Source organism: Neisseria sp. P0014.S002 (assembly GCF_051958295.1).
Taxonomy (GTDB): Bacteria; Pseudomonadota; Gammaproteobacteria; order Burkholderiales; family Neisseriaceae; genus Neisseria; species Neisseria flavescens_B.
The window spans coordinates 115,344-230,686 of record NZ_JBQCVO010000002.1 but is presented as its reverse complement, the minus strand read 5'-3'; the positions used below and the strand labels follow the sequence as shown (position 1 = coordinate 230,686).

The window sequence follows — 115,343 nt, the reverse complement described above, 5'->3', positions numbered from 1 at the left end:
GGCTGAGCAAATTATCGGCGAATCCATGAGCAACCGAAGCCAAGGTTTTCATTGAACACGGCGCAATCAACATTCCATCTGTCAAAAACGATCCGCTGGCAATACTTGCCCCGACATTACGGATAGAATGCACGACATCCGCCAAAGCATAAACGTATTCTTTGGTGTAATCCGTTTCCAAAGCGCGGGTCATCTCCGCCCCTTGCGAAACCACCAAATGCGTTTCTACCTGATGCTCACGCAAAAGCTGCAAAGCTTTCACGCCATACTGAAAACCGCTGGCACCGCTGATGCCGACAACCAAACGCTTCATTATATTTCCCTGTTTCGGCCTAAAGATATAGTGGATTAAATTTAAACCAGTACGGCGTTGCCTCGCCTTGCCGTACTATCTGTACTGTCTGCGGCTTCGTCGCCTTGTCCTGATTTAAATTTAATCCACTATAAATGAAAGGCAGATTCTCAAGACGAAAAAATAACCGCTAAAAAGCGGTTAGATTTTCTAATGTGGTGCCGACAGCGAGATTTGAACTCGCACAGCCTACGGCCACTACCCCCTCAAGATAGCGTGTCTACCAATTCCACCATGTCGGCATAAATTAAATTGTCTTACTGCTGCTGAGGATTCGGTGCAACAGGAGTTGTATTGTTTTGTGCAGGCGTTGCAGGCTTAGGAGCTTGCTGGGTCTGCTTCACATCGCTGAAGTCTAAACCGTGCTTACTGGAGTGGGTGTGAATATACACCATCGCCATGCAGGTCGCAAAGAAAAAAGTTGCGGCAATGGCAGTCGAGCGGCTGAGGAAGTTGGCATTACCGGCAGAACCGAATACGCCTTGCGCGCTACCGCTGCCGGAACCGAACGTTGCGCCGGCATCCGCGCCTTTACCGTGTTGCAACAATACTAACACGATTACGGCTAAAGCGGAAATAATATTAATGATCCAGATAAGGGTTTTAAAGGCTTCCATATGTTTTCTACGAGGCTTGTGCTGCGTTGATGATGGCGGTAAAGGAGTCATATGATAATGACGCGCCACCAACCAATGCGCCGTCTACATGAGGTACTGCGAAGATGTCGGCTGCGTTATCCGCTTTCACACTTCCGCCGTAAAGAACGCGGATTTTAACATCGCTTCCGCACAAAGACAAGATTTCTTTGTAGATAAATGCGTGCATGTCGGCAATTTGTTCGACAGTGGCGACTTTGCCTGTACCGATCGCCCAAACCGGCTCGTAGGCAACGGCAATGTTTTTGGTATTCAAACCTTGCAGGATGGAAAGCTGGTGGGCAATGACTTCGTGTTCTTTACCGGCTTCGCGCTCTTCCAAGCTTTCGCCGACACACAGCAATGGAATCAGACCGACGTTGAGGACGTTTTCCATTTTGCGGCGTTGGATTTCGTTTTTCTCGCCGAAATAAAGGCTGCGCTCGGAGTGGCCAATAAGGACGATGTCCGTACCGATGTCGGCAAGCATTTCGGCGGACACTTCGCCGGTGTACGCGCCGTTATTCGGGAAACGGCTCACGTCTTGCGCACAGGTCAAGATGCGGTTGTTCAAAACAATCTGCATGGCGTTGTGCAGTTGCAACAGATAAACGGTCGGAGCGGCCAGGCCGATTAACACGCGTTCAGCGGTTGGCATGATACGGAAGCGGTGCATAAGCGCATTGTTGTTTTGGAGTCGGCCGTTCATTTTCCAGTTGCCGATAACCCATTTTTGATCCCACATTCCGATTTGGTGATACATCTTTATTGCTCCATGTGTTGGTTGTTGCTTGCTGTAGCGTCGTGTAATGTGAAAGTTTAGTGGATATATGTGCGCTTGGCAATTATTAACGAGCCTCCGAGGCCGTCTGAAAGATGGCACACTCTCCGACAAGGATTTATAATGTATGCTTCGATAAAATTAAGAATTGAACGGAGCACAAATATGGACTTTGAAAAAGCGCGTTTCAATATGGTTGAACAGCAGATTCGTCCGTGGGATGTCTTGGACTTCGACATTTTGGATGCTTTGGAGGAGATCGAGCGCGAACATTTTGTCGGCGAGGCTTTTCAAGGTTTGGCCTATGCGGATATGGAGCTGCCGCTGGCCAACGGTCATAAGATGTTGGAACCCAAAGTCGTTGCCCGCCTGGCTCAAGGTTTGAAACTGAAAAAAGACGAAACCGTCTTAGAAATCGGTACAGGCTCAGGCTATGCAACCGCCCTGCTGTCCAAACTGGCCGGTAAAGTCGTCACTGACGACATCGATGTCGAGCAGCAGCAACGCGCCAAAAAAGTTTTGGACGAATTGGGCTTTGCCAACGTCGATTATGTGCAAAACAACGGCCTGACCGAAGCATCGCAAGGCGCTCCTTTTGATGCGATTTATGTGGGCGGCGCAGTAGATAGCGTGCCTGAAATTCTGAAAGAGCAACTGAAAGACGGCGGCCGTATGGTGGTCATCGTTGGTCGCAAACCGGTACAACGCGCGCTTTTGCTGACGCGTAACGGCAATGAGTTTTCCGAAAAAGTATTGTTCGACACCGTCGTGGCACACTTGGAAGACAAATCGGCCAATCCGTTCGGCGATTTCGATTTTTAAACAACAGGCCGTCTGAAAGTTCAGACGGCCTCATACTTTTATACCCTACCCTATGACCGACATTATCCAACTCTCGCCCACCGAATTGAAACAATGGCAGGACGAAGGCCGCGCATTTCATCTGCTCGACGTCCGCACCGATGAAGAACGCGCCATCTGCGCCCTGCCCGCCGCCATTCATATCCCGATGAACCTCATCCCCCTGCGCCAAAACGAGCTGCCCGACGACGATTTACCCATCGTCGTTTACTGCCACCACGGCATCCGCAGCCTGCACACGGCAATGTATTTGGAAGACGCCGGATTTGAAAACCTCTACAACCTGCAAGGCGGTATTGATGCTTGGGCAATGCAGGTAGACAGCAAAATGATGCGGTATTGAATCGGTTTTATCAATAAAAGGCCGTCTGAAACTGGATTTCAGACGGCCTTTGCAATTATTTCACAAACCGTGCATCTGCCATAAACGGCCGTGTAGCCGCCGGTTTGGCAGAATAGAAGCGGGAGAAAGTGCTGTCGATTTTGGTCTGTATCGGTTTACCGTCCAATGTTGCCGATGCTTCCAATTTCACACCACCGCCACTGGTCTCGCCTAATTTCATATTTGGCAACGTCAGTTTGGCAATATTGAGTTTCACATTTTCCACTTTGGTATCGGGAGACATCAGCTGTTTGCCGACGGGGCGGATTTTTTCACCCTCATCATGAGGCGCAGCACCACCGTTGTCGTCAACCACACCGATATTAATCAACCGGGCAGACGCTAAATCCATCTTACCGTTTTTAACCGGAATACCGACAAACAGTTTTACGCCGCGATGAATAAACGTATTGTCTCGCCACTGAGTTTGGCCCTCTTTCGGCGGTTTGGTTTCTGCCGCCACCGAATAAGTGCGGCCCATAATCATCAATTTATAGCCCGGAATTTTTTTCGAACCCAATCCGTCGGTAATGTCTTCGACCAGTTGCGGCGCAGTCAGGGTTTCGTTTGCCAAAATACGGGCTGAAGTTTCTGCCAGATGGGCGGGCTTGCCGTCTATGGTCAATGCCTGTTCATGGCCAAAATCAGACGCAAATGCAGGCACGGCGGCCAGTGCGGCGGCCAATGCCAGAATACGGATAGTTTTCATTGTAGACTCCTGATAAAAATGTAATTGGGTTGATTACCCGATAAAATCCGGGCGATATTGATAGGAATCTGTATTTTTATACAAATGATACAGATTATCAAGAATATTTAGCTTTCAAAATAAAAAAGGCCGTCTGAAAACCAAGTTTCAGACGGCCTTTTCAATTTGGCTTAAAACCTTCTATCAGTCTTTGAAGCGTTTGAATACCAATGTGCCGTTGGTACCGCCAAAGCCGAAGGAATTGGAGATGGCAACGTCGATTTTCGCGTCACGCGCTTCGTTGGCACAGTAGTCCAGATCGCAACCGGCTTCAACGTCTTGTTCAAAGATGTTGATGGTAGGTGGAGATTTTTGCTCGTGTACTGCCAATACGCTGTACAACGCTTCCACACCGCCGGCTGCGCCGAGCAAGTGGCCGGTCATAGACTTGGTGGAGTTAACGATGACTTTACGCGCATGATCACCCAAAGCACGTTTGATGGCTTTGGTTTCGTTGGCATCGCCCAAAGGAGTCGATGTACCGTGTGCGTTGACGTAATCTACGTCTTCAGGATTCAGTCCGGCATCTTTCAGGGCGCGGGTAACGGCCAATGCAGGGCCTTCTTCGTTAGGCGCGGTAATGTGGTAGGCATCGGAGCTCATACCGAAACCGACGATTTCGGCGTAAATTTTCGCACCGCGTTTTTTCGCGTGTTCCAATTCTTCCAACACCAGCACGCCAGCGCCTTCGCCAATGACGAAACCATCACGGCCTTTGTCCCACGGACGGGAAGCGGTGGCAGGGTCGTCGTTGCGGGTGGAAAGTGCCTTCATGGCGGCAAAACCGCCAACGCCCAAAGTGCTGATCGCACCTTCTGCGCCACCGGCAATCATAACGTCTGCGTCGCCGTATTTAATCAGTCGTGCAGAGTCGCCGATGGAGTGTGCACCGGTTGTACAGGCGGAAACCATGCCGTAGCTCGGGCCGCGGTAGCCTTTGAGAATGGTTACGTGGCCGGAAATCAGGTTAATCAGCGAGCCTGGGATAAAGAAAGGATTGATTTTGCGCGCGCCGCCTTCGATAACGGCTTTGCCGGTCGCTTCAATGCTCGGCAGGCCGCCGATACCGGAGCCGATGTTGACACCGACGCGGTCTTTGTCGAGGGTTTCCAAATCGTCCAAGCCTGAATCATTAATGGCTTGCAGGGCGGCGGCAATACCGTAGTGGATGAACACGTCCATACGGCGCGCTTCTTTCGCGCTGATATATTGGCCGATGTCGAAATCGCGCACTTCGCCGGCGATTTGGCTGTTGATGTCGGATGCGTCAAAGCGGGTAATCCGTCCGATGCCGCTTTTGCCTGCGAGCAGATTGCTCCATGCGGTGGCGACGTCGTTGCCGACCGGTGATACTTGGCCAAGACCTGTGATGACTACTCTTCTCTGACTCATGATAATCTCGCTGTTGGTTGTCGGGATTTTCGCGGCAGCCTTGCTTATTTTCTTCGTGAAAACGGGCAAAACTCATGCCGTCTGAAATTTCAGGGGTTTAATAATAAGGTAAAAGCCTCTATTGCGATGGCGCAGCAGAGGCTGGATGTTTGGTGCGACCGATTAGCCTTGGTGGGCGTTGATGTAGTCGATAGCCAATTGTACGGTAGTGATTTTTTCAGCGTCTTCGTCAGGGATTTCGCAGCCGAAAGCTTCTTCCAAAGCCATCACCAGTTCTACGGTGTCCAGAGAGTCAGCACCCAAATCGTCTTGGAAAGAAGATTCATTTTTCACTTCGGCTTCGTTTACGCCCAGTTGTTCAGCAACAATTTTTTTAACTTGTTGTTCGATGTTTGACATGTCAGTCGTTCCTTTTCGCCTTGCGGCAGGTTGTTTAAGGGAAATAATTCGTCGGTATTGTACCGAATTCGGATAGAGTTTTCCATCTAATCCTACATTTTAGCACAGATTATTCTGGAAAAACCTGTTGTTGCGCATATTAGCATAGGCTGATTTTAACCTACAAGCGGGAATTTGTTTTTCTTTGGTATCAATAAGTTAATAAGCGGAAAGGTCGTCTGAAAACTGATTTCCCCGTTTTCAGACGACCTTTTATTCAATCAAGGCAGATTTGGGATAACCCAAGTAGCGTGGGCTTTGCCCACGAAATCCACCATCCAACAACTAAATCCGACAACAGTCACATAGACTTTCATTTTGGCATTCATCTCGTGGGTAAAGCCCACGTTACGGCTTGCTGTAACGGCAACTTTGCCCTTCCTTCATCTAACGGAGGAAAAGTTTGCGGACGTATGCTAATATATTGTAAATTGTGGGAAGTGTGCCTGTCAGATTTAGCCGTAATGGCAAGGCATTATTTCATTACTCAAAAATTCTTTATGAATTAGATGTTTAAAATAAACTATTAAAACTTTAGGATACGCATATGCAAGATCAGGAAGAAAGTAAAAATCAGGAAATACAAGAAAAGCAGAAACAAGAAGACAATGGTGCCATGACCAAACTGCAAGATGTGTTCAACCTTGCACATGACCAAGCTCATCCTGACAAAATCGATGCTGCCATCCGTGCCAATACGCGGGTATCTGGACCTAACATGTGGGTATTAATGTTTGCCATTGCCGTGGCGAGTATCGGTTTGAATGTAAACAGCACGGCAGTAGTGATCGGGGCGATGTTGATTTCCCCGTTAATGGGGCCGATCGTCGGTATGGGTTACGGTGCCGCGGTAGGCGATACTGCACTGATCCGCCAAGCAGCACGCAATATTATTGTGTTCATCGTCATCAGTTTGATTACCGCTACGTTGTATTTCCTGTTAACCCCGCTTAAAGAGGCGCAAAGCGAGATTTTGGCGCGTACTCAGCCGACCCTTTGGGATGTGTTGATTGCCTTCTTCGGCGGTAGTGCGGGTATTGTGGCGCTGACCCGAAAAGAGGGAGGCAATGCCATACCGGGTGTGGCGATTGCTACCGCATTGATGCCACCCCTGTGTACTGCGGGCTACGGACTGGCACATGGCAACTGGCACTACTTTCTCGGTGCTTCATATCTTTTTGCCATCAACTGCGTATTCATCGCTTTTGCGACCTTGTTGTTTTCCAAGCTGCTCAAGCTGCCGCGCAGGGGGCTGGTAAGTGAGACCAAACGCAGACTACACCGTATTATTATCACAGCCGTAGTGTTGACAGTGATGATTCCGAGCGGATATATGGCATCAAGACTGGTGAGTCAGGAAATCTTCAACACCAGAGCCAATGCTGCCATTGCCACTGCGAAGCAACAGGAAGGTTTTTTCGTACTGCGTAAGATGTTGAACTATAGAGAAAATAAAGTCGATCTGATTGTCAATGGAACGGGCAATGCCGAGAAAATTTCCGCCTTGCTGGTGAAAAGCCTTGAAGCGTCAGGTGTGAAAGCGCCGAAGGTAAACGTGGTTTATGCGGGAGGGGACGATGCCAAAATCGAAGAATTGCTGGCAAGCCAAAACAACTCGGTTCAGCAGCAAAATGATCTGAAAGAGCAGCAAGCCTACATCGATACCGTGCTTGCGGGCAAAACTGCCGATACCGCCGGTGCTGACGATGCTGCGGTACTTAAGGAATTAAAAGCCCAATATCCGGAAGCGGAAAAAATCATTGTCGGACGCGGCTTGGCTTGGGATAAAGCGCAAACAACGCCTGTTTCCGAACAGTCTGAAAGCCAAAAAAACGCAGAACCGAAGACAGATACATATGACGATATCGTCATTGTCTCTCTCGAATTGGAGCAGCCACTACCTGCCAAAGATTACGAGCGGATGCAGGCGTGGTTACGCCAGCGTTATGAGGGTAAGGTAGTGCGCATATTACAAACGCACAAGTCTCAGACAGATAAACCGTCTAACGAATAATCGCCTTCAGGCTTTATCCATTTCCGAGAAATCATTGATTGTTCCTAGTACACCAAATCCGCCTCAAACACGCCTCTCAAGGCGTTGGAGAGGCGGATTTTTTCTGCGCGTTCGAGCATGTCGCGGGTGATGTGTGTTTCGATGATGGTGTCCGCGCCCAAGTAGGTTTGCAGCTGCTGCAACACGGCTTGGCGCATGATGCCGTTGAGGATATCCAAATCCAGAGATGGGATGAGACGGGTGTTTTTGTGCATGTTCATGTTTCAGTATTCTCCTGGAAATACTGTAAACAACGCTACTAGTTTCTACAGCATCGAGTTGATAACATTCGCCCACACCGGCAAGGTTTTCTGCGCCAAGGACGAGTTTGAGTTTCTCAAAGTCGATTTGGTCTTCGCAAAAGACTTCGGGAAAGATTTGTTTGAGTTTTAATATATTGTTTTGTTTGAAATTATTTTCTAAATCGTGTATAATTTTTCGGTTCGGTTGCCATAATTGCGTCTTCCATCAATGATCACTTACAAAGTGTTCATTTTATCGGGATATGTTGAAAGTTAAAAGAAAAGAAGGCCGTCTGAAAAACTTTAATATTCGTTTTTCAGACGGCCTTCTTTTCACTTGCCGAAACAAGAGTATTTTGTTTCTCAACTTTACAAAACGGTCAGTCCTGCTGCTTGCTTCTACCCCAAAAACTCTTTCAAAAACAGCAATACGCAGGTAAGTTCGTCGGCGGATTCGCGTTGCGTGCCGTTGCCGGTATGGCCGCCGCCGTCAGGCGCGTAAAGCCACGATTGCGCGGAGGTTTTGCGCAGTTTGGCGTAGAACTTGAGCGCGTGGGCGGGATGGACGCGGTCGTCGCTGAGGCTGGTGGTAATGAGTGCTGGCGGATAATTGATGCCGTCTGAAAGATTGTGATACGGAGACAATTCGCCCAGCCAGCGTTTGCAGACTTCGTATTTCTGCGGGTTGCCGTATTCGTCCGTCCAGCTTGCGCCGGCGGAGAGCAGCGGATAGCGGATCATGTCGGTCAACGGCACTTCGCACACCAGTGTGCCGATACTTTGTGGCTCGCGCACGAAGGCGGCGGCGGTAATCAGGCCACCGTTGCTACCACCCTGTAAACCGATGTGTTTGGGCGAACTCATGCCGCGTTCGGACAAATCGCGCACGACGGCCAATAAATCATCAACACTTTTATGTTTGCTGATTCCCTGCGCCGCCTGATGCCAGCGCGGGCCGAATTCGCCGCCGCCGCGGATGTTTGCCAACACAAAGGCATTGCCCTCTTCCAACCAATATTTGCCGACACTGCCCAGATAATGCGGCAATTCAGGAATGCCGAAACCGCCGTAAGCATAAACCAAGGTCGGCGTGTCAGGCGTGGCGTTTTTGCCGACGTGGAAATAAGGAATGCGCTCGCCGTCGGCCGAAGTCGTCCAAAACTGCTGCACGTTGATGCCGTCTGAATCAAACTGCTGCGGCTGACGGCGCATGACGGTCAGTTCCATCACGTTCAAATCCAGCGCAAACAGCGTCAGTGGCGTAGTGAAATCGCTGGCGGCAAGGTAAACCACGTCGCCGCCCCACGGCTGGTCGGTCATTTCCAATGCACCCGAAGGCAGGCGCGGCAACTCGGCTTCCTGCCATTTGCCGTCGGTAAACCGCCACGCTTTCAGACGGCCTTGCACGTTTTCCAGCAGGCTCGCCACCACAAAACGCTTGGTCGTTTCCACGCTCTCCAATGCCTGCGTTTCATCGGGCGCAAACAAAAGCTGCGCTGCACCCAATTCGCCGCGGTTCAATTTTACTGCCACCAATGCGCCACTCGGATAGCTTTGGTTTGCGCGGTTCCAGTCCTTGCGCAGCGTCAGTAAAAGATGTCCGGCTAGATAACCGACCACATCGCAATCGTTGGGCAGGTTCAACGGTTTCGCCTCGCCTTCGGCCGACACCTGCAAATACGTCTTGGTGTAAAAACCGTCCGACGCTTCAATCAAATCAATCGGCGAACCCTGAGGATCGAGATAACGCCACGCGTTCACCATCATGCCGTCTTCGGCAATTTGATACACCGGCAGGCTTTCCTCGAAACTTTTGCCGCGCTCCACCAGCCACACTTCGCGCGGATAGCCCGATTGGGTCAACTGGCGTTCGTCCCAAGCCGGACACACCCATACGCTGTTTTCATCGCGCCACGACACATGGTTTTTACCTGCCGGAAAGTGAAAACCGCCTTCTACCAACTCCCCTGCTTCCAAATCCACTTCCAGCGTGTACGCCGTATCGCCGCCCGATTTGCTCAGTGTTAACAACGCGCGGTTGGGCTTTTCCACCAAGTGCGACACGCCGCCCAAATACACATCGTCGCCGAGCAATTCGTCGAAATCCGCCACTGAAAACAGGATTTTCCACTCAGGATAGCCGGAACGGTAAGTCGCCGCCGTACACACGCGGTACACACCCTTCGGATATTCCGCGTCCTGATGGAAATGGTACATTCGCGCGCGGTGTTCCTGACAAAACGGAATCTGCCGCGTGTCCTGCAACTGCGCCAAAATGCCGTCAGACAATGCGCGCGCTTTGTCGTTTTCTAAAAAACGGGCGCGCGTTTCGGCATGCGCCGCAGCGGCAAACTCTTGCGTTTCGGGAGATTCGAGGTTTTCAAAATGAAGATAGGAATCGGGGTAAGATTTCATAGGAAAGGCCGTCTGAAAGATTGGGAAACGGAATTATAACGGCAAAATCAAAAAAGGCCGTCTGAAACCTGCGTTTCAGACGGCCTGAGACATTATTTAATTTAACGTCCGTATATTTTCCACAAACCTTCCTGCAAACCAAATGCAGGCTCGCCGTCTTGCGGCTGGGTGCGGACATAGCTGCCGTCAGGCTGCATCAGCCAAGCCTGGGTATTGTCTTCCAAGGCCATTTCCAAACCTTCGCGGATCACGCGTTCTTTGAGTTCAGGTGTGGTAATCGGCGTGGCGACTTCAATGCGGCGGAAGAAGTTGCGCCCCATCCAGTCGGCGCTGGAGATAAAGGTATCGTCTGCGCCGTTGTTATGGAAACAATACACGCGCGAGTGTTCGAGTTGGCGGCCGATAATGGAACGGACGCGGATGTTTTCGGACAAGCCTTTTACACCCGGACGCAAAGTACACATACCGCGCACAATCAGGTCGATTTGCACACCTGCCGCGCTGGCTTGATACAACGCATCAATCACGCTCGGCTCGATGAGTGAGTTCATCTTGGCGGTAATTCGCGCAGGTTTGCCTGCTTTGGCGTGTTCGGTTTCCTGCTTGATGCGGTCGATGACCATTTTGTGCAGGGTAAACGGGCTTTGATAGAGCTTGTTCAGACAGCCCGGCTTGCCCAATCCGGTGATTTCCATAAACAGAATGTTCACATCAGCAGTGATTTGTTCGTCGGCGGTGATGATGCCGAAGTCGGTGTAGATGCGCGATGTGCCTTGGTGGTAGTTACCGGTACCGAGGTGGGCATAACGCTTGAGCACGCCGTCTTCGCGACGGATAACCAAAGCCATTTTGGCGTGGACTTTGTAGCCGAATACGCCGTACACGACGTGCGCGCCCGCCTCTTCCAGCTGTTTCGCCCAGTTGACGTTGTTGGCTTCGTCAAAACGCGCCATGAGTTCGACCACGACGGTAACCTGCTTGCCCGCCAGCGCAGCCTTCATCAATGCGCGCACAAGCTCGGAATTGCTGCCGGTGCGGTAGATGGTCATTTTTACGGCCAACACATCCGGATCGGCCGCAGCCTCGCGTATCATTTGGACAACCGGATCGAAAGACTGATACGGGTGGTGCAGCAAAATCGGTGACTGTTTGACCAGTTTGAATACGGAGCCATTTTTGCGCAAGGCTTTCAGACGGCCTGCATTGCGCGGCGGAAACTTCAAATCCGGCCTGTCCACCAAATCGGGGACGGCATTGAGGCGCACCAAATTGACCGGCCCTTTGACCTGATACAGCTCGGCAGAAGTCAGCTTGAACTGGGCAAGCAGGAAGTCGTGAATATGCGCCGGACAAGTATCCGCCACTTCCAAGCGCACGCCGTCGCCGTATTCGCGGTCGTGCAACTCATTTTGAATCGCGGCACGCAGGTTTTTCAAATCTTCTTCATCAACCGTCAAATCGCTGTCGCGCGTGAGGCGGAACTGATGGCAATCTTTAACCTTCATGCCGGGAAAGAGTTTGCCGACATGGGCGTGCAAAATCGAAGACAAGAACACAAAGCCTGCATCGCCGCCGCAAATTTCAGACGGCATGGGGACAACGCGCGGCAAAATGCGCGGAGCCTGCACAATCGCCATTCCGGACGGACGGCCGAATGCATCCGTGCCTTCGAGTTCGACAGCGAAGTTGAGCGATTTGTTTAACGGGCGAGGAAACGGGTGTGACGGATCAAGGCCGATGGGCGTGAGAATAGGCAACAGCTCGTTGTCGAAATAGTTTTCGATCCATTTTTTCTGCGCGGCCGTCCATTTGTGGCGGCGATAGAAATGAATGCCGGCACGGCTGAGTGCAGGCTGCAATACTTTGTTAAACAGATCGTACTGCTCGCGAATCAAGGCCTGTGCCTCTTTCGCCACCGCTTCGATGGTTTCGGCCGCGGTTTTGCCGTTGTCAAGCAACTGATGCGGACGCAGTTTGTTTTCGCGTTTCAACCACGCCATGCGCACTTCAAAAAATTCGTCCAAATTGGAAGACACGATGCACAAAAAACGCAAACGCTCCAACAAAGGAACTTTCGTATCCTGCGCCTGAGCCAGTACACGACGGTTAAACGCCAACAGGCTGAGTTCTCGGCAAAGAATGCGGTTTTGCTCGGGCATGGTTCACTCCTGAAACATCGGTCATTAAGACTATAAAGTATAACGTTTTGCCGCCGTTCCGTCAGGTTTCAGACGGCCTCGGCAGACAACCTCATCCCTATTTGAGGCAAGACAAAGGGTTATCCGTTGTTTTCTAGACCGAAACAGCGGTTTTTGCTATAATGCGCCGTTTAATGCAACCGCAATACCACTGCTAAAGAAAGGATAAGAAAATGGGCTTTTTGCAAGGCAAAAAAATTCTGATTACCGGCATGATCTCCGAGCGTTCCATCGCTTACGGCATCGCCAAAGCCTGCCGCGAACAAGGCGCGGAATTGGCATTTACTTATGTTGTCGACAAACTGGAAGAGCGCGTCCGTAAAATGGCGGCCGAACTCGGCTCCGAACTCGTGTTCCGCTGCGACGTTACCAGCGACGACGAAATCAACCAAGTGTTCGTTGACTTGGGCAAACACTGGGACGGCTTGGACGGCCTCGTCCACTCCATCGGCTTCGCACCTAAAGAAGCTTTGAGCGGCGACTTCCTCGACAGCATCAGCCGCGAAGCGTTCAACACCGCTCACGAAATCTCCGCATACAGCCTGCCTGCACTGGCCAAAGCTGCACGTCCGATGATGCAGGGCCGCAACGCCGCAATCGTTGCCCTGAGCTACTTGGGCGCCGTTCGTGCCATTCCTAACTACAATGTTATGGGCATGGCCAAAGCCAGCCTCGAAGCCGGCATCCGCTTCACTGCCGCCTGCCTGGGCAAAGAAGGCATCCGCTGCAACGGCATCTCCGCAGGCCCGATCAAAACCCTGGCTGCTTCCGGCATTGCCGATTTAAGCAAACTCTTAGGCCACGTCGCTTCCCACAACCCATTGGGTCGCAACGTTACCACTGAAGAAGTCGGCAACACCGCCGCCTTCCTCTTGTCCGACCTCGCTTCCGGCATCACCGGCGAGATTACCTACGTTGACGGCGGTTACAGCATCAACGCGCTGAACGACGAAGAGAACTAAACAGTTTTCACGCCAAACGCACTTTCTTCATGAAAGTGCGTTTTTTATGGCCATTACATTATGGTTTGAATAACTGCATAACCGATAAGGCCGTCTGAAAGTCAAATACGGATACGAAACATTACCTTTACAGGCTTTCAATGATTATGTTTTCAACATTATTATATTATCATTCTACCCCAATCTGAAATTCCGATAGAGCATTGATTCTAAAGATAACATTCATGTTATCTGATACTTAGCCGCTGATAAAAAGTGGTGCAAAAAAGTAACAAAAAAAATTCAGACGGCCTGTTTTTCATACAGAAGGCATAGAAGCCGGGCATTTTTAGCATGAAATACAAAATTTAACATTAATGAATTTTTCTTAACCGATAAAGCGTTAATATGCCTGCCGTTTTATTGAACTACATCTGATTTTGACTCAAACACATACAGGAGATTAATTATGTCAATCGCTTCAGAATTTAAAGAATTTATTATGCGTGGCAACGTTGTCGACCTCGCAGTCGGTATGGTTGTCGGTACAGCATTCAGCGGCATCGTCAAATCATTGGTTGACGATGTAATCATGCCTCCTATCGGTCTGCTGATCGGCGGCGTTGATTTCTCCAACCTGTTCATCACCCTGAAAGACGGCGCACAAGCCGCTCCTGCAGAAGGTTACGCCAATCTAGCAGCCGCTCAAGCAGCCGGTGCCGTTACCCTGAACATCGGTCTGTTCATCAATACTGTGATCAGCTTCCTGATCGTTGCCGCTGCCATCTTCTGTGTGGTTAAAGCCATCAACTCTGTGAAAAAAACCGAAGCTCCTGCTGAAGAAGCACCGGCAGAGCCTAGCGAAGAAGTTCTGTTGTTGCGCGAAATCCGTGACTCTCTGAACAAAAAATAATCACAATACCCAAACATACACACACAAACCAAGGCCGTCTGAAACCATTTCAGACGGCTTTTCTCATACCAATTTTCATTAAGCCCTTCCTATTGAAAAAAACATGCCCTCCCTTTCTCAGCAAGCTATCCTGCTTTTTCAAGCATGAAGCAACCCTCGTGGCAAACACAAAGCAAATGAGCAGTGCATCTCCTTACCAATAAAAAAGCCCGATGCGTTCAACATCGGGCTTTTAACTGGAAAACCAATCTTAATCTTTGCGTGTTTCCACCAAAATCATTTCGACTGCTACGTCTTCCACTTCTACTTTAGGCACATCCGAACGGCGTGTTTTGGCAACCGGTTCAGGTTGTGGCTGCGCAGCAAAAGCGGCAACGGCTTGCGGATCGGTTTCAACGAAGATCAAATCGCCCAAGCTCTCAGGTACAACGATTGCGACAGGCGCTGCTTCAGCTACGGCTTCAGTTTGTGTGGCAACAGTTCCGGCTGGTGCTTCAACCGGTGCAACAGTAGCCGTTGCATTCGGAGACAATACCGCAGCAATGGCTTCTTTGACATTGCTGACTGCAGAAGCAAGCAGGGCTTGTTCGGCATCAGCGCCTTCAGTTTGCGCTACGGCAGGCTCGTCTTCGCTTTCAATCGCAAATACGAATGGCTCTGCGCTGGTCACTTCAGGCTCGGATACTACAATCACCAGCGGCTCGGCTTGATCGCTTTCAGAAGACAATGTCGCATTTGCAGCTTCAACCGTTTCGTTCAAACCCAAAACATGCGCCACAGCAAAGAGAACTTTGTCGGCGGTATCGGTAATGTTCAGGTATTGCTCGATTTTTGCTGAAGACGGAATATTGCGTTTTTTGCTGTTAGAACGGCGGTCGTTGCGATTGTTGCGCTGACGATTGTTGCGGTCGCGTCCTTGACGGCCGTTGTTTTTCACACCCTCTTCGCTGCGAGCATTGTCGTCCGTTTCAACTCGCGCCTGTTCGCCATCGGCTTGAACGTTCACGTCTTCAACACGGTTTTCCGTAGATTGATGGCGGTTGCGCTCGTTACGGCCGTTGTTGCGGCGGCGTTTATTGCCGTTTTGTTCCGCTTGGTTTTCAGACGGCATCTCAGCCAGTGCGGCCACTTCTTGAACGTTTACGTCTTCAACCGTTTCCTCAACACGGTTACGCTCGTTGTTGCGCTCATCGCGGCGGTTGTTGCGGTTGCGGCTGCGGCGGCTTTCTTTACGCTCGTCGTTGCGGCTTTCGTTTGATTTGCTTTCTTCAAACTTACTGTCGGCGGCTTCGGCACCTACTTCGCGCACTTCGACTTTACTGCCGTCGTGTTTGTTGTTGCGGCGTGGATTTTGACGGCGGCTGTTTGAACGGCGGTTGCTGTTTTGGCTGCGGTTGGTTGTAGTGCGTTTTTCGGCAGGCTCTTGAGCAACTGCGGCAGGCGCAGGCTCGCCGCCGAAAATACGTTTCAACCAGGCTTTGAAGCTGTCCCACCAAGAGGCTTTTTTCTCAGGGGCGACAGTTGGCGCAGGCTGGGTATGGCGCACGCCTTTGACGGCAGGCTCAGGACGGGCTGCTTTGGCTTTTTCGCTGCCGAAAGGTTTGGCAGATTCGTCTTCTTCCGGCTCGGCAACGCGTTTGTAGCTCGGTTCGCCGTCTTCTTCTACGTCATCAATGCGGATGCGGTTGATTTCGTAGTGCGGATTTTCCAAGTGGATGTTTGGAATCAGGACGACGTTCACATCCAAGCGCTCTTCCATCGCAAACAGCTCGGCGCGTTTTTCGTTCAACAGGAAGGTGGCAACATCGACAGGCACTTGTGCGTGTACTTCGCCGGTGTTGTCTTTCATTGCTTCTTCTTGAATGATGCGCAAAACGTGCAGGGCGGTGGATTCGATGCCGCGGATGACGCCTGTACCGGCACAGCGCGGACACGCAACATGGCTGCTTTCTCCCAGAGCCGGTTTCAAACGTTGGCGGCTCAACTCCAAAAGGCCGAAACGCGAAAGTTTGCCCATTTGCACGCGTGCGCGGTCTTTTTTGAGCGCGTCGCGCAGGACGTTTTCAACATCGCGTTGGTGTTTCGGATTTTCCATGTCGATGAAGTCGATGACGACCAAACCGCCCAAGTCGCGCAGGCGCATTTGACGGGCGACCTCTTCGGCGGCTTCCATATTGGTTTTGAACGCGGTGTCTTCAATATCCGAGCCGCGTGTGGCACGCGCAGAGTTGACGTCGATGGAAACCAAAGCTTCGGTGTGGTCGATCACAATCGCGCCGCCGGAAGGCAGGCTGACACTGCGTGAGAACGCGCTTTCGATTTGGTGTTCGATTTGGAAACGGGAAAACAGCGGCGTGTGGTCTTGATAGAGTTTCAGACGGCCTACATTGCTCGGCATGACGTAGCTCATGAACTCTGCAACTTGGTCGTAAACTTCTTGATTATCCACCAGAATCTCGCCGATGTCGGGACGGAAATAGTCGCGAATCGCACGAATCAGCAGCGAGCTTTCCATAAAGAGCAGGTAAGGGTCATGGTGTGCTTTGCCTGCTTCTTCAATGGCTTGCCAGAGCTGTTTGAGGTAGTTCAAGTCCCATTCCAACTCTTCCGCGCTGCGGCCGATGCCGGCAGTACGGGCAATGATGCTCATGCCGTTCGGAATATCGAGTTCGGCCATAGCGGCTTTCAACTCTTGGCGCTCTTCGCCTTCGATACGGCGGGATACGCCGCCGCCGCGCGGATTGTTCGGCATCAATACCAAATAGCGGCCGGCAAGGCTGATGAAAGTGGTCAGTGCCGCACCTTTGTTGCCTCGCTCGTCTTTTTCGACTTGGACGATGACTTCCATGCCCTCTTTGAGCACGTCCTGAATACGCGCCCTGCCGCCTTCGTAGTCGCGGAAATATGACCGCGATACTTCCTTAAACGGCAAAAAGCCGTGGCGGTCGGTTCCGTAATCGACGAAACACGCTTCCAGCGACGGCTCGATGCGGGTAATGATACCTTTGTAGATATTGCCTTTACGCTGTTCTTTGCCCAGCGTTTCGATGTCCAAGTCCAAAAGGTTTTGGCCATCGACAATGGCAACGCGCAGCTCTTCGGCCTGCGTTGCGTTGAATAACATTCTTTTCATAGTCACCTCGTGAACAGCAGCCGTTTGATTTGTGAATATCTTTTTCAGACGGCCTGTCTGTCCGGTTGGCACTCTTCAAAGGCAAGATGGGAAAATCCCCGTGTAACCAGTATTTGATTTGAAATCCGCAAGGTTGCATGCTTGAACTCAAGCCATGTGCGGACGGATTCGGATAAAGAAGGAAATAAAGAACAATGCGGCGGAAAGGTTGATGGTTCCGCTGCCGTCCGAATGCTGATGCTTCGGACAAAATTAAGGCAGCCTACATCTTCTTATTATCGTAGCGCCGGTAATTTCGGACGGTGCTGCGCGGACTGCGTCTTACGCCCGGCCGGACGGCAGGTTCAATTCAAACTTAATTACGGGATTGCGTTTGCCGGCTTTGAACAAACACAAGGAAATGCTTTGCGGAGTGCGTTTTTAATATAAAATCTCGTTTTAACAATAAATCCGTTTCAGACGGCCTGCGACGGCAGGTTCTGGTCCCGAAACGGACGTTTGGGATTATAGAGAAAATGCACGCAATACGCAAAGATTCAGTCAGCCTGATTGCCGTTGCCGAACACGAGGAAGGCCAACGCCTTGATAACTATCTGATAAAAATCCTCAAAGGCGTCCCGAAAAGCCATATCCACCGCATTATCCGCGCCGGCGAAGTGCGGCTGAACAAAAAACGCTGCAAACCCGACAACCGCATTCAGGCAGGCGATACCGTCCGCATTCCGCCGATACGCATCGCCGAAAAACAAAGGCCGTCTGAAAGCCAGGCCGCGCCTGCGCGCGAATTTGACATCGTTTACGAAGACGATGCGCTTTTGGTCATCAACAAACCGTCCGGCGTTGCCGTCCACGGCGGCAGCGGCGTGAGTTTCGGCGTCATCGAACAAATCCGCCGCGCCCGTCCCGAAGCGCGTTATCTCGAACTCGTCCACCGCCTCGACAAAGACACCAGCGGCCTTTTGATGATTGCCAAAAAACGCAGCGCCTTGGTGAAACTGCACGAAGCCATCCGCAACGACCATCCGAAAAAAATCTATCTTGCGCTGGGTGTCGGCAGACTGCCGAACGACTGCTTCCACGTCAAGCTCCCCCTGTTCAAATACACCGGTGCACAAGGCGAAAAAATGGTACGCGTCAGCGAAGACGGCCAATCCGCCCACACCATCTTCCGCGTGTTAAACCGTTTTTCAGACGGTCTTTTACACCAAGTCGGCCTATCCGACTTGACCTTTGTCGAAGCCACCCTGAAAACCGGCCGCACCCACCAAATCCGCGTCCACCTGCAATCGCAAGACTGCCCCATTGCCGGCGACGAACGCTACGGCGACTATCAGGCCAACAAACGCCTGCAAAAACTCGGTTTGAAAAGAATGTTCCTGCACGCTTCCGAGCTGCACCTCGCCCATCCGCTGACCGGCGAAAAACTGATCCTGAAAGCCCCCCTGCCGCAAGAATTGGCGCAATTTGTTTTAATGTTGGAAAATCAGGAAAAGGCCATCTGAAAGGAAACCCATGAAACCCAAACTCATTATTTTCGACTGGGACGGCACGCTTGCCGACACCACCAACCCCATCATCCACACCTTCCAACAAAGCTTTGCCGATTGCGGCCTGCCCGTTCCCGAAGCCGACCAAATCCGCCCGCTCATCGGATACAGCCTCTCCGGCATCATCCGCCGCCTTGCCCACAACGTCAGTGAACACGTTCAGGAAACCCTGATTGAGACCTATGCCGCGCACTACCTCAATCCCAACAACCGCAACATGACCCTGTTCCCCGAAGCCCTGCCCTGCCTGCAACGCTTGAAACAACAAGGCTATTGGCTTGCCGTAGCAACCGGCAAAGGCCGAGGCGGCTTGGACAAAGCCATCGCACAAACCGACACTCAAGACTTTTGGCTGGAAACCGCCTGCGCCAGCGAATATCCGTCCAAACCTGCACCAGATATGGTACTCGCCCTCTGCGACCGACTGGGTGTTGAACCGAAAGAGGCCGTCGTCGTCGGCGACACCACCCACGACCTAGAAATGGCCGCCAATGCCAAAATCCGCGCCATCGCCGTCACCACCGGCGCACATACCGCCCAACAGCTTTCCGCCCTGCCCCATGTCGCCATGCTCAACAGCTTGGCCGAATTGCCTGATGTATTGGAAACCTTATAAAAGGCTATACAACATCTATATGAAAGGCCGTCTGAAACCTATTTTCAGATGGCCTTTCATTTGTTTTATCGATCCGAGCGCACCCTGACAAATGTTGCAAATTTCGGCGTTCCCTTTTGCGTAAAACCACGATAACGGTAAGTAATCAGCGCACCGATTTTCGGCGGATGGTCGCGGTCTTTATCCTTAAAACCGCTGCCGATACGAAACTCGCCATATTGGTTTTTGCATCCTACCGCACCCAAACGCCCGACATTGCGCCCTTTGCCCTCATAATGACGCGTCACCGTACATTCATCATCATATTCACTTTTCAGCTTCAACAGCTGCCCATTTCTACCGCCTGCATAACGGGCTTCAGGTTGACGCAGCATCACACCTTCCCCACCCAGCGCTTCGACTTGTTTCAAAAAATCCAAAGCATGCTGTTTGTCGCGCACCTTGACTTGCGGAATAACCGTAAACCGTGCCGACGGGTGTGATTTCAGCCATTTCGAAGCCGTTTCCAGCCGCTGATACAGATTACCCTGCGCCTGCGGCACGTCAAAAACATGCAAACGGATGCCGTCCCAATTTCCCGAGGCAGAACGCACCATCGCGGAAATTTGCTCAAACCGCCCTCGTCTTTATCGTTACAATTTGACATCCCCCATGATTTCATGAATACTGTAAATAAGCAGTACCAAAGATTGGAGGAATTATTATGAGTGGTTCAAGCAAATTTTTCTTTATTTTATCGGGTATTTTAAGCATTATCCTGGGGATATTCTTACTCTTAAATCCCGTTATTAATCTCATGGCTTTTGCCTGGCTATTTTCTATTATCTTTTTTGTCAGTGCAGTCAGCTCCATTATAAATTATTTTATGTTACCCCCTGAATTGCGTAGCGGCTGGTATCTCATCAGCGGTATTATCAATGCTCTATTCGGTATCTTTCTCGTATGCGGCGGATTTGCATTCCTACCGTTAGTATTCCCGATCACAATCGGCATCTGGATGGTAATCGATGCTATCATCATTTTCATTAAATCAAGAAAGTCCGACAGCATGGTATCACTCATGGGACGTAATGCAAAATGGCTTGCACTAATTCTTTTACTATTAGGCCTATTACTCATATTCCAGCCGATTGCTTCCGGTAAGGTATTTATCTACTTTATCGCTTTCGGTTTCTTATTTGACGGAATTTATTCCATCGGTGAGGCTTTTAAAAAATAGAATATAACTAAATAATTACACTATAAGATCGACCAGGTACTGCCAAATAGCTGTCATAAATTACGATGTCTATTTCGTATTTGTGGCAGCTATTTTATTTGTTTTGGCTAGCCGTCATGGTAAATGTATTCGCCTACTACATTTGCAAGTGGTTAGACGCTTTTCTAGCTCTTTTATTTAGCAACTAGCCCAAAACGCTCTAACATTAGCGTAATATGGTTCGCATTACATTATTCATAAGACACTTTTCCAGACTTGCTTTTTTATTATATATGCATAATAACAAAAGGCCGTCTGAAATGTAAACAACATTAAATAAGCATTCCCTAGGAACACCCATGGCACTCCAATTTGAAATCAATGCCGTTACCCCCTTCCGTCAAAACTGCACGTTGATTTGGGATGATGAAACCAAAGAAGCCGTTTTGACCGATGTCGGCGGCGATGTACCCTATTTATTGCAACAAGTCCAAAACAAAGGCCTCAAGCTGACCGCCATTTGGCTGACCCACGGCCATCTTGACCATGCAGGCGGCGTGGTTGAGCTTTTGAAAACCTGCGACGTACCTGTTCTCGGCCCGCACAAAGACGACGAATTCCTGCTCCAAGCCCTTCCGCAAACAACGGCGCAATACGGTTTCCCTGTTTCTCCGTCATTCACGCCGACACGCTGGCTGGAAGAAGGGGAAACGCTCAAGGTCGGCAACCACAGCTTCCAAGTCCTCCACATTCCCGGCCACACTCCCGGACAAGTCGTTTTTTACAACGCCGAAAACGGGCTTTTAGTCGCAGGCGATGTTTTGTTTTATGAGACCGTTGGTCGCACAGATTTTCCGCGTGGCAATCATGATGACCTCATAAATAATATTCGCGCTAAACTATTAACCCTGCCCGAAACCACGCAAGTTATCGCCGGACACGGCCGCATGACCAATATCGGGCATGAGAAAAGGTATAATCCGTTTCTGGTTCGTTAATATGAATGTTGTATAAAACCAACATTCTAGCATACACAGATTATGCGTATAAAGGAAAACTGGCATACAATTTGCAGGGATAACACCCGAAAGATTAAGTACCTAATCTCCGGCAAATGCCAAAAAGAACTAAAGCACAAAGATAACAAGGTATTACGCAATACAACTTGATTTATCAAAAACCGGACATCTCTAAACCCCAAGCCTGACTCGCAGTGAAATTGTTACAAAGTGACAATAAATGTCAGTCAGGCCGTCTGAACGGTTCTGCCGATTCAGGCGGATACAACGGAGATGAGGCGCAATGCCCTGCCGGAATGTGCCGATGTTCTGTTTGTCAAACCGTCGGGTACATCTTTAAGAAGCACAACATTATTTGGGTAAACCGGCAAACTCGCTGCCGGCACTAACAGGCCGTCTGAAAAGTTCGGCTGGTAAAATCAATAAAAGGATTATCACATGAAAAAAATCGCAAAAGTGGGCTTCGTCCTGCTGGCTACCGGCCTGCTGGCCGCCTGTGCTACTAAGAGCAAAATCACTCCTGAAGGCACTACAGACGAGCCACGCTTCCCTAAACCTTACTCCCTGACCTTCAACAACGACCGCGGTACATTCCCGACTTTTGACGAGCTGGATCAAATGCGTCCTGGTCTGACCAAAGACGACATCTACAAAATCCTCGGCCGTCCTCACTACGACGAAGGCATGGTTGGCGTGCGTGAATGGGACTACCTGTTCCACTTCTACACCCCAGGCGTAGGTGTTGACCCTGAAAACACTTCCGGCGTTGAAGGCATCACTACTTGCCAATACAAAGTGATCTTCGACAAAGACAAATTTGCACGTAGCTTCTTCTGGAATCCAGTATTCCCTAAAGATGCCGTATGTCCTCCTCCAGCACCTACACCTAAACAAGAGCCTCAAGTGATCATCCGCGAGATCATTAAAGAAGCTCCTAAACGCATCCGTCAATAAGGACAAATTTGAAACGGGTCCTATTGGGTATAGCCTTGGCAGCAGGTCTGAATTCTTTGGCCGCTGCCGATGCTGTCAGCGACTATATCCAACGCAAAAAAGTTGTGGTCAATACAGCTAAGGCTGAGCTTTGCTTTGCCGATGACGGTCAGTGCCATCCGGTACTGATTGGCAAGACCACGCCGAAAGGCAAATTCAATATGACGCCGATGATGACCAGCAAACCGGGTTACGGTGGCGAGGTTATCGGCTTCAAAGAAGAAAATGACTTTCTGTTTGCGTTACACAGGGTATGGACGCTCAAGCCGCAGGAAAGACGCATGGAACGCATCGCCTCCCCTCATGTGGCCGACCGCATCATAACCAATGGTTGTATCAACGTACAAAATAATGTGTACGAAAAACTGCGTCAGTATTTCATTCTGGAAATCATCTGATGTAAGTCAGTCAAACAAAGGCCGTCTGAAACTTTTCAGACGGCCTTTGTTCTCAAACGAAAATTCAACGGCAATTTGCTTGCTCCGTCAGTACCAAACGAAGAATATTTGACCGCTTCATCCTCAATTCATCCTCAAGCCATATCACTTTTTACCATATCCAAAGAACCAACGGTTATTTATGCCGTTTCTCGCCCAATGCTAGAATCGCGCGTTTATTATCGGCTCGCCGAGAAATCAAATAAATAATATAGTGGCAGGAATAGCTTTTATTCCCTGCCCCCTTACACACACAAACATCATGACCGATTCTTCTGCAAAATTACCCAATTTGTGGCTGCTGATTGCCGCTGCCGCCTCCATCCTGCTGATTACCATCGGCATGAGGATGACTTTAGGGCTTTTTGTCCTGCCCGTCGTCAACTCTACCGAATTGAGCATGACCCAGTTCAGCCTGATTATTGCCGTGTTCCAATTGATGTGGGGCATATCGCAACCCTTGTCCGGCGCGTTGGCCGACCGTTTCGGCGCGTTTAAGGTTTTAGCCAACGGTACGGTTCTGTTGATTGCCGCCTGTCTAATGGTTCCGCAAATGCCGACTTATTGGGGGCTGATGCTGGGTATCGGTTTATTGTTGGCATTCGGTACGGGTTCGGGCGGATTTTCCATCATTATGGGACAGGTCGCCGCCAAAACGCCGCCTCATCGGCGCGGCTTGGCTTCCGGCTTGGTCAATGCAGGCGGGTCCGCAGGGCAATTTTTGTTCGCGCCGCTGGTTCAAGGTTTGATTGCCCTTCCCCACATCGGCTGGACGGGGACATTTTATGTTTGGGCAGTCATTGCCATCTTGATTTTGCCGATTTCTTGGTGGCTGGCCGGCGGCAAACATGCTTCTCACACCGTCCATACCGACAACGGCGGCCAAACCCTGAAGCAGGCCGTCTGCAAGGCTTTCGCCAACCGCAGCTATATCTTGCTGCATTTGGGTTTCTTTACCTGCGGTTTCCACATCGCCTTTTTGGTTACCCACCTACCGACCGAAATTTCACTTTGCGGCCTCCCCGCTACGGTCGCTTCGACCTCCATTGCCATTATTGGTTTGGCAACATCGCCGGCTGTATTTTTTCAGGCTGGTGTACCGGCAGATTTTTGGGCAAATACGTCCTCTTCGGTTTATATGCTTCGCGTGTCGCCATGATATTGATTTATCTGGCCGCACCTAAAACCGATTTAAACTTCTATCTTTTCGCCGCCGGACTCGGTTTCACTTGGTTGGCAACCGTCGCCCCCACCGCCGCCATTACCGGCAAACTTTTCGGTACGCGCTACTTGGCCACCCTCTTCGGGTTGACCATGTTGAGCCACCAAATTGGCGGCTTTTTGGGTTCGTACATCGGCGGCATCGTCATAACGCGCTTCAACGATTACGGCTGGATGTGGTACGCCGATGCGGTCTTGGCAGGCGCGGCCGCCCTGTTGAATTTACTGATTCATGAACGGAAAGCGGCTGCAACCTGACGCGGAAACCTTGATATTTCAAGGCCGTCTGAACGTGCTATCGATACCTTCAGACGGCCTGTTGTTTAAAAACGAATAACATGATAACCTTTTAATAATGGATGAAATAATTCGTCCGATATTTCTACAAAACAAAAAGGACTCTATCTTATGAACCGTCGTCAATTTATCGGCAGCGCTGCTGCTGTTTCCCTCACCGCCGCCGCTTCTTTTGCCCGTGCTCACGACCATGCAGGCCATGCCGGTCATGCTGGTCACACGCATTCTGCACCGCGCGCCTACGAAGCTGCGCGCAAAGCAGCCGCACATTGCGTTGAAGCCGGTCAAATCTGCTTGGCACACTGCATCGCCCTGTTGAGCTCCGGCGATACTTCCATGAAAGACTGCGCAACCGGCGTTAACCAAATGTTGGCACTGTGCGGCACATTGCAAAACCTCGCTGCCCAAAATTCACGCCTGACTCCGTCTTTGGCAAAAGTGTGCATCGAAGCCTGCAAACAATGTGCTGCCGCCTGCAAAGAACACGCCGGCCACCACGCTGAATGCAAAGCCTGCTACGAATCTTGCTTGGCTTGCATTAAAGAATGCGAAAAAATTGCCGCTTAATCAATATTAAAAAAGGCCGTCTGAATTTCAGACGGCCTTTTATTTTGCTATTTTGTTCACACTATTCGGCTGCAAGCTCTTGCTCATCCAGCAGTTTTTTCCGAACAATCGCAGGATTGCCCGCAGCCACGCAATAAGGCGGCACATCTTTGGTAACCACCGAACCTGCGCCGATTACCGCACCCTTGCCGATGGTAACGCCGCCCATGATAATCGCACGTCTGCCAATCCAAACATCATCTTCAATCACAATCGGGCTGATGTCCGTATAGCCTTCAAAGCGGCGGGTTTCGGGGTTGAATTTGTGGTTGGTCGAATAAAATAGGCATTCCGGCCCCATCATCACGTTCTTGCCGAGGGTTAAACCGCGGCAGATTTCGCAATTTACGCCGATGCCCGAATTATCGCCGACTACTGTATCCGGAAAGACGTATCCGCCTTTTTCAATATTGACGTTTTTACCGATGTTTGGAGAAATGCACGCAGCCAAAGCAGCACGGAATTTTTGCGCAATCCGGCCGAATGGTTTGCAATAAGACGGAGGCAACATTCCTCCCCAAACACGCAAAATGCACGTCAATATCCTTTTCCACATTGATTCCGTCTCCTGTTCGTACAAGCGTAAATATTATTCAGACTATTATTCTTCTTAAAGTTTCACATCAGAGGAGGTTTTACATCCTCTTTTCAGTGAGATTACAATCTGACCGCATAATATTTGGTTCGAGAGTCTATTCTAAACTGTTCTTGTCTGTTGCGAAACTGCCCTGCATACAAAATATCCTCTTGACGAAACAGCCAAAAATAGCGAAAATTCCACGCTTAACTGAAGTACAGGCAAAACCCCTGTGCCCGCTTAATCGAAAGGAAATCAAATGAAACAAGGTATTCACCCGAACTACCACGAAATCAACGTTACCTGCTCTTGCGGCAACAAATTCGTGACCAAATCCGCAATGGAAAAAGACAGCTTCAACGTTGAGGTTTGCTCTCTGTGCCACCCTTTCTACACCGGTACTCAAAAAATCGTCGACACTACCGGTCGTGTGGACAAATTCAACAACAAATTCGGCAACCTGTTCAAACGCTAATTGCCGCTTTGTCAAAAAGACTGCTTCGTGCAGTCTTTTTTGCATTCAGGCCGTCTGAAACATTTCTTTCAGACGGCCTGAGCCTTTTTTCATCAACCGAATGCCATATCCTTCCCAACACCCAATAAAAACGAGCCGTAAGCATTATTTTACAAAGCTCTCCGGTCCGGCATATCGCGTAAACCCGTCAAACCCTGTACCATTACTATTCAAACCAACCGTTTTTTGACCTTCCATGCTGACTTACACACCGCCCGATCCGCGCCGCCCCCAAAAAACCCATGAAAAACCATGGCTTCTGCTGCTGATGGCCTTTGCCTGGCTGTGGCCGGGCGTGTTCTCGCATGACTTGTGGAACCCTGCCGAACCCTCCCTCTTTACTGCCTCCGAATCCATGAAAAACGGCGGCAGCCTGTTGGTTGCACAAATCTTCGGCCAACCCGATTTCACCATCTCCCCTGCTTTTTTGTGGGCGGCAACCGCATTCCAAACCCTGTTTTCTCCTTGGGCGGCCGATGCCTATGATGCCGCGCGTTTCGCCGGCGTGGTATTTATCGCCATCGGACTGACCGCCTGCGGTTTTGCCGGTTTCAACTTTCTCGGCAGACACCACGGCCGCAGCGTTGTCTTAATCCTCATCGGCAGCATCGGTTTGCTGCCCATCGCCCACTTCCTCAATCCCATGTCGGCCGCTTTTGCCGCATTTGGATTGATTCTGTGCGGCTTTTCACTGGCACGCCGCCGCGTCATTATCGCCATTTTGCTGTTGTGCGGCGGCTGGGTTTTACTCTCCCTCTCCTCAGGCTACCTGTTGACCGCGGCCATGATGTTTTTGGCACTTGCCCTGTCGTTCCATTCCACTTGGCAAAGCAAACGCTATCTGCTGACCCTGATTGGTGCCATCGTCGTTTCCCTGCCCCTGCTGATTCTGTATCCGCTGGTTTTATCCAAAACCAATCCCGAATGGTTTGATATTTGGTTCAACCATTATTCCTTAGGCGTATTCGGCGGCTTCCATCAGGTTCAGACGGCCTTCAACCTGCCCTATTATCTGAAAAACCTGCTGTGGTTTACCCTGCCTGCTTGGCCGCTGGCGGCATGGACGCTCAGCCGCACGCGTATCCACGATAAAAACTGGGGCATTCTGAGCCTGTCGTGGCTGGTTATCATGACAGCCCTGCTCGCCATCAACCCGCAACGCCTGCAAGACAACCTCGTTTGGCTGTTGCCGCCGCTCGCCCTGCTCGGTGCGGCACAACTGGACGGCCTGCGTCGCGGCGCAGCAGCATTTATCAACTGGTTCGGCATCATGGCATTTGGTCTGATTGCCGTGTTCCTGTGGCTGGGCTTCTTCGCCATGAACTACGGCTGGCCTGCCAAACTGGCTGAACGCGCCGCCTATTTCAGCCCGTATTACATCCCCGACATCGACCCGATTCCGATGGCCGTCGCCCTGCTGTTTACCCCATTATGGCTTTGGGCGATTACGCGTAAAAACATCCGCGGCCGCCAAGCCGTAACCAACTGGGCGGCCGGCGTTACCTTGGCTTGGGCCTTGCTGATGACCCTGTTTTTACCGTGGCTCAACGCCGCCAAAAGCCATGCGCCGGTGGTACACCAAATGGAAGCCGCGCTTTCTTCCGAATTGAAACAGAAACTTTCAGACGGCCTCGAATGTATCAGCATCGACGGCCAAGACCAGCGCACACGAATCGCGTGGACACAATACAGCCATATTAAAACCACAACCGACAACCCGTCCTGCCGCTACCGCCTCATCCGCCAAGCCGCCAACATCGGCGCTCCTTCGGGCTGGCAAACCTTGTGGCAAGGCGCAAGACCGCGCAACAAAGCCGAGTCTTTCCTATTGCTGGAAAAAACTGCGGCGCAATAAATCACACCAGCCTCAAAACTGAATACCCCAATCCAACAAAGGCCGTCTGAAAGAACTTTTATCCTTTCAGACGGCCTTTGACTCACTTTAACACCGCTTCCCGTACAATGGCCCTTTTCCCTTATCTGCCAAAAATATGAAACCCAACCGCCTTTTGCCCCTCGTTCTCTTATTGACCGCCCTCTCCGCCCATGCCAAAGATTTCATCATCTACGACCGCATGGACTACGTCGGTAAACCCGACCTGACTGCCGACAAACTCTCCAAAGTGTTCTTGGTTTACGAAAGTGAGCTGGTCAAACCCGATCCGACGGGAAAACGCAAACACGGCGTACTCAATGAAGCGCGTATCCGCGAATTGGCCAAGCAATCGCGCCGTGAAGGCTACCGCACCATTTCCACCGACATCGAAAGCTGGTTTGCCGAAAAAGACGGCCAACTGCTGACACCCGATGAATTGAGAACCGACTTCGCGCGGATGTACCAAATCTTCAGAGAAGAAAACCCGCGCGCCGTCATCAGCAACTACGGTATGCCTTCCGAACACCTGCACGGCATCCGCCACTACCGTCCCAACGTTGACAACGAAACCATCTTGGCCAAATGGCGGCAAGTCAGCAAACGCCGTGTGCCTACCGCCGCCATCAGCGACTATGCCAATCCTGTGTTCTACATCACTTCCCCCGATTTGGTGCAATGGGAAAAAGACGTGAAAACCGCCGTTGACGACATCCATCAACGCTTTCCCAACAAAAAAATCATCGGCTACATCTGGCCGCAATATTATTCGGCCACCAACAGCCCTTATTTCAAGCAGTTCATCGACCCCGTCCGCTGGCGCAAAATGCTCGAAATCAGCAAAAAATACACCGACGGCGTGATTATCTGGTCGGACAAGCGCGATGAAAACAACCAAATCGTGCGTTGGAACGATCCGCGCATCCAAGCCACGATGAAAGCGACTCAAGCCTTCATCAATGCCAATGCCAAAGAAATCAAGGTAGAAGGTTTGCAGAAATATTAAAAATAAGGCGGGTATGTTTGCCCGCCTCTTTATATACCTACACATCTGTCTGTATGTTTGACACAACACGCGACAAAACGACCGTACCACCAATGCTTCTGCATTCTTTCACACGTTTTTACCCGTTATTCCTAAGCGCAGGTCGTCTGAAAATTGCCCGAATATCTAATACCCTTTACAATACCCGTAATTAAAATACATTTTTCGACACCCCTCTTCTGCATGAGTTCCACACCCTTCATCGAAATGAAAGACGTTGCCTTCGCATATGGCGACCGTCCTATTCTGAACAACATCAACTTCAGCATTCCACAAGGCAATTTCGCCGCCGTAATGGGTGGTTCGGGCAGCGGTAAGACCACGCTGATGCGCCTGATTACGGGCCAAATTCACCCGCAATCGGGCAAAGTGCTGATTGAAGGGCGCGATTTGGCCGCATTTTCGGCGCAGGAGCTATACGAACACCGCCGCCGCATGGGCGTTTTATTCCAACATGGCGCATTGTTCACCGACTTATCCGTCTTCGACAACATTGCCTTCCCCATGCGCGAGCTGACGGATTTGCCCGAAGCGGTCATCCGCGATTTGGTGGTGTTGAAACTGAATGCAGTCGGTTTGCGCGGTGTTGAAAACCTGATGCCTTCCGAGCTTTCCGGCGGTATGTCGCGCCGTGTCGCCCTCGCGCGTACGATTGCGCTCGACCCTGAAATCATGTTGTATGACGAGCCTTTCACCGGCCTCGACCCGATTTCGCTGGGCGTCATCGCCCACCTCATCAGCCGCGCCAACAAAGCCCTGCGCTCAACCAGCGTCATGGTAACGCATGATATTGAAAGGTCACTGGAAATTGTCGATCAAGTCATTTTCCTGGCACACGGCGAAATCATGTTCTCCGGCTCGCCCGAAGAAATGCACGAACTCGACTCGCCTTGGGTACGCCAGTTTGTCGGCGGTTTGGCAGACGGCCCCGTCGCCTACCGCTATCCGGCGCAAACGACTTTAAAACAAGACTTGCTGGGCTGATGTTCAGACGGCCTGAAACTTAAACAAGGCCGTCTGAAAACCATTTAACCAATCAACTGAAACCTATGAATTTTATCCGTTCCGTCGGGGCAAAAACCCTCGGCTTCATCCAATCGCTGGGCAGCATTACGCTGTTTTTCCTGCAGATCCTGGCCAAATCAGGTACGGCGTTTACCCGCCCGCGCCTGAGCATCCGCCAGGTTTACTTTGCAGGCGTATTGTCTGTCCTGATTGTTGCTGTGTCCGGCCTGTTCGTCGGCATGGTATTGGGCTTGCAAGGCTATACGCAGCTGGCAAAATTCAAATCCGCTGATATTTTAGGCTATATGGTTGCCGCTTCCCTGTTGCGCGAATTGGGTCCCGTATTGGCGGCCATTCTGTTTGCCAGCAGCGCGGGCGGTGCCATGACCAGCGAAATCGGCTTGATGAAAACCACCGAGCAGCTTGAAGCAATGAACGTGATGGCAGTCGACCCTGTTGCACGTGTGGTTGCGCCGCGCTTTTGGGCGGGCGTGTTTTCCATGCCTTTGCTGGCTTCGATTTTCAACGTTGCCGGTATTTACGGCGCGTATTTGGTCGGTGTCGAATGGCTGGGTTTGGACGGCGGTATTTTCTGGTCGCAAATGCAAAACAACATCACTTTCCATTACGACGTACTCAACGGCTTAATCAAATCCGCCACTTTCGGCGTAGCTGTTACGTTAATCGCCGTACATCAGGGCTTCCACTGTGTACCGACTTCCGAAGGTATTTTGCGCTCCAGTACACGCACCGTAGTGTCTTCCGCCCTGACCATCCTCGCTGTCGACTTCATGTTGACCGCATGGATGTTTACCGACTAAAGGCCGTCTGAAACGACACTTAAAAAGAATGAAACAAGGACAATAGCACATGAAAAAAAATGCTTTGGAATTTTGGGTAGGACTGTTTGTCTTACTGGGCGCGGCCGCTATCGGCTTTCTTGCCTTCCGTGCCGCCGGCGGACAATCGTTCGGCAAATCATCACAAACCTACACCGTCTATGCCGATTTCAGCGACATCGGCGGTTTGAAAACCAACGCGCCGGTAAAATCCGCAGGCGTACTAGTGGGCCGTGTTGCCTCCATTCAGCTCGACCCTAAATCCTATCAGGCCAAAGTCGCCCTCAATCTGGACAGCCAATATCACTTCAGCAGCGACGTTTCCGCACAAATCCTGACTTCAGGATTATTAGGCGAACAATACATCGGCCTGCAACAAGGCGGCGATACTGATTCTTTGGCGGCAGGCGACACCATTACCGTCACCAGCTCCGCCATGGTTTTGGAAAACCTTATCGGCAAATTCATGACCAGCTTTGCCGAGAAAAACGCAGACAGTGAATCTGCCGGTCAAAACGAACAATAAACACATATCAACCCAATATTCAGGACACTCCCATGAAAAAAACTTCCTTCATCAGCGCATTGAGCATCGGCGTATTGAGCATCAGTATGGCATTTGCCTCTCCTGCCGACGCAGTCAACCAAGTCCGTGAAAACTCCGTTCAAGTGCTGAAAATCCTCAACAGCGGCGATGCCAACACCGCACGCCAAAAAGCCGAAGCTTACGCCATCCCTTACTTCGACTTCCAACGCATGACCGCTTTGGCCGTCGGCAACCCATGGCGCACTGCGACTGACGCACAAAAACAAGCGTTGACCAAAGAGTTCCAAACCCTGCTGATCCGCACCTACTCCGGCACCATGCTGAAATTCAAAAACGCCAAGGTCAACATCAAAGACAACCCAGTCGTAAACAAAGGCGGTAAAGAAATCGTTGTCCGCGCCGAAATCAACGTTTCCGGCCAAAAACCGGTTAACATGGACTTCACCACCTACCAAAGCGGCAACAAATACCGCGCATACAATGTTGCAGTCGAAGGCGCAAGCTTGGTTACCGTATACCGCAACCAATTCGGTGAAACCATCAAAGCCAAAGGTATCGACGGCCTGATTGCCGATTTGAAAGCCAAAAACGGCGGTAAATAATCCACTCCCGCGCCATGCCGCCTGATGTTCAGACGGCATGGTGCCTTACATCATAAAGACACCATGCAAACAGAAATCCGCAACGGCACGCTCTACATCAGCGGCGACGTTACCGTCAAAACCCTGACTGCCTCCGCCTTTGCGCGCTACGAACAACAATGCCGTCTGAAAGAAACAGACAGCATAGACTTCAGCCAAGTAGGCAAAGCAGATTCAGCCTGCGTTTCCCTGCTGCTCAACGCTCTGCGCCGGACAGACAAAAAATCGACCATTCAAAACATTCCTGATTCCGTCCGCGCACTGGCCGAACTTTACGAAATCAAAGACTGGTTGCAATCATGAAAAAAACCACCGCTTCACTCTGCCTCCTCATCAGCATAGCCTCTGCTCCCGCACTTGCCGAACGCAATCCGGCCGACCCTTACGAAGGCTACAACCGTACCGTTTCCAAGTTCAACGACAAAGCAGACAAATACGTCCTTTCCCCCGTCGCACGCGGTTATCGCAAAGTAACGCCCAAACCGGTGCGTACCGGCGTGAGCAACTTCTTCAACAACCTGCGCGATGTCGTCAGCTTCGGCAGCAACGTTCTGCGCCTTGACGTCAAACGCGCCAGCGAAGACCTCGTCCGCGTCGGCATCAACACCACCTTTGGCCTTGGCGGTTTAATCGACGTAGCCGGTGCAGGCGGCGTACCCAGCAATAAAAACACCCTCGGCGACACCTTCGCCTCATGGGGCTGGAAAAACAGCAACTACTTCGTTGTCCCCCTGTTCGGCCCATCTACCGTACGCGATACCGTCGGCAACGCCGTCACCACCGTCTATCCGGTTAAAAACGCCGTCTTCCACACCAGAGCAGGACGCTGGGGCACAATCGGCCTGCAGGCCATCAACACCCGTAAAGAACTGCTCGACCTGACCGACAGCCTCGAAGGCGCAGCCATCGACAAATACAGCTACACACGCGACCTTTACATGAAAGTCCGCACCCAACAAACCGGCGGCACGCTCCCTCAAAACGAAGACGACAACATCGACATCGACGACTTGGTGGACAGCAATGCTACTTCCGAACCGGTAGCAGCACCACAATCCGCTCCAGCAGAAATCCCCGATACAGCCAATCCCCAAACCCTGTATCAAACACCATCAGAAAACCTCTGATTGCTCCCAAAAATAAAGGCCGTCTGAAATTCAGACGGCCTTTATCCCCCAAAAGATAGCCAGTCCACCACCTTTGCTATATCATTCAACTATACAGAAACCAAGGAAAACACCATGTACGAAGTCAACCGCAGCGTCTTCCTGCTTATCCCCCTCGATCCATTTTGGAACTGGCTAAAATCCCTGCCCGGCAATCATCTTGACGGCCTGACGCTTGAAGATATCCAAGCCGATGCCAATTCCTACCTCGTTCGCCCGTGCGAAACTGCCGACGAAGTATGGGACGAGATCGAGGCGCGGTTTGAAGATATTTTTGCTGCCGAATTGGCCGACTGGTGCGAAGACGAAAGCGAATGGCCGGATTTAGATGCTGACATTTTCAACGAATGGTTCGACATCCAACTCTCCACCGTGATTACTGACCTCGAACACGAACCCATCGCACGCGAAGAGTTCCAACCCATCAATCTCAACTGATGAAACTGACCGTCCGCAACTACCACCTCGACGGCTACGGCCACGTCAACAATGCGCGCTACCTCGAATTTCTCGAAGAAGCGCGCTGGACGTTTTTTCAAGAGCATGACCTTCTGTCCGAACTCAAAGGCATCATGCTCGTTGTTGCACGCGTTGACATCCGCTATCGCCGCCCGTCGCTTGAAGGCGATGTCTTGACCTTTACAGGCCGTCTGAAAGACATCGGCACACGCCACATCATCCTCAGCCAAACCGCGACCCTGCCCAACGGCAAAGCCGCCATCGAAGCCGAAGTTACCCTTATGCCCGTCAGCAGCGAAAGCGGCCGCAGCATCAGCGTTCCCAAAACCTTAGCACATGCAATTCAAAACCTCGAATCATGAAAAAAATACTCACACTCCTTGTCGTTGCCACGATTGGCGCGCTTCTCACCTTCGTCCTTATCCCCAGCAACAAAGCCGCCCCTGATTTCGCCCTGCCCGACCTGCAAGGCAAAACCATTACCAACGCCGACTTGAAAGGCAAAGTTACCCTCGTCAACTTCTGGTTCCCCTCCTGCCCCGGTTGCGTGAGCGAAATGCCTAAAATCATCAAAACTGCCCAAGATTATCAAGGCAAAAACTTCCAAGTCCTCGGCATTGCCCAACCCATCGACCCTATTGAAAGCGTCCATCAGTACGTCAAAGAATACGGTCTTCCTTTCACCGTCATGTACGATGCCGACAAAACTGCCGCAAAAGCCTTTGGCACACAGGTTTACCCAACTTCCGTCCTGATCGACAAAAACGGTAACATCCTCAAAACCTACGTTGGCGAACCCAATTTCTCCCAACTCTATCAAGAAATCGACCAAGCACTTGCCCAATAAATCCCAGGCCGTCTGAAACCATATTTCAGACGGCCTAAAACCGAAATATCCTTTATAATAAGCAACATTTTATCCGTTCAGACACCAAGCTCCTCTATCAACAAAGGCCGTCTGAAACAACCGAATACCCGTAAGAGAACATCATGAAATTCATCGACGAAGCAAAAATCGAAGTCGCCGCAGGCAAAGGCGGTAATGGCGCAACCAGTTTCCGCCGCGAAAAATTTGTACCGCGCGGCGGCCCCGACGGCGGCGATGGTGGCAAAGGCGGCAGCGTTTGGGCAGAAGCCGACGAAAACACCAATACCCTCGTCGAGTACCGCTTTGTCAAACGCTACCAAGCCAAAAACGGCGAAAAAGGCCACGGCTCCGACCGCTACGGCGCGGGTGCGGACGACATCGTCCTCAAAATGCCCGTCGGTACCCTCATCCGCGACCTCGACACCGACGAAATCGTTGCCGACCTCACTTATCACGGCCAACGCGTCTGCCTCGCCAAAGGTGGTAAAGGTGGCTTGGGCAACATCCACTTCAAATCCTCCGTCAACCGCGCGCCCAAACAATCCACGCCCGGCGAAGAAGGCGAAACCCGTTCCCTGCAACTCGAGCTTAAAGTCCTCGCCGATGTCGGCTTATTAGGCATGCCCAACGCCGGTAAATCCACCCTGATTACCGCCGTATCCGCCGCACGCCCCAAAATCGCCAACTACCCCTTCACCACCCTGCATCCAAACTTAGGCGTCGTGCGCATCGACGAAAACCACAGCTTCGTCATGGCCGACATCCCCGGCCTGATTGAAGGCGCGGCAGAAGGTGCAGGTCTCGGCCACCGCTTCCTCAAGCACTTATCACGCACCGGCCTGCTGCTGCACGTCGTCGATTTGGCGCCCTTCGACGAAACCGTCAACCCGGCCGAAGAAGCACTCGCCATCATCAACGAATTGCGCAAATACGATGAAGAACTTTACGGCAAACCGCGCTGGCTGGTGCTGAATAAACTCGACATGCTTGACGAAGAAGAAGCCCAAACACGCACCGCCGCCTTCCTCGAAGCCATCGGCTGGGACTACCCGAAACCAGATGACCGCTTCCAATTCGACATGGAAACCCCGCGCCTCTTCCAAATCAGCGCACTGACACACCAAGGCACGCAGGAATTGGTACACCAAATCAACCAATACCTGACCGAGAAAAAACGCATCGCCGCCGAGGCCGAAGCCGCCGAAAAAGCCGCCGCCACGCAGCCGCAGACGGATACTTCGGTGTTGAAGGCAGAGTGAATAACGGCAAAGGCCGTCTGAAAGGTTTTTAGACAGCCTTATGCTCGACAGCCACGCAAGGACAAACATGATTACGCCCGAACAAATCCAAGCCCTCAAGCGCAAACAAGACACCCTGCAAAGCCTCTACCGCGCATGGATGGCCGAAAAGCGCAAATACACATCGGTGTATGTCGGCGACGAGCACGGCAATATTGTGGAATTACAGCCGGACGGCACGGAAAAGATAGTCGGCCATACACAGCGTTAAACCCAGAGCTGTTTTATTATTAGGTTAGTAAAAGAGTAAGATTTGATAAGGAAAAATAAATGGATAAACGATGGTGGGAATTTTATGCCTTGCGGTATGCGCTGGGCACAGTAATGGGTGTCTTTATACTTTTATATCTTTTTATTCATACTGATATTGCTACTAGATTTGGATTAGAAAAATTAGCTTTTCTTATTCCTAAAGATCCAAAAGATTTATCTTTTACTCATTTAGTTATTTTGGGTGTTTGTGGTTTGGCATATTGTTATTTATCTAGTGCGCCTATGTTGGTATTTCATGCATTAAGAGCAAATGTGTTTAAATCATCAAGTCATCAGTCTTCATTTTGGATTGGGTTGGTTACCATTGTAATCTCACTCGTAATAACTGCGTTTTTAGTATATAAAGGTTATACTTCTTCAGATAACCTGAAATGGTGGCAAATATTTTATTTTTTTATTTTATCTACCTTTTCTTCATTTACGGCTGCTTTATCCATTTTGGGTATATCTAATTCTAATTTTTTAATAGTTAATTTTTACAAAAAACTTGCAGAAAAACGACAGAGAAAACTAGATTATGTGGAGTCATATAGACATTTGCGAGAGCATGCGAATGCATTTGCTCTTGTATTATGTGAAATAATTTTTTGTTTGTTGTTCGTAACTGGTTTGAAGATTAGTGGAAGTGTTAATTTTGTTCCTCTACTTGTAATTCTTTGGCTATTTGGTCCAGCTTTGATATGGTTTGTGGCCAATGAGTTGGAAAGTGAACTTACTAAATAATTCTAATTTTTGAGAATCTCCATGCTAAACCTCTACAACACCCTTACCCGCCAAAAAGAAGCCTTTTCCCCCATCGATCCCGCCAACGTGCGCATGTACGTTTGCGGTATGACCGTTTACGACTATTGCCACTTAGGCCATGCCCGTGTGATGGTCGTGTTCGACATGATTGCCCGTTGGTTGCACGAGTGCGGTTATCCGCTCACTTATGTGCGTAATATCACCGACATCGACGACAAAATCATCGCCCGTGCGGCTGAAAACGGGGAGACCATTGGCGAACTGACCGCGCGTTTCATTCAGGCCATGCATGAAGATGCCGATGCTCTGGGTGTATTGCGTCCCGACATCGAGCCGAAGGCAACGGAAAATATCCCACAAATGATTGCCATGATTGAAACCTTGATTCAAAACGATAAGGCATACCCTGCCGCAAACGGCGACGTTTATTACGCCGTGCGCGAGTTTGCCGCTTACGGCCAATTATCGGGCAAATCGTTGGATGACTTGCGCGCAGGCGAGCGTGTGGAAGTGGACGGTTTCAAACGCGATCCGCTTGATTTTGTGTTGTGGAAAGCGGCCAAAGCAGGCGAACCTGCATGGGGAAGCCCTTGGGGTAACGGCCGTCCGGGTTGGCATATTGAATGCTCTGCCATGAGCGAAAACCTGTTTGGCGATACTTTCGATATTCACGGTGGCGGTGCGGACTTGCAGTTCCCACACCATGAAAATGAAATTGCCCAAAGCGTCGGCGCGACAGGCCATACCTGCGGCCATGACCACGCGCAAACCCATCACGGTCAAAGCATTGCCAGCCATGTCAAATACTGGCTGCACAACGGCTTCATCCGTGTGGACGGCGAAAAAATGTCCAAATCGTTGGGTAACTTCTTCACCATCCGCGAAGTGTTGAAGCAATATGACCCTGAAGTCGTGCGCTTCTTCATCCTGCGCGCCCACTACCGCAGCCCGCTGAACTACTCCGACGCGCATCTGGACGACGCAAAAGGCGCACTGACCCGCCTGTACACCACGTTGAAAAACACACCAGCGGCTGAGTTTGACTTATCTGAAAACGCCAACGACTACACCCGCCGTTTCTACGCCGCCATGAACGACGATTTCGGCACGGTCGAAGCGGTTGCCGTGTTGTTTGAACTGGCAGGCGAAGTGAACAAAACCAATGATGCGCACCTCGCCGGCTGTCTGAAAGCTTTGGGCGGTATCATCGGCCTGTTGCAACGTGATCCGATTGAATTTCTGCAAGGTGGTGCGGTTTCAGACGGTCTGTCCAACGAGGAAATCGACGATTTGATCGCCCGACGTAAACAGGCGCGCGCCGATAAAAACTGGGCGGAATCCGACCGCATCCGCGACCTTCTGAACGAACACAAAATCATTCTGGAAGACAATGCCGGCGGTACGACTTGGCGCCGCGGTTGATTTCATGGCATAGATAAAAGGCCGTCTGAAACTGTTTTCAGACGGCCTTTTATTTTGCTATTTCAAAAGGGGAGCAAACATCGCGCCCTTTATGTAAAACATCATTTCATTTATGCGCCGAATACTTTCAGACGGCCTTCGATTGGTTGGAAGGCTTTTTCGTCGGCAGGAGCCGCGATACCGCCAATCACCATTTGCGCACGCAGCAACCAGCTTTCCGGCAGGTTCCATTCTTTGGCAATGGCCGCATCAGGCAGCGGATTGTAGTGTTGCAGATTGGCGCCGACACCGGCAGCCGCCAATGTTGTCCATACAGCATATTGAACCATGGCATTTGCCTGATCCGCCCAGATCGGAAAGTTGGCCGCATAAGATGGGAACTGCTCTTGCAAGCCTTTGACAACATCTTGGTCTTCAAAGAACAAAACTGTCGCCGCGCCTGCTTTAAACAAGTTCAGTTTTTGTGCAGTGGCTTCAAACTGCTCGGCAGGAACAACCGCACGCAACGCTTCTTCGACAAAATGCCACACTTTGGCATGTTCTTCGCCAAACAATACGACCACTCGGGCAGATTGCGAATTGAAAGAAGACGGCGTATGCAAAACGGCGTGTTCGATGATTTTGGTTACTTCCTCATTGGACAGGGGCAGGGTATTGTTCAATGCATAGATAGAACGACGGGTTTCAGCAGCTTGTTGCAAAACAGAATAAGTCATGATCTTTTCCTTAAATTAATCTTTATCTTTACCAAAAACATTATCCAAAGCCCACGCTCCGCCGCCGGCTACTGCCAGATACAGGAACACGAAGCAGAACAAAACGGCAGATTCGCCCTGGTTGGCCAATGGGAACAAAACATTACCAGAGGACGCGTGCGCCATAAAGTAGGCGGCAGCCATCTGACCGGACAAAACAAACGCGGTCGGACGGGTGAACAGGCCCAATATCAATAAGATACCGCCGACAATTTCCAAAATACCGGCCACCAGCATCAAACCTTCAGGCGCGCCACCCATGGACATCGGAAAACTGAAAAACTTGGCCGTACCATGCAGCAAAAACAAATACGCCGTAACAATACGCAAGACGGACAATACAACAGGTTGGAATGATTTAAAGGCTGACATCTTAATAATCCTTATTTTAATGACTACCTGAAAGAGGTAAGAGCAATTTCAATAAGTGCAGTATAGATAATTCCCAGTAAGAGATATATACTCGAATTATTAATACAATGTTTCCTAATAAGAAATCATGGATACCCTATTCAGCCTAAAAGTTTTCCGCCAAGTCGTTCAAAGCGGCAGTTTTACCCGTGCCGCCGATCAGCTCGACATCTCCACCGCCATGGCCAGCAAACACATCAGCCATCTGGAAAACACCATTCAAGCCAAGCTCTTACACCGCAACAGCCGCAACCTCCACCTGACCGAAGCAGGCGAAGAATACTACCGCCAATGCAGCTACGCGCTGGATACCTTGGACACCGCCGCCCAAAAAGCGGCAGGCGGCGCCGATACGCCGCAAGGTATGTTGCGCGTAACCATGCCCCTGTGGTTTGCAGGCGGCAATATGAGCGCATGGTTGGCAGAATACCGCCAGCGTTATCCCAAAGTCACGCTCGACCTCGTCCTCGACAACCGCCATATCGACCTGATCGCCGAAGGCTTCGACCTCGCCTTGCGCGTTTCCAAAACCCCCTCCCCTTCGCTGATCGTCAAACCGCTAGCCAAAATCGAGTTCGTCCTGCTTGCCGCCCCCGACTATCTTGCCCGACACGGCACACCCGACACACCCGAAGCCGTCATGCAGCACCAAGCTATCCTGCCTTCCTATACCAGTCAACAAGACTGGGAAATTACCCACCGTGCTACCGCAGAAAAAGCCATTCTCCATCTCTCCCCGATTATCCGCAGCGACAACACACTGATGATCCGCGAGCTGATTAAATCAGGTGCAGGCATAGGCTATCAGCCCCTTTGGGCAGTTCGGCAGGAATTGAAGGACGGCACATTGATCCAACTCCTGCCCGATTACACCATCTGGACAGACCAACTGAACGCCACTTATGTCGACAGGGCCTTTCTCAGCGCGAAAGTGCGCAGCTTTATCGACTTTCTCAATGAAAAAATATCGGAAGGATAAACATCAAGGCCGTCTGAAACACTTTTCAGACGGCCTTTAATCAAAGCAACAATCCAATCAATAATTGGTCGAGCAGAACTGTTCGCGTTTGTCCGCATCGGCGGCATAGCATGTCAAACCCATGCCTGACGCATTGCTGTTGTTCGCTTTCGCACCCGGTTTTTTGTTCACCAAAACCTTACCGTTTTTTCCGATTTCAACGGTTACGCCTTTGCCGTTTTTCAGCTTCCATTTCAACACTTGCGCATCGGCACTTTGGCATTTGCTAACCGTACAGCCGCCTTCTGTCACGACATTGCCGTTTTTATAAATCACGCACTGCTGCTGGCTGTCGGTACAGGCCGCATATGCAGCAACGGAGAAACAGGAAATCAGCGCGGCAAACAAAACAGGTTTCATGGTTTGAACTCCTAAGATTGTGATGATGGGTTTGTGATATTTGGAACTATACGCTTATTTATATCGGCAAGCCATCAAGTATGATGGTAAATAATATATTGATTTAATATTGTATAAATTCAAATATTATCAATTGGTTGGTAGTAAGATACTCATCAGCGCAATATTGATATAGTAGTTGCTTCTACCTATCTTTTCTTTGTGAAGGAACCCGCCTTCTGTCAGTTCGTCCAGATACTTGGCGGCACTGGGGCGAGAAACGTTCAGCGTTTTCATCAGGAAATCGATTTTTGTGTAGGGATGGTTGAATAGGTGGTTAATCAGGTCTTGACTGTAGAAGCTGAATTTGTGCCTGATACGATGTTTGTAGTCCAGCATCGCCTGATGGATGTGTTGCACGGTATCGATGCCGTCCTTGGCGGTTTGTTCCACGGCTTCCAACATATACAACAGCCAATCTTCCCATTCACCCGTATCGCGTACATATTGTAACAGTCGGTAATATTCGCTTTTGTTCCGTACCAGATAGCGGCTGAGGTATAAAACGGGAATATCCAGCAACCCGGTTAAAACTAGATACAGCACATTGATAATCCTGCCTGTTCTGCCATTACCGTCGTAAAACGGGTGAATGCTTTCAAACTGGTGATGGAGCAACGCCATACGGATAAGCGGATCGATAGGTTTTTCCGTGTTGTCGTTGTTGATAAATGCTTCCAATCTGCTCATCAGGCAAATGATGTCGTCCATATGTTGCGGCGGCGTATAGACGGTTTCGCCTGTACGGTCGTTTTTCAGCATCGTCCCCGACTGTTTACGGAATCCGGCATGGTTCTTTTCCAACTCGGCCTGTATCGTCAAAATATGATTGTTGGTCAGAATTCCGTGTTTTTGGATAAGGTCGAAGCCACAATGCAGTGCTGAAGCATAATTCTGCACTTCTTTGATGGCAGGACTAGATGAGCTTGCCGATACTCCTGCGCGGAACAGTTCGTCATGGGTGGTAATGATATTTTCGATTTCGGAACTGTCTTTGGCTTCCTGCAAAGACAGCGTGTTAATCAGAATGCCTTGGTTGGGAATACTGCGGCAGATGCCTTTTAATTCGGCTAGATAACGATGGGCGGAAGCCAGTTTTTTCAAGACGGCAACAGAGTCGAAATCTATTTCAGGAGGGAATTGTTCGATCGAGTACATTTTAGGATTTCGGTTAAATAATAAAAAAATTCCGTTTTTTTGCTATATCGCTTCGATATGATAAAAAAACGGGATTTTTTTTACAATTTAATTTTATTTATTTGTTTCAAAGAGGTTTTACTTTAAATAGCACTTCAGACTACTGTTGCCGCTTCAACTTCGCAAATGCATCTGCCATTGCCGAATTGGTTGGGGCACGCTCGTTACGTTGGGGTTTGCGGTCGCGGCGTTCTTGATGTCGGGTTTCAGACGACCTGTTGCCTTTGGCTGCGCCGCTCGGTTCGTCATCCAGTCGCATGGTCAGCGCAATGCGTTTACGCGCAGCATCAACCTCTAGCACTTTCACTTTCACCACATCGCCGGCTTTCACCACTTCGCGCGGGTCTTGGACGAATTTATTGGACAGGGCGGAGATGTGTACCAAGCCGTCCTGATGGACGCCGATGTCCACGAACGCGCCGAAGTTGGCGACGTTGGAGACCACGCCTTCGAGTATCATGCCGACTTGCAAGTCACTGATTTCGTGAATGCCTTCGGCGAAGGAGGCCGTCTGAAACTCGCCGCGCGGGTCGCGGCCGGGTTTTTCCAACTCGGACAGGATGTCCAGAATAGTCGGCAGGCCGAAGCGTTCGTCGATGAAATCGGACGCTTTGATTTGCTTCACACGCTCGCGGTTGCCGATGAGTTCGGCGGCAGTAATGCCTTGTTGCGCCAGCATTTTGGCGACGACGGGATAGGCTTCTGGATGAACGGCGCTCGCGTCCAGCGGCTCTTTGCCGCCGTTAATCCGCAAAAAGCCCGCCGCCTGCTCGAAGGTTTTTTCACCCAAACGCGGTACTTTCAGCAATTTTTTGCGGCTGTCGAACGCGCCGTTTTCATCGCGGTAGGCGACAATGTTTTGGGCAAGGGTTTGATTCAAACCGGAAATCCGCGCCAAGAGCGGGGCGGACGCGGTGTTCACGTCCACGCCGACGGCATTCACGCAGTCTTCGACCACCGCGTCCAGCGATTTGGCGAGCTGGCTTTGGTTCACGTCGTGCTGATACTGGCCCACGCCGATGGATTTGGGGTCGATTTTGACCAACTCGGCAAGCGGGTCTTGCAGCCTGCGGGCGATGGACACTGCGCCACGCAGGGAAACGTCCAAGTCGGGGAACTCGCGCGCCGCCAGTTCGGACGCGGAATAAATCGACGCGCCGGCCTCGGAAACGACGATTTTGTGCAGTCCCATTTTCGACATTCCACGCACCAGTTCGCCCGCAATTTTGTCGGTTTCTCGGCTGGCGGTGCCGTTGCCGATGGCGATGAGCTTCACACCGTATTGTTTAATCAGGCGCGACAACGTTGCCAACATATTGTTTTCTTGATGCAAATAGACAATGACGGTATCCAGCAGCTTGCCCGTGTCGTCCACCACGGCGCATTTCACACCGTTGCGGTAGCCCGGATCGAGACCCAAAGTGGTCAGCCGTCCGGCGGGTGCGGCGAGCAACAAGTCTTTGAGATTGCGGGCGAACACGGTAATCGCGTCGGTATCGGCGGCTTCTTTCAAACGATTTAGGGCTTCAAGTTCCAACGACAAAAAGATTTTCGCGCGCCAAGTCAGGCGCACGGTATCACGCAGCCATTTGTGGTCGTCTGAAACTTTGAAACGGCGGGCAATGATTTGCTCGTATTCGCTTTGCTGGGTAATCGGCGTGTCGTCGGGCTGGTATTTGAGCGCGATGTTCAAAATGCCTTCGTTGCGGCCGCGCAAAACAGCCAGCGCGCGGTGGCTGGGCATGGTGCGAATAGGCTCACGATGGTCGAAATAATCGCTGAATTTTTCGCCTTCGGTTTCTTTGCCTTCAACGACTTGCGCGTGGATTTCAGCTTCGTTCCACAGCTTGTCACGCAGCGTACCGATGAGTTCCGCGTCTTCGGCAAACTGCTCCATCAGGATCGCACGCGCGCCGTCCAACGCGGCTTTGGTGTCGGGAACGTTTTCGTTCAGGTAGCCTTGCGCGGCGGCCTCCACGTCCTGCGGCTGCTCGGCAAGCAACACGTCCGCCAGCGGCTGTAAACCGTGTTCACGCGCGATTTGCGCTTTGGTGCGGCGTTTGGGTTTGTAGGGCAGATACAGGTCTTCCAGCGCGGTTTTGTTGTCGGCGGCTTCGATTTGCGCTTTGAGGTCGTCTGAAAGTTTGCCTTGCTCTTCAATGCTTTTTAAAACAACGGCTTTGCGCTCTTCCAATTCGCGCAGGTATTGCAGCCGCTCGGCAAGCTGGCGCAGTTGCGTATCGTCCAGCCCGCCCGTGGCTTCCTTGCGGTAGCGGGCGATAAACGGCACGGTTGCGCCGTCATCTAGCAGTTCGACGGTGGCATTGATTTGCGCGGTAGTGGCGGAGAGTTCTTGAGAGAGGATTTGAGTAATGTTCATCAATAAAATTCCAACGGACAGGCCGTCTGAAATTTCAGACGGCCTGATTTAAAAACAATCGCTTTAAGGCAGCGAATTATAATATTCGTAGGCTTTGTCCATATCTTCAAACTGGTACATATGTCCTTTTTCCAGCACCATCGCATTATCGCAATATTGCTTCATGGCGCTGTGGCTGTGCGACACCAAGATGATGGAACGGTCTTTGCGCTTTTCAAACAACTCGTACTTACATTTATCAGCAAAGCGCGAGTCGCCAACTGCAATCACTTCGTCAATCAGATAGCAGTCAAACTCTACCGCCAACGACAAAGCAAATGCCAAACGCGCCTTCATACCTGAAGAATAACGCTTGACCGGCTCGTAAAGATATTGACCCAGCTCGGAAAACTCTTCGGTAAAGTTCTTCACATAATCGATATCGACATTGTAAATCCGGCAGATGAAACGCAAATTATCCATACCGGTCAGACTGCCTTGAAACGCACCTGAGAATGCCAAAGGCCAAGAAATACTCATCGTCCGCTTGATTTCGCCCGTAGTCGGCGGCTCAACGCCACTGATCAAACGGATGAGCGTCGATTTACCTGCACCGTTACGGCCGAGAATACCGATTTTCTCGCCCTTCTCCATTTTGAAGTTGATATCGTGCAAGACTGTCCGCCAACCTTGGCGGGTCAGATACCGTTTGGAAACGTGTTCAACTGAAATCATTGCGGCTCAACCCCTTTGCTGAATCTCGCCACCATCGCCAAACCAAGCAGCAGCAAAACCAAGTTACACAACAAAATATACCAAGGATTTTCGTAAGTCGTGACGCTGTCGCCAAAATATCCGGCACGGAACATTTCTGTACCATGCACCATCGGAATCATCAGCACATAGTGTTGTAACTGCTGAGGCAGGTTGTGTACGAAGAAAAACACGCCGGATAAAGGCATCATCACAAAACTGATGGTACTCCAAACCTTACCAAACGGTTCAAAGTGAAACGCCACCGAACAAATGACCAGCCCCAATCCAACGGCAAACATTGCCATCAAAAGCCAAGCCAACAACATATAGAAAATATCTGCCGGTACATCAATCCAACCGATGACGACCAATGCGAACATAATCACGACCTGCGCAATGGTGGCACCGGCAATCTCCAACAACATACGCGCAAAAATGGTATCCAAAACGCGTACATTTCGGTGATACAGCAAGCTTGTATTGGCCGAAATCGAACCGATAGCACGATTGGAAGCATTACGCCACATCATCATCATCGGATAGCCTGTCAACGTGAATGCCACGATATTCAAAGCTGACACGTTGTGCATGCGGAAAAATTTCCACATCAACACCATAACCAAAGTCAGCAGCAAAGGTTCGACAAACAACCACAAAAAACCAATGTTATTACGACCGTAGCGAGTAATAATTTCACGCATTAAGAGTGCGCCGATTACCCTTTTTTGGATAAGCAGCGACTCCAAAAACGATGTTTTATGTAGCTCTTTCATCAGTTTTTATGCTCACGGATACTTGCAGACAGCAACACGGCAATGCCATAGACAATCAAACCGATGACAAACGTTGCCACGATGTTGTACAAACGGTTTGGCTCATGTGCCAAGTCAGGTTTGTTCGGCTGGGAAATCACTTCCAGATACAATTGCTGACGATCTGCTTCCGCTTTTGCACTTTCCAAAGAAGTCATCGCCGCAGCCAATTGTTTCTCAGCCAATTCATTTTCCAAATACACGCGTTGATATTCCGCCGCCTGATTGGACAACGAACCCTCACCTCCGCCGGAAATCGCTTTCATTTGTTGCGAGATTTCTTTACGCAAGCTTTTCTCGCGCGCAATCAAACCTGGAATTTGCGGGTTTTCAGGCGTAACGGCTTTTACCTGGTCAAGCTGGGTTTGAATGACAATCAACTCGTCCTGCAATTTGGATACCAAACCCATTTGCACATCGGATTGCGCCTTCAAGTCAAAAATACCGTTGGACACACGGAATTTTGTCAATTGGGCAGAAGCTTCTTTAACTTTCTCTTCAGCCGAATTGACCACTTCCTGAGCATAACGAATCGTATCCTGACGCGCACGCTCGTTCAGCTGGTTGATCAATACCTCACCCTGTTTGAGCAAAGCATCATTGATCTTTTGAGATTCACCGGCATTGAACGATGTAACGCTCAAATTGGAAATGCCTGAGACAGAGTCAAAATGGATGGATACCTTATCGCGGTAGTATTGATAAAACGCTTCATCCTCGCCACGCAGGCCAAAACCATTAAAACGGCTGAAGATGTCGCCTTCTTTTTCATAAAAATCACGAACGGGCATTTTCTTACGCAACGCGTCCAAAGCTGAACGCGACTGCATATATTCCTGCACGGTATAAATATCGTCTTGCGCACGAGAGAAACCAGACCCCTGCAAAATGGCACCCAAGCCGTTCAAAGACGATTGGCTCTTAGGAGAACGCACCACAAAGCTGGACTGGGATGTGAACTGATCGGAAGCAAATATTCCGTAATACACACCGGAACACAAAGTCGGCACGATAACCGTTACCCAAAGCAACGGATTAATCTTACGCAACCAAGACTTTTTGGCCTTTTTCTTTTCGGGAGCCGGTTGTTCCGGTTTCACATCCACATTTGCAGAAACTTGCTCAGACATTATTTTCCCCATTAGTTCACTAAATTATTAATACTGTTCGCACCGCTAACCACAGGCGAGAACACAAATGACAAGAACTTGCGTACTTCGGCCATCGGCGCATTCGATACGTACACCACGTCCTTATCCTTCACAGGGAAACGCTGCATCCAAAACATAGAATTCGCATCTGCCAGGTTCAAACGGTAGACCACAGGAATCTCCGCACGATCGCCATAACCCTTTTCAACCCATTTAGATTGTTTCTCAGGAGGCAGCTCGGATAAAGGCGCATAACGGAATACAAATACACCGCGCGCATCTGCACTATAATCCTGCAAGCCGCCCATACGTCCCACAGCCTCAGCCAAAGACAAGCCCTTCACAGAGAAACCAATCTGCTGCGTATGACCGACCGCACCCATAGACGTAAACGTGCTCGGATTAGTAATCATTGTGACTACATCACCGCGGCGCAACAAAATATTTTGACGCGGATGCGCCACCAAATCTTCTAATGCAATCGTTCTGACAACATTGCCGCGTGTCAGTTGTACGTTCGTATCCTGTACATTCGCAGTCGAACCGCCCACGGCCGCCACCGCATCCAACACGCGCTCGCCTGCAGCCGTCAAAGGCATACGCACACTGTTACCCGCACGGATAACCGATACATTCGCCGCATTATTTTGCACCATGCGCACCATTACCTGCGGCTGGTTCGCCATTTTTTTCAGACGGCCTTTAATAATGTTTTGCACCTGAACCGGTGTTTTACCGAGGACAGACACATCGCCGATAAACGGCACAGAAATCGTACCTGAAGAGCTGACCATCTGTTCGGGCAGCTTCGTTTGCTGCGCATTACCCGAACCGGTAGACGACAAAGCCCCACCGAACAACACAGCCGGAGGAGCTTCCCAAATCGTAATGTCCAGCACATCACCTATATTAATAGCCCCTATTAATGACGTACCATCGCCCAACTGAGCAAATGACTGATTAACTTGCGCTTGATATAGCGACTGAGCTACCGCACCATTCACATCAATCAATTCCACCTCCGGTACTTCGGCTGTAGCCTGCTGTTGCCCCAAAGCAACAACATTTCGTGTACTTGGGCCGGAAGTAGGAAGAGAAGAGCATGCAGCCAACAGACTGACGCACAACAATAACATGCCCCTGCGGGTAAGACATTCTGCTTTCAACATTGATTAAATCTCACTATACTTTTAATTACGCACAGCCATTATAACACCTGATGAAATATTAGGCCGTCTGAAACCTGACATAAGTATCAAAAACATCACATTACAGCGAATACCGTCATGAGAAAACTTAAAAAACTGATTCGACAACCAGGTGTATTCTTCCGCGACTATCTCAACAAAAGATACCCTGTCCGCAACGCCGAACAGCGTACAACAGAGTCGGACGAACCGGTCATTATCGACAACACCCTGTATTTAGCCGAACTTGAAAATAGTATCAACCTTCCCCCTATTAAAGTTGATGTCGTTTTCACATGGGTAAATAACCAAGATCCCCAATGGCAACAACGCCGCCGCCAACATAGCCCTACTGCCGAACAAAACGCACTTCACAATAATGACGAAGCCCGTTTCAGTAACCACAACGAACTTTACTATTCACTTCACAGCGTGCGTACCTTCCTGCCGTGGGTCAACCATATCTACATCATTACCGACAACCAACGCCCCGACTGGCTCAATCCTGCCGACTATCCCAACGTCAGCATAATAGATCACCGTCAAATCATTGCCCCGCAATACCTGCCCACCTTCAATTCGCATGTAATCGAAGCACACCTGCACAACATTCCTAATCTAAATGAACACTTCATCTATTTTAACGATGATGTATTTGTTGCCCGACCATTACCGAAGGAACATTTTTTTCACGCCAACGGCATTGCTTCACTATTTATTGCAGACAAAAGCCTAAAACAAATGTCCGAAAGAGGAACCGATACACCCACTCTTTCCGCCTCAAAAAACTGTATCGCACTATTACAACAGCACTACGACTGCCGCATCGACCGTCCGTTAGTACACACCTATATCCCACTGAATAAAAGCAGCTTTCAATTTGCTTGGCAGCACTACCGTACTGAGATTGAAGCCTTTTTATCCAACCGTTTCCGTTCCAACCACGATCTGAATCTTGCCACCTTCCTCGTACCTTGGCTGATGTTTTTAAACAGGAAATCTACAGTAGGTAATGAAATATGTTATTATTTTAATATCCGTTCCAACAAAGCGCCTGCCCAATATATCAAGCTCTTAGAAAATAAAAAAAATGGGCGGCAGCCACACTCTTTTTGTGCCAACGATTTTCACAGCCAGCAACAGATTGAAAACTACCAGGACAAACTAATTCAAATGCTGGAAAATTACTTCAAAACCAAATAAAAATAAAAGGTCAAAAAAATGAACAATAAAAAATTTCGGAAGCTCTTACGAGACCCTAAACTCTTTTTCCGCGACATGTACGCCAAACGCGTAATGAAACTCAAAAAATACCTTCCCTTAAAATACGAAGGTAATAATCAATTTACAATCGTTTCAGCCGTTTATAACGTCGAAAAATACCTTGATGAATACTTTGACAGTATCGTCAAACAAAGCTTGAATTTCAAAAAACACATTCAAATCATTCTAGTAGATGATGGGTCAACCGACCATTCGGCAGAAATCATCAAACGATGGCAAGCCAAGTTTCCAAAAAATATTCATTATTTTTACAAAGAAAATGGCGGTCAGGCCTCAGCACGCAATCTGGGTTTGCAACATACACAAACTGAATGGGTAGTATTTACTGACCCTGACGATTATCTTCACCCTGACTACTTCAAATCAGTAGATACGCAAATTAGCCAACATCCGTCGGCAGTAACTGTAGCTACTAATATGAAGTTTTTCTTTGAAAATCAAAATATCATTAAAGATAGTCATCCTCTAAGATTCCGTTTTGATAAAACCCACGTTATTGATGTTGCCAAGCTCGATAAATTTATCAATATGTCTGCTGCCTCCACCTTTTTCAGAGTCAGCCATATTAAAAAACAGAATTTGGTGTTTGACCACAATGTTAAGCCAAACTTTGAAGATGGCAAATTTATTGCAGACTATTTATTAGATTTGCAGGACGCAAAAGCTGTGTTTGACAGAGATGCCGTCTATTTCTATCGCAAACGTGAAAGCGGCACATCCACTTTAGATACTTCTTGGCAAAAAGTAGAAAAGTTTTCTAATGTTTTTGAGTATGGCTTCTTGCCTATGCTTCAAAACTATAAAAACCGCTTAGGGCATGTACCCTCCTCAATACAAAAAACCGCATTATATGATATGGCTTGGTATATTCAACAATTACTTAATAGACCTGAACGTCTAGATTTGTTGGATACTAAACAAAAATCACATTTTTATGATCTAATGCAGCAGGTTTTTAATTATATTGATCAAAAAAATATTATGGAATTTGGCTTAGCAGGAGTATGGCTATTCCATAAGGTTGGTATGCTTGGAATGTTCAAACAGAGCGAGCCACCATTCCAAATCGCCTATATTGAAAATATTGATCGTGAACGCAAACAGTTCCTTATCAGCTATTTTACCTATTTTGACCAGCCATATTCTGTACAGGCCGATGGGCATGAGCTTATTCCTGTCTATGCAAAAAGCGTGGTCAATAAGCTAAATGAACAATTATTTGTTTACGAAAAACGTTTGTGGGTTCCCTATGGTGATGTTGCAGACAACGCCAAAATTAATATCCTACTAAACAAAAAAGCAATGCGGATTTCGATTAAAGGTAAAACCTTTATGCACGGCATTGCATTAAATGAACTTATCGGTTTATTTACGCCGTCTGAAAAATACCTTTCAGACGGCAGTTGGCTCTTAATGGATAGGGAAACTAAAGCTGACGACAACGCCGAGCATTTTTATCGTTATATGATGCAGAACCACCCAGAGCAAACTTGCTATTTCGTACTTAACAGAACTGCCCCAGACTGGAACCGTCTCGAACAGGAGGGCTTCAAACTTGTAGAATTCGGCGGTAGTGAATATGAACAACGTTTGCGTAAAGCTGAAAAAATCATTTCCAGTCATTTGGAAAAACACATCAACAATTATTTTGGGGATTTATACGAACACAGCAAAAAATTTGTCTTTCTTCAGCACGGAGTAACCAAAGACAATCTTTCTGCATGGACAAATAGCAAACAAAACCTACACTGTTTCATTACCACTACTGAGCCAGAAAGCCGCTCAATTAAGGCTGATTTCAATACCTACAAACTGACCGAAAAAGAAGTAGCACTAACTGGATTTCCACGCTACGACTCCTTACTATCAAAAAATAAGCCCGACAGTCGCAAGATCCTGATTATGCCAACTTGGCGCAATAACATTGTCGGTCAAAATATCGGTACAGGTAGCAATACTCGTACGCTCAACAGTGCTTTTATGGAAACTGACTATGCCCGTTACTGGCAGGCTCTGCTTCACGACCAGCGCCTGAAAGAAATGGCAGAAACCTACGGCTACGAAGTAATTTTTGCACCACACCCAAATATCGAGCCCTATTTGGAAGTAATGAATGTCCCTACCTATATAAAAATCTGGAGTGGACTGCGTGAAACTGAAAGTATTCAAAATCTTTTCGGACGTTGCGCCGTATTGATTACTGACTACTCATCAGTAGCATTTGACATGGCCTATCTGAATAAGGCAATTATTTACTATCAATTTGATAAAGAAGCCTTTTTCTCTGGTACACACACCTATCAAAAAGGCTATTTCTCTTACGAAACTGATGGATTTGGCCCTATTACCATCAATCAGCATGAAACGCTGACTGAATTAGAAAACATTTTAAAATCAGGACATGCTAAACCCGAATATCTTGCTCGCATCCGCGATACTTTCCCCTTCCAGGAAGGTGGCAACTGCGAACGTGTGTATCAAGCTATTACTGCTCTTGACCATGCCGAAACCGCTGACAATCTGCCGATTTTAATCAATATGATTGAGCAAGCAGAAAATCATCAGGTATGGGACTTGGCTGCAAGCCGTATCCAAACTCTGCTTGATACAGGCCGTCTGAATGCGGAAGAAACAGCTGATTATCGCCATCGTTATCTGAACGCTTTATTTGAGAGCAAACAGTTTGATACTTTGCAAAACCTGTTACCCGATTATCCCGATACCGCTGATTACTGGCATGCGAAAATGGACTTATATATAGGTAATGCTGTTAAAGGGGCGGAATTTTTTGCTGAAAACGAGCATATAGGAACGCAAAATGATTTACTTGTCGCGTTACTTGCAGCCTCGTTTCACCAAGCAAAAAGGCCGTCTGAAAAACTGTTTGCCCGGATAGGTACAGACTTACCCGACTCATATCAACCTTTGTTAGCCGTAGCACAAAAGCTATCGGAGCAGAATTATTTTGTAGCATTAGCTTTACTGAAAACGTATATTGATAGCTTGGATGATCGCACAAAAGGTTATCTCAAACCCGAGCTATTGGCTTCTTACCTCTGCATGAAACTTGGTAACTTACAAGGCGCGCATCAGTATTTGGTTTCTTTTGAAAACCATACTCAAAATGATCCAAGTTGCCGTATCGCCATTGCAAGACTGGCAAAATTACGCGGTGATTCTGAAAAACTATTTACCCAGCTTAACCGTGCCTTTGAAGAAAATCTGCTCTTAATTCCTGAAGATTTAACAGTCGATTATCTGAAAAAAATGTACGCCACCGGCAACACTGACGGCGAAGGATATCTATTGGCTCAACTGCGCCAAAAATATCCTGAGAATCCGTCTTTGGCCTTGTATGAAGCTGAAAAACTTGCCCAAAACCAAGATTGGGAATCTGTCACCAAAATATTGACTGATTTTGCACAAACCTCACCGGAAACGATGTATCTTTATACAACTGCTTTATGCCGTCTGAAAAACCATCAGGCAGCACAACGTTATTTTGACAGCCTCTCTCTACAAGACACAGCAGCATATTGGAAACTGGCAGCTGAAATAGCCGAAGCTAAAGGTGACAAGGCATTACAGGCTGAGTGTCTGAAAAAACAATTGGCTTGTTTAGAGTAATCTCTGTCTTATCTTAAAAAAGGCCGTCTGAAAACTTTTATGTTTTCAGACGGCCTTTACTATTAGATGCACTAATCAAGTTCTACTGTTGAATTGATATAGGTAACATGATTCATTTCTGCCAAATCCTTACCTTCATCTATATCTGTGTATAAAACATTATTGCGTTCCCAAAATACATCTTTGCGTATGACTTTAGCCGGCACGCCTGCAATAACACAGTTATTAGGAAAATGTTTTTTCACTACCGAAAATGCACCAACAATACTACCGCTACCAATCTTTGTACCACCCCAAATTGTTGCGCCATAGGCTACCCACACTCTGTCTCCAATGGTAACGTCTTTAGAAACATTTAAACGTTTTCCAGTATGAACATCATAAATCGGGTGTGCATCATCAGTACGGATTTGATTATTAGTGGCAAACATACAATCTTCACCAATGGACAAGGTTGTATGTTCGGCAACAGTAATATAAACCGGATTGGTACTGGTAGTTTTACTGCCGATGTTAATCGTACAGCCTACTCCCAAACACCATTGGCCTTGCATAGAAACATTCTCGCCAATATAGACTTTGCTGTCCTTGCCTAAAAATTCCAAAAACACATTACGCAAGTTTGCATTAGGGTGGATAACAACTTCATTCCCACCTCCTCCTAGAAATTGGAAATGACAGTTTCGCAGATTATCAGGTGCAGTAATTTTATTTCCGGAAGTATCAATATAATTGCCTGACATCACTTCTTTTTTACGGCTGTTAACTACTGGCCGTTCAGAAAAATATTGTTCCGCACGCTCGGCCAATTTGATAAAGACCGCACAGGTTTGGGCAAAATCCAAAGTACTGACATCATAAATATATACATTATCCCCATCCTGCTTAGATAAGCTGAAGTTTGGAAACATTTCTCCGATATTATCTATCTCACTTTTATTACGATAAAACAGGAAAATCTTCTGCCAATCTAAATTTAAGCTGACAGAAAATGGTGTTTCACGGTCAGATTTGAAATTGCAGTACACATTCTGCTGATAATAAATATCAACAGACGTATTTTTTAATTTGATATTTTTAAGAATTTCTTGCTGAAATTCTTCAGTCGTTTTATCTACCATTACATTCCCCAAACATGATAAATATGGTTCAAATATTAAAAAAATAGACAGTAAATTTTAAACTTACTGTCTATTTACTTCACATTTAGTTCAGATTAATGTCCGAATCAGTGATATGGATGTCCAACAGCAAATTATTGATAATGGTATTGGACAAGAATACTGTGTTACCTGAAAAATCTATGTGCTTTTGAATTTTTTCAAAGTCAAACTCGCATAATACAACTGTAGGCAATGCTTCTTTCAGCTCTTTAATATCCGGATAAAACTCTGATACTTTAGCCGATGAAATGACCACTTGATTTTCAAGGTTATGATCAATTACATCTGGTAGCTTTTTGAAAGTCTCCAAAATCGGCGTACGGATAGAGTGCAGATACAATGGATCTTTGCCGCCATAGTATTTATGGTTGCCCAAAAATGGGTCGATTGCAAAGGTTTTGTACCCACCAATTAAGCCGTGATATACCGCTCCTGTACCGCCTGATGATGCACCGCAAATGACTACGTTTTTCTTATCTACGCCATAAATATTCATCAGGCTCTTAATGAAACGCTGGATATTGTCTTCGATATTTTCATCAAACTTTGTATTCAACCCGTGACTGCCAAACGCGTCTGATACATCAGCCATACGGATGATATAAGTATTTGGCATAATGCTGTTGCTGATAAATGGAAATGGGTGGCTATAATAACGGTCAACCATATTCTCATTGCTCTTATTGGTATAAGAGAACAACACCAATAGGTTTTTCTTGTTGGCACTCAATACTTTCGGTGCTTCAACAGTATAAATAACATTTTCCAACTCATGGAAAGAGTCTGGGAAATAAGCCAAAAGATCTTTATAACTGTGCTTGTTCACACGACGGAACACACTTACGCCCATTTTGTGTTCAACAGCTAAAAAGCCTCTATTATTTAGCTCATAAACATAATCACTTAGTCCATGATTCCGAGCATAGCTTAGGAAAAACTCATTACTGTCGCCTTTAACACCAATATATTCAACTTCCGGCTTATCCAAATACTCGGCTAAATTAATGCCTTTATTTTTTTCAACATTCAGGATGTAGCATAATTCGCTGCCAAGATAAATGGAAGTAACTTCTAAAATCTCACTAAATTTATCCTCGATTTTTGCCCAATCGGCTTCAGCAAATTTAAAAGACAATACTGTCTTTTCTTGATTAACCGATTGTGGGTAACTTCCATAAATTTCTGAAATATATTTCAGAAATTTATGGAAGCCGGAAATCTTAGAAATTTTGCTCTTATTACGCTCAATAAAGTTAAAGGTTTGTCCTACTGCCGTATAACTGACGCTGACAAAATAGTCGTTCAACAGAAAATCAAACACTATACTTTGATTGTTATAAATCCAAGCGTTAACCTTTTGAGGATCAATCTTGGCTTTTCGTAAGATGTTTTGCTGAATTTGATATAAATCCATTTTATAAACCCTGCTGATATTTTTCCAACAATGCTTTTTTGTCGGTTTTGTGGTTGGTGCTGACTGGAATTTCATCAATGTGAATAAATTCAGACGGCATCATGTAAGACGGTAAATTTTGTACTAATGCGTCTTTGATCGCCTGAGTATCTGCACTTTGCTTGGCTGTATAGAAACACACCAAACGCAATACTGCACCTGTGTTGCGTTTCAAAGCCACTACTGCCACATTATCAAAGGCAAATTCCTTAAGGTTAAGGATTTTTTCTTCAATTTCTGAAAGTTCGATACGGTAGCCATTGAGCTTAATCTGCTCGTCTTTACGGCCTTGTACGTAGAACAATCCATTTTTTTCAAAACCGTAGTCACCTGTTTTATAAGTACGGTTATCTGCACTGTGTACTACCAAGCGTTTAGCATTTTCAGTTTCGTTGTTCAGATAGCCACGCATCACATGGTTGCCACTAATCCAAATCTCTTCGTCAACAATCTCTAATTTGGAATTAAGCACGGCAACGCCTACAGGCAACTCTTCTTCTGCCGCCAGCATATCAGGTGTAATATCAACGTAAGTTGTTGCTACAGTAGCCTCAGTCGGACCATAGGTATTGATAACACGGACACCGGGAAATTTTTGAAAAATCATATTTACTACTGGTTTGCCAAGTTTTTCGCCACAGAACAAAAATTCTTTTAAACTCGGTAAAGTAGCCTGACTGCATTTAGGGTTAAGCAGCTGCTGCATGGCAAAAGAAGGCGTGGAAACCCAAGTAGTAATTTGTTGTTTGGCCAAAAAATCAATCCAGGTGGCAGGATTAGAAATAGCATCACGACTGTTCATAACAATGCAACCGCCGTAAGCCAAGTTGCCAAAGATTTCGTACATTGACAAATCAAACGCAAACGGAGCCTGATTCATAAACACATTAGGTGCGGCTAAATTAAGCTGCTCTTTCATCCATTTCATCAGGTTAAACACGGCTTCACGACCGATTTGCACACCCTTAGGTGCGCCGGTTGTTCCTGAAGTAAACATGATGTAAGCCAAATCTTTTTCAGCCAACTCTACTTCTTCATCAGTCTGCTTTTCAAAAGTTTGCGTTGCCGAACGGTACACAAAGCGTGCTTTCGACAGTTGGCAGATATTGTTCAGACGGCTTTCAGGATAAATACTATCCACCGGAATAAAAGGGATTTTGTTTAATAAGCAGGCATAAATTGCCACTGCAAAATCAATTTCTTTATGGCCGTGCAACACCAAAGGAATGTTTTTGGTAATATCTGCTATGCTTTTGTAAGCCTCGATAAATGTGGCTATTTTTACGCGCAACTCTTCCCAAGAACATTCCTGAGTATCATTAACTAACGCTTTTCCCGAAGTTTGGTTGAAACGGTATTCCAAAAAATCATCAAGATTTTGGAATTCATTTAATTGTTTCATGATTTAGCCTTTGTAATTATTTTCAACATATTGAATAATATTGGCTGAATTTGCCAAAATATCAACCAGTTGCTCAAACGGCAAATCAACATCAAATTTTTGTTTGATGGCCATAACCAAATCCATTGCGCTCACGGAATCAATAAGTCCTGTAGACAACAATTCTTCATTTGCTGACACTTGTTTTTGTGCAACTTGTGAAATCAACGCCAAAACTTCGTTAGATACTGACATGGTAAGATCCTTTTATTAAAATTGAAATGATAACGCTTTGCACCCTGTGCATAACACTGTGATTATCCCATATTTTTTTACTTTTCAGGTAACTAAATATACAATATCCAAATAAAGCAATCCCTCTTTGACAACATTTACATCAGGTCATCTGAAAGCGTTTGTATTTTCAGCCAACCGGTTTCACGACTTCCAAACACAATTTTAATTAAGGAAAACCAATGACTATTCTTATTACCGGCGGTACCGGCTTCATCGGCTCCCATACCGTTGTTTCCCTGCTGAAATCAGGCTTTAATGCTGTGATTTTGGACAATTTGTGCAATTCATCTGCCAACATCCTCCCGCGCTTGGAAAAGATTACCGGCAAGTCTGTGCCTTTTTACCAAGGGGATATTCGTGATCGTGAAGTGTTGCGTCAAATCTTTGCAGAACACGATATTGATGCCGTCATTCATTTTGCCGGCTTGAAGGCAGTCGGCGAAAGCGTGGCCGAACCAATGAAATATTATGACAACAATGTGTCGGGCAGCTTGGTTTTGGCTGAAGAAATGGCGCGTGCCGGCGTATTTAAGATTGTGTTCAGCTCATCGGCTACGGTTTACGGCGATCCGGGCAAAGTGCCTTATACGGAAGATATGCAACCGGGGGATACGACCAGCCCTTACGGCACGTCTAAGTCTATGGTGGAGCGCATTTTGACGGATATCCAAAAGGCCGATCCGCGTTGGAGCGTGATTTTGTTGCGCTATTTCAACCCTATCGGTGCGCATGAAAGCGGTTTGATCGGCGAGCAGCCAAACGGTATCCCAAACAATCTGCTGCCTTATATCTGCCAAGTGGCTTCAGGCAAGCTGCCGCAATTGTCGGTTTTCGGCGACGACTACCCTACTCCCGACGGTACGGGCATGCGCGACTATATCCATGTGATGGATTTGGCGGAAGGCCATGTGGCGGCGATGCAGGCAAAAAGTGATGTTTCGGGCGTACACCTGTTTAATTTGGGTTCGGGACGTGCTTATTCGGTATTGGAAATCATCCGCGCCTTTGAAGCGGCCTCCGGCTTGACCATTCCGTTCCAAATCAAACCGCGTCGCGATGGCGATTTGGCCTGTTTCTATGCCGACCCTGCCTACACCAAAGCGCAAACCGGTTGGGAAACCAAACGCGATTTGGCGCAGATGATGGAAGACTCATGGCGTTGGGTCAGCAACAACCCAAATGGCTACGACGATTAAGTTGACCTGATACAGGCCGTCTGAAAGAGATGTTTTCAGACGGCCTCTTTATCTGAAAAACACACTTTCTGTCTGCTATAATCCGTTTATATTATTTTGACTATCCTCTGAAACTTATGAAAAAAATCCTTGTTACCGGCGGTGCGGGCTTTATCGGTTCTGCCGTTGTCCGTCATATTATCCAAAACACCCAAGACTCTGTCGTCAATGTCGATAAGCTGACTTATGCCGGCAATTTGGAATCTCTGACCGAGGTGGCCAATAATCCTCGCTATGCTTTTGAGCAAGTGGATATTTGCGACCGCGCCGAACTCGACCGCGTATTTGCACAACACCAGCCTGATGCCGTGATGCACTTGGCTGCGGAAAGCCATGTCGACCGCTCTATCGATTCGGCAGGCGAATTTATCCAAACCAATATCGTCGGTACATTCAATCTGCTTGAAGCGGCCCGCGCCTACTGGCAACAAATGCCGTCTGAAAAACGCGAAGCCTTCCGTTTCCACCATATTTCCACCGATGAAGTCTATGGCGATTTGCACGGCACAGACGATTTGTTTACCGAAACCACGCCATACGCGCCGTCCAGCCCCTACTCTGCCTCTAAAGCGTCCAGCGACCACCTTGTCCGCGCATGGTTGCGTACTTACGGTTTGCCGACCATTGTAACCAACTGCTCCAACAACTACGGCCCTTACCATTTCCCGGAAAAACTCATTCCGCTGATGATTCTGAACGCGCTCGACGGCAAACCGCTGCCCGTTTACGGCGACGGTATGCAAATCCGCGACTGGCTGTTTGTCGAAGACCACGCGCGCGCGCTGTATCAGGTTGTTACCGAAGGTGTTGTCGGCGAAACCTACAATATCGGCGGCCACAATGAAAAAGCCAATATTGAAGTCGTCAAAACCATCTGTACCCTGCTGGAAGAGCTTGTTCCTGAAAAACCGGCAGGCGTGGCGCGTTACGAAGACTTGATTACCTTCGTGCAAGACCGTCCCGGCCATGACGTGCGCTACGCCATCGACGCTGCCAAAATCGGCAGGGAGCTGGGCTGGAAACCGCAGGAAACGTTTGAATCCGGCATCCGCAAAACAGTGCAATGGTATTTGGACAACAAAACCTGGTGGCAAAACGTATTGAACGGCAGCTACCGTTTGGAACGTTTAGGCACCGGTAAATAAGTTTTCAGACGGCCTGTTCCCATATTAGGCCGTCTGAAAATCACGCAAACACACACTACTCAGGAGAAAACCCATGAAAGGCATCATCCTTGCTGGCGGCAGCGGCACACGCCTCTACCCCATCACACGCGGCGTATCCAAACAACTGCTGCCCGTGTACAACAAGCCCATGATTTACTATCCCCTGTCCGTATTGATGCTGGCAGGAATCCGCGATATTTTGGTAATTACCACGCCCGAAGACAACGCCTCTTTCAAACGCCTGCTCGGCGACGGCAGCGATTTCGGCATTTCCATCAGCTATGCCGTGCAACCCAGTCCGGACGGCTTGGCACAGGCATTTATCATCGGCGAAGAATTTATCGGCAACGACAATGTCTGCTTGGTCTTGGGCGACAATATTTTCTACGGTCAGTCGTTCACCCAAACCCTGAAACAGGCTGCTTCTAAAAAACACGGCGCCACCGTATTCGGTTATCAGGTCAAAGACCCCGAACGTTTCGGCGTAGTCGAATTTGACGAAAATTTCAACGCCCTGTCTATCGAAGAGAAACCGCAACAACCCAAATCCGATTGGGCGGTAACCGGCTTGTACTTCTACGACCAACGCGTCGTCGAGTTCGCCAAACAAATCAAACCGTCCGCCCGCGGCGAATTGGAAATTTCCGACCTCAACCAAATGTATTTGGAAGACGGTTCATTGTCGGTGCAACTTTTGGGACGCGGTTTTGCATGGCTGGACACCGGCACTCACGAGAGCCTGCACGAAGCCGCTTCATTTGTGCAAACCGTGCAAAACATCCAAGACCTGCAAATCGCCTGCCTGGAAGAAATCGCTTGGCGCAACGGTTGGCTTTCCGATGAAAAACTAGAAGAGCTGGCGCACCCAATGGCGAAAAACCAATACGGCCAATATTTGCTGCGCCTGTTGAAAAAATAATGTTTGAGGCCGTCTGAAACTTTTCAGACGGCCTTTAGATGAAAGATAAACGATGAACATCATTGATACCGCCATTCCTGACGTAAAACTGCTTGAGCCCCAAGTCTTCGGCGACGCGCGCGGCTTTTTTATGGAAACCTTCCGCGACGAGTGGTTCAAAACCCAAGTCTGCGACCGCACCTTCGTGCAGGAAAACCACTCCAAATCCGGCAAAGGTGTATTGCGCGGCCTGCACTATCAAACTGAAAACACACAAGGCAAACTCGTGCGCGTGGTTGTCGGCGAAGTATTCGACGTGGCCGTCGATATGCGTAAAGACTCCCCCACTTTCGGCAAATGGGTAGGCGAAATTCTGTCCGCAGAAAACAAACGCCAACTATGGGTACCCGAAGGTTTCGCTCACGGCTTCTATGTACTGAGCGATGAAGCCGAGTTCGTCTATAAATGCACAGACTATTACAACCCAAAAGCCGAACACTCGCTAATTTGGAATGATCCGACCGTCGGCATCGACTGGCCGTTGCAAGGCGAGCCGAACCTGTCGCCTAAAGACTTGGCCGGCAAAGTATTGGCCGAAGCCGTAACGTTTTAAAAAGTTTTAAAAATAATTCAGGCCGTCTGAAAGAATGCTCCTCTTTTCAGACGGCCTACAATCCATTAATAACAATAATCGACGAAAACGCATTGTGAAAAACGCCTACATCCCCTCTCGCGGCATCCGCAAAATCCCCCATCTCTCCACCCTATTGCCCGAGTTTCATATCTGCAAAGATGGAAAAGGAGCAGAGGCTGTTGTCGGCTGGGGTTTGCGCCCGACGACACACAAAGCGCGTGCGTTTGCTGCCGAACACCAGCTTCCCTTTATTGCTTTGGAAGACGGCTTTTTACGATCGCTCGGACTAGGCGTCTCCGGTTATCCGCCCTACTCTATCGTCTATGACGACATCGGCATCTACTACGACACCACCCGTCCTTCGCGTTTGGAACAACTGATTCTTGCCGCCGATACCATGCCGTCTGAAACCTTGGCTCAGGCGCAACAGGCGATGAATTTCATCCTGCAACACCACTTGTCCAAATACAACCACGCGCCCGAACTTTCAGACGATCATCCTTTACGTTCCCCATCCAAACCTGAAACCATCCTCATCATCGACCAAACATTCGGCGATATGGCCATTCAATATGGCGGCGCAGATGCCTCTACGTTTGAACTGATGTTTCAGACGGCCTTAAATGAAAACCCGCAAGCCGATATTTGGGTAAAAACCCATCCCGATGTTTTGTGCGGCAAAAAACAAGGCTATCTGACCCTGCTGGCGCAGCAACACCGCGTCCACCTTTTGGCAGAAGACATCAATCCGATTTCTTTGTTGCAAAACGTCGATAAAGTTTATTGCGTTACCTCACAAATGGGTTTTGAGGCGCTTTTGTGCGGCAAACCGCTGACCACCTTCGGCCTGCCGTGGTATGCCGGATGGGGCGTGAGCGACGACCGCCACCCAAAAATCGACAGCCTTGTTCAAACCCAACGCCGCGCCCCCCGCAACTTGCTGCAGCTCTTCGCCGCAGCCTATCTGCAATACAGCCGCTACCTCAACCCCAATACCGGCGAAGCAGGCAGCCTCTTTGATGTCATCGACTATCTGGCGATGGTCAAACGCAAAAACAACAAATTGCGTGGCGAGTTGTATTGCGTCGGCATGTCTTTGTGGAAACGCGCGGTTGCCAAACCGTTCTTTAACGTACCCTCATGCCGTCTGAAATTTATCTCCTCCACAAAAAAACTGGCCGGGGTCAAACTGTCCGATGATGCACGCATCCTTGCTTGGGGCAACGGCAAAGAGGCCATCGTCCGCTTTGCCGAACAACACCACATCCCCCTGCTGCGCATGGAAGACGGCTTTATCCGCTCGGTCGGACTCGGTTCTAATTTAGTACCGCCGCTGTCGCTCGTTACCGACGATATGGGCATTTATTTCAATGCAGAAACCCCGTCCCGTCTCGAACACATCCTGCAAAACCAAAACTTCGACGATCAAGACTTTCAGACGGCCTTGAAGCTGCAAAAAATGCTGACAGAAAACCACATCAGCAAATACAACGTCGGCAGCTCAGACTTCACCGTCCCGTCAACCGACAAAACCGTGATCCTCGTTCCCGGCCAAGTTGAAGATGATGCGTCTATCCGCTATGGTTCGCCCCAAATCTATCGCAATCTGGATCTACTCCGTACCGTACGCGAACGTAATCCCGATGCCTATATCATCTACAAACCGCATCCCGATGTAGTCAGCGGTAACCGCGTCGGCAATATCTCCCCTGAAGATGCGGCACGATATGCCGACCAAACCGCCGAGCAAGCCGATATCCTGACCTGTCTCCAATACGCGGACGAAGTTCACACCATGACTTCGCTGACCGGTTTTGAAGCCTTGTTGCGCGGCAAAAAAGTCAGCTGCTACGGCCTGCCTTTTTACGCAGGTTGGGGGCTTACCCAAGATCTGCTGCCCATCCCGCGCCGCAGCCGCAGGCTTGAACTTTGGCAGCTGATTGCCGGCACACTCATCCACTATCCCGACTACATCCACCCCGAAACCCATCAGGCCATCAATGCGGAAACCGCAGCCCAAATCCTGATACGTCAAAAAAATATGCAAAAAAACAACAACGGATTACATCGCGGGTACTTTGCTAAAAAATTAGGTAAAATCAAACAACTATATCGATCTTTCAAATAAATACCATCTAAATTAACAATGCGTCATAAACTTGCCTCTATTGAGGCATCATTGCCTTTGCATCGTTAATTCTCTTGGCGTATGCTTGAAAGTTCAACCTAAAACTATTACATAAAAAACAAAACCACATTGCGACATGAAACAGCCCGTCCTCCAAAACAACCTGCAAAACCTGCTTGAAAGCGCAGAAAATATCCTGCTGCTTCAAGGCCCTGTCGGCGATTTTTTTCTGCGCCTTGCCAACTGGCTGACTGAAAACGGTAAAACTGTACATAAATTCAACTTTAATGCAGGCGACGACTATTTTTATCCGCCCACTCAAGCTCATACCATTGTTTTTAACGACGACTACGATGCCTTTCCTGAATTTTTGCAAGAATATATCGTTCAGCATCACATCCAGGCCGTTGTCTGCTTTGGCGACACACGTCCTTATCACGTCATTGCAAAACGTATTGCAAACGAAAACCAAGCGAGTTTCTGGGCGTTTGAAGAAGGCTATTTCCGCCCCTACTACATCACATTAGAAAAAGACGGCGTCAACGCATTTTCCCCGTTGCCGCGCCGTGCCGACTTTTTTCTTGAACAATTCCCTAAGCTTGCCCAGCAAGAATATAAAGCGCCAACGCCGGTACGCGGCGGGTTTACGCCCATGGCAAAAAACGCCATCCGTTACTATATCGAGTTGTTCCGCAATCCACGCAAATACCCCGACTACATCCACCACCGCGCGCCCAATGCCGGCCATTACCTCAAACTATGGTCGCTCTCCATCCTCAAGCGTTTAAACTACTATATTGAAGACATCCAAATCGCCAAACGTGTGGAAGCAGGCAAATACGGCAAGTTTTTTATTGTTCCCCTGCAGGTATTTAACGACAGCCAAGTCCGTATCCATTGCGACTTTCCCAGCGTCCGCAGCTTCCTGCTCCATGTTTTGAGTTCATTTGCCGAACACGCGCCTGCTGATACCAACATCATCATCAAGCATCATCCGATGGACCGCGGCTTTATCGACTACTGGCGCGACATTAAACGCTTTATCAAAGAACACCCCGAACTCAAAGGCCGTGTGATTTATGTCCATGATGTCCCCCTGCCCGTTTTCCTGCGCCACGGCCTCGGCATGGTCACCATCAACAGCACCAGCGGGCTGTCCGGACTGATTCACAATATGCCTGTCAAAGTGCTCGGTCGTGCCTATTATGATATTCCCGGCATTACTGACCAAAATACCTTGGCAGAATTTTGGAATCATCCGACACCGCCTGACAAAGAGCTGTTCCATGCCTACCGAATGTACCACCTCAACGTGACCCAAATTAACGGCAACTTCTATAGTCAGGTGTTTTTCCCCAACAAAAAAACCTCCGACTCTTCCTCTCCAACAACCTGACTTAGCGAAAGAAAAGCTCAGGCCGTCTGAAATGTTTTTCAGACGGCCTGAAGCAATCAATATCTTAGCTACTGCCATGTAAATAAAACACAAAACCCTGCATTTATCATTAACAATAAATTACAAAAACAGTATAATGACCGAGCTGTCATGAGCGCATACCGACTCAACCTGAGCCTTTTGTAACGCACAAAATATGGATGTACCCCCAGGCAAAACAATATAACAAGCCAAGCATCCTAAAGATAAGCCAGCAAGGCAATACACTCTACAAAACTATGCCGAGCAATATTTTTACAAAGCCCTCAACCGGTATCGCCGCCCATATGCCGCAGCATCCGTCTTCCACTTTATATCCGCCCGCAAACCATGACCGCCGCTCCTGATATCCTCTACCGGCAAGCCGCCGCCCTTTTGGAACAATCCAATACCGCCCAAGCCCTGCCCCTGCTGCAACAGGCCGCAGAGCAGGGATATACGGAAGCTGCTTTTGTATTGGGCGACCATCTGCTGCAAAACGGTCATCCGGAGCAGGCACTTCCATGGCTGGAAGCCGCCGCGGCCCAACGCCATCCCAAGGCACTCTTTATCCTGCTGCAACAACGCGAACGCAACGGTACCCCGACCGGACAGCTTCTTAACGAATACGCCTGGCTGGGTGAGCAAGGTTACCTCGAAGCCCAACTAATCCTCATGCGTTACCATGCGCAACGCAACGATCCACAATCTCTCTACTGGGCAGAGCTTGCCGCTGCCCGATATGCCGCGCCTGCGTATTACCATCTGGCACGCCATCATCAACGCCAAGGCGACGTTACGACAGCCATCGAACAATACGAAAAAGCGGCCGCGCTCGGCGTGACTGCCGCCTACTGGCAACTCGGTCAAATCTACTTCTACGGTACAGGTGTCAGCCCCAACCACGCAAAAGCCGAACAATATCTCAGACAAGCCGCGCAAGCCGGCCACATCGCCGCACAAATCCTGCTGGCCGACCTTCTTGCCACCCAACGCAAACCCGAAGCCTTAGAATGGTATCGTCGTGCCGCCGATAAGGAGCAAGCGGAAGCACAGGCCAAGCTGGCCCAATACGCCCTGACCGGCGAACTTTCCGAACGCGATCCGTTCCAAGCGGCGCGCTATGCCAAAGCTGCTGCCGAGAAAAACCATCCCGAAGCCCTGAAAATCATGGGCGACCTCTACCGCTACGGCCTCGGCATCAAAGCCGACAACCATATCGCGCACGATTACTACCACCGTGCTGCCGCACTGGGTTCTGCCGCTGCGGCACAAAAACTCATCAGCGACGCCGCGCTGTACCATCCGCAACAATACGAACAAATCAAAACTGCCGCCCTGCAACAGCAACAAACCGAGACCACATACCGTTTGGCGGAGACACAAGCCCACGCCATCGGCCGTCCCGCCGACTACAATGCCGCACGCAAAAATTACATGGAAGCTGCCGAGTTCCACCATAAAAACGCGGCGGCAGCCTTAGGCCGCATCTACCATTACGGCCTCGGTACAGCGCAAGATCCTCGGGCGGCTGCACACTGGTACACCATCGCTGCCGAACAAAACCACCCTTCCGCCCAATACCACCTCGCCTGTTTTTACTATCACGGACAAGGTGTAGGCTGTCATGTTCCGACCGCCTGCTACTGGCTGCAGGCCGCCATCAGCAACGGCCACACTTCGGCCGAATCATTAACATCCCTATTAGAACAATGGCGCCGCGAAGCACATCATGCCATCGGACAAAAGGCCGTCTGAAAAGATTTACACTCGCATTTTTTGACAATCTTTAACTATTCCCCTAATATTTGCCAGTTATTTTTCACGGACACGTCATTGTTTTCATTTCTTTCTGAAAACACCTTGTCCGCGCATCAATACCATGACACTCGGCGGATAACGCCAAGCGTTGAAACACACTACATCCGGAACAAAACGGATGCTCGAAAAAACATTTCTAGGAGGTGAAACAACATGGAATGGGAATTCAACAGTTATTACACACTGATTGCCGCCACGCTCGTGTTGCTGGTTGGTAAATTTCTGGTTCAAAAAATCAAATTCTTAAGAGACTTCAATATTCCCGAACCGGTCGCCGGCGGTTTGGTTGCCGCTATCGTCCTGTTCGCCCTGCACGAAGCCTACGGCGTCAGCTTCAAATTTGAAAAACCGCTGCAAGATGCGTTCATGCTCATCTTCTTTACATCCATCGGTTTGAGCGCCGACTTCTCCCGTTTGAAAGCGGGCGGTTTGCCTTTGGTTATCTTTACCGCCGTGGTGGGGGCATTCATTATCGTCCAAAACTTCGTCGGTGTCGGCTTGGCGAGCGCATTGGGCTTGGATCCGCTGATTGGCCTGATTACCGGTTCGATTACCCTGACCGGTGGCCACGGTACCGCCGGTGCATGGGGTCCTGACTTTGAAAGCAAATTCGGCCTGACCGGCGCAACCGGCTTGGGTATGGCTTCTGCAACATTCGGCCTGGTATTCGGCGGTTTGATCGGCGGTCCTGTTGCACGCCGTCTGATCAACAAAATGGGCCGTAAACCTGTCGTCAAAACTGCCAAATCCGACGACAACGATGTTGCCGACGACATCTTTGAACAAGCACAGCGCACCCGCCTGATTACTGCCGAGTCTGCTGTCGAAACCCTGGCTATGTTTGCCGGCTGTTTGGCATTTGCCGAAATCGTGGATGGCTACGACAAAGCCTTCTTCGACTTGCCTAAATTCGTATGGTGTCTGTTCGCAGGCGTGGTCATCCGCAATGTCCTGACCGCAGCCTTCAAAGTCAATATGTTTGACCGCGCCATCGACGTATTCGGTAACGCTTCCCTGTCGCTCTTCCTTGCCATGGCTCTTCTGAACCTGAAACTGTGGGAGTTGACCGGCTTGGCAGGCCCTGTAACCATCATCTTGGCCGTACAAACCGTCGTGATGATTCTGTACGCAACCTTCGTTACCTACGTCTTCATGGGTCGCGATTACGACGCTGCCGTATTGGCGGCCGGTCACTGCGGCTTCGGTTTGGGTGCCACCCCGACCGCCGTTGCCAACATGCAGTCTATTACCCAAACTTTCGGCTCGTCGCACAAAGCCTTCTTGATTGTACCTATGGTCGGCGCCTTCTTTGTTGACTTGCTCAACGCCGCCATCCTCTCCGGCTTTGTCAGCGTCATCAAAGGCTGATACTTCTGACATAGAAAAGCACTTGCCGCATTTACTTGCTGCAAGTGCTTTTGTTATGATAGGCACGTCAGGCCGTCTGAAAGGCCGTCATCTTCAGGAGTACCTATGTACAAAAAAACCGCTTCCGTATTGATTTTAAGCACGATTCTTCTTGCCGCATGCAGCAAAGAAGAGCCGAAAGCCGCACTTGATTGCGCCCAACCGGCCACACTGCAAAACATCCGTACCACCATCGAAGACACCCTCAAACAACAAGCGCGCTCCTTTGCCCGCAATGACAACCGCCAATTCGTCGATGCCGACAAAATCATCGCCGCCGGCCTCGAATTAGAAACCCTGCTTGAAGACCCCAAAGAAACCGAAGACAACGGCAAAGCCATCTGCCGCGCCAACCTCAAAATCCGCATTCCTGATACCATCCTCAAAACAGCCATAGACAATAGCCCGCTGATTTACGGCAACACCCCGTTGTCCGACATGCTTGAACAAAAACTGATGGGTAGCAACCTGACTTTTGAAAACAACACGTTCAGCACCACCCTGCTCTACACCCCCGACAAAGACGGCAAACCGGTTCTCGAAGACAATACCCTGAGCACCACGGCCCAAACCCTTTCCGCCACCCTGCTGCCCTACGGCGTGAAAAGCATCGTCATGATAGACGGCAAACCTGTATCCAAAGAGCAGGCCATCAAGCTGCTGCAAAACCAAAACACAGAAGAGCCGCCGACTGTCAATCCGCAAGACATCCTCGAAAACAATGCCGCCAGCCAAGCCGTCGGCTTGACCGATGATGACGACAATTCAGACTACGAAGTCCTGCGTCCTGACCATGAAACCTCGCGCAACGAGCCGCCCGGCCTCAGCCAAAGCGAACTCGACAACGCGCGCGCGCAAAACCGTCAGGCAGACGGCGAGATTAACGACCTCTGGGGCGGCATGGACAGCGATGTCAAACAACAAATCCTCGGCGAACAACGCGCCTGGATTCAAAGCAAAAAACTCAACTGCCAACAAGCCGCCGCGTCCGCAGACAACGCCGCGCAAGCAGAATACCTGCGCCTGCAGTGTGAAACCCGCATGACCCGCGAACGTACGCAATACCTGCGCGGCTATTCCATCAACTAAAACTGATAAGGCCGTCTGAACATTCAGACGGCCCACAAGAAAGCACATCACATCATGCAATACCGAATCCACCGTGAAGGCGATGCCCCAAACACACCATCTTCAGCCTCCACACCCGTTGACAACTGGGAGCGCAACACCCTGCGCGAAGTCCTCCTCGCCGCCTACCAAGAACAGCGCCGCGCCCGCATTTGGCGCAATATCTGGCGCGGCGTCGCCGTCCTCATCTTCCTCAGCCTGATCTTCGGCCTCGCGGAAGAAGAAGGAAAAACCACGAGCATCCATGCCCGCGGCGAACATACCGCCGTTATCGACCTGACCGGCGAAATCGGCAACGACATCGACGACCAAGTCCAAATCCTGCGCGACAGCATGGAAGCCGCCTATAACAACGGCAACGCCAAGGCCATCATCATCCGCGCCAACAGCCCAGGCGGTTCGCCTGTCGTGTCCAACACCGCCTTTAACGAAGTCCGCCGCCTCAAAGCCGAACACAAAGACATCCCCGTTTACCTCGTTGCCGAAGACATGTGTGCTTCCGGCTGCTACTACATTGCCGCCGCAGCCGACAAAATTTACGCTGATCCTTCCAGCATTGTCGGCAGCATCGGCGTGATCGGCGGCGGTTTCGACTTTACCGGCATGATGGACAAAGTCGGTGTCAAACGCCGTCTGAAAACCGCCGGCAGCAACAAAGGCATGGGCGACCCTTTCACGCCTGAAACGCCGGCACAAACCCAAATTTGGGAAACCATGTTGGGCGATATCCACCAAGAATTTATCAAAGCCGTCAAACTCGGCCGCGGCGCGCGATTGAAAGACAAACAATATCCCGATGTTTTCAGCGGCCGCATCTACACCGGCAAAGAAGCCAAACAGGTCGGCTTAATCGACGATTTCGGCAGCATTTACAGCGTCGCCCGCGATGTTGTCAAAGCCCCTGAGCTGGTCAACTACACGCCGCAAGACGATTTCAGCAAAATGCTCAGCCGCCGCTTCGGTGCGGAAGTGAAGGCCAAAGTCAAAGAAACTTTGTCTGAAATTTGGTAAACCAAAAAACCAAAAGGCCGTCTGAAACCCAATTAGGGCTTCAGACGGCCTTTTGATATGGTTTTTAAAATAAAGTGCTGATTATTGTCCAAACATTTATCGACCTCATCAAATCGGCAGGCAAATATTTCCTGATGATGCTCTTACAAGAACACTTTACGCCGACAAACGATTAAACCTCCACGCTTCAGACGGCCTGCTGCATATTGTGCGCCATATCAAGCGCGGCACGGACAGCGGTAATCAGGCTGCCGGAATCGGCTTTGCCTGTGCCTGCCAAGTTCAAAGCCGTGCCATGATCGACGGAGGTGCGGATAAAGGGCAGGCCGAGGGTGATGTTCACGCCTTCGCCGAAACCGGCGTATTTGAGCACCGGCAGCCCTTGGTCGTGGTACATGGCAAGGACGGCATCGGCATCTTTGAGCAGGAAGGGTTGGAACACGGTATCGGCCGGATAAGGGCCGCGTGCGTCTATGCCTTCGGCCTGCAGGGCATGAAGCGCCGGAATAATAGTGTCGATTTCTTCGTGTCCCAAATGGCCGCCTTCGCCCGCGTGGGGATTGAGGCCGGTAACGAGGATAACCGGTTTGGCTATGCCGAACTTATGGCGTAGGTCGTGTTCAAGAATGCGGACAACCGACTCGATTAAAGGCTTCGTGATGGCGGCGGAAATATCTTTAAGCGGCAGATGAGTAGTCACTAATGCAACTCGCAATCCGCCGCCGGTCAACATCATGACGACTTGTTCGGTATGGCTTTTTTCGGCGAGGTATTCGGTATGACCGCTGAAAAAGCCGTTGCCTGCGTGGGCATCGTTGATGATGCCTTTATGCAGCGGCGCGGTCACCATGCCGGCAAACAGGCCGTCTGAAATACCTTGATACGCGGTATCCAGCAGTCGGAGCACATACGCGGCATTGGCAGGATTGAGTTCGCCCGCCCGACACTCGGCATCTAAGGGAATATGCAGGACTTCGAGTTCGCCCTTGGGCAACGGTTCAGCCGCTTGGGCTTGAAAATCGCGCAAGATGACGGATTTGCCGAGCTGTTCGGCCCTGTTTACCAACAGGTTTTTGTCGCACAAAACAACGGGGCGGCAAGGAAGGTCGGCGAAAGCCAAATCAAGGCAGATGTCGGGGCCGATGCCGGCCGGTTCGCCGGATGTAATGGCGAGAATGGGAGCAGTCATGGTGTTTCTCGGTACGGGTTACAGTATTTAGACAACAGTCAGGCAAAATGCCTGCCCTACTTTTGCAGATTAACACAAATACAAAAAGGCCGTCTGAAAACAGTTTTTGCTTGGTCAAACTGTTTTCAGACGGCCTTGGCTGTTTACCGTTTTACACTTAAGAACGGCGGCCGATCATGCGGTATAAAACGTCGTGGCCTTGAATGCGGTGAACCACAACCATGACAATGTGGCCGGCGACAAGCGCAAAAAGCAGCCAGCCGAGTTTGCCGTGCGCCATATTGCCGAGGTTGGACATCCATTCGATTTTTTCAGGCGAACCCTGCATCACTTGGACGCCGAATACTTTCAATGGGCCGCGACCGCCGCCGTATTGGCGGATCATGCCGATAACGGGAACGGCGAGCATAAGGACGTAAAGGGCAAGGTGGCCTGCTTTGGCGGCAAAGCTGTCGGCGGCAGGACGTTTGGACGCATTGAGCAAAGCCCAAACAATGCGCACGGCAATCACCAGCAGCGTGATGAAACCGATGGATTTATGCACGCCGAAGAGCGATTTGACCCATTCTTCGCCATCGTAGATGGTCCAAACGGTAATGGTGGAGAGGATGCCGATAAAACCGAGTACGGTCAGCCAGTGCAACGCGCGCGCGACGGCATCGTAGGTTTGTGGACGTGTAGCGGTCATAATGTTTCCTTGTTTTTGATTTGTTTGGTTTTTTGAATCGGCGGCATTGTAACAAAAATGCCCAACCAATTATGTTGCCTTTTTGAAGAGACTTCGTAAATGTTTGGAAAATTTGAAGAAACGGCGGTTTTATCCGTCAGGCTGCACAGGCCGTCCGAAAACAAGGGCAGGAATACCACCTTCTATGCCGAACTCGGGCTAAAATAGGCGTTTTTATTCTCGGGTACGCATCGATGCAGGTTTGGATTCGGCGGTTTGCGCTGTTGCTTCTGCCTTTAGGTTTCTTAGCGGTCATGGTGGCCGCACCTTTGCTGTCGCTGGCGTTTTACGACGGCGAAGGCGCTTGGGCGGAAGTGGTGGCTGATGACTATATGCGCCTGCGCTTGGGCTGGACGGTGGCGCAGGCGGTTTTGACCTGCGTCTTGGTCACGGCTTTGGGCGTGCCTGCGGCATGGGTGCTGGCACGGATGGACTTTGTCGGACGACGCACGGTTTTGCGCCTGCTGATGCTGCCTTTTGTGATGCCGACCTTGGTGGCGGGCATGGGCGTGCTGGCCTTGTTTGGCGCACACGGTATGCTGGCGGCAGGCTGGCAGGATACGCCGTGGCTGCTGATTTACGGCAATGTGTTTTTCAACCTACCGGTTTTGGTGCGCTCGGCGTATCAAGGATTTGTGCGCGTGCCGCAGGCGCGGTTACTGTCGGCGCAATCTTTGGGCGCGGACGCGTGGCGGCGGTTTGTCTGGGTCGAATGGCCGGTGGTGCGCGCGTGGGTTGCCGGCGGCGCGTGTCTGGTGTTTTTATATTGTTTTTCAGGCTTCGGACTGGCCTTGCTGCTCGGCGGCGAACGTTTTGCAACGGTGGAAGTGGAAATCTACCGGCTGGTGGCGTATGAGTTGGACATGGCGCGTGCGTCGGTGTTGGTGTGGCTGGTGCTGGCGGTTACGGCGGCGGCAGGCGGTTTGTATGCGTATTGGAGCAGGCGCGTGGCTGTGGATAAGTCGGTCTCGCCTTTGCCTCCGCGTGCGCCGATATGGGCTTGGGAAAAATGGCTGACGGCAACGGTATTGGCCATGTTGGCAGTGTGCTGCCTGCTGCCTTTGGCTGCTGTGTGGCTCAAGGCGGTATCGGCTGGCTCTTCGTGGGCAGTCTTGCTGGAAGCGCAAACGTGGGCGGCTGTGTGGAACACCATCCGTTTCTCTGCATCAGCCGTGGCGGCGGCAACGGTTTTGGGCGTGCTGTATGCGGCGGCGGCACGGCAAATAGCGTGGTTGCGCGCGCTGATGTTTTTGCCGTTTATGGTGTCGCCCGTGTGCATCGCGTTTGGCGTTTTACTGCTCTATCCGCAGTGGACGGCTTCGCTGTGGCTGCTGACCGCGACTTACTCGCTGTTGGCGTATCCGTTTGTGGCCAAAGATGTACTGGCCGCGTGGGATGGTTTACCCAAAGATTACGCGGCGGCGGCGCGTACCATGGGCGCAAACGGTTTTCAAACGGCCTGTTATGTAACTGCGCCTTTATTGAAACCGGCTTTACGGCGCGGCCTGACTTTGGCTTCGGCAACGTGTATCGGCGAATTTGCGGCCACATTGTTCCTGTCGCGCCCCGAATGGCAGACGCTGACCACTTTGATTTACGATTATCTCGGACGCGCCGGTGCGGACAATTACGGACGGGCGATGGTGTTGACGGCGGTATTGACCGCTTTGGCTTTGACGGCATTTTTGCTGGTGGACGAAGCAGAAGGGCAAAAGGCCGTCTGAACGTGGTTGGCTCAAACTCCCTTCACTTTCACTACACTCTTGCCGCGCCTTGTATCGAAAATTGATTGAATCCGCTATATAATTTGTTTTTAACCGCACTCAACACGACCTATCATGACCGACTTAGAAACTAAACGCCTTGAAACCCAAGCCATGCTGGACAATGCCGACTTGCTGTTTGACCAAGAACAATGCCGCGCGGCCTTGCAAAAAGTTGCCGACGACATCACCCGCGACTTGGGCGGCAAATACCCCCTGCTCCTGCCTGTAATGGGTGGCGCGGTGGTGTTTACAGGGCAGCTGCTGCCGCTGTTGCGCTTTCCTTTGGACTTTGACTACGTCCACGTTTCCCGCTATGGCGACAAACTCGCAGGCGGTGCGTTCAACTGGAAACGCATGCCCGACCCCGAGCAAATCAAAGACCGTCATGTAGTCGTTCTGGACGACATCCTGGACGAAGGCCACACCATGGCCGCCATTCAGGAAAAACTGTTGGAAATGGGCGCGGCAAGCTGCCGTGCGGCCGTATTTGCCAACAAGCTGATCGACAAAGAAAAACCGACCATAGCCGATTATGTCGGTTTGGACGTACCCAACCGCTACGTCTTCGGCTACGGTATGGATGCCGCCGGCTGCTGGCGCAACCTCGGCGAAATCTACGCCTTAAACAATAAATAAGACAAAGGCTGTCTGAAAAATCTTCAGACGACCTCAACCCCCATGCTAGGAACACATCATGATAGGTTTGTTAATCATTACACATGAAACCATAGGTGAAGCCTATCGCGGTTTAGCCGACCATTTCTTCCCCAACGGCTTCCCCGAAAATCTCCACATCCTCGGCGTACAGCCTAACGAAGATCAAAATGACATCATCAACAACGCCATCGCCGCATTGCAGGAATTTCCCGACAACCGCGGCGTGCTGATCATGACCGACATCTTCGGCGCAACCCCGTGCAACGCCGCACGCCGACTGGTGCGCGAAAACAAATCCGCCATCCTGACCGGCCTCAACGCCCCGATGATGATTAAAGCCATCCAATACTCATCACAAGCCGAAAACCTCTCTGACTTCACCGAAACCGTCAAAGAAGCTGCCATCCGTGGCATTTTCGCCATTACATCCGCACCTGAAGACCTGGTGTGCAAAGAAAACGGCTAAGGCCGTCTGAAAACATTCACTTTACGAACATTTAGGGGACATCCATGCTCAAACAAGAAATCGAAATCATCAACAAACTCGGCCTGCACGCGCGCGCCTCCAGCAAATTCACCCAAACTGCCTCCCAATTCCAAAGCGAAGTCTGGGTCACCAAAAACGGCAACCGCGTCAACGGCAAAAGCATCATGGGCCTGATGATGCTGGCCGCCGCCAAAGGCACCGTGATTGAGCTGGAAACAGAAGGCGCAGACGAAGCCGCTGCCATGCAGGCGTTGACCGACCTCATCAACGACTACTTCGGCGAGGGCGAATAATGAGCATCGTCCTACACGGTGTAGCCGCGGGCAAAGGCATTGCCATCGGCCACGCCCACCTTATCACGCGCGGCACAACGGAAGTCCCCCAATACGACATTGATCCCGACAAACTCGATGCCGAAGCTGCACGTTTCGACAACGCCATCAAAGCCACGCGCAAAGAACTGGAACAGCTGCGCGGCGCGATTCCCGAAAACGCCCCGACCGAATTGGGCGCGTTCATCTCCCTGCACCTGATGCTGCTGACCGACGTCACCCTCTCGCGCGAACCCATCGACATTTTGCGCGAGCAGAAAATCAACGCCGAATGGGCATTGAAACAACAAAGCGACAAACTCGCCGCCCAGTTCGACAGCATCGACGACGACTACCTGCGCGAACGCAAACAGGACATGCTCCAAGTCGTCCGCCGCATCCACAACAACCTTGTCGGCCAAAGCAACGAAATCAACCTCGCCGGCAACCTGTTTGACGACACCGTCCTCATCGCGCACGACCTCTCGCCTGCCGATACCGTATTGTTCAAAGAGCAGCACATTACCGCCTTCGTAACCGATGCCGGCGGCCCGACCAGCCACACCGCCATCCTGGGCCGCAGCCTCGACATCCCTTCCGTCATCGGCCTGCACAACGCCCGCAAACTCATCACCGAAAACGAAATCGTCATCGTCGACGGCATCAACGGCGTCCTCATCATCGATCCCGACGAAGTCGTCCTCAACGAATACCGCCGCCTCGCCCGCGAATACCGCAGCCACAAGCGCGAACTCAACAAAATCAAAAAAACCGCCGCCACCACGGCCGACGGCATCAACATTGAGTTGCTCGCCAACATCGAATCCGCCGAAGACATCAAAGCCCTGCACAACTTCGGCGCAGACGGCGTCGGCCTGTTCCGCAGCGAATTCCTCTACCTCAACCGCGACAACATGCCGACCGAAGACGAACAATACGAAGTCTATGCCGGCATCGTCAAAAAACTCAAAGGCAAAAACATCACCATCCGCACTGTCGATTTGGGCGTCGATAAAAATCCGCGCTGGTTCGGCCAAAACAGCACACCCAACGGCAGCCTCAACCCCGCACTCGGCCTGACCGGCATCCGCCTGTGCCTCGCCGAGCCGGTCATGTTCCGCACCCAAATGCGCGCCATCCTCCGCGCCGCCGCCCACGGCCCCGTACGCATGATGTGGCCGATGATTACGTCTATTTCCGAAGTGCGCCAATGCCTTATCCATCTGGACACGGCCCAACGCCAACTGACCGAACGCGGCGAAACCTTCGGCCCGGTCAGCATCGGCTGCATGATCGAAATCCCGTCCGCCGCCATGACCGTCGGCAGCATCCTCAAGCTCGTCGACTTCGTTTCCATCGGCACCAACGACCTGATTCAATACCTCCTGTCGGTCGATCGCGGCGACGACAGCGTCAGCCACCTCTACCAACCCGGCCACCCTGCCGTCCTCAAAACGCTGCAACACATTATCCGCACGGCAAACCGCATGGAAAAAGGCGTGTCCATCTGCGGCGAAATGGCCGGCGATACCGTCTTCACCCGACTGTTGCTCGGCATGGGCCTGCGCCGCTTCTCCATGAACCCCAACAACCTGCTTTCGGTTAAAAACATCATCCTGCACAGCCACACCGGCCATCTCGAAAACGATGCCGCCAAAATCCTGCGCTGCGAAGACCCGGAAAAAGCCGAAAAACTGATTAAAATCCTCAACCAAAGCGAACAGGCGGAATCACAGGCCGTCTGAATCTCTAAAAAGGGCGTGTTTCGATACACGCCCTTTTTATTCGTCCCCATTTTTAGTTTATGCCAGATTCTCCCTCAAGCCCTCTTCTTCCCTATTTCGCCATTTCAAAAACCAACCTTTTTCACTTTTCCCAAACACTGCTTACAGGCCGTCTGAAAAATATAGGGCGCAAGTGAAATAAAACTTTTATGCCCACACCAAAGGCCGTCTGAACCCTGATTGCAAGGTTTCAGACGGCCTTGTTTTCAACCGGATACCTTTTATTTTTTTGCAATAAATGACCCTTTGCCTATCCATTCCAGCTACTGCCCACCATGGCTTTAGGCACCCCATATCATTCCTTTTTACTAGGTCTTCAGTACATCCAAGCCCTATATAAACACTATCCCTTCGTTTTAATGATGAAACTTTTTATTCCGAAATATGTCTATCCCTACATTCACTTGAAAAAAGATTCAATACCTTGTAAATTTATAAAAAGATAGTAATTATCATCATATTTTAAAGGAATGATTCATGAGATTTACGCAACTTTCTGCTTTGATTGCCGCCGCCGCTTTATCAGTCGGCTCCGTATCCGCTTTTGCCAAACCCGTTCAGCTGACCGATATCCTCGGCCGTAAGGTAACTGTCGACCTGCCTGCCAAGCGCGTGGTGTTGGGCTTCTATTACCAAGACTACATGGCCATCGGCGGTAAAACCGCGCTGGACAACGTCGTCGGTTTTTCCAAAGCAGTTTGGGCCGACTGGGCACCGCCAAGCTGGGCGGCATTCAGCAAAGCCGTGCCTAAACTGAATCAGCTGACCGACGTGGGCGAAGTGGAAGTCGGCACGTTCTCGATTGAGAAAGTATTGGCACTGAAACCCGATTTGCTGGTTTTGGCCGAATGGCAATACAAGGCTTTGGGTTCCGATCTCGACCGCATCAACAAGGCCGGCATCCCCATCGTCGTGTTGGACTACAACGCGCAAACAGTGGCCAAACACGTTCAATCGACCAAACTCATCGGTACATTGACCGGCCAGCAGCAAAAAGCCGACAAACTGGCGGCAGACTACAAACGCGTTGCCGACACCATCCAAGCGCGCGTGCAAAAAGCCAACCTGCCCAAGCCTAAAGTCTATATCGAGTTCGGCAACAAAGGCCCTACCGAACACAGCGTTACCTTCGGCAAGAGCATGTGGGGTTCGATGGCGACGCTGGTCGGCGGCAACAATATCGCCGCTTCTTCGGTCGAGTTCTACGGCCCAATCAATCCTGAAAAAGTCCTCGCCGCCAAACCCGACGTGATCGTGATTACCGGCCGCGAAACCGAATTGAAGAAAAACCCTGCCGCCATGGTGATGGGCTGGGGCATTCCAAAAGCCGAAGCGGAAAAACGCTTGGCAGGCTTTGCCAAACGCGCCGGCTGGGCAAACCTGCCTGCGATTAAAAACAACCGCCTCTACGCCGCCTACCACGCCAACTCGCGCACGCTGTCCGACAGCGCGTCGATTCAGTTTATGGCCAAAGCGATTTATCCGCAGTTGTTTAAGGATTTCAACCCTGAGAAGACCTATCTGGACTTCTACCGCCAAAACCTGCCCGTCGTACCGAACGGCACGTTCTACCTCTATCCGAAAGGACAATAAGGTAATTTAGATTTTCAGACGGCCTTTTAAATCGGAAGGCCGTCTGAAATTTTTGCGGAAGAAAAAGGCAAACCTGTTTCTCCCCTTTCACAACACTCTTTTTTAAAGGTTTGAAACATGAATGATTCGGTTGTCGCCGAGATTGTGAAAAACCAGCGCAAGTTGGAAGGCAAGCGTTGGTTGATTGTGTTGATGTTTTTAGTCATCGCCGCGGTCAGTTTCCTATTCGACATCGCCACCGGCCCAGCGATGACGGACACGCTGCCTGTCGGCGAAGTGGTCAATGTTTTGCTGGGTAAACCCGGAGTCGATGAAATGAACCGCCTGATTGTGATGGATCTGCGCCTGCCGATTGCGGTAATGGCCTTGGTGGTCGGCGCGGCTTTGGGTGTCGGCGGCGCGGAAATTCAAACGCTCTTGAACAACCCGATGGCCAGCCCTTATACGCTGGGTTTGGCGGCGGCGGCGGGTTTGGGCGCGTCGGCGGTGATTGCGTTCGGCGGTTTCGGGCTGCCGGAAACGGTCGCTGTTCCCATCGGTGCGTTTGTGATGACCATGCTGGCTTCGGGCATCTTGTTTCTGTTTGCTTCAGCGCGCCGTTTCAACTCGGCGATGTTGGTGTTGGTGGGGATTGCGCTGTTGTTCCTGTTTCAGTCGATTTTGTCGCTGATTCAGTTTATCGCCGCGCCTGAGATTTCGCAGCAGATTCTGTTTTGGCTGTTCGGCAGTTTGAACAAGGCAACTTGGGAAACAGTCATCGTTACGGCGGCGGTTACGGCAGTATGCGTGTTTCTGCTTTCGCGTGATGTGTGGAAGCTGACCGCGCTGCGCTTGGGCGAAGAACGCGCTGTCGGGCTGGGCATTAATCTGCAACTTTTGCGCCTGAAAACGCTGGTGTTGGTAGCCGTCATGACTGCGACGGCAATCAGTTTTGTCGGCGTCATCGGCTTTATCGGCTTGGTTGCCCCGCATGTGGCGCGGATTCTTTTGGGCGAAGACCAACGTTTCTTCCTACCCGGCGCGATGCTGGCGGGGGCGGCGTTTTTATCGGTGGCGAGCGTGTTATCCAAGGTGATTATCCCGGGCGCGCTGTTTCCGGTGGGCATCGTTACGTCGTTTGTCGGCGTGCCGTTCTTCTTCTGGATTGTATTAACGAAACGATAGGCCGTCTGAAATGTTGAAACTTGAAAATGTCCATATCCGGCGTGGCGATTATGTGGTCGCCGACAGTATCGATTTGACGCTGGAACAAGGCAAAGTCTATTCCGTGCTCGGCCCGAACGGCACGGGCAAATCCTCGCTGATGAAAACGATTTTCGGCGAAGTAGCGCACAAAGGCGCTATCCGCTACGGCGACGAAGCGTTGAGCAAAATTCACCTGCAAAGTTGGCGCAAACGCATAGGCTATATGCCTCAGGACACCGCCGCCGAAGCCTCGCTGACCGCGCTGGAAGTCGTCCTACTCGGCCGCATGGACGCGCTGCATATGCACGTCGGCGACGAACTGCTGCACGAAGCCGCAAGTATCATGGCGGAGCTGGGTATCGGCCATCTGGCGCACCGCGACGTCATGCGGCTTTCCGGCGGACAGCGGCAGCTCGTGATGTTTGCCCAAGTCATGCTGCGCCGCCCCGAAATCCTGATGCTGGACGAGCCGGTCAGCGCGCTGGATATGCACCATCAGCTCAATCTTTTGGAGCGCGTGGTGCAATACACGCACGAACACAATCTGGTTACGCTGATGGTCTTGCACGATTTGAGCCTCGCCGCGCAGTTTTCAGACGGCGTGATTCTGCTCGGCGAAGGCAAAGTACAGGCGCAGGGTGCGCCGCAGGACGTGTTGCAGGCGGACATGATCGGCAGGCTGTACAAAGTGGACATCGAACTTTTATACGACAGCAAAGGCCTGCCCGTTATCCGCCCGATGCGGCAATCCTAGCTGGGAAATCTGCCATCAAGAAACCAGCCCCCGCAATCATTTTATACTCTTCACAAAAAGGACTCCCCCCATGAAAAAATCACTCTTCCTCCTGATGCTGACCGCTTCCCTCGGCGCATACGCCGCCAACCACGAAATCAAAATGCTCGACAACGGCAAAGACGGCAGCATGGTGTTCGAGCCCGGCTACGTCAACGCCAAAGTCGGCGATACTGTTACCTTCAAAGCTACTAACAGCGGCCACTGGGTGCAAAGCAAAGCCCTGCCCGACGGTGTTGCCGACTTCCTTTCCGAGGACGGTAAAGACTTCACGCTCAAGCTCGACAAAGAAGGCGTGTATGTCTATACCTGCCCGCCGCATCGCATGATGAACATGAGCGGCGTGATTCAGGTCGGCAAACCGGTGAACAAAGCCAAAGCACAAGCCGTTGTCGATGAAATGGAAAACCGTGCCATGCAAAGCAAAGGCCGTCTGAAAAAATATATGGCGCAAGTGAAGTAAACGCGTTTATGCCTGTATTAAAGGCCGTCTGAAACCTTTCAGACGGCCTGTTTCCTTTGCGTAAAACACGCATCAAAGCTATATCTTCCGTTTCAGTTTCCGATAAAATAGGCCTATTCCGACACAAGACCCGTAAGCATGATACGCCGCCTTTACGCCACGCTGTGGCACCTCGCCCCTTTCCTGATCCGCCGCCACCTGCGCCGCCGCGCCCTCAAATCCCCAGCCTATCTCGAGCATTGGGACGAGCGTTTCGGGCAGGCGTATCCCAATCCCGTACAACGCCCGATTTGGATACACGCAGTATCCGTCGGAGAAACGCGTGCGGCCGAACCTTTAGTCCAGGCATTGCGCCGCCATTTTCCCGACTCGCCGTTTTTGATTACCCAAATGACGCCGACCGGCCGCGCCACCGCGCAATCCCTGTTCCCCGATGCGCAATGCCGTTACCTGCCCTACGACAAATCCGAATGGGTCGCCCGATTTTTAGCCGAACACCGCCCCATCTGCGGCATTTTGATGGAAACCGAAATCTGGCCCAACCTGATGCACGCCTGCAAAGAAGCAGGTATTCCCCTCTTTTTGGCCAACGCACGCCTCTCTGAAAAATCCCAACGCGGCTACCTCAAAATCCGCAAGCTGGTCGAGCCTGCCATGCAGAGCCTCTCCGGCTGCTTTGCCCAAACCGCCGCCGATGCCGAACGCCTGCACCTTATCGGCGCGTCCAACGTCCACGTCTGCGGCAACACCAAATACGACATCGCGCCCCCCGACGACTCGCGCCCGCTTGCCGTCGCCTTTAAAGAACGCATCGGCGCACGAGCCGTCGTCGTCTGCGCCAGCACGCGCGTGTACAAAGGCACAGACGAAGCCGAGCTGCTCCTCAAAGCATGGCAGAGCTACCGCGGCAATGCCTTGCTGGTCATCGTACCGCGCCACCCTGAAAATTTTCAGACGGCCTACGATACCGCCAAATCGCTTGGTTATACCGTCCAAAAACGCAGCGACGGACAACCCGTTTCCCCCGATACACAAGTTTGGATAGGCGACAGCATGGGCGAGCTTGCCGCCTACTACCTCAGCGCAGACATTGCCTTCGTCGGTGGCAGCCTCGTTGATGCCGGCTGTCAAAACATCATCGAACCCATCTCCTGCCGCGTCCCCACCCTCTTCGGCTACTCCAACTACAACTTCGCCCAAGCCTGCAAAGGCGCAGTCGAAGCCAAAGCCGCCGTCCGCGTCGAAACCGCCGAAGCCTGGTACAGAACCACGCGCCAATACCTCGACGACGAAACGCTGCGCCAACAGCTGATCAGCCACACCGAGCAATTCATTTCGCAACACCAAGGCGCCAGTGCCAAAATTGCCAAAGCGATTGCAGATTGTTTGAATCAGCGTTAAGAGATAAAAAGGCCGTCTGAAACCAAAGTTTCAGACGGCCTTTTCTCAACCTACAAACTTAGCGTCCTGCTTTCAACACGCGGCGTGCAAATACGAACATACCGAAAACAAAAAACGCCAAGCCCAGCCATTTGGCGGCCGTATCCCAGTTTTCCAAGTTCAGGGCCAAAGGCGCATCCGAACCGCCGTTGGTTACGGAGAAGGCGATGATAAACGCCATAATCACACCGATCAGGCTCTCGCCGACAATCAAACCGGCGGAGAACAGCGTACCGATACGTTCCGCATTTTTCAGACGGCCTTCACGGTTTTCTTGACGGCGGGCGATAACGGATTTCAACACAGCCGCCAATACCGCACCGATCACAATCGGCATATTTATAGACGGCGGCAGGTAAATGCCCATGCCCACGGCCAATACCGGCAAGGCACGCTTACCGCCGGAGGATTTGCGCAATGTGAAATCGACCGCGATCAACACCACGCCGATGGCCACGCCGGTGAAAATATAATCCCATTGCAGATTGTGCGAGAAAATACCTTGGGCGATGGTGGTCATCAAAGTTGCCTGAGGCGCGGCAAGGGCTTGGGCCGCATCCATGCCTTCACGCGGCATTGCGCCGGTAAAGCCGTAGGCTTCATACAAAAGCTCCAACACAGGCGAAATCACCACGGCACCGACAACGCAGCCGACAATCAGCGCAACCTGCTGTTTCCAAGGCGTTGCTTTTACCAGATAACCTGTTTTCAAATCCTGCAGGTTGTCATTGGAAATCGAAGCCACACAAATCACAGACGCGCCGCAAAACAGCGTCAACGCCAGCAGGAATTTACGGTTTGCCTCGTCCGCCATCAGGCCGCCGGATTCGCCGACCAGCAGAAATAATGACGATAGAGACGATGCCCACACCCGAAATCGGGCTGGAAGACGAACCGACCAAACCGGCCATATAACCACAAGCAGCGGCCACCAAAAAGCCGATAATCGAAGCCAGCAGCGTACATACAACCACCAACAGCCAAGCCAAACCGCCGGAAATATGCGAGTCGCCGATAAAGTGGAAGAAAGACACGCCCAACACCAGCATCATCGCCAACACCCAGGCAATCATCGCCTTAGGCGACAAATCCTGTTCCGTGCGTTCGGTCATCTGCGCGCCGCCGAAATTGCGGAAAGACAGGCGCATACCCTCGACCATCGGTTTCATCAAAGTCAACAGCGTCCAAATAGCCGCAATACCGATCGTACCCGCGCCGATAAAACGGACTTTTTCCTTCCACAAAGACATCGCAAAAGGAATCATCTCCATATCGGCAGGTTGCGGAATATGCGCCGACAGATAAGGCACGGCCACGCCCCAGGCAATCGAAATACCCAGCAAAATCGCGATACCGCCGGTCAGGCCGACCAAATAGCCCGCGCCCAGCAAAGCCAGTGAAAAGCCCATCGGCACTTGGAACACCGACGCGCCGCCTTTAAACCAAAAGCTCGCGCTGTCCGCCACCACACGCAAACCGCTTGCGCAAAAGCTCATTAAACCAGCCAATGCACCGCCCGACATCAACTCCTTGATACCGCTGCCGCCTTCCTGTTGGTCCGCATCATGGTCGCCGACCTTCAAAATCTCAGCCGCCGCCACGCCTTCCGGATAAGGCAAATCGCTCTTCACCACCATCGCATAACGCAAAGGCACAGTGAAAATCACGCCCAAAATACCGCCGGACATACACAGCAGCGTAGTCTGCCAAAACGGAAAGCCCGCCCAATAACCGGCCATCAGCAAACCCGGCAAGATAAAAATAATACTGGAGAGCGTACCCGCAGCCGAAGCCTGAGTCTGCACCATATTATTTTCCAGAATATTACTGCCTTTAAAAAACTTCAAAACCGCCATCGAAATTACCGCAGCCGGAATCGAAGACGCAAAAGTCAGACCCACCTTCAAGCCCAAATACACATTGGATGCCGTAAAAATCACCGTAATCAACGCGCCGAGTATCATCCCCCGCAGCGTCAGTTCACGGAAACTCGCATAAGGATCAACCGCCTGTTTCATAAAAATCTTCCTGTATCAGGTAAACAATCAAATCAAAACTTTTCAGACGGCCTTTTGATACATCCATCAGGCCGTCTGAAAAGCCTCTCTCTTACCATTTTAATAAACTATCCGATTACACGCAAAAGCCCTATTTATTTTCATTTGATGTCAAACAATAAAATCATATCGATACAGACGTTTGGGGCAGTTTAACGGTTTCAGGTAAAATAACGCCAAATTCATCAATCGTTCAGAAAGCCGCCGCCATGTATTCACTCGTCCGCCCTATCCTGTTCCGCTTCGATGCAGAAAAGGCCCATCATTTCACGCTCAACAGTTTGCGTACCGCCGAAAAACTCGGCCTGCTGCCCAAAGTGGACAGCCACACCCGACCAACCGAGCTGATGGGTTTGCAGCTGCCCAATCCGGTCGGCTTGGCGGCAGGTTTGGACAAAAACGGCGAGTGTATCGATGCGTTTGCCGCTTTGGGCTTCGGCTTTGTCGAAATCGGCACGGTAACGCCCAAGCCGCAGCCGGGCAATCCGCAGCCGCGCCTTTTCCGCGTTCCCGAACACCAAGGCATCATCAACCGCATGGGTTTCAACAACCACGGCATCGACGCGATGATCCGCAACATTGAAAACAGCCGCTTTAAAGGCATTTTGGGCATCAACATCGGCAAAAATGCCGTTACGCCGATTGAAAACGCGGCCGACGATTATCTGATTTGCTTGGAAAAAGCCTACGCCCACGCAAGCTATATCACGGTCAATATTTCCTCCCCCAATACGAAAAACCTGCGCGCCTTGCAAGGCGGCGACGAATTGAGCGCATTGTTGGAAGCCTTGAAAAACAAGCAGGCGCAACTGGCTGCCGCTCATGGCAAATATGTGCCGCTGGCGGTCAAAATCGCGCCGGATTTGGACGAAGCGCAAATCGACGACATCGCCCATGTGGTCAAATCCGTGGAAATGGACGGTATCATCGCCACCAACACAACCATCGACAAATCAAGCTTGGGCAGCCATCCGCTCGCAGGCGAACAAGGCGGCTTAAGCGGCTTGCCCGTACGCGAGAAAAGCAATCAGGTGTTGAAACTTTTGGCGGAACGCATTGACGGCAAGCTGCCGATTATCGGCGTCGGCGGCATTATGAACGGCGCGGACGCGGCAGAAAAAATCCGCTTGGGTGCCAGTGCGGTTCAGGTGTACAGCGGTTTGATTTATCGCGGCCCTGAGTTGATTAAAGAGTGTTTGGCTGCGTTGAAATAATACTTTTCCAAAAATAAGGCCGTCTGAAAGATTTCAGACGGCCTTTTGCTATGCTCTCATTCTTCAAACAGATTGCCTTGTGCCAATAAGGTTTTGACCGGTGCGAAATCGCGGCGGTGTTCCGGCAAGACGCCGTATTGTTTCAACGCGGCCAAGTGTTGCGCCGTGCCGTAGCCTTTGTGGCGGTCAAACCCGTATTGCGGATAGCGTTTCGCCAATTCATACATTTCCGCATCACGCGCGGTTTTGGCCAAAACCGAAGCGGCAGAGATCTCGATGATTTTGCTGTCGCCTTTGACCACGGCTTCGGCAGGGACATTCAAATCTTTCGGCACGCGGTTGCCGTCTATCCACACTTTGTCGGGCACGACCGACAGCCCCTCGACTGCGCGCTTCATAGCAGCCATGGTTGCGTGCAGGATGTTCAGTTGCAGGATTTCGTCGGGGTCGGCAAAGGCAATGCTCCACGCAACCGCCTGTTCCTTAATCATCTGCGCCAACATATCGCGCTTTTTTTCGCTCAGTTTTTTTGAGTCGGTCAAACCCGGCAGGTCAAAATGTTCCGGCAAAATCACTGCCGCCGCAAATACGCTGCCGGCCAAAGGGCCGCGTCCCGCTTCGTCCACGCCTGCGCTTAAAACCGTCGCCATTTCTTCACCGCCTGTTTGATTCAAAGCCGCCATTATATCCGCTTGCGGCAGATAAAATCCGCAATAGGACAAGCCGTTTGGGGGCAGTTCAAATTTCATCTGCTTTACCAATCAGTTATAATTTACATCCCCACATACCCAATACGTCTTACAACATGCCTGCCCAATCCGAACGCCTCCATTTTTCCGAACGCTGGCTCAACGCCTACGAACGCTACCGCTATCGCCGCCATATCCACGCCTTCCGCCTCGGCTTGGCAATCGTGTTTTCCACCCTGTTGGCCAAAGTCTTCCACCTGCAACACGGCGAGTGGATCGGCATGACCGTCTTTGTCGTCCTCGGCATGCTGCAATTCCAAGGCGCGATTTACTCCAAAGCAGTCGAACGCATGCTCGGCACGGCCATCGGTTTGGGCGTCGGGTTGGCCGTTTTATGGTTGAACCAGCATTATTTGCAAGACGGCGTTTTCTTCTATCTGATTATCGGTGCCGCCAGCGCAGTGGCCGGTTGGTCTGCGGTCGGCAAAAACGGCTATGTCGCCATGCTTGCCGGTTTGACCATGTGCATGCTCATCGGCGACAGCAGCCACCACTGGCTCGACAGCGGCCTGATGCGCGCCATGAACGTTTTGATTGGTGCCGCCATCGCCATTGCCGCCGCCAAACTCCTGCCCCTGCGCTCCACACTCATGTGGCGCTTCATGCTTGCCGACAACCTCACCGACTGCGCCAAAATGATTGCCGAAATCAGCAACGGCAAGCGCATGACCCGTGAGCGTTTGGAGCAAAACATGATTAAAATGCGCAAAATCAACGCCCGCATGGTCAAAAGCCGCAGCCATCTGGCCGCAACATCCGGCGAAAGCCACATCAGCAACAATATGATGGAAGCCATGCAACATGCCCACCGCAAAATCGTCACCACCACCGAGCTGCTCCTGACCACCGCCGCCAAACTGCGCGCGCCCACGCTCAACGAAAGCGAAATCCGCCTGCTCGACCGCCACTTCAACCAACTCCAACGCGAACTGCGCCTGACCGTCCGCCTCATCAAAGGCCATTACGCCCGCCGCATCCGCATCGATACTTCGCTCAATACCGAACTAAGCAAACCGGCTGCCCGCCTGCATTACGACTGGCAAGGCTTCCTCTGGCTCAGTACCAATATGCGTAACGAAATCGCCGCATTGGTGATCCTGTTGCAACGTTCGCGCAATAAATGGTTGGACAAAAAAGAGTTACTGCGCCTCAAAGAACACCTACGCAACGATAACCGATCCGGAGCAACAATAGGCCGTCTGAAAAACACAAACTCAAAATAAAAGACAAAAGCGAATTAACCGCCGATGACATCGGCCAATAAAAAAGGCCGTCTGAAACCCAATGGTTCAGACGGCCTTTCAATCAATCCAAGCAAAAATAAATGCCGCATAAAGCAAAATCCCCTGCGATTGCAGGGGATTTTTATATTTGGTTGCGGGAGCAGGATTCGAACCTACGACCTTCGGGTTATGAGCCCGACGAGCTACCATGCTGCTCCATCCCGCGTCAGAAGTTGTAACTATACGGAAAGACGAAATCGCTGTCAAGCGTTTTTGACAGAAAATGCGAAAAACGCCGCTTTACAAAAAACCATCCGCATGGTTTAATTTTCGTTAATAAAGAAACAGGGGTGCTGCTTTCAAACCAAGCGGCTGAGAAATACCCTTTACACCCGAACAGGATAATACCTGCGTGGGGAGTTTCGGCAAATGTGATTTTAAACGGTTGATTGAAGATATCCACAAGGCCGTCTGAAAAAAAGCAATGCTCCTGTTTCCATTTCATAACCGAGAAACAGGAGCAATTTTTATGACTACCGCTAAAAAAACCGGCGATGAGGCGCGCCGTCTTTCCGACTTGAGCGAAGACATCGGCATCCGCTTCCAATATCCCAATTCCGATCGCGTCTATATTCCGGGCAGTCGCGCCGACATCCGCGTGCCTTTGCGCGAAATCCGTCAGGACGACACCTACACGGCGCAAGGTACGGAAGCCAATCCGCCAATTCCGGTGTACGACACCAGCGGCGCATACGGCGATCCGGCGGCGCACATCGACTTAAAACAGGGTCTGCCGCACGTCCGCACCGCATGGCTGGATGAACGGAGCGATACCGAAATCCTGCCCAAGCTTTCCAGCGAATACGGCACCGAACGCGCGCACGATCCGAAAACCGCCCATCTTCGCTTCAACCAAATCACCCGTCCGCGCCGCGCCAAAGCCGGCCGCAACGTAACCCAGCTCCACTACGCCCGCCAAGGCATCATCACGCCGGAAATGGAGTTTGTCGCCATACGCGAACGCATGAAGCTGGATGAACTTTTCAGACGGCCTGAATACGCCAAACTCTTGAAACAACACGCAGGGCAAAGTTTCGGTGCGAATATCCCGACCCACCCCGACCAAATCACGCCCGAATTCGTGCGCCAAGAAATCGCCGCCGGACGCGCGATTATCCCTGCCAACATCAACCATCCCGAACTCGAACCGATGATTATCGGCCGCAACTTCCGCGTCAAAATCAACGGCAACTTGGGCAACTCCGCCGTAACTTCCAGCCTGACCGAAGAAGTCGAAAAAATGGTGTGGTCGCTGCGTTGGGGTGCGGACACGATTATGGACTTATCCACCGGCGCACACATCCACGAAACGCGCGAATGGATTATCCGCAACGCGCCCGTCCCCATCGGCACCGTGCCTATTTATCAGGCTTTGGAAAAAACCGGCGGCATCGCCGAAGACCTGACTTGGGATTTAGTGCGCGACACCTTAATCGAGCAGGCAGAACAAGGCGTGGACTACTTCACCCTGCACGCAGGCGTGTTGCTGCGCTATGTACCGCTGACGGCAAACCGCCTGACCGGCATCGTATCGCGCGGCGGCTCCATCATGGCGAAATGGTGTCTCGCCCATCATCAGGAAAACTTCCTCTACACGCATTTCGACGAAATCTGCGAAATCATGAAAGCCTATGATGTATCGTTCAGCCTCGGCGACGGCCTTCGTCCCGGCTGCATTGCCGATGCCAACGACGAATCCCAATTCGCCGAACTGCACACCTTGGGCGAATTGACCGCCAAAGCGTGGAAACACGACGTACAAGTGATGATCGAAGGTCCCGGCCATGTGCCGCTGCAACGCGTCAAAGAAAACATGACCGAAGAGCTGCAACATTGCTTTGAAGCGCCTTTCTACACCCTCGGCCCGCTCGTTACCGACATTGCACCCGGCTACGACCACATCACCTCGGGCATAGGCGCGACCAATATCGGCTGGTACGGCACGGCCATGCTCTGCTACGTGACCCCGAAAGAGCATCTCGGCCTGCCCGACAAAGAAGACGTGCGCACCGGCATCATCACCTACAAACTCGCCGCCCACGCCGCCGACCTCGCCAAAGGCTGGCCGGGCGCGCAGTTGCGCGACAACGCCCTGAGCAAGGCGCGTTTCGAGTTCCGTTGGCGCGACCAATTCCGCTTAAGCCTCGACCCCGAACGCGCCGAGAGCTTCCACGACGAAACCCTGCCTGCCGAAGGAGCAAAAATCGCCCACTTCTGCTCGATGTGCGGCCCTAAATTCTGCTCGATGAAAATCACGCAGGAAGTGCGCGACTACGCCGACAAGCAAAAAGCCCAGCAGCAAGGCATGGAAGAAAAAGCGATTGAGTTCGTCAAAAAAGGAGCGAAGCTTTACAGTTAAAACATAAAACGAAAAAGGCCGTCTGAAACATTTTCAGACGGCCTTTTTAGTGAATAGCCTTTAAGCCAAAGCAATACGCACTACAGTTGCTTATTTTTCCACCCTGCGGAAATGGTGCGGACGGAAGCCGAGTGCGGCGAGGGAAACGAAGTAAAGGCCGCCGCCCAAGGCAATCAGGACGCAGAGTTGTCCTGCTTTTTTAAAGCCGCCGACGTGCACCCATTCAAACGGCAGATAAGATTGCGCCAGCCACAAACCGCCGCCCATGACGACCAAAGAGATGGCCATTTTGACCAAAAATGCAGCCCAACCTTTACCGGGGCAGTAGATGCCGTGTTTGCGCAAAAGGAAAAACAGCAAACCTGCATTCAGACACGCGCCCAAACCGATAGCGAGGGACAGGCCGACGTGTTTGAGCGGCGAAATGAAAGCGAGGTTCATCAACTGCGTGCAAATCAGCGTGAAAATAGCGACTTTAACGGGGGTTTTGATGTTTTGGCGGGCGTAGAAACCGGGAGCCAACACTTTAATCATAATCAGACCGATCAAGCCGAAGGAATAGGCAATCAGCGCATATTGGGTCATTTGCGCATCGTGCAGCGTAAATTCACGGTACATGAACAAGGTCGTAACCAGAGGGAAAGACAACACGGCAAGACCGACGGCGGCAGGCAGGGTCAGCAGCATACACAGGCGCAAACCCCAGTCGAGCAGGCCGGAAAACTGCTCGGTATCCTGACTGGCTGCGTGTTTGGACAAGGTAGGCAGCAAAATCGTACCGAGTGCCACGCCCAAAACGCCGGTCGGCAATTCCATCAGTCGGTCGGCGTAATACATCCATGACACGCTGCCGGACTGCAAAAACGAGGCAAAAATGGTGTTGATAACCAAGGAAATCTGCGCCACGCTCACGCCCAAAATAGCCGGCCCCATCTGTTTCATTACGCGGTTGACCGCTGCATCTTTAAAGCTGAGTTTGGGCATTTTCAAGAAGCCCAGTTTCGCCAACCAAGGCAGTTGGAACACCAGCTGCAACACGCCGCCGACAAACACCGCCCACGCCAATGCCATAACAGGCGGATCGAAATACGGTATGAAAAACAGGGAAAAGACGATAAAGGAGATGTTTAAAAATGTCGGTGTAAAGGCGGGAATGCCGAATTTATGATAGGAATTGAGTATCGAACCGACAAAAGAGGATAGTGAAATCAATAAAATATAAGGAAACGTTACCCGCAGCAGGTCGATGGAGAGCTGGAACTTATCGGCATCTTTGGCAAAACCGGGCGCGGAAACATAAATCACCCACGGCGCAGCGAGGATGCCCAGCGCGGTAACGATGACCAACACAAACGACAACATACCGGCCACATGGCGTACAAACGCCTGCGTGGCTTCAGGCGAACGGGTTTCTTTGTATTCCGCCAAAATCGGTACAAAGGCTTGGGCAAATGCGCCCTCTGCAAACACGCGTCGCAGCAGGTTGGGCAGTTTGAACGCGACAAAAAACGCATCCGTCGCCATGCCTGCACCAAACGCACGGGCGATAATCGTATCGCGCACAAAGCCCAAAATGCGCGACACCATCGTCAGGCTGCCAACCTTGGCCAAGGCTCCCAATAAATTCATGTGTTTTCCTTACTTGTCTTTCAGGCCGTCTGAAAATCCGGCTTCCTCCAATACTGCCGCTGCCGCCAATGCCGCCGTATCTTTTTTCAACAGCAGATGCAAGGCGTGGAAATCCTGCTCCAACGCGGCCACGGCTTCAGGGCAGTCATACCAGTCTGCCACGGCCTGCGCCAGTTTTTCAGGGACGGCATCGTATTGTAGCAGCTCGGGAACGGCGGCTTTACCCAACAGAATATTGGGCAAACCGACATGCGGCACTTTGATTTTATTTTTCACATACGCATAAGTCAGCGGCGAAATTTTGTAGCTGATGACCATAGGCCGTTTACACAAGGCCACTTCCAAAGTCGCCGTACCGCTGGTGACCAATACCACGTCGGCAGCAGTGCAAACCGTATCCGACTGCTTCTCGGTCAACGTGATGGGAAGGGCTGAGAACTCAGGCTGCGCCAAAATTTCGCCAATGCGTTTGCGCGTTGCGGCCGTCGCCACCGGCAGCAAAAACTGTGCCTGCGGATAACGTTTCAGCAGCAATACGGCCGTCTGAAAAAACACCGCCGCCATGTAATCAATTTCGCTCACACGGCTGCCGGGCAATATGGCAAACACGGGCACGTCCGCAGGTACACCCAGCTTCTGCCGCGCCGCCGTCCTATCCGCTTCCACGGGCATGGTTTGCGCCATCGGATGGCCGACAAACTCAGCCTTGCCTCCGGCATCGATATATAACTGCGGCTCCATCGGAAACAGGCACAACACGCGGTTGACCTGATGCACGATTTTATTGACCCGTTCGCGCCGCCATGCCCAAACCGACGGGCTGACGTAATGAATGGTATGAATACCTGCCTGCTTGAGCTTTTCCGCCACGCCGAGATTAAAGTCCGGCGCATCGATGCCGATAAACACATCCGGCTTGAGGCGGATTAAATCGCTCACTAGCCCTTTGCGGATTTTCAAAATTTGCGGCAGGCGTTTGATGACCTCAACAAAACCGCGCACTGCCAGCTTTTCCTGATCGTACAAACTTTCGAAACCCTCCGCCTTCATGCGCTCGCCGCCGATGCCGGTAAACCGCGCATTCGGGCAACGCGCCTTAATGGCACGGATTAAGTGTGCGCCGAGCAAGTCGCCGGAAGCTTCGCCGACGCTGATGGCGATAAGGGGGGAAGGATTGGAATTCATGTGTTGAGGTTTAAACGCTAAAAGATTTTGTGGCGGTCATTTGCCCGCCCGTTTTCAGACGGCATCGGCGGCAAACGGACAGGAAACCTGCCCTACTGCGCGGATTTTTGCAATCCAAAGGCCGTCTGAAAAAGTTTCAGACGGCCTTCAATCCATCCATCAACGGATAATGCCGCGTGTGGATTGTGCAAAAAAGTCTTTAAATACCGCCAATTCGCTTTGGGTTTCGGCGCGTTTCAGAATCTCTGCCTTGGCTTCTTCAAATGGAATGCCGCGATGGTAAATGGTTTTATACGCATCTTTGACGGAGGCAATCTGTTCGGCGGTGAAACCGTTGCGGCGCATACCTTCGCTGTTGAGGCCGGCCGGTTCGGCGCGGTAGCCTGCGGCCATGAAGTACGGCGGTACGTCTTTGTGTACACCGGCGGCAAACGCGGTCATGGCGTAATCGCCGATTTGGCAGAATTGGAACACCAGCGTGTAGCCGCCCAAGACGACGTAGTCGCCGATGATCACATGCCCTGCGAGTGAGGCGTTGTTGGCGAAGATGGTATGGTTGCCGACCACGCAGTCATGGGCGAGGTGGCAGTAGGCCATAATCCAGTTGTCGTCGCCGATACGGGTTTCGCCGATGCCGGTAACCGTACCGAGGTTGAACGTCGTAAATTCGCGGATGGTGTTGCCGTTGCCGATAATCAGCTTAGTCGGCTCGTCGCGGTATTTTTTGTCCTGCGGAATTTCGCCGAGGCTGGCAAATTGGAAAATGCGGTTGTTTTCACCGATGGTCGTATGGCCGTTGATGACGACGTGCGGGCCGATTTCGGTATTCGCACCGATTTGCACATTGGGACCGATGATGCTGTATGGGCCGACTTTGACGCTGGAGTCGAGTTCGGCTTTAGGGTCGATGACGGCGGTCGGATGGATAAGGGTCATGCTGTCTCCTTGCTGTCTGATACAGGTATTGCCTGTAAGATGCCGTCTGAACTTTCAGACGGCCTGTCCCATTCTTACACCACGCGTTTGGCGCACATAATCACGGCTTCAACGGCAACTTGGCCGTCGACTTTGGCAACGGCGTTGAATTTGCCGATACCGCGTTTGTTGGTCAGCAGCTCAACTTCAAAAACCAGTTGGTCGCCGGGGATGACTTGGCGTTTGAAACGGGCGTCGTCGATACCGGCGAAGAAGAAGAATTCGTTTTCTTTGCGGCCGCCTTCGCTGAGGATGGCGAGTGTGCCGCACGCTTGCGCCATGGCTTCGATAATCAACACGCCGGGCATCACGGGTAGGTCGGGAAAGTGGCCTTGGAACTGCGGCTCGTTCATGGTGACGTTTTTAATCGCAGTCAGGGTTTTCATCGGTTCGAACGCAGTAATGCGGTCGAGTTGCAAAAACGGATAACGGTGTGGGATAAGTTTTTGAATGTCTTTGGCTTCGATCGGGAGTTGTACGTCCATGATGTTCGTCTTTCCTTGTTTGTATTGGGTTTAAACGTATTTGGATGCGGGGCGCGGACTGTTTGCGCCGCCTTTAGGCTTCGTCGCTGTCGGCAAGCTGTTTTTCCAGCGTTTTGAGGCGTTTGTTCATTTCGCTCAAACGGTGGATATAAACGGCATTGCGCGCCCAGTCTTTGTAGCCTGACATCGGGAAAATACCGGCCAGATGCTGGCCGCTTTCGGTAATGCTGTGGGTAACGGATGTACCGCCGCCGATGGTGGTTTTATCGGCGATTTCGATGTGTCCGACCGTGCCGACGCCGCCGCCGATAATACAATAATTGCCGATGGTGACACTGCCGGAAATACCGGTCTTGGCGGCGATAACGGTATGCGAACCGATTTTGCAGTTGTGGCCGATTTGGACTTGGTTGTCGATTTTGGTGCCGTTGCTGACGGTCGTGTCGCTCATTGCACCGCGGTCGATATTGGTGTTTGAACCGATTTCCACATCATCGCCCAGTGTGACTGCGCCGGTTTGCGGAATTTTAAACCATGAATCGCCGGTGAAGGCCAAGCCGAAACCGTCCGCACCGATGACGGCGCCGCTGTGGATTTCAACACGGTTGCCCAAAGTGCAGCCGTAATAAATGACAGCGTTGGGATGCAGCACGACTTCATCGCCCAACATGCAATCGTGTTGGACAACGGCATTGGCCAAAATACGGCAGCCTTCGCCCAATACGGCATTCGCGCCGATATAGGCATTCGCGCCGATTTCGCAGCTTGCCGGCACTTTGGCGCTGGCCTCGACAACGGCAGTCGGATGTACGCCGCCCTGCGCTTTGACAATCGGCGAGAACAATCGTGCCACTTTGGCAAAATAAAGATAAGGATCGGCAGCCACAATCAGGTTGCGGCCTGCAAATTCGTCTGCGGCTTTCGGCGACACAATCACTGCGCCTGCCTGGCTGTCGTGTACTTCGGCTTTGTATTTCGGATTGGCCAAAAAGCTGATGTGTTCCGCCTGCGCCTGATCCAACGGACGGACGGCGGTAATGGCGATGTCTTCGCCTTTCCATTCGCCGCCGAGCTGGGAAACGATTTGGGACAGGGTGTATGCTTGTGAAGTCATGATAATCTGCCGTCAAGATGTCAGGCCGTCTGAAAGATGCCGGTTTGGGTTTCAGACGGCCTTAGGTTTGTCTGTATGGTTACATTCGCTGCCGAGCAGGGTCAGTGAGCATTTAGGGCTTTGATAACGCTGTCGGTAATGTCGTAGCGGCCGTTGACGTAAATCACGTCCTGCAAGATGAAGTCGTAACCTTCGCGCTTGGCCAAATCGACGATGACACGGTTGGCATTTTGCTGGAGCGCGGCGAATTCTTCATTGCGGCGCAGGTTGTAGTCTTCTGCCAACTCGGTCTGCTGCTTGCGGAATTTCTGTACCAGATTGCGCCATTTTTGGGTTTCCGCTTCCCTTTGGTTGTCGTTGAGCTTGTCGCTACTCAGTTTTCGCTCCAAAGCCTCGCCTTCCTGCTGCAGCTTTTGCAAGGCGGTTTGACGGCTTTTGAACTCTTTTTCCAAAGTCATCTGAATGTTTTGCGCCTGCTTGGATTCCTGATAAACGCGCTCGGTATTGATAAAACCGATTTTCTGCACGCCATCCGCCGCCGCTTGCGGCAACAGCACGAAACCCGGCAGGGCTACGGCGAGGACACGGAGGGTGTCGGCTATTTTACTCATGATAAAAATCCTTGCTTGAAAACAAACGGGCGGTTTGCAATAAGCTTGCCGCCAATCTGCCATGAGGCCGTCTGAAACGGACAAACCCGGTTTCAGACGGCCTAAACATCATCAGAATGTCGTACCGAGTTGGAATTGGAAGCGTTGGATTTCGTCGCCTTCTTTCTTCTTAATCGGATAAGCATAACTGAACTTCATCGGACCCAGCGGAGAGAGCCAGGTCACGGCAGCACCGGCAGAGTAACGCAATTCGTTTTTGAATGTCGATTTGTGCGTTGTGCCTACGCCATACACGTTTTGGAGCGCGCCATTGGTGTAATAAGAATTGCTGCTGTCGCTGTAGGTTTTGTCGTCCCACACACTGCCCGCATCGGCAAACAGGCTCAAACGGACGGTACGCGAGTCTTTAATGCCTGGCATCGGGAAGAGCAACTCTGCGGAAACGTTGGCTTTTTTGTTACCGCCGTAGCTGATTTTCTCGCCGTATTCGTCATAGACTTTCGGGCCCAGCGTACCGCTTTCAAAGCCGCGGACAGAGCCTAAGCCGCCGCCGTAGAAGTTTTCAAAGAACGGCATGGTTTTGGTTTTGCCGTAGCCGTTGCCATAACCGACTTCGCCACCCAGCATCAGCGTGAAATCTTTGCTCAACGGGAAGAACCAAGTTTGGTTATGGGTCAGGGTGTAGTATTGCAGGTCGCTGCCCGGCAAAGCGATTTCGCCGTTTACGCCGGTCAGGTAACCGCGGGTCGGCCACAAGGCATTGTCGGTTTTGTTGCGGCCCCAGCCGATGGTACCTTTGTACAACCAGCCTTTGAAGTTGCCTACGCCGCTACCGTCGCCCTTACCGTATTGGTTGATAAAGTCAGCATAGCGTTTAGGCGCGCCTTTGTAGGTGTTCACGGTCAAGCGTTCTGCGGCCAAACCGAAATTCACACGGTCATATTCGGTAACCGGAATACCGATACGCAAACCGCCGCCGAAAGTCGTGGTTTTATATTGTTTCGCGCTGGAAGAAGCTTTACGCGGGTCGTAAGTCTTGCCGTAAATGTCGTAGCCCAAGCTTACGCCGTCAGGTGTAAAGTATGGGTCGGTAAACGACAACGAGCCGTTTACTGTGGTTTTACTACGGGAAGCACGCAGGGCAACGGATTTACCCGTACCGAACAGGTTATCTTGAGCCACACCGGCAGACATCACCAAACCGGTATCCTGAACCCAACCTGCGCTCAAGTCGAGCGAGCCGGTAGAACGTTCGGTCAGGCTCATGTTCAGGTCAACTTGGTCAGGCGTATTGGCCACAGGAACAGCATCGAATTGAACGTTGTCGAAGTAGCCCAACAACTCAACGCGCTCTTTAGAACGTTGCAGTTTGGCAGAGTCGTAAGGCGCCGATTCCATTTGGCGCAACTCGCGGCGGATGACTTCGTCACGGGTTTTGTTGTTGCCGGTAATGTTGATTTCATTTACATAGATTTTGCGGCCCGGTTGAACGGTCAACACAAAATCAACAGTATGCGTTTCGGCATTTGGAATCGGTTGGACATTGATTTCGCTGAATGCGTAACCTGCCTGACCCATGCGGTTTTGGATGGCTTCGAGCGAATTGGACATTTGCGCGCGCTCGTACCATTTGCCCGGCTTCATGGTCAGCAGTTTTTCCAAATCTTCTTTCGGCACTTCCAGCGTATCGCCTTCGATGCGTACATTGCCCCAGCGGAAGCGGTCGCCTTCGCTGACGGTTACTTTAATGGTCTGCTTGGTTTTGTCTTCGTTGGTTTGGATATCGGTATCCAAAATGCGGAAGTTGAAGTAGCCGTTGTTTTGATAGAAATTGGTAATTTTTTCCATGTCCTGAGCAAATTTTTGCTCATTGAACTGGTTGCTCTTCGTGATCCAAGTCCACATGCCGCCTTCGCTCAGGGACATTTGTTTCATCAGACGGCGGTCGGAATAAACTTCGTTGCCCTCAAATGAAATATCGGTAATCTTGGTAGATTTGCCCTCTTCGATGGCAATATCAATAGACACGCGGTTGCGGGCGAGTTTGGTCACAGTCGGAGTGATTTGGACAGACTGTTTGCCACGACTCAAATACTCTTCTTTCAAACCGGCAACGGCTTGGTTCAGCGTTGCTTGGTTGAAGTATTGGGATTGCGCTAAACCAAATGCTTCAAGGTTTTTCTTGATGGCATCGTTTTGCAGCATTTTCGCGCCGGTAATATTGAGTGAGCTGATGGTCGGACGCTCAATCACGGTCAACAGTACTTGATTGTCCATGGTCTCGACGCGTACGTCGTCAAAGAAACCGGTTGCGTAGAGTTTTTTGATGATTTCTTCACTGCGCGCATCATTGAAATTATCACCGACTTTAACGGGCAGGTAGTTGAAGACGGTACTCGGCTCGGTGCGTTGCAGGCCTTCGACGCGGATGTCCTGAATGGTAAAGTCAGCCAATGCCATTGGCGACAGGCTCAATACCATTAAAGCGGAAGCAATCTGGTTCAGTTTCATAAATTATCCAAACAAACGGTTGATGTCATTAAAGAAAGCCACAGCCATCATCAAAAGCATGGCTGCCAGTCCGAAGCGCAGGCCGACTGCCTGTATGCGCTCGCTCAAAGGCTTTCCGCGTATCCATTCGGCGGTATAGAAAACCAGATGTCCGCCGTCTAAAACGGGCACGGGCAAAAGGTTCAACACGCCTAAGCTGATGCTGACCAAGGCCAGAAATTCGAGGTAGCTCTGCAATCCGAGTTTGGCGGATTGTCCGGCAACATCGGCAATGGTCAGGGGGCCGGAAATATGGTTCAAAGAGGCATTACCTGTAACCAGTTTTCCGAAAAATTTGAGGGTCGTCCACGAATAGTTGACGGTTTTGTTCCAACCCAATTCAAAGGCTTGGGCAACGGAAGGCGTATAACGGTAGCGGATGGTTTTATCCCACTCTTTATCCGCCTGGGCGGCAAGCCCTGCTCTACCCACCAGCACGCCTGCCGACTGCTCGACGCTGTCCGGACGGATAGCGGTCGCCAGTATTTTACCGTCGCGCTCGTAAGTCAGTTCGATTCGTTTGCCGGGGCTGGCGCGGAAGAGTTCCGTCCATGCCTGCCAGCTTTCGATGGGTTTCCCATCGGCGGTCAGCAGTTTGTCGTTTTCCTTCAAACCTGCTTTTTCGGCCGGACTATTGGCCAAGACTTTGCCGATGCGGTTAGTAATTCTAAAAGGCAAAAGGCCGATGTTGCCTTGGCTTTTCGCAACTTTACCTGCTTCAGGTGTGCCGGCAGCATCAATTATGCGGATGGCTTGGGTATTAGAGGCCGTCTGAACAGCGACTTTTACAGGGCCGGCTTCAAGGTTCAACACCATCTCGGTTTGCGCATCGCTCCAGTCTTTAACGGCGATTCCGTTGACCGATACAATTTTATCGCCTGCCTGAAAACCTGCTTTGGCGGCAATACTGGCAGGCTCGACCATGCCGACATAGGGACGCAACTCGGTCACGCCGAAGGAAAAGCTCAAACCGTAAAGCAAAACGGCCAAAATCAAATTGGTCAAAGGACCGGCGGCGACAATGGCGATGCGCTTGGCCGGATGCTGCTTGTCAAAGGCGTACGGCAAATCTGCGTCCGCCACCTCGCCTTCGCGCGTATCGACCATTTTAACGTAACCGCCCAGCGGAATCGGGGCAAGACACCACTCGGTATCGCCGCGTTTTCGGGTGAAAAAGGGCTTACCGAAGCCGACGGAAAAGCGCACGACTTTAACACCGCACCAGCGGGCAACAATATAGTGTCCGAACTCATGCAGGCTGACCAAAATCAGAATGGCGACGATAAAGGCTAAAAAGGTTTGCAAAAAAATCCCCTGAATGGAATGTGATGATCAACGGATAAGGCCGTCTGAAAACCGATTATAAAGGCAGTTGTTCCATTTTGTCTGCCTAAATGCCAAGCGGTTGACGTTTCAGACGGCCTGTCATTGAAGCTTTATTGTTTGCCGATAAAGGCTTCTGCCTGTCTGCGTGTTTGCACGTCTTGCGCCAACAGGCTTTCGATATCATGATGGCCGTCTGAAAAATCTTGTGCAAGGCAGTAGGCAACGACTTTGGCAATATCGGTAAACTTGATGCGTTTATCTAAAAAAGCGGCCACGGCAACTTCGTTTGCGGCGTTCAACACGCAAGGTGCGGCGCCGCCTGCATTCATGGCCTGATAGGCAAGTTTCAGACATGGGAAACGGTCAAAGTCAGGCTTTTGGAAGGTCAATGCGGACAACGCGCCGAAATCCAGCTCGCTCACGCCGGAATCAATACGTTCGGGCAGGCCCAAGCAATAAGCAATCGGCGTACGCATATCGGGATTACCCAACTGCGCCAATATCGAACCATCTCGATAACGCACCATGCTGTGTATCACGGATTGCGGATGGATGACGACTTCCAGTTTTTCCGGCGGACAGTTAAACAGCCAATGTGCCTCAATCAACTCCAAGCCCTTATTCATCATTGATGCAGAATCGACGGAAATTTTGCGCCCCATGCTCCAATTCGGATGCTTGACCGCCTGCTCGGGCGTAATGCTGTCAAATGTACTTAAATCGGTGTTAAGGAAGGGGCCGCCCGATGCGGTCAGAATAATCGAATTGATACCGTGCTCATTCAGACGGCCTGTGTAATCCCTTGGCAATACTTGGAAGATGGCGTTGTGTTCGCTGTCAATCGGCAAGACAGTGGCGCCATTTTGACGGGCGGTTTCCATAAACAATGCGCCGGAAACCACCAGCGTTTCTTTGTTTGCCAGATAAATGGTTTTGCCTTTTTGAGCGGCAGCCAAAGCCGACGGCAAACCGGCCGCACCGACAATGGCGCACATCACGCCGCTGACTTCATCGGCAGAAGCTACGTCAATCAGGGCTTGAGAACCATATAAGACCTGCGTACTGATGCCTTCTTGTTTGAGTTTCTTTTCCAGCTCGGCTGCATGGCCGGCATCGCCGACAACGGCATATTCCGGGCGGAACTGTTTGCATTGCGCCGCCAGCTTGTCCACCTGCCTATGCCCTGCCAGCGCGAACACGCGGAATTTCTCGGGATGGCGGGAGACAACGTCTAAAGTGCTTTCGCCTATGCTGCCGGTACTGCCTAATATGGTCAGAACTTGTTGTGTCATGGTGTGTTCTTTATGTGCTGTGCAAACGGTATTCATTGTGTTTGAAATAGATTTCTTTGCCGTTTTCAATTTTCAGACGGCCTTTTGCCTCCCAGCTGAAAAGGCCGTCTGAAAGAATTACTCAATGCCGTATTCGATGGTAACAACCAGTCGGACTTGTTTGCCGACGGTGCTTTTATCGTAAGAACCGCCGTACTCGTCGTCCTCGCTGCTGCCGGTGTCGGCATAGATATTGAACGAGCCTTGCGAAGCAGAACGCATGGCACCCACTTTGCCGCCGCCGGTTTTGGCAAATTCGGCCGCGCGTTTCTGCGCATCCTCCGTCGCCTGCGTAATCAAATCGCGTTTGATGGTTTCCAAATTTCCCAGCAAATATTGCGGATTATCGAAGCGGATAAATTCGTTTTGCGCACGAAAATTCAAAATGGCACGCTGGGCGGCTTGAATTTTGTCCAGTTTTTTGGTGTTAACCACAATATTGAGGTCGCCATCGTAGCCGTTGGGCGTGCGGGTTACGTTGCCCAGTTCATCGCGGGTTTCATTGAAAACGCGCGACACTTCGGGCAGGCCCACTTTCATTTCAGCCGCCGTAAAGCCTTGCTCACCCAAAAATTTAGACAGCTTCTTGCGTCTTGCCGTCAGCAAATCCAAAACTTCCTGGTAGCTCTCGCCGTGCGCGTTCACGCCCGTATTCCACGTCGCGCTGTCAGATTGGAAGTTTTTCTCCGCCAAACCTTTTACGGTAATCGTCCCCGGTTGGCGCAGATTCTTAAACTGCACGCCCAAAATAAACGCCGCAGCCATCAATCCCAGTGCCAACAATACGCCCAAGATCGATAAAGATGAAATCTGTTTTTGTTCTGACATAATCAGCTCCCCCAACCATGTGAGACAGGCGGTTTAAAACAAATATACAAAGGCGGCATAAATGCTGATAACGGCAATCAGGCTGTCCACGCGGTCGAACACGCCACCGTGTCCCGGCAACAGATTGCTGCTGTCTTTAATACCGGCCGCACGTTTGAGCCAGCTTTCCAGCAAATCGCCGCACACGCTGACAACGGTCAGAATCAAGCCGATCAAAATAGTTTTTAACCAACCGGCTTCAAAAGCCAGCCAACCTGCTTTCCATACGATGGTCATGTATACGGCAACGCATAATGCACCGCCGATCGCACCTTCCCAGCTTTTACCCGGGCTGATGGTCGGCGCAATTTTGCGCTTGCCAAACGACTTGCCGCAGAAATACGCGCCAATATCGGCCACCCACACCAAACCCATAATTGCCAATAAAGACAGCGCATCTTCAGGCTGAGGGCGTAGGTAAACCAATGCGAACCAAAACGGCATCACCAACAACCAACCGACCGTGTAAGCCTGCCAGCCGCCGTTTAACTTCCATTTCGCTTTCAGCCACCAAGGCATGACAATCAGCCAAAACGCCAATACGACATACCAAACCAAATCAGGCAGCTGCCAACCGCCGGCATAAGCAATCACACCAAACACCAGCGTTGAAGCCAGATAATGATTGATTTTCAGCTTGTCCAAGCCGCTCATGCGGGCATATTCCCACAAAGTCAGCATAGCAATCAGGCCGCAAAACGCCGCCCACAGCCACATAGGTGCATAAAACAGCATACCCAGCATCAGCGGCAAAAGCCACAGCGCCGTTAAAATCCGTTGTTTCAACATAGTTCTCAACCCCGTTGCTGCTCAACCGGCAGCTGTTCGGAAGTCCGCCCGAAGCGGCGTTCCCGTTTTTGGAACGAAGCAATCGCCTCGCTCAGCGATTTCTCATTAAAATCAGGCCACAGCGTATCCGTAAAATACAATTCCGCATACGCCATCTGCCACAGCAGAAAATTACTGATGCGCGTCTCGCCGCCGGTACGGATAAACAAATCCGGCTCGGGTGCATCGCCCAACATCAAATAGCGCGACAACGCCTCTTCCGTAATCTCAGTTACACCCTCGGCAATCAACTGATTTGCCGCCTGCAAAATATCCCAGCGGCCGCCATAATCGGCAGCAATGCTCAAAGTCAAACCGGTATTATTTGCCGTCAACGCCTCTGCCGCCTCAATCCCCTTCAGGATTTCAGCATGAAACCGCTCACGGCTGCCGATGACTCTCAAGCGCATATTGTTGTCGTGCAAACGGCGCACCTGCTTTTGCAAAGCCTGCAAAAACAGCCCCATCAGAAAAGAAACTTCTTCCTCGGGGCGTCGCCAGTTTTCAGTCGAAAAAGCAAACACGGTCAAATACTGCACACCCAGTTCAGCACAATGCTTCACCATGTTCTCCAGCGCATCCAAGCCGCGCTTATGCCCCATCACACGGGGAAGAAAACGCTTCTTTGCCCAACGTCCGTTGCCGTCCATAATCACAGCAATATGTCGGGGGATGGCAGAGTGTTCCAAAATCGTCTGCGTACTGCTTTTCATGTCTGCCTTTCAGGGAGCAAACCGTCCAAAGGCCGTCTGAACGGTTTGCACACAGGATTAAATTGCCATCAAATCTTCTTCTTTGGCAGCCAAGAGCTTGTCTGCCTCAGCAATGTATTTGTCGGTCAACTTCTGAACCGCTTCCTCGCCACGGCGGGCTTCATCCTCAGAAATCTCTTTGTCTTTCAACAATTTTTTGATGTGGTCGTTTGCATCACGGCGCACATTGCGGATAGACACACGGCCCTCTTCCGCCTCGCCGCGTACTACTTTGATCAAATCTTTACGGCGTTCCTCAGTCAACATAGGCATAGGGACACGGATCAAATCTCCGACAGAAGCAGGGTTCAGGCCCAAGTTGGAATCACGGATCGCTTTCTCGACTTTTGCAGCCATATTGCTCTCGAACGGTTTCACACCAATCGTACGCGCATCCAAAAGCGTCACGTTCGCCACTTGGCTCACAGGCACCATGCTACCCCAGTATTCCACTTCCACTTGGTCGAGCAGGCCGGTATGCGCACGGCCGGTACGCACTTTAGCCAAGTTTTCTTTCAACACTTCCAGAGAACGCTGCATTTTGCCTTCAGCTGTCTTTTGAATATCATTAATCATCTTATACTTTCAATTTCATAGGAATAAAACAGGATTAACCGAGAATAGTACCGTTAAACCGCCCTCACGACAAGGCTTTACGCCCCAACAGCCTTGTTTTCTAAACGATATTTAACATCGAACAAAATAAAGGCCGTCTGAAAATCTTTCAGACGGCCTTTTCCTTATTCAAATCCTACTCTCTATTCCGCTCATTCCAAAAGTAACGCCATACGAAGCATGGGAAAGCAAAAATCAGGTAGAGGCAGACAACGGTCGCATAAAACTCCCAATCTTGGGCATGTACGGCTCCGGCGCGTGATTCGAGAATATAGGCGAGGATCGCGGTAAGAAGGAAGCCTGCCAGCAATTCGATCAAGTGATGGCCGATGTGTTTGCGTTTCAGGGCGATGATGCCGAAGAATTTGGTGGTAATAAATGGTGCGTTGGCAAAGATAAGTGCCAACAGCAAAAGAATGTACATGGATGCGGTCATGGTGGTCTTTCTGTTTTCAGACGGCCTGTGTGTGATTTTAACATGTTAAATGGGCATTCTCGCCCATCATTATCCGTGGAATATTCAATATCTTGATGATACCCGCATGATTGTTCAAAGGCTTGAGGCCGTCTGAACTTTGGGTATATTTCATCCGAATGCGAATCCTAACAAAAACGGCGGCTTTGGAACAGCCGCCGTTGTTTTTGTTTGAAGCTTACAGGGTATTTTCCAATGCTTTGGCACACCAGTCGATAACGGTTTGCGGCATGATACCCCAGAGGAGCAGCAGGAAGGCATTGACCGTCAGGACAAATTTGGCGGCATAGTTGCTGCCGACCGGCTGGTCATGGTCAGGCGCATCGAAGTAGATGACTTTGACCACGCGCAGGTAGTAGAACGCGCCAATCAGCGACATGATGACGGCAAATACAGACAACCAAACATGGCCTTGTTTCAAGAGTGCCATAATCACGCCGAATTTGGCGTAAAAACCCATCAGCGGCGGAATACCCGCCATGGAGAACATAGACAGCAACATCAGGAAGGCAAACCATGCATGGCGTTGGTTAAGGCCTGCGAGGTCTTTGATGTTTTCACATTCAATATCTTTGGTAGACAATACCATCAAAACACCGAAGCTGACTGCCGCCATCAAAGCATAGGTAATGGCGTAATACAAACCTGCGGTAAAGCCAACTGCGCCTGCCATAAACGCCAACAGGATAAAGCCCATGTGCGATACGGTGGAGTAGGCAAGCATACGTTTGATATTGGTTTGCATGATGGCGGCAAGGTTACCGACCACCAAAGAAGCAACGGCAAGGATGGCCAACATCGGCGCCCAGTCTGAATGTATGGTATCCATACCTGTAATCAGGATACGGAATGCGAAGACAACGGCGGCAATTTTCGGAGCCGTACCCACAAAGGCGGTAACAGAGGTCGGCGCGCCATCGTACACATCGGGTACCCACATATGGAATGGAACCGCACCCAATTTAAATGCAATGGCAACCACAATAAATACCACGCCTAATTTCAGCAGCCATTCATTGGCCTGCTTATTAGCTGCAGAAGCCAAGACTGAAGCAAAATCAAGGGAACCGGTGGCACCGTAAACCATGGAAATACCATAGAGCAGCAAACCAGACGCCAACGCGCCCAATACAAAGTATTTCAGCGCAGCCTCGGCAGAGCGGCCGGAATCGCGGCGCAGGGCAATCATGGCGTACAGCGACAAAGACAACAATTCCAAACCGATATACGCGGTCAAAAAATGTGCCGAGCTGACCATGACGCTCATACCTAACAGGGCAAACAGTGACAGGGTGTAAAACTCGCCTTTGAAGATTTGGCGGTCTTGGTTGTACGGTTTACTGTAAATAAACAGACCAAACGTCAACGCATACAGCACCAGTTTTGCCAAACGGGACATGCCGTCTGCAATATACATACCGTGAAAGGCATCGACACTGCCCTGCTCCCATACCGCCAATTGGGTGATGGCCACGACAATGACCGTTCCCAAACTCATCAAATGGGTCAGATAGCAGTTTTTATCGCAAATCCACAAGTCTGCCAGCAATACGACACCCAATAGCGCAAGCAGCACGATTTCGGGCATGGCGGGTATTAAATTCAAATCAGACCAGTTCATTTACACACCTCAAATCTTGCTTTGTGCCACATGGGCAATCAAATCGTTTGCCGCTTGATGCACCACTTCGATAAACGCTTGCGGATACAGACCCATGCCCAAAACAGCAACCGCCAAAATCGCCAAAATCGCAAATTCGCGGCAATTGATGTCTTTCATTTCAGCAACGTGCGGATTGTGGATCGCACCAAAAATAACACGTTTGTACATCCACAGGGTATAAGACGCACCGTAAATCAGGGTCATAGCAGCCAACGCGCCTACCCAGAAATTCACTTTAACCGCGCCCATAATCACCATAAACTCGCCCACGAAGCCGGAAGTCGCAGGCAAACCGGCATTGGCCATACCGAACAACATCATAAACGCCGCAAACTTGGGCATTACATTTACCACGCCGCCATAATCGGCAATATTGCGGGTATGCAGGCGGTCGTACATCACGCCGATACACATAAACATCGCGGCAGACACGAAACCGTGGGAAATCATTTGAATGATTGCACCTTTCAATGCCCAGTCATTCAGCTGGCCGTTCACAAACAGGAACATGCCTAAAGTGACAAAACCCATATGGCTGATGGAAGAGTACGCCACCAGTTTTTTCATATCGGTTTGCACCAAAGCCACCATACCGATATAAATCACGGCAATCAGGCTCAATACGATGATTACAGGGGCAAAATAGCGTGCCGCGTCCGGCATAATCGGCAGGATGAAGCGCAAGAAACCATATGCACCCAGTTTCAGCGTGATCGCCGCCAACACCATCGAACCGCCGGTCGGCGCTTCAACGTGGGCATCCGGCAACCATGTGTGCACAGGGAACATCGGCACTTTTACGGCAAATGACAGGAAGAACGCCACAAACAAAAGCTGTTGTACGCCCAACGGAATCTGTTTGATGTTTTGGAAATCGACAATATAGAAGCTGCCTGTTTGATAGTACAGGTAAACCATGGCAACCAGCATCAAGAGCGAACCCATCAGCGTATAGAGGAACAGCTTGACCGACGCATAGACGCGGCGAGGCCCGCCCCATACACCGATAATCAGGTACAGCGGAATCAGCATACCCTCGAAGAACACATAAAACAGAATCGCATCCTGCGCGGCAAACGCACCGTTAATCAAACCCGACATCATCAGGAATGCCGCCATATACTGCGCCGGACGTTTCTGAATGACTTCCCAACCGGCCAATACCACCAACAGCGTAATAAACGCATTCAAGATGATAAAGAGCACTGAAATACCGTCCGCACCCAATGCGTAGTTGATTTTCAGAAGCGGAATCCACTCGTGGAACTCGGTAAACTGATAGCCGCCGCTCAAACGGTCGAAACCGGTAAACAAGGGCAGCGTTACCAAGAAACCGGCAAGCGCACCCATGAAGGCAAGCACACGCGCCAGTGGCGCACGGCTGTCTTTACCGGTCGCCAAAACCAGCACACCTGCGGCGATGGGTATCCATATTGCCAAGCTGAGTAGGTAGTTGGAAAACATAGTGGTTAACCTGTGGTTAAAATAAAAAATATAGTTGTATGGGTTGGTTTTTCAGACGACGTTTTAAGAGGTCGTCTGAAAAAGATTATGTGTATTTTACGTATAGCTGAATCAATAAAACCGTATATCTGCCGTTATTCTTTCATTCCATTGCCGTCTGAAACCCTCTTTTCAGACGACCTCAAACACTGCCTTCTTTCTCGATCACCAAAATCCGCGCTTCGCCGCACGGATGGGCGACGTGTTCCGTACCGATTCCTGCATAGAAGATGTCGCCGCTTTTCAACCGAACGATGCGTTCTTCGCCGTTTTCTCGGTAGTACATATCGACTTCGCCGTCCATCACGGCAAACACTTCCTCGCCGTCGTTGACGTGCCATTTGTAGGGCTGGTCCGTCCAGTGCAAACGCACGGTGGTGCCGTTCATATTGGCAATGTCGAATGCGCCCCATGCGCGGGAAGCGGTAAATTCGGCGGAGCGGATGGTTTGTGTATCGGGCATTTTCGTGTCTCTTTGATTCTGGATCTAGATAAGCCTAGCGATACAACTGTTTATTAAATCCCGTACCTATCCAAGTAAATCAATTATGAACGAAATGCTGCCTACGCCCCGCCTACTCGGTTGGTTTCCATCTCCAGTGTAATGAACGCATCAATCATACTGCGCCAAACTGCTTCGGCTACTTCGGGCGACAAACCAGCCTTTTCGGCATAGGCGCGGCGCGAGGCAATCACTTGAGCCACCCGTTCGGGCGCTGAAACCGCCTGCACATCGTTTTTAGGTTTCAGACGGCCTGCCTGCCGTACCAGCTTCTGCCGGCGGGCGAGTAATTCTATTAATTCCTTGTCCAAACCGTCGATGGCTTCACGGACTTCGTCCAGGGTTTGCAGTAATTTGTCTTCAACCATTGTTTCTCGTGTTTCCTTTTTCAGACGACCTTAAACGCCGTCTGAAAATCTCATTTTTACCTGAACAATCCCCAGAAAGTCATGCCGAGCAGTACTAATACGCCGAATACCATAGCGGCGGCGTAGGTATAGATAAAGCCGGTTTGGGCTTTACGCACTTGTGCGGCAATCGTGCCGACCAGTTTGGCAGAACCATTGACAATACCGTTGTCAATAATGGCGGTATCGCCAACTTTCCAGAAGAAGGTACCCAATGCGCGCGTGCCTTTGGCGAAAACATTGAAATACAGAGCGTCAAGGTAGTATTTGTTTTCAAACAAAACGTAAATCGGACGGAACGCCTGTGCAATTTTCGCCGGCAGGTGCGGCAGTTTGACGTACAAAAGCCATGCGCTCAATACACCTGCGATAGCTAGGTAGAGTACAGGAGTATGCAGGCTGTGCGATACCATTGCCAATGCGCCGTGGAACTCTTCCTTCATGATGTGCATGGTCGGATGCGCGTCGGCATTGACAAAAATTACGTCTTTGAAGAAATCGCCGTAAAGCATAGGTTCGATGGCAACGTAGCCGATGATGACGGACGGAATAGCAAGCAAAATCAAAGGCAGGGTAACAACTAATGGGCTTTCGTGCGGATTGTCGTTTTTGCCCAAGCCATGATGCTCTTCACCATGATGATCGTCATGATGCTCAGGCAGGCTGCGCCATTTCTCTTCGCCATGGAACACCATAAAGTATTGGCGGAACGCGTAGAACGCGGTAACGAACACGCTGGTGAGGACGGCAAAATAGGCAAAGCCACTGCCCGGCAGGGTGCTGTATTTCGCCGCTTCGATAATCGAATCTTTGGAATAGAAACCGGAGAAGAACGGCGTACCAATCAGCGACAAGTTACCGATCAACATGGTCAGCCAAGTAATCGGCATGTATTTTTTCAGGTTGCCCATGTGGCGCATGTCTTGGTCGTGGTGCATACCGATAATCGCGCTACCTGCGGCCAAGAACAACAAGGCTTTAAAGAAAGCGTGGGTCATCACATGGAACATCGCCACGGAATAGGCAGAGGCGCCCAGAGCCACAGTCATATAACCCAGTTGCGACAGGGTGGAATACGCAACCACACGTTTGATATCGTTTTGAATCACGCCCAAGAAGCCCATAAACAGGGCGGTAATCGCACCGATCACCATGATGACAGACAGCGCAGTGCTGCTCATCTCATAAATCGGCGACATACGCGATACCATAAACAGACCAGCGGTAACCATGGTTGCGGCGTGAATCAATGCAGAAATCGGGGTCGGGCCTTCCATCGAATCAGGCAGCCAGACGTGCAGCGGGAATTGTGCCGATTTACCCATCGCACCGACAAACAACAGTAAACAGGTTACGGTAATCAAAGACCATTCCACACCGGGAAACAATTGAATAGTGGCCGTCTGAACATTAGGCAGATAAGCGAATACATCTTGATAACGCAAGCTGCCGCCGAAATAGGCAAGCACCAAACCAATACCGAGCAAAAAGCCGAAGTCGCCGACACGGTTGATCAAAAAGGCTTTCAGGTTGGCAAAAGTCGCGCTCGGACGTTTGAAATAGAAACCGATCAAGAGATACGATACCAAACCCACAGCTTCCCAGCCGAAGAAGAGCTGGATGAAGTTGTTGCTCATAATCAGCATCAACATGCTGAAAGTAAACAAAGAAATATAGCTGAAGAAGCGTTGGTAGCCGACTTTTTCATCGTGCATATAGCCGATGGTGTAGATATGCACCATCAACGACACGCCCGTTACCACGACCATCATCATCGCCGTCATCGTATCGACCAAGAAGCCGACGGAAAAATCCAAGCCGCCCATTGTCAGCCAGGTATAGACGTTTTCATCAAACTTGGCGCGGCTGCCGTCAATAAAGCCCCACAGCACATAAGCCGACAGCATGGCAGATACAGCGACACCGAGTATCGTCACAGTATGCGCACCGGCACGTCCGATTTTATTGCCGAACAAACCCGCAATCAGCGAGCCTGCCAACGGAACAAGGGCAATTATCAAATATAAAGTCATATCGTTCATGATTACCCTTTCAACTCATCCAAATCGGCAACGTTGATTGTTTGTCGGTTGCGGTACACCAGCACCATAATCGCCAAACCGATGGCAGATTCGGCAGCGGCAACGGTCAGTACGAAGAATACGAAAATTTGTCCGGCAGTATCGCCCAAATATTGCGAGAAGGCGATAAAGTTGAAGTTCACTGCCAAGAGCATCAGCTCGATGGACATCAACAATACCAGCACGTTTTTACGGTTCATAAAGATACCCATTGCGCTGATACCGAACAGGAGCGCACCCAATACCAGATAATGCGTCAAGGTAATCATGCTTTGCCCTCCCCTTCCGGCTTGAGGCCGTCTGAAACTTCGCTTTCTTCGGCAGATTCAACTTGCGGTTTGACCGCTTCCATTTTCACCAGACGCATACGGCCTTGATCGGCGCGTACTTTAACTTGGTCGGCAGGATCCATGCGTTTCGGATTGGTGGTTTTACGGTGAACCAGCGCAATCGCTGCCACCATACCTAACAGCAGCAATACCGCCGCCAATTCAAACGGCAACAGGTAGTCGGTATAAATACGGCTGCCCAAATCACGAATATTGTTGTAATCGGCGGGAATGTCTTTCATCAAACCAAATGCGGCCAGGTCGGTTTTCGGGTTAACCAGAATCAGGATCAGGGCAACCGCCAACAATGTGCCGACCACACCGGCAACAGGCGCATGACGCCAGAAACCGGCACGCATTTCTTCAATGTCGATGTTCAACATCATCACGACGAACAGGAACAACACCATCACGGCGCCGACGTAAACCACCACCAGCGTCACGCCCAAAAACTCGGCCTGCATCAGCATCCAAATCATCGCGCTCACGCAGAAGGTCAGCACCAGATGCAAAGCGGCGTGAACAGGGTTTTTAGCGGTAACGGTACGAACCGCACCGTACAAAACGATGGCGGCAAGGATATAGAACAGAATCGCGGAAAAAGTCATTCGTCTGCTCCTTAACGATACGGCGCATCAGCGGCTTTGCGTTTGGCAATTTCAGCTTCGTATTTGTCGCCAATAGCCAAAAGAATCGGCTTAGTCATGTGTAAGTCGCCTTTTTTCTCGCCGTGGTATTCAAAAATATGGGTTTCCACAATCGCATCGGTCGGGCAGGCTTCTTCGCAGAAACCGCAGAAGATGCACTTGGTCAGGTCGATGTCGTAACGCTTGGTGCGGCGGGTGCCGTCTTCGCGTTCTTCCGATTCGATGTTAATCGCCATTGCCGGACAAACTGCCTCGCACAATTTACACGCAATACAGCGCTCTTCGCCGTTCGGATAACGGCGTTGCGCGTGCAGGCCGCGGAAACGCACGGATTGCGGCGTTTTCTCTTCGGGGAAATAAATTGTGTCTTTGCGGGCAAAAAAGTTTTTGAGCGTTACGCCCATGCCTTTCACCAATTCGCCCAGCAGGAAGGTTTTTACTAAATTAGCCATTTTCGGATGCTCTTTTCGGATTGTTCTGTTTACAGGCCGTCTGAAAGCGGTTTTTTAACCTGCCGCGCCCACCATTTCTAAAAACTCTGCTTCGGTCAGCTTCGGGGTATCGTTGGCCAAGTCGTAATACGGAGCTTTGCAATCGATAAAGATTTGCGAAGTGGTTTCAAAGCCCGCGTTGTCGGTAAACAGCCCGGCGTTGATGTAATAATCGTTGCCAACTTTCACAAACAGATGTGTGCCGCAGTGTTTGCAAAAACAGCGTTGCGCCCATTCGGACGACTGATAATGCGCAATGTGTTCGCTGCCTGTAATTTCAGGCGACTGGGCGGCCAAAGTAAAAGACGCGCCACCGCCCCATACGCGGCATTTTCCGCAATGGCAGGCGTGGAGTTCGCGGTTTTCGGCGGTTTCCAGTGATACTGCGCCACACAGGCATTGAGCTTTCATTAGGTTCTCTCGGTTTGAAACGGTTAAAAATTTGGGTTATAGGCTACCTGAAAACTTTCAGACGGCCTCCCTGCCCTATTTCCACAAATTCAGCGGTGAAATCATCCACACGCCCAAAATCACGATGTAGGCGAAGCCGATCGGAATCAGCACTTTCCAGCCCAAACGCATGATTTGGTCGTAACGGTAGCGTGGGAAGGTTGCACGGATCCACAGATACCAGTACAGCACCGCCGCCATTTTCACAAACATCCAGAATGCGGAAGGCGTACCGATAAAGCCCCAGCTTTGCGGGAACGGAGACAACCAACCGCCGAGGAACATCAGCGATGTCAGCGCGGCAATCAGAATCATGAAAATGTATTCGGCGAGGAAGAACAGCGCAAATGCGAAGCCGGAGTATTCAACGTGGTGACCGGCAACGATTTCAGACTCACCCTCTGCCACGTCAAACGGTGCGCGGTTGGTTTCGGCAACGGCGGAAATCAGATAGACGATGAAGATGGGGAAGAGCGGCAGCCAGTTCCAAGAGAATACCGAACCACCGGCAATACCTTTGGCTTGTGCGGCAACGATGTCGGAGAAGTTCATGCTGCCCGATACCATTACAACACACACCAGCGCGGCACTCATGGCAATCTCGTAGGAAATGCTTTGCGCGGAAGCACGCATTGCACCCAAGAACGAATATTTGGAGTTGGAAGCCCAGCCCGCGATGATCACGCCGTAAACCGACAGCGAGGTAATCATCAGGATATACAAAAGGCCGATATTGATGTTGGTCAGCACCCATTCTTCGTTGAACGGAATCACTGCCCATGCTGCGAAAGACGGAGCAAGCGACATAATCGGGCCGATATAGAATAAGGCTTTGTTTGACAGCTTCGGACGGGTTACCTCTTTAAACAAGAGTTTGAACACGTCGGCAAACGGCTGAATCAGACCCCACGGGCCGGTTACGTTCGGGCCGACACGAAGCTGCATAAAGCCGATGACTTTACGTTCGAAATACGTCAGGTAGGCAACGGTCAGAATCAGCGGAATCAGGATAATCACGATTTTGACGATGACGGATACCACCAAGCCTACGGTGATACCCAAATCGCCCAGACCGAGCGTTGCGGCAAAGAGGTTTTGGAACCATTCTTGCATGATCAAGCTCCCGCCAGTTCAATAGTGTCCATCAACGCACCCAGCGCGGCATTTTCGGTATGCAGCGGCAGATGCACCACGTTTTCAGGCAAACCGGCATCGGCTTTGACGGCAACCGATACGCTTGCGCCGTTTTGTTTGGCGACAGCGCTTTGTCCGTCTTGCAGACCCAAGCGTGCCAATGTGTTCGGATTTACACGCGCGGCAGGCACGGCGGCATGGCTGGTTTCTTGCAACGGTGCAGAACGGCGCACGATAGAATCAGTATGATAAATACCGACGCCGCCGACACGGACGAGACGGTCTGAGGCCGTCTGAACGCCCTCCCCTGTCCATGTGCTGCGGTTGTCCAGTTTGGACGGCAGACTTTCTGCATCCAGCGCATCTTTCAGAATCGCAGCGGTATCGTGGTATTCAAAACCTTTCAGGTCAAACAGGTTGCCCAATACGCGCAACACTTTCCACAGAGGACGCGAATCGCCGAAGCCTTGTACCACGCCGTGGAAAGATTGCAGACGGCCTTCCATATTGATGAAGCTGCCCGAGGTTTCGGTAAACGGCGCAATCGGCAACAAT

107 protein-coding genes, 2 tRNA genes, 4 pseudogenes and 1 riboswitch (2 of these 114 cut by a window edge) are annotated in these 115,343 nt (G+C 50.7%); of the genes and pseudogenes, 55 read left to right on the top strand and 58 right to left on the bottom strand.

The annotated features are described in order from the left end of the window. From ACTHSX_RS03340 to tpiA, 5 genes and pseudogenes are all read right to left on the bottom strand, one after another. Positions 1 to 313 carry the 5' portion of a UbiX family flavin prenyltransferase gene (locus ACTHSX_RS03340; protein WP_440376803.1) on the bottom strand. It extends 245 nt beyond the left edge of the window, so 313 of the gene's 558 nt are visible here — the first part of the coding sequence; the start codon lies at positions 311 to 313; its stop codon lies beyond the left edge, outside the window. Between the two features lie 22 nt (positions 314 to 335). Further along, positions 336 to 446 (bottom strand): annotated as a pseudogene (locus ACTHSX_RS03335) (IS5/IS1182 family transposase); the annotation flags it as partial. Between the two features lie 62 nt (positions 447 to 508). Beyond that, a tRNA-Leu gene (locus tag ACTHSX_RS03330) sits at positions 509 to 594 on the bottom strand. A 15-nt stretch (positions 595 to 609) separates the two neighbouring features. Then, the gene (secG, locus tag ACTHSX_RS03325; RefSeq protein WP_003683944.1) at positions 610 to 969 is read right to left on the bottom strand and encodes a preprotein translocase subunit SecG; all 360 of its coding nucleotides are present in this window, start codon (positions 967 to 969) and stop codon (positions 610 to 612) included. A gap of 7 nt (positions 970 to 976) precedes the next feature. After that, the gene (gene tpiA / locus ACTHSX_RS03320) at positions 977 to 1,750 is read right to left on the bottom strand and encodes a triose-phosphate isomerase (protein WP_004464448.1); all 774 of its coding nucleotides are present in this window, start codon (positions 1,748 to 1,750) and stop codon (positions 977 to 979) included. A 183-nt stretch (positions 1,751 to 1,933) separates the two neighbouring features. On the opposite strand from tpiA, the gene ACTHSX_RS03315 reads away from it, so the two are divergent. Both ACTHSX_RS03315 and ACTHSX_RS03310 read left to right on the top strand, forming a co-directional pair. Then, on the top strand, positions 1,934 to 2,590 hold the full coding sequence (locus tag ACTHSX_RS03315) for a protein-L-isoaspartate O-methyltransferase family protein (protein ID WP_440376802.1): 657 nt from the start codon (positions 1,934 to 1,936) through the stop codon (positions 2,588 to 2,590). Positions 2,591 to 2,642: 52 nt separating this feature from the next. After that, complete coding sequence (locus tag ACTHSX_RS03310) at positions 2,643 to 2,972, top strand: rhodanese-like domain-containing protein (protein ID WP_254323574.1); 330 nt, start codon at positions 2,643 to 2,645, stop codon at positions 2,970 to 2,972. A gap of 55 nt (positions 2,973 to 3,027) precedes the next feature. Here ACTHSX_RS03310 and ACTHSX_RS03305 read toward each other — a convergent pair whose 3' ends face one another. The 4 genes from ACTHSX_RS03305 to ACTHSX_RS03290 form a co-directional block, all read right to left on the bottom strand. Continuing rightward, positions 3,028 to 3,720: a hypothetical protein gene (locus ACTHSX_RS03305; protein ID WP_440376801.1), complete on the bottom strand. Its 693-nt coding sequence runs from the start codon at positions 3,718 to 3,720 to the stop codon at positions 3,028 to 3,030. 183 nt (positions 3,721 to 3,903) lie between these two features. Further along, the gene (gene fabF / locus ACTHSX_RS03300; RefSeq protein WP_039861923.1) at positions 3,904 to 5,151 is read right to left on the bottom strand and encodes a beta-ketoacyl-ACP synthase II; all 1,248 of its coding nucleotides are present in this window, start codon (positions 5,149 to 5,151) and stop codon (positions 3,904 to 3,906) included. A 162-nt stretch (positions 5,152 to 5,313) separates the two neighbouring features. Next, entirely contained in the window at positions 5,314 to 5,550 is a 237-nt protein-coding gene (acpP, locus tag ACTHSX_RS03295) for an acyl carrier protein (protein ID WP_003679644.1), read from the bottom strand. 260 nt (positions 5,551 to 5,810) lie between these two features. Beyond that, positions 5,811 to 5,936, bottom strand: a complete 126-nt coding sequence (locus ACTHSX_RS03290; RefSeq protein ID WP_265511057.1) for a hypothetical protein — start codon at positions 5,934 to 5,936, stop codon at positions 5,811 to 5,813. A 200-nt stretch (positions 5,937 to 6,136) separates the two neighbouring features. On the opposite strand from ACTHSX_RS03290, the gene ACTHSX_RS03285 reads away from it, so the two are divergent. Next, positions 6,137 to 7,603, top strand: coding sequence for a DUF389 domain-containing protein (locus ACTHSX_RS03285; protein ID WP_440376800.1), 1,467 nt, complete (start codon positions 6,137 to 6,139; stop codon positions 7,601 to 7,603). Between the two features lie 44 nt (positions 7,604 to 7,647). Here ACTHSX_RS03285 and ACTHSX_RS03280 read toward each other — a convergent pair whose 3' ends face one another. The 3 genes from ACTHSX_RS03280 to ppk1 form a co-directional block, all read right to left on the bottom strand. Beyond that, complete coding sequence (locus ACTHSX_RS03280; RefSeq protein ID WP_231900229.1) at positions 7,648 to 7,863, bottom strand: aminotransferase class IV; 216 nt, start codon at positions 7,861 to 7,863, stop codon at positions 7,648 to 7,650. 420 nt (positions 7,864 to 8,283) lie between these two features. Then, positions 8,284 to 10,299 carry a prolyl oligopeptidase family serine peptidase gene (locus ACTHSX_RS03275; protein ID WP_440376799.1) on the bottom strand — a complete coding sequence of 672 codons (2,016 nt, stop codon included), beginning with the start codon at positions 10,297 to 10,299 and terminating at the stop codon, positions 8,284 to 8,286. Between the two features lie 101 nt (positions 10,300 to 10,400). After that, the gene (gene ppk1 / locus ACTHSX_RS03270) at positions 10,401 to 12,458 is read right to left on the bottom strand and encodes a polyphosphate kinase 1 (protein ID WP_440376798.1); all 2,058 of its coding nucleotides are present in this window, start codon (positions 12,456 to 12,458) and stop codon (positions 10,401 to 10,403) included. A 212-nt stretch (positions 12,459 to 12,670) separates the two neighbouring features. Here ppk1 and fabI point away from each other — a divergent pair, with 212 nt between their 5' ends. Together fabI and mscL are read left to right on the top strand one after the other, a co-directional pair. Next, positions 12,671 to 13,459: an enoyl-ACP reductase FabI gene (fabI, locus tag ACTHSX_RS03265; RefSeq protein WP_101755778.1), complete on the top strand. Its 789-nt coding sequence runs from the start codon at positions 12,671 to 12,673 to the stop codon at positions 13,457 to 13,459. 448 nt (positions 13,460 to 13,907) lie between these two features. Beyond that, positions 13,908 to 14,351 carry a large conductance mechanosensitive channel protein MscL gene (gene mscL / locus ACTHSX_RS03260; protein WP_036492108.1) on the top strand — a complete coding sequence of 148 codons (444 nt, stop codon included), beginning with the start codon at positions 13,908 to 13,910 and terminating at the stop codon, positions 14,349 to 14,351. A 250-nt stretch (positions 14,352 to 14,601) separates the two neighbouring features. Here mscL and ACTHSX_RS03255 read toward each other — a convergent pair whose 3' ends face one another. Then, the gene (locus ACTHSX_RS03255) at positions 14,602 to 17,484 is read right to left on the bottom strand and encodes an Rne/Rng family ribonuclease (protein ID WP_063069102.1); all 2,883 of its coding nucleotides are present in this window, start codon (positions 17,482 to 17,484) and stop codon (positions 14,602 to 14,604) included. A 515-nt stretch (positions 17,485 to 17,999) separates the two neighbouring features. Between ACTHSX_RS03255 and ACTHSX_RS03250 the strand changes: the two genes are divergently transcribed. Both ACTHSX_RS03250 and ACTHSX_RS03245 read left to right on the top strand, forming a co-directional pair. After that, positions 18,000 to 18,986, top strand: a complete 987-nt coding sequence (locus tag ACTHSX_RS03250; RefSeq protein ID WP_314598443.1) for an RluA family pseudouridine synthase — start codon at positions 18,000 to 18,002, stop codon at positions 18,984 to 18,986. A 10-nt stretch (positions 18,987 to 18,996) separates the two neighbouring features. Continuing rightward, positions 18,997 to 19,647, top strand: a complete 651-nt coding sequence (locus tag ACTHSX_RS03245) for an HAD-IA family hydrolase (protein ID WP_314598444.1) — start codon at positions 18,997 to 18,999, stop codon at positions 19,645 to 19,647. Positions 19,648 to 19,712: 65 nt separating this feature from the next. On the opposite strand, the pseudogene ACTHSX_RS03240 reads toward ACTHSX_RS03245, so the two are convergent. Next, positions 19,713 to 20,270, bottom strand: a pseudogene (locus tag ACTHSX_RS03240) (DNA ligase); the annotation flags it as partial. Between the two features lie 80 nt (positions 20,271 to 20,350). Between ACTHSX_RS03240 and ACTHSX_RS03235 the strand changes: the two are divergent. The 6 genes and pseudogenes from ACTHSX_RS03235 (at position 20,351) to ACTHSX_RS03210 (ending at position 25,379) form a co-directional block, all read left to right on the top strand. Then, complete coding sequence (locus ACTHSX_RS03235) at positions 20,351 to 20,866, top strand: DUF308 domain-containing protein (RefSeq protein WP_070629697.1); 516 nt, start codon at positions 20,351 to 20,353, stop codon at positions 20,864 to 20,866. A gap of 338 nt (positions 20,867 to 21,204) precedes the next feature. Beyond that, a complete protein-coding gene (locus ACTHSX_RS03230) occupies positions 21,205 to 21,843 on the top strand; it encodes an MBL fold metallo-hydrolase (RefSeq protein WP_440376797.1) in 639 nt (212 codons plus the stop codon). A 459-nt stretch (positions 21,844 to 22,302) separates the two neighbouring features. Next, a complete protein-coding gene (locus tag ACTHSX_RS03225; protein ID WP_295861249.1) occupies positions 22,303 to 22,818 on the top strand; it encodes an outer membrane protein assembly factor BamE in 516 nt (171 codons plus the stop codon). 8 nt (positions 22,819 to 22,826) lie between these two features. Beyond that, the gene (locus ACTHSX_RS03220; RefSeq protein WP_440376796.1) at positions 22,827 to 23,255 is read left to right on the top strand and encodes a murein L,D-transpeptidase; all 429 of its coding nucleotides are present in this window, start codon (positions 22,827 to 22,829) and stop codon (positions 23,253 to 23,255) included. Positions 23,256 to 23,556: 301 nt separating this feature from the next. Further along, positions 23,557 to 24,773: pseudogene (locus ACTHSX_RS03215) on the top strand (MFS transporter). 150 nt (positions 24,774 to 24,923) lie between these two features. After that, positions 24,924 to 25,379, top strand: a complete 456-nt coding sequence (locus ACTHSX_RS03210; protein WP_440376795.1) for a four-helix bundle copper-binding protein — start codon at positions 24,924 to 24,926, stop codon at positions 25,377 to 25,379. Between the two features lie 61 nt (positions 25,380 to 25,440). Here the strand turns inward: ACTHSX_RS03210 and ACTHSX_RS03205 are convergent, their stop codons facing one another. Beyond that, positions 25,441 to 25,974, bottom strand: coding sequence for an acyltransferase (locus tag ACTHSX_RS03205; RefSeq protein WP_070591913.1), 534 nt, complete (start codon positions 25,972 to 25,974; stop codon positions 25,441 to 25,443). A 280-nt stretch (positions 25,975 to 26,254) separates the two neighbouring features. Here ACTHSX_RS03205 and rpmE point away from each other — a divergent pair, with 280 nt between their 5' ends. The 16 genes from rpmE (at position 26,255) to cysS (ending at position 38,689) form a co-directional block, all read left to right on the top strand. Next, positions 26,255 to 26,470 (top strand): 50S ribosomal protein L31, encoded by a 216-nt coding sequence (gene rpmE / locus ACTHSX_RS03200; RefSeq protein WP_003681847.1) that lies wholly within the window; start codon positions 26,255 to 26,257, stop codon positions 26,468 to 26,470. A gap of 235 nt (positions 26,471 to 26,705) precedes the next feature. Then, entirely contained in the window at positions 26,706 to 28,364 is a 1,659-nt protein-coding gene (locus ACTHSX_RS03195) for an ArnT family glycosyltransferase (protein WP_440376794.1), read from the top strand. A gap of 136 nt (positions 28,365 to 28,500) precedes the next feature. Continuing rightward, positions 28,501 to 29,388, top strand: a complete 888-nt coding sequence (locus tag ACTHSX_RS03190; protein ID WP_295861269.1) for a hypothetical protein — start codon at positions 28,501 to 28,503, stop codon at positions 29,386 to 29,388. Between the two features lie 222 nt (positions 29,389 to 29,610). Continuing rightward, the gene (locus ACTHSX_RS03185) at positions 29,611 to 30,411 is read left to right on the top strand and encodes an ABC transporter ATP-binding protein (protein ID WP_440376793.1); all 801 of its coding nucleotides are present in this window, start codon (positions 29,611 to 29,613) and stop codon (positions 30,409 to 30,411) included. Between the two features lie 65 nt (positions 30,412 to 30,476). Next, positions 30,477 to 31,253 (top strand): lipid asymmetry maintenance ABC transporter permease subunit MlaE, encoded by a 777-nt coding sequence (gene mlaE / locus ACTHSX_RS03180; protein WP_440376792.1) that lies wholly within the window; start codon positions 30,477 to 30,479, stop codon positions 31,251 to 31,253. 49 nt (positions 31,254 to 31,302) lie between these two features. Next, positions 31,303 to 31,797: an outer membrane lipid asymmetry maintenance protein MlaD gene (gene mlaD, locus ACTHSX_RS03175; protein WP_070583999.1), complete on the top strand. Its 495-nt coding sequence runs from the start codon at positions 31,303 to 31,305 to the stop codon at positions 31,795 to 31,797. 32 nt (positions 31,798 to 31,829) lie between these two features. Then, entirely contained in the window at positions 31,830 to 32,420 is a 591-nt protein-coding gene (locus tag ACTHSX_RS03170; RefSeq protein ID WP_036492158.1) for an MlaC/ttg2D family ABC transporter substrate-binding protein, read from the top strand. 63 nt (positions 32,421 to 32,483) lie between these two features. Then, complete coding sequence (locus ACTHSX_RS03165) at positions 32,484 to 32,762, top strand: STAS domain-containing protein (protein WP_440376791.1); 279 nt, start codon at positions 32,484 to 32,486, stop codon at positions 32,760 to 32,762. Beyond that, complete coding sequence (locus ACTHSX_RS03160; RefSeq protein WP_440376790.1) at positions 32,759 to 33,586, top strand: MlaA family lipoprotein; 828 nt, start codon at positions 32,759 to 32,761, stop codon at positions 33,584 to 33,586. Before ACTHSX_RS03165 ends, ACTHSX_RS03160 begins: the two co-directional genes overlap by 4 nt. A gap of 114 nt (positions 33,587 to 33,700) precedes the next feature. Then, a complete protein-coding gene (locus ACTHSX_RS03155) occupies positions 33,701 to 34,063 on the top strand; it encodes a hypothetical protein (protein WP_003681812.1) in 363 nt (120 codons plus the stop codon). Then, positions 34,063 to 34,446 carry an acyl-CoA thioesterase gene (locus ACTHSX_RS03150; protein ID WP_063076752.1) on the top strand — a complete coding sequence of 128 codons (384 nt, stop codon included), beginning with the start codon at positions 34,063 to 34,065 and terminating at the stop codon, positions 34,444 to 34,446. The genes ACTHSX_RS03155 and ACTHSX_RS03150 overlap by 1 nt, the downstream gene beginning before the upstream one ends. Continuing rightward, on the top strand, positions 34,443 to 34,931 hold the full coding sequence (locus ACTHSX_RS03145) for a peroxiredoxin family protein (protein ID WP_440376789.1): 489 nt from the start codon (positions 34,443 to 34,445) through the stop codon (positions 34,929 to 34,931). The genes ACTHSX_RS03150 and ACTHSX_RS03145 overlap by 4 nt, the downstream gene beginning before the upstream one ends. Positions 34,932 to 35,074: 143 nt before the next feature. Beyond that, complete coding sequence (gene obgE / locus ACTHSX_RS03140) at positions 35,075 to 36,211, top strand: GTPase ObgE (protein WP_440376788.1); 1,137 nt, start codon at positions 35,075 to 35,077, stop codon at positions 36,209 to 36,211. Between the two features lie 40 nt (positions 36,212 to 36,251). Beyond that, on the top strand, positions 36,252 to 36,461 hold the full coding sequence (locus ACTHSX_RS03135) for a hypothetical protein (protein ID WP_338194996.1): 210 nt from the start codon (positions 36,252 to 36,254) through the stop codon (positions 36,459 to 36,461). 59 nt (positions 36,462 to 36,520) lie between these two features. Continuing rightward, positions 36,521 to 37,246: a hypothetical protein gene (locus ACTHSX_RS03130; RefSeq protein WP_440376787.1), complete on the top strand. Its 726-nt coding sequence runs from the start codon at positions 36,521 to 36,523 to the stop codon at positions 37,244 to 37,246. A gap of 21 nt (positions 37,247 to 37,267) precedes the next feature. After that, on the top strand, positions 37,268 to 38,689 hold the full coding sequence (gene cysS / locus ACTHSX_RS03125) for a cysteine--tRNA ligase (protein ID WP_440376786.1): 1,422 nt from the start codon (positions 37,268 to 37,270) through the stop codon (positions 38,687 to 38,689). A gap of 110 nt (positions 38,690 to 38,799) precedes the next feature. Here cysS and ACTHSX_RS03120 read toward each other — a convergent pair whose 3' ends face one another. Together ACTHSX_RS03120 and ACTHSX_RS03115 are read right to left on the bottom strand one after the other, a co-directional pair. After that, on the bottom strand, positions 38,800 to 39,405 hold the full coding sequence (locus tag ACTHSX_RS03120; protein WP_440376785.1) for a nitroreductase family protein: 606 nt from the start codon (positions 39,403 to 39,405) through the stop codon (positions 38,800 to 38,802). Positions 39,406 to 39,420: 15 nt separating this feature from the next. Next, positions 39,421 to 39,816, bottom strand: coding sequence for a DoxX family protein (locus ACTHSX_RS03115; RefSeq protein ID WP_440376784.1), 396 nt, complete (start codon positions 39,814 to 39,816; stop codon positions 39,421 to 39,423). Positions 39,817 to 39,943: 127 nt separating this feature from the next. Between ACTHSX_RS03115 and ACTHSX_RS03110 the strand changes: the two genes are divergently transcribed. Then, a complete protein-coding gene (locus tag ACTHSX_RS03110; protein ID WP_440376783.1) occupies positions 39,944 to 40,834 on the top strand; it encodes a LysR family transcriptional regulator in 891 nt (296 codons plus the stop codon). A 57-nt stretch (positions 40,835 to 40,891) separates the two neighbouring features. Here the strand turns inward: ACTHSX_RS03110 and ACTHSX_RS03105 are convergent, their stop codons facing one another. The 7 genes from ACTHSX_RS03105 to ACTHSX_RS03075 form a co-directional block, all read right to left on the bottom strand. Continuing rightward, positions 40,892 to 41,233, bottom strand: coding sequence for a hypothetical protein (locus ACTHSX_RS03105; protein ID WP_440376782.1), 342 nt, complete (start codon positions 41,231 to 41,233; stop codon positions 40,892 to 40,894). Positions 41,234 to 41,362: 129 nt separating this feature from the next. After that, a complete protein-coding gene (locus ACTHSX_RS03100; protein ID WP_440376781.1) occupies positions 41,363 to 42,430 on the bottom strand; it encodes a Fic family protein in 1,068 nt (355 codons plus the stop codon). Between the two features lie 139 nt (positions 42,431 to 42,569). Continuing rightward, the gene (locus ACTHSX_RS03095; RefSeq protein ID WP_440376780.1) at positions 42,570 to 44,849 is read right to left on the bottom strand and encodes a Tex family protein; all 2,280 of its coding nucleotides are present in this window, start codon (positions 44,847 to 44,849) and stop codon (positions 42,570 to 42,572) included. Between the two features lie 63 nt (positions 44,850 to 44,912). Then, on the bottom strand, positions 44,913 to 45,563 hold the full coding sequence (locus ACTHSX_RS03090) for an ABC transporter ATP-binding protein (protein WP_003747991.1): 651 nt from the start codon (positions 45,561 to 45,563) through the stop codon (positions 44,913 to 44,915). Continuing rightward, positions 45,560 to 46,357, bottom strand: coding sequence for an ABC transporter permease (locus ACTHSX_RS03085; RefSeq protein ID WP_314597715.1), 798 nt, complete (start codon positions 46,355 to 46,357; stop codon positions 45,560 to 45,562). Before ACTHSX_RS03085 ends, ACTHSX_RS03090 begins: the two co-directional genes overlap by 4 nt. Further along, complete coding sequence (locus ACTHSX_RS03080; protein WP_295861304.1) at positions 46,357 to 47,526, bottom strand: capsule biosynthesis protein; 1,170 nt, start codon at positions 47,524 to 47,526, stop codon at positions 46,357 to 46,359. Before ACTHSX_RS03080 ends, ACTHSX_RS03085 begins: the two co-directional genes overlap by 1 nt. A gap of 11 nt (positions 47,527 to 47,537) precedes the next feature. Next, positions 47,538 to 48,716, bottom strand: a complete 1,179-nt coding sequence (locus ACTHSX_RS03075; RefSeq protein WP_440376779.1) for a polysaccharide biosynthesis/export family protein — start codon at positions 48,714 to 48,716, stop codon at positions 47,538 to 47,540. Positions 48,717 to 48,833: 117 nt separating this feature from the next. Here ACTHSX_RS03075 and ACTHSX_RS03070 point away from each other — a divergent pair, with 117 nt between their 5' ends. Beyond that, positions 48,834 to 49,937, top strand: coding sequence for a Stealth CR1 domain-containing protein (locus ACTHSX_RS03070; protein ID WP_440376778.1), 1,104 nt, complete (start codon positions 48,834 to 48,836; stop codon positions 49,935 to 49,937). 18 nt (positions 49,938 to 49,955) lie between these two features. Then, positions 49,956 to 53,645 (top strand): CDP-glycerol glycerophosphotransferase family protein, encoded by a 3,690-nt coding sequence (locus ACTHSX_RS03065; RefSeq protein ID WP_440376777.1) that lies wholly within the window; start codon positions 49,956 to 49,958, stop codon positions 53,643 to 53,645. A 71-nt stretch (positions 53,646 to 53,716) separates the two neighbouring features. Here ACTHSX_RS03065 and ACTHSX_RS03060 read toward each other — a convergent pair whose 3' ends face one another. From ACTHSX_RS03060 to ACTHSX_RS03045, 4 genes are all read right to left on the bottom strand, one after another. Next, positions 53,717 to 54,766, bottom strand: a complete 1,050-nt coding sequence (locus ACTHSX_RS03060; RefSeq protein ID WP_188208903.1) for an acyltransferase — start codon at positions 54,764 to 54,766, stop codon at positions 53,717 to 53,719. Positions 54,767 to 54,851: 85 nt separating this feature from the next. Continuing rightward, entirely contained in the window at positions 54,852 to 56,222 is a 1,371-nt protein-coding gene (locus ACTHSX_RS03055; RefSeq protein WP_150540577.1) for an XcbB/CpsF family capsular polysaccharide biosynthesis protein, read from the bottom strand. Between the two features lies 1 nt (position 56,223). After that, a complete protein-coding gene (locus ACTHSX_RS03050; RefSeq protein ID WP_049349323.1) occupies positions 56,224 to 57,663 on the bottom strand; it encodes an AMP-binding protein in 1,440 nt (479 codons plus the stop codon). Positions 57,664 to 57,666: 3 nt separating this feature from the next. Then, positions 57,667 to 57,897: an acyl carrier protein gene (locus tag ACTHSX_RS03045; protein ID WP_003747973.1), complete on the bottom strand. Its 231-nt coding sequence runs from the start codon at positions 57,895 to 57,897 to the stop codon at positions 57,667 to 57,669. A 221-nt stretch (positions 57,898 to 58,118) separates the two neighbouring features. On the opposite strand from ACTHSX_RS03045, the gene galE reads away from it, so the two are divergent. From galE to ACTHSX_RS02995, 10 genes are all read left to right on the top strand, one after another. Then, positions 58,119 to 59,135, top strand: a complete 1,017-nt coding sequence (gene galE, locus ACTHSX_RS03040) for a UDP-glucose 4-epimerase GalE (protein ID WP_003747972.1) — start codon at positions 58,119 to 58,121, stop codon at positions 59,133 to 59,135. 116 nt (positions 59,136 to 59,251) lie between these two features. Then, positions 59,252 to 60,319: a dTDP-glucose 4,6-dehydratase gene (rffG, locus tag ACTHSX_RS03035; protein WP_049335785.1), complete on the top strand. Its 1,068-nt coding sequence runs from the start codon at positions 59,252 to 59,254 to the stop codon at positions 60,317 to 60,319. Positions 60,320 to 60,392: 73 nt separating this feature from the next. Beyond that, positions 60,393 to 61,259, top strand: a complete 867-nt coding sequence (gene rfbA / locus ACTHSX_RS03030) for a glucose-1-phosphate thymidylyltransferase RfbA (protein ID WP_440376776.1) — start codon at positions 60,393 to 60,395, stop codon at positions 61,257 to 61,259. A 52-nt stretch (positions 61,260 to 61,311) separates the two neighbouring features. Further along, positions 61,312 to 61,851 carry a dTDP-4-dehydrorhamnose 3,5-epimerase gene (gene rfbC, locus ACTHSX_RS03025; RefSeq protein WP_036472525.1) on the top strand — a complete coding sequence of 180 codons (540 nt, stop codon included), beginning with the start codon at positions 61,312 to 61,314 and terminating at the stop codon, positions 61,849 to 61,851. Between the two features lie 34 nt (positions 61,852 to 61,885). Continuing rightward, positions 61,886 to 64,000, top strand: coding sequence for a capsular polysaccharide biosynthesis protein (locus ACTHSX_RS03020; RefSeq protein ID WP_440376775.1), 2,115 nt, complete (start codon positions 61,886 to 61,888; stop codon positions 63,998 to 64,000). Between the two features lie 136 nt (positions 64,001 to 64,136). Then, positions 64,137 to 65,396: a capsule biosynthesis protein gene (locus tag ACTHSX_RS03015; protein WP_311458370.1), complete on the top strand. Its 1,260-nt coding sequence runs from the start codon at positions 64,137 to 64,139 to the stop codon at positions 65,394 to 65,396. A gap of 369 nt (positions 65,397 to 65,765) precedes the next feature. Further along, on the top strand, positions 65,766 to 67,172 hold the full coding sequence (locus ACTHSX_RS03010) for a tetratricopeptide repeat protein (protein WP_440376774.1): 1,407 nt from the start codon (positions 65,766 to 65,768) through the stop codon (positions 67,170 to 67,172). A 216-nt stretch (positions 67,173 to 67,388) separates the two neighbouring features. Then, positions 67,389 to 68,603: a sodium/glutamate symporter gene (gene gltS, locus ACTHSX_RS03005; protein WP_440376773.1), complete on the top strand. Its 1,215-nt coding sequence runs from the start codon at positions 67,389 to 67,391 to the stop codon at positions 68,601 to 68,603. 105 nt (positions 68,604 to 68,708) lie between these two features. Then, positions 68,709 to 69,731 (top strand): lysozyme inhibitor LprI family protein, encoded by a 1,023-nt coding sequence (locus ACTHSX_RS03000; protein ID WP_440376772.1) that lies wholly within the window; start codon positions 68,709 to 68,711, stop codon positions 69,729 to 69,731. A gap of 54 nt (positions 69,732 to 69,785) precedes the next feature. After that, positions 69,786 to 70,781 (top strand): S49 family peptidase, encoded by a 996-nt coding sequence (locus ACTHSX_RS02995; RefSeq protein ID WP_070590143.1) that lies wholly within the window; start codon positions 69,786 to 69,788, stop codon positions 70,779 to 70,781. A gap of 187 nt (positions 70,782 to 70,968) precedes the next feature. Here ACTHSX_RS02995 and pdxA read toward each other — a convergent pair whose 3' ends face one another. Next, positions 70,969 to 71,970, bottom strand: coding sequence for a 4-hydroxythreonine-4-phosphate dehydrogenase PdxA (gene pdxA / locus ACTHSX_RS02990; RefSeq protein WP_070590140.1), 1,002 nt, complete (start codon positions 71,968 to 71,970; stop codon positions 70,969 to 70,971). Between the two features lie 157 nt (positions 71,971 to 72,127). Further along, positions 72,128 to 72,658 carry a cytochrome b gene (locus tag ACTHSX_RS02985; RefSeq protein ID WP_440361702.1) on the bottom strand — a complete coding sequence of 177 codons (531 nt, stop codon included), beginning with the start codon at positions 72,656 to 72,658 and terminating at the stop codon, positions 72,128 to 72,130. A 233-nt stretch (positions 72,659 to 72,891) separates the two neighbouring features. On the opposite strand from ACTHSX_RS02985, the gene ACTHSX_RS02980 reads away from it, so the two are divergent. The 10 genes from ACTHSX_RS02980 to waaA all read left to right on the top strand — a co-directional run bounded on the left by ACTHSX_RS02980 (position 72,892) and on the right by waaA (position 83,137). Beyond that, a complete protein-coding gene (locus ACTHSX_RS02980) occupies positions 72,892 to 74,421 on the top strand; it encodes an ABC transporter permease (RefSeq protein WP_440376771.1) in 1,530 nt (509 codons plus the stop codon). Positions 74,422 to 74,535: 114 nt separating this feature from the next. Beyond that, entirely contained in the window at positions 74,536 to 75,099 is a 564-nt protein-coding gene (locus ACTHSX_RS02975; RefSeq protein ID WP_440376770.1) for a hypoxanthine-guanine phosphoribosyltransferase, read from the top strand. Between the two features lie 58 nt (positions 75,100 to 75,157). Next, positions 75,158 to 75,586, top strand: a complete 429-nt coding sequence (locus ACTHSX_RS02970; RefSeq protein WP_003683821.1) for a PTS sugar transporter subunit IIA — start codon at positions 75,158 to 75,160, stop codon at positions 75,584 to 75,586. 44 nt (positions 75,587 to 75,630) lie between these two features. Continuing rightward, positions 75,631 to 75,900 (top strand): HPr family phosphocarrier protein, encoded by a 270-nt coding sequence (locus ACTHSX_RS02965; protein WP_003683718.1) that lies wholly within the window; start codon positions 75,631 to 75,633, stop codon positions 75,898 to 75,900. Further along, complete coding sequence (gene ptsP, locus ACTHSX_RS02960) at positions 75,900 to 77,663, top strand: phosphoenolpyruvate--protein phosphotransferase (protein ID WP_440369484.1); 1,764 nt, start codon at positions 75,900 to 75,902, stop codon at positions 77,661 to 77,663. Before ACTHSX_RS02965 ends, ptsP begins: the two co-directional genes overlap by 1 nt. Before the next feature lie 516 nt (positions 77,664 to 78,179). Continuing rightward, the gene (locus ACTHSX_RS02955; RefSeq protein ID WP_440376769.1) at positions 78,180 to 79,295 is read left to right on the top strand and encodes an ABC transporter substrate-binding protein; all 1,116 of its coding nucleotides are present in this window, start codon (positions 78,180 to 78,182) and stop codon (positions 79,293 to 79,295) included. A gap of 117 nt (positions 79,296 to 79,412) precedes the next feature. Then, the gene (locus ACTHSX_RS02950; protein ID WP_440376768.1) at positions 79,413 to 80,459 is read left to right on the top strand and encodes a FecCD family ABC transporter permease; all 1,047 of its coding nucleotides are present in this window, start codon (positions 79,413 to 79,415) and stop codon (positions 80,457 to 80,459) included. A 10-nt stretch (positions 80,460 to 80,469) separates the two neighbouring features. After that, on the top strand, positions 80,470 to 81,234 hold the full coding sequence (locus tag ACTHSX_RS02945; protein ID WP_440376767.1) for an ABC transporter ATP-binding protein: 765 nt from the start codon (positions 80,470 to 80,472) through the stop codon (positions 81,232 to 81,234). 70 nt (positions 81,235 to 81,304) lie between these two features. Beyond that, positions 81,305 to 81,736 (top strand): plastocyanin/azurin family copper-binding protein, encoded by a 432-nt coding sequence (locus ACTHSX_RS02940; RefSeq protein ID WP_049349290.1) that lies wholly within the window; start codon positions 81,305 to 81,307, stop codon positions 81,734 to 81,736. Between the two features lie 138 nt (positions 81,737 to 81,874). Continuing rightward, complete coding sequence (waaA, locus tag ACTHSX_RS02935; RefSeq protein WP_440376766.1) at positions 81,875 to 83,137, top strand: lipid IV(A) 3-deoxy-D-manno-octulosonic acid transferase; 1,263 nt, start codon at positions 81,875 to 81,877, stop codon at positions 83,135 to 83,137. Positions 83,138 to 83,195: 58 nt separating this feature from the next. Here waaA and ACTHSX_RS02930 read toward each other — a convergent pair. Beyond that, a pseudogene (locus tag ACTHSX_RS02930) lies at positions 83,196 to 85,194 on the bottom strand (OPT family oligopeptide transporter). A gap of 248 nt (positions 85,195 to 85,442) precedes the next feature. Between ACTHSX_RS02930 and ACTHSX_RS02925 the strand changes: the two are divergent. Continuing rightward, the gene (locus tag ACTHSX_RS02925) at positions 85,443 to 86,447 is read left to right on the top strand and encodes a quinone-dependent dihydroorotate dehydrogenase (RefSeq protein ID WP_049349287.1); all 1,005 of its coding nucleotides are present in this window, start codon (positions 85,443 to 85,445) and stop codon (positions 86,445 to 86,447) included. Positions 86,448 to 86,503: 56 nt separating this feature from the next. Here ACTHSX_RS02925 and rnhB read toward each other — a convergent pair whose 3' ends face one another. After that, positions 86,504 to 87,097 (bottom strand): ribonuclease HII, encoded by a 594-nt coding sequence (gene rnhB / locus ACTHSX_RS02920; protein ID WP_440376922.1) that lies wholly within the window; start codon positions 87,095 to 87,097, stop codon positions 86,504 to 86,506. 155 nt (positions 87,098 to 87,252) lie between these two features. Here rnhB and ACTHSX_RS02915 point away from each other — a divergent pair, with 155 nt between their 5' ends. After that, positions 87,253 to 88,419 carry an FUSC family protein gene (locus ACTHSX_RS02915; RefSeq protein ID WP_440376765.1) on the top strand — a complete coding sequence of 389 codons (1,167 nt, stop codon included), beginning with the start codon at positions 87,253 to 87,255 and terminating at the stop codon, positions 88,417 to 88,419. 149 nt (positions 88,420 to 88,568) lie between these two features. On the opposite strand, the gene ACTHSX_RS02910 is transcribed toward ACTHSX_RS02915, so the two are convergent. Continuing rightward, positions 88,569 to 88,645, bottom strand: a tRNA-Met gene (locus ACTHSX_RS02910). 110 nt (positions 88,646 to 88,755) lie between these two features. Beyond that, positions 88,756 to 88,855, top strand: a riboswitch (TPP riboswitch). Positions 88,856 to 88,948: 93 nt separating this feature from the next. Between ACTHSX_RS02910 and thiC the strand changes: the two genes are divergently transcribed. After that, positions 88,949 to 90,838, top strand: a complete 1,890-nt coding sequence (gene thiC, locus ACTHSX_RS02905; RefSeq protein WP_440376764.1) for a phosphomethylpyrimidine synthase ThiC — start codon at positions 88,949 to 88,951, stop codon at positions 90,836 to 90,838. 90 nt (positions 90,839 to 90,928) lie between these two features. Here thiC and murJ read toward each other — a convergent pair whose 3' ends face one another. From murJ to nuoG, 25 genes are all read right to left on the bottom strand, one after another. Continuing rightward, the gene (murJ, locus tag ACTHSX_RS02900; protein ID WP_440376763.1) at positions 90,929 to 92,467 is read right to left on the bottom strand and encodes a murein biosynthesis integral membrane protein MurJ; all 1,539 of its coding nucleotides are present in this window, start codon (positions 92,465 to 92,467) and stop codon (positions 90,929 to 90,931) included. A gap of 9 nt (positions 92,468 to 92,476) precedes the next feature. After that, positions 92,477 to 93,652, bottom strand: coding sequence for a lipid-A-disaccharide synthase (lpxB, locus tag ACTHSX_RS02895; protein ID WP_440376762.1), 1,176 nt, complete (start codon positions 93,650 to 93,652; stop codon positions 92,477 to 92,479). Positions 93,653 to 93,811: 159 nt separating this feature from the next. Next, positions 93,812 to 94,588: an acyl-ACP--UDP-N-acetylglucosamine O-acyltransferase gene (gene lpxA / locus ACTHSX_RS02890; RefSeq protein WP_440376761.1), complete on the bottom strand. Its 777-nt coding sequence runs from the start codon at positions 94,586 to 94,588 to the stop codon at positions 93,812 to 93,814. A gap of 74 nt (positions 94,589 to 94,662) precedes the next feature. Continuing rightward, positions 94,663 to 95,112, bottom strand: a complete 450-nt coding sequence (gene fabZ / locus ACTHSX_RS02885) for a 3-hydroxyacyl-ACP dehydratase FabZ (RefSeq protein WP_003681704.1) — start codon at positions 95,110 to 95,112, stop codon at positions 94,663 to 94,665. A 73-nt stretch (positions 95,113 to 95,185) separates the two neighbouring features. Then, entirely contained in the window at positions 95,186 to 96,226 is a 1,041-nt protein-coding gene (gene lpxD / locus ACTHSX_RS02880; protein ID WP_440376760.1) for a UDP-3-O-(3-hydroxymyristoyl)glucosamine N-acyltransferase, read from the bottom strand. 101 nt (positions 96,227 to 96,327) lie between these two features. Then, positions 96,328 to 96,837 (bottom strand): OmpH family outer membrane protein, encoded by a 510-nt coding sequence (locus ACTHSX_RS02875; RefSeq protein ID WP_440376759.1) that lies wholly within the window; start codon positions 96,835 to 96,837, stop codon positions 96,328 to 96,330. A gap of 111 nt (positions 96,838 to 96,948) precedes the next feature. Next, on the bottom strand, positions 96,949 to 99,348 hold the full coding sequence (bamA, locus tag ACTHSX_RS02870) for an outer membrane protein assembly factor BamA (RefSeq protein ID WP_440376758.1): 2,400 nt from the start codon (positions 99,346 to 99,348) through the stop codon (positions 96,949 to 96,951). A 3-nt stretch (positions 99,349 to 99,351) separates the two neighbouring features. Then, positions 99,352 to 100,692 carry an RIP metalloprotease RseP gene (rseP, locus tag ACTHSX_RS02865; RefSeq protein ID WP_440376757.1) on the bottom strand — a complete coding sequence of 447 codons (1,341 nt, stop codon included), beginning with the start codon at positions 100,690 to 100,692 and terminating at the stop codon, positions 99,352 to 99,354. A 131-nt stretch (positions 100,693 to 100,823) separates the two neighbouring features. After that, the gene (gene ispC / locus ACTHSX_RS02860; RefSeq protein ID WP_440376756.1) at positions 100,824 to 102,005 is read right to left on the bottom strand and encodes a 1-deoxy-D-xylulose-5-phosphate reductoisomerase; all 1,182 of its coding nucleotides are present in this window, start codon (positions 102,003 to 102,005) and stop codon (positions 100,824 to 100,826) included. A gap of 117 nt (positions 102,006 to 102,122) precedes the next feature. Beyond that, a complete protein-coding gene (locus tag ACTHSX_RS02855; RefSeq protein ID WP_003747899.1) occupies positions 102,123 to 102,872 on the bottom strand; it encodes an SIMPL domain-containing protein in 750 nt (249 codons plus the stop codon). Between the two features lie 33 nt (positions 102,873 to 102,905). Next, positions 102,906 to 103,700: a phosphatidate cytidylyltransferase gene (locus ACTHSX_RS02850; protein ID WP_049332974.1), complete on the bottom strand. Its 795-nt coding sequence runs from the start codon at positions 103,698 to 103,700 to the stop codon at positions 102,906 to 102,908. Between the two features lie 5 nt (positions 103,701 to 103,705). After that, positions 103,706 to 104,452, bottom strand: a complete 747-nt coding sequence (locus ACTHSX_RS02845) for an isoprenyl transferase (RefSeq protein WP_440376755.1) — start codon at positions 104,450 to 104,452, stop codon at positions 103,706 to 103,708. A gap of 57 nt (positions 104,453 to 104,509) precedes the next feature. Next, positions 104,510 to 105,067, bottom strand: coding sequence for a ribosome recycling factor (gene frr / locus ACTHSX_RS02840; protein ID WP_063068560.1), 558 nt, complete (start codon positions 105,065 to 105,067; stop codon positions 104,510 to 104,512). A gap of 175 nt (positions 105,068 to 105,242) precedes the next feature. Further along, positions 105,243 to 105,542, bottom strand: coding sequence for a DUF2818 family protein (locus ACTHSX_RS02835; protein WP_003686671.1), 300 nt, complete (start codon positions 105,540 to 105,542; stop codon positions 105,243 to 105,245). Between the two features lie 217 nt (positions 105,543 to 105,759). Then, the gene (gene nuoN, locus ACTHSX_RS02830; RefSeq protein ID WP_440376754.1) at positions 105,760 to 107,202 is read right to left on the bottom strand and encodes an NADH-quinone oxidoreductase subunit NuoN; all 1,443 of its coding nucleotides are present in this window, start codon (positions 107,200 to 107,202) and stop codon (positions 105,760 to 105,762) included. 9 nt (positions 107,203 to 107,211) lie between these two features. Then, on the bottom strand, positions 107,212 to 108,708 hold the full coding sequence (locus ACTHSX_RS02825; protein WP_440376753.1) for an NADH-quinone oxidoreductase subunit M: 1,497 nt from the start codon (positions 108,706 to 108,708) through the stop codon (positions 107,212 to 107,214). Between the two features lie 181 nt (positions 108,709 to 108,889). Next, positions 108,890 to 109,210, bottom strand: coding sequence for a cupin (locus tag ACTHSX_RS02820; protein ID WP_440376752.1), 321 nt, complete (start codon positions 109,208 to 109,210; stop codon positions 108,890 to 108,892). 101 nt (positions 109,211 to 109,311) lie between these two features. Beyond that, entirely contained in the window at positions 109,312 to 109,617 is a 306-nt protein-coding gene (locus tag ACTHSX_RS02815; protein ID WP_440376751.1) for a chorismate mutase, read from the bottom strand. A gap of 56 nt (positions 109,618 to 109,673) precedes the next feature. Beyond that, a complete protein-coding gene (gene nuoL, locus ACTHSX_RS02810; protein ID WP_440376750.1) occupies positions 109,674 to 111,698 on the bottom strand; it encodes an NADH-quinone oxidoreductase subunit L in 2,025 nt (674 codons plus the stop codon). Positions 111,699 to 111,700: 2 nt separating this feature from the next. After that, positions 111,701 to 112,006, bottom strand: coding sequence for an NADH-quinone oxidoreductase subunit NuoK (gene nuoK, locus ACTHSX_RS02805; RefSeq protein ID WP_004519135.1), 306 nt, complete (start codon positions 112,004 to 112,006; stop codon positions 111,701 to 111,703). Next, the gene (locus ACTHSX_RS02800) at positions 112,003 to 112,674 is read right to left on the bottom strand and encodes an NADH-quinone oxidoreductase subunit J (protein ID WP_003676988.1); all 672 of its coding nucleotides are present in this window, start codon (positions 112,672 to 112,674) and stop codon (positions 112,003 to 112,005) included. The genes nuoK and ACTHSX_RS02800 overlap by 4 nt, the downstream gene beginning before the upstream one ends. An 11-nt stretch (positions 112,675 to 112,685) precedes the next feature. Beyond that, positions 112,686 to 113,165: an NADH-quinone oxidoreductase subunit NuoI gene (nuoI, locus tag ACTHSX_RS02795; protein WP_002216341.1), complete on the bottom strand. Its 480-nt coding sequence runs from the start codon at positions 113,163 to 113,165 to the stop codon at positions 112,686 to 112,688. A 54-nt stretch (positions 113,166 to 113,219) separates the two neighbouring features. Beyond that, complete coding sequence (locus ACTHSX_RS02790) at positions 113,220 to 113,615, bottom strand: GFA family protein (RefSeq protein WP_070590054.1); 396 nt, start codon at positions 113,613 to 113,615, stop codon at positions 113,220 to 113,222. 75 nt (positions 113,616 to 113,690) lie between these two features. Beyond that, on the bottom strand, positions 113,691 to 114,767 hold the full coding sequence (gene nuoH / locus ACTHSX_RS02785) for an NADH-quinone oxidoreductase subunit NuoH (RefSeq protein WP_002216340.1): 1,077 nt from the start codon (positions 114,765 to 114,767) through the stop codon (positions 113,691 to 113,693). Between the two features lie 2 nt (positions 114,768 to 114,769). Further along, positions 114,770 to 115,343, bottom strand: the 3' portion of a protein-coding gene (gene nuoG, locus ACTHSX_RS02780; protein WP_440376749.1) for an NADH-quinone oxidoreductase subunit NuoG. Its footprint extends 1,688 nt past the window's final position; the window shows 574 of its 2,262 coding nt (coding positions 1,689-2,262); its start codon lies off the right edge, out of view — the gene reads right to left on this strand; its stop codon occupies positions 114,770 to 114,772.

Coding starts and splice junctions, on each gene's coding strand:
- secG (WP_003683944.1), bottom strand. CDS start 969: ATGGAAGCCTTTAAAACCCTTATCTGGATCATTAATATTATTTCCGCT.
- tpiA (WP_004464448.1), bottom strand. CDS start 1,750: ATGTATCACCAAATCGGAATGTGGGATCAAAAATGGGTTATCGGCAAC.
- ACTHSX_RS03315 (WP_440376802.1), top strand. CDS start 1,934: ATGGACTTTGAAAAAGCGCGTTTCAATATGGTTGAACAGCAGATTCGT.
- ACTHSX_RS03310 (WP_254323574.1), top strand. CDS start 2,643: ATGACCGACATTATCCAACTCTCGCCCACCGAATTGAAACAATGGCAG.
- ACTHSX_RS03305 (WP_440376801.1), bottom strand. CDS start 3,720: ATGAAAACTATCCGTATTCTGGCATTGGCCGCCGCACTGGCCGCCGTG.
- fabF (WP_039861923.1), bottom strand. CDS start 5,151: ATGAGTCAGAGAAGAGTAGTCATCACAGGTCTTGGCCAAGTATCACCG.
- acpP (WP_003679644.1), bottom strand. CDS start 5,550: ATGTCAAACATCGAACAACAAGTTAAAAAAATTGTTGCTGAACAACTG.
- ACTHSX_RS03285 (WP_440376800.1), top strand. CDS start 6,137: ATGCAAGATCAGGAAGAAAGTAAAAATCAGGAAATACAAGAAAAGCAG.
- ACTHSX_RS03280 (WP_231900229.1), bottom strand. CDS start 7,863: ATGAACATGCACAAAAACACCCGTCTCATCCCATCTCTGGATTTGGAT.
- ACTHSX_RS03275 (WP_440376799.1), bottom strand. CDS start 10,299: ATGAAATCTTACCCCGATTCCTATCTTCATTTTGAAAACCTCGAATCT.
- ppk1 (WP_440376798.1), bottom strand. CDS start 12,458: ATGCCCGAGCAAAACCGCATTCTTTGCCGAGAACTCAGCCTGTTGGCG.
- fabI (WP_101755778.1), top strand. CDS start 12,671: ATGGGCTTTTTGCAAGGCAAAAAAATTCTGATTACCGGCATGATCTCC.
- mscL (WP_036492108.1), top strand. CDS start 13,908: ATGTCAATCGCTTCAGAATTTAAAGAATTTATTATGCGTGGCAACGTT.
- ACTHSX_RS03255 (WP_063069102.1), bottom strand. CDS start 17,484: ATGAAAAGAATGTTATTCAACGCAACGCAGGCCGAAGAGCTGCGCGTT.
- ACTHSX_RS03250 (WP_314598443.1), top strand. CDS start 18,000: ATGCACGCAATACGCAAAGATTCAGTCAGCCTGATTGCCGTTGCCGAA.
- ACTHSX_RS03245 (WP_314598444.1), top strand. CDS start 18,997: ATGAAACCCAAACTCATTATTTTCGACTGGGACGGCACGCTTGCCGAC.
- ACTHSX_RS03235 (WP_070629697.1), top strand. CDS start 20,351: ATGAGTGGTTCAAGCAAATTTTTCTTTATTTTATCGGGTATTTTAAGC.
- ACTHSX_RS03230 (WP_440376797.1), top strand. CDS start 21,205: ATGGCACTCCAATTTGAAATCAATGCCGTTACCCCCTTCCGTCAAAAC.
- ACTHSX_RS03225 (WP_295861249.1), top strand. CDS start 22,303: ATGAAAAAAATCGCAAAAGTGGGCTTCGTCCTGCTGGCTACCGGCCTG.
- ACTHSX_RS03210 (WP_440376795.1), top strand. CDS start 24,924: ATGAACCGTCGTCAATTTATCGGCAGCGCTGCTGCTGTTTCCCTCACC.
- ACTHSX_RS03205 (WP_070591913.1), bottom strand. CDS start 25,974: ATGTGGAAAAGGATATTGACGTGCATTTTGCGTGTTTGGGGAGGAATG.
- rpmE (WP_003681847.1), top strand. CDS start 26,255: ATGAAACAAGGTATTCACCCGAACTACCACGAAATCAACGTTACCTGC.
- ACTHSX_RS03195 (WP_440376794.1), top strand. CDS start 26,706: ATGCTGACTTACACACCGCCCGATCCGCGCCGCCCCCAAAAAACCCAT.
- ACTHSX_RS03190 (WP_295861269.1), top strand. CDS start 28,501: ATGAAACCCAACCGCCTTTTGCCCCTCGTTCTCTTATTGACCGCCCTC.
- ACTHSX_RS03185 (WP_440376793.1), top strand. CDS start 29,611: ATGAGTTCCACACCCTTCATCGAAATGAAAGACGTTGCCTTCGCATAT.
- mlaE (WP_440376792.1), top strand. CDS start 30,477: ATGAATTTTATCCGTTCCGTCGGGGCAAAAACCCTCGGCTTCATCCAA.
- mlaD (WP_070583999.1), top strand. CDS start 31,303: ATGAAAAAAAATGCTTTGGAATTTTGGGTAGGACTGTTTGTCTTACTG.
- ACTHSX_RS03170 (WP_036492158.1), top strand. CDS start 31,830: ATGAAAAAAACTTCCTTCATCAGCGCATTGAGCATCGGCGTATTGAGC.
- ACTHSX_RS03165 (WP_440376791.1), top strand. CDS start 32,484: ATGCAAACAGAAATCCGCAACGGCACGCTCTACATCAGCGGCGACGTT.
- ACTHSX_RS03160 (WP_440376790.1), top strand. CDS start 32,759: ATGAAAAAAACCACCGCTTCACTCTGCCTCCTCATCAGCATAGCCTCT.
- ACTHSX_RS03155 (WP_003681812.1), top strand. CDS start 33,701: ATGTACGAAGTCAACCGCAGCGTCTTCCTGCTTATCCCCCTCGATCCA.
- ACTHSX_RS03150 (WP_063076752.1), top strand. CDS start 34,063: ATGAAACTGACCGTCCGCAACTACCACCTCGACGGCTACGGCCACGTC.
- ACTHSX_RS03145 (WP_440376789.1), top strand. CDS start 34,443: ATGAAAAAAATACTCACACTCCTTGTCGTTGCCACGATTGGCGCGCTT.
- obgE (WP_440376788.1), top strand. CDS start 35,075: ATGAAATTCATCGACGAAGCAAAAATCGAAGTCGCCGCAGGCAAAGGC.
- ACTHSX_RS03135 (WP_338194996.1), top strand. CDS start 36,252: ATGCTCGACAGCCACGCAAGGACAAACATGATTACGCCCGAACAAATC.
- ACTHSX_RS03130 (WP_440376787.1), top strand. CDS start 36,521: ATGGATAAACGATGGTGGGAATTTTATGCCTTGCGGTATGCGCTGGGC.
- cysS (WP_440376786.1), top strand. CDS start 37,268: ATGCTAAACCTCTACAACACCCTTACCCGCCAAAAAGAAGCCTTTTCC.
- ACTHSX_RS03120 (WP_440376785.1), bottom strand. CDS start 39,405: ATGACTTATTCTGTTTTGCAACAAGCTGCTGAAACCCGTCGTTCTATC.
- ACTHSX_RS03115 (WP_440376784.1), bottom strand. CDS start 39,816: ATGTCAGCCTTTAAATCATTCCAACCTGTTGTATTGTCCGTCTTGCGT.
- ACTHSX_RS03110 (WP_440376783.1), top strand. CDS start 39,944: ATGGATACCCTATTCAGCCTAAAAGTTTTCCGCCAAGTCGTTCAAAGC.
- ACTHSX_RS03105 (WP_440376782.1), bottom strand. CDS start 41,233: ATGAAACCTGTTTTGTTTGCCGCGCTGATTTCCTGTTTCTCCGTTGCT.
- ACTHSX_RS03100 (WP_440376781.1), bottom strand. CDS start 42,430: ATGTACTCGATCGAACAATTCCCTCCTGAAATAGATTTCGACTCTGTT.
- ACTHSX_RS03095 (WP_440376780.1), bottom strand. CDS start 44,849: ATGAACATTACTCAAATCCTCTCTCAAGAACTCTCCGCCACTACCGCG.
- ACTHSX_RS03090 (WP_003747991.1), bottom strand. CDS start 45,563: ATGATTTCAGTTGAACACGTTTCCAAACGGTATCTGACCCGCCAAGGT.
- ACTHSX_RS03085 (WP_314597715.1), bottom strand. CDS start 46,357: ATGAAAGAGCTACATAAAACATCGTTTTTGGAGTCGCTGCTTATCCAA.
- ACTHSX_RS03080 (WP_295861304.1), bottom strand. CDS start 47,526: ATGTCTGAGCAAGTTTCTGCAAATGTGGATGTGAAACCGGAACAACCG.
- ACTHSX_RS03075 (WP_440376779.1), bottom strand. CDS start 48,716: ATGTTGAAAGCAGAATGTCTTACCCGCAGGGGCATGTTATTGTTGTGC.
- ACTHSX_RS03070 (WP_440376778.1), top strand. CDS start 48,834: ATGAGAAAACTTAAAAAACTGATTCGACAACCAGGTGTATTCTTCCGC.
- ACTHSX_RS03065 (WP_440376777.1), top strand. CDS start 49,956: ATGAACAATAAAAAATTTCGGAAGCTCTTACGAGACCCTAAACTCTTT.
- ACTHSX_RS03060 (WP_188208903.1), bottom strand. CDS start 54,766: ATGGTAGATAAAACGACTGAAGAATTTCAGCAAGAAATTCTTAAAAAT.
- ACTHSX_RS03055 (WP_150540577.1), bottom strand. CDS start 56,222: ATGGATTTATATCAAATTCAGCAAAACATCTTACGAAAAGCCAAGATT.
- ACTHSX_RS03050 (WP_049349323.1), bottom strand. CDS start 57,663: ATGAAACAATTAAATGAATTCCAAAATCTTGATGATTTTTTGGAATAC.
- ACTHSX_RS03045 (WP_003747973.1), bottom strand. CDS start 57,897: ATGTCAGTATCTAACGAAGTTTTGGCGTTGATTTCACAAGTTGCACAA.
- galE (WP_003747972.1), top strand. CDS start 58,119: ATGACTATTCTTATTACCGGCGGTACCGGCTTCATCGGCTCCCATACC.
- rffG (WP_049335785.1), top strand. CDS start 59,252: ATGAAAAAAATCCTTGTTACCGGCGGTGCGGGCTTTATCGGTTCTGCC.
- rfbA (WP_440376776.1), top strand. CDS start 60,393: ATGAAAGGCATCATCCTTGCTGGCGGCAGCGGCACACGCCTCTACCCC.
- rfbC (WP_036472525.1), top strand. CDS start 61,312: ATGAACATCATTGATACCGCCATTCCTGACGTAAAACTGCTTGAGCCC.
- ACTHSX_RS03020 (WP_440376775.1), top strand. CDS start 61,886: ATGCTCCTCTTTTCAGACGGCCTACAATCCATTAATAACAATAATCGA.
- ACTHSX_RS03015 (WP_311458370.1), top strand. CDS start 64,137: ATGAAACAGCCCGTCCTCCAAAACAACCTGCAAAACCTGCTTGAAAGC.
- ACTHSX_RS03010 (WP_440376774.1), top strand. CDS start 65,766: ATGACCGCCGCTCCTGATATCCTCTACCGGCAAGCCGCCGCCCTTTTG.
- gltS (WP_440376773.1), top strand. CDS start 67,389: ATGGAATGGGAATTCAACAGTTATTACACACTGATTGCCGCCACGCTC.
- ACTHSX_RS03000 (WP_440376772.1), top strand. CDS start 68,709: ATGTACAAAAAAACCGCTTCCGTATTGATTTTAAGCACGATTCTTCTT.
- ACTHSX_RS02995 (WP_070590143.1), top strand. CDS start 69,786: ATGCAATACCGAATCCACCGTGAAGGCGATGCCCCAAACACACCATCT.
- pdxA (WP_070590140.1), bottom strand. CDS start 71,970: ATGACTGCTCCCATTCTCGCCATTACATCCGGCGAACCGGCCGGCATC.
- ACTHSX_RS02985 (WP_440361702.1), bottom strand. CDS start 72,658: ATGACCGCTACACGTCCACAAACCTACGATGCCGTCGCGCGCGCGTTG.
- ACTHSX_RS02980 (WP_440376771.1), top strand. CDS start 72,892: ATGCAGGTTTGGATTCGGCGGTTTGCGCTGTTGCTTCTGCCTTTAGGT.
- ACTHSX_RS02975 (WP_440376770.1), top strand. CDS start 74,536: ATGACCGACTTAGAAACTAAACGCCTTGAAACCCAAGCCATGCTGGAC.
- ACTHSX_RS02970 (WP_003683821.1), top strand. CDS start 75,158: ATGATAGGTTTGTTAATCATTACACATGAAACCATAGGTGAAGCCTAT.
- ACTHSX_RS02965 (WP_003683718.1), top strand. CDS start 75,631: ATGCTCAAACAAGAAATCGAAATCATCAACAAACTCGGCCTGCACGCG.
- ptsP (WP_440369484.1), top strand. CDS start 75,900: ATGAGCATCGTCCTACACGGTGTAGCCGCGGGCAAAGGCATTGCCATC.
- ACTHSX_RS02955 (WP_440376769.1), top strand. CDS start 78,180: ATGAGATTTACGCAACTTTCTGCTTTGATTGCCGCCGCCGCTTTATCA.
- ACTHSX_RS02950 (WP_440376768.1), top strand. CDS start 79,413: ATGAATGATTCGGTTGTCGCCGAGATTGTGAAAAACCAGCGCAAGTTG.
- ACTHSX_RS02945 (WP_440376767.1), top strand. CDS start 80,470: ATGTTGAAACTTGAAAATGTCCATATCCGGCGTGGCGATTATGTGGTC.
- ACTHSX_RS02940 (WP_049349290.1), top strand. CDS start 81,305: ATGAAAAAATCACTCTTCCTCCTGATGCTGACCGCTTCCCTCGGCGCA.
- waaA (WP_440376766.1), top strand. CDS start 81,875: ATGATACGCCGCCTTTACGCCACGCTGTGGCACCTCGCCCCTTTCCTG.
- ACTHSX_RS02925 (WP_049349287.1), top strand. CDS start 85,443: ATGTATTCACTCGTCCGCCCTATCCTGTTCCGCTTCGATGCAGAAAAG.
- rnhB (WP_440376922.1), bottom strand. CDS start 87,097: ATGGCGACGGTTTTAAGCGCAGGCGTGGACGAAGCGGGACGCGGCCCT.
- ACTHSX_RS02915 (WP_440376765.1), top strand. CDS start 87,253: ATGCCTGCCCAATCCGAACGCCTCCATTTTTCCGAACGCTGGCTCAAC.
- thiC (WP_440376764.1), top strand. CDS start 88,949: ATGACTACCGCTAAAAAAACCGGCGATGAGGCGCGCCGTCTTTCCGAC.
- murJ (WP_440376763.1), bottom strand. CDS start 92,467: ATGAATTTATTGGGAGCCTTGGCCAAGGTTGGCAGCCTGACGATGGTG.
- lpxB (WP_440376762.1), bottom strand. CDS start 93,652: ATGAATTCCAATCCTTCCCCCCTTATCGCCATCAGCGTCGGCGAAGCT.
- lpxA (WP_440376761.1), bottom strand. CDS start 94,588: ATGACCCTTATCCATCCGACCGCCGTCATCGACCCTAAAGCCGAACTC.
- fabZ (WP_003681704.1), bottom strand. CDS start 95,112: ATGGACGTACAACTCCCGATCGAAGCCAAAGACATTCAAAAACTTATC.
- lpxD (WP_440376760.1), bottom strand. CDS start 96,226: ATGACTTCACAAGCATACACCCTGTCCCAAATCGTTTCCCAGCTCGGC.
- ACTHSX_RS02875 (WP_440376759.1), bottom strand. CDS start 96,837: ATGAGTAAAATAGCCGACACCCTCCGTGTCCTCGCCGTAGCCCTGCCG.
- bamA (WP_440376758.1), bottom strand. CDS start 99,348: ATGAAACTGAACCAGATTGCTTCCGCTTTAATGGTATTGAGCCTGTCG.
- ispC (WP_440376756.1), bottom strand. CDS start 102,005: ATGACACAACAAGTTCTGACCATATTAGGCAGTACCGGCAGCATAGGC.
- ACTHSX_RS02855 (WP_003747899.1), bottom strand. CDS start 102,872: ATGTCAGAACAAAAACAGATTTCATCTTTATCGATCTTGGGCGTATTG.
- ACTHSX_RS02850 (WP_049332974.1), bottom strand. CDS start 103,700: ATGTTGAAACAACGGATTTTAACGGCGCTGTGGCTTTTGCCGCTGATG.
- ACTHSX_RS02845 (WP_440376755.1), bottom strand. CDS start 104,452: ATGAAAAGCAGTACGCAGACGATTTTGGAACACTCTGCCATCCCCCGA.
- frr (WP_063068560.1), bottom strand. CDS start 105,067: ATGATTAATGATATTCAAAAGACAGCTGAAGGCAAAATGCAGCGTTCT.
- ACTHSX_RS02835 (WP_003686671.1), bottom strand. CDS start 105,542: ATGACCGCATCCATGTACATTCTTTTGCTGTTGGCACTTATCTTTGCC.
- nuoN (WP_440376754.1), bottom strand. CDS start 107,202: ATGAACTGGTCTGATTTGAATTTAATACCCGCCATGCCCGAAATCGTG.
- ACTHSX_RS02825 (WP_440376753.1), bottom strand. CDS start 108,708: ATGTTTTCCAACTACCTACTCAGCTTGGCAATATGGATACCCATCGCC.
- ACTHSX_RS02820 (WP_440376752.1), bottom strand. CDS start 109,210: ATGCCCGATACACAAACCATCCGCTCCGCCGAATTTACCGCTTCCCGC.
- ACTHSX_RS02815 (WP_440376751.1), bottom strand. CDS start 109,617: ATGGTTGAAGACAAATTACTGCAAACCCTGGACGAAGTCCGTGAAGCC.
- nuoL (WP_440376750.1), bottom strand. CDS start 111,698: ATGAACGATATGACTTTATATTTGATAATTGCCCTTGTTCCGTTGGCA.
- nuoK (WP_004519135.1), bottom strand. CDS start 112,006: ATGATTACCTTGACGCATTATCTGGTATTGGGTGCGCTCCTGTTCGGT.
- ACTHSX_RS02800 (WP_003676988.1), bottom strand. CDS start 112,674: ATGACTTTTTCCGCGATTCTGTTCTATATCCTTGCCGCCATCGTTTTG.
- nuoI (WP_002216341.1), bottom strand. CDS start 113,165: ATGGCTAATTTAGTAAAAACCTTCCTGCTGGGCGAATTGGTGAAAGGC.
- ACTHSX_RS02790 (WP_070590054.1), bottom strand. CDS start 113,615: ATGAAAGCTCAATGCCTGTGTGGCGCAGTATCACTGGAAACCGCCGAA.
- nuoH (WP_002216340.1), bottom strand. CDS start 114,767: ATGCAAGAATGGTTCCAAAACCTCTTTGCCGCAACGCTCGGTCTGGGC.